The sequence below is a fragment of the Streptosporangium amethystogenes genome, assembly GCF_000721075.1.
GTDB lineage: Bacteria > Actinomycetota > Actinomycetes > Streptosporangiales > Streptosporangiaceae > Streptosporangium > Streptosporangium amethystogenes.
This window is the reverse complement of record NZ_JOEQ01000002.1, coordinates 172,625-287,967: the sequence shown is the minus strand read 5'-3', so window position 1 is coordinate 287,967 and position 115,343 is coordinate 172,625. Positions and strand designations below refer to the sequence as shown.

99 protein-coding genes (1 of these 99 cut by a window edge) are annotated in these 115,343 nt (G+C 69.2%); 63 read left to right on the top strand and 36 right to left on the bottom strand.

Annotated elements, in window-relative coordinates; translation table 11 throughout:
- Window positions 1-77: 77 nt before the first annotated feature.
- Complete coding sequence (gene whiA / locus IG98_RS0103035) at window positions 78-1,058, top strand: DNA-binding protein WhiA (protein WP_030905033.1); 981 nt, start codon at window positions 78-80, stop codon at window positions 1,056-1,058.
- 83 nt (window positions 1,059-1,141) lie between these two features.
- Here the strand turns inward: whiA and IG98_RS44420 are convergent, their stop codons facing one another.
- Window positions 1,142-1,648, bottom strand: coding sequence for a hypothetical protein (locus IG98_RS44420; protein ID WP_051751418.1), 507 nt, complete (start codon window positions 1,646-1,648; stop codon window positions 1,142-1,144).
- A gap of 216 nt (window positions 1,649-1,864) precedes the next feature.
- On the opposite strand from IG98_RS44420, the gene gap reads away from it, so the two are divergent.
- The 5 genes from gap (at window position 1,865) to IG98_RS0103005 (ending at window position 5,637) form a co-directional block, all read left to right on the top strand.
- On the top strand, window positions 1,865-2,869 hold the full coding sequence (gene gap / locus IG98_RS0103025; protein WP_030905029.1) for a type I glyceraldehyde-3-phosphate dehydrogenase: 1,005 nt from the start codon (window positions 1,865-1,867) through the stop codon (window positions 2,867-2,869).
- Window positions 2,869-4,056 (top strand): phosphoglycerate kinase, encoded by a 1,188-nt coding sequence (locus IG98_RS0103020; RefSeq protein WP_030905026.1) that lies wholly within the window; start codon window positions 2,869-2,871, stop codon window positions 4,054-4,056. The genes gap and IG98_RS0103020 overlap by 1 nt, the downstream gene beginning before the upstream one ends.
- Window positions 4,057-4,063: 7 nt before the next feature.
- A complete protein-coding gene (gene tpiA / locus IG98_RS0103015; protein ID WP_030905023.1) occupies window positions 4,064-4,849 on the top strand; it encodes a triose-phosphate isomerase in 786 nt (261 codons plus the stop codon).
- A 132-nt stretch (window positions 4,850-4,981) separates the two neighbouring features.
- Window positions 4,982-5,212 carry a preprotein translocase subunit SecG gene (gene secG, locus IG98_RS0103010; protein WP_030905020.1) on the top strand — a complete coding sequence of 77 codons (231 nt, stop codon included), beginning with the start codon at window positions 4,982-4,984 and terminating at the stop codon, window positions 5,210-5,212.
- 77 nt (window positions 5,213-5,289) lie between these two features.
- Window positions 5,290-5,637 carry an RNA polymerase-binding protein RbpA gene (locus IG98_RS0103005; RefSeq protein ID WP_012892502.1) on the top strand — a complete coding sequence of 116 codons (348 nt, stop codon included), beginning with the start codon at window positions 5,290-5,292 and terminating at the stop codon, window positions 5,635-5,637.
- A gap of 166 nt (window positions 5,638-5,803) precedes the next feature.
- On the opposite strand, the gene dhaL is transcribed toward IG98_RS0103005, so the two are convergent.
- On the bottom strand, window positions 5,804-6,427 hold the full coding sequence (dhaL, locus tag IG98_RS0103000) for a dihydroxyacetone kinase subunit DhaL (RefSeq protein WP_030905013.1): 624 nt from the start codon (window positions 6,425-6,427) through the stop codon (window positions 5,804-5,806).
- Between the two features lie 140 nt (window positions 6,428-6,567).
- The gene (locus IG98_RS0102995; RefSeq protein ID WP_030905009.1) at window positions 6,568-7,566 is read right to left on the bottom strand and encodes a dihydroxyacetone kinase subunit DhaK; all 999 of its coding nucleotides are present in this window, start codon (window positions 7,564-7,566) and stop codon (window positions 6,568-6,570) included.
- An 86-nt stretch (window positions 7,567-7,652) separates the two neighbouring features.
- On the opposite strand from IG98_RS0102995, the gene IG98_RS0102990 reads away from it, so the two are divergent.
- Window positions 7,653-7,868, top strand: coding sequence for a hypothetical protein (locus IG98_RS0102990; RefSeq protein WP_030905006.1), 216 nt, complete (start codon window positions 7,653-7,655; stop codon window positions 7,866-7,868).
- 359 nt (window positions 7,869-8,227) lie between these two features.
- Window positions 8,228-8,470 carry a DUF6343 family protein gene (locus tag IG98_RS0102980; protein WP_030905004.1) on the top strand — a complete coding sequence of 81 codons (243 nt, stop codon included), beginning with the start codon at window positions 8,228-8,230 and terminating at the stop codon, window positions 8,468-8,470.
- Window positions 8,471-9,001: 531 nt separating this feature from the next.
- Here IG98_RS0102980 and IG98_RS0102975 read toward each other — a convergent pair.
- From IG98_RS0102975 to IG98_RS0102945, 7 genes are all read right to left on the bottom strand, one after another.
- Window positions 9,002-9,526, bottom strand: a complete 525-nt coding sequence (locus IG98_RS0102975) for an SPW repeat protein (RefSeq protein ID WP_084195091.1) — start codon at window positions 9,524-9,526, stop codon at window positions 9,002-9,004.
- A 363-nt stretch (window positions 9,527-9,889) separates the two neighbouring features.
- Window positions 9,890-10,636, bottom strand: a complete 747-nt coding sequence (locus IG98_RS0102970; RefSeq protein ID WP_037969223.1) for a copper homeostasis protein CutC — start codon at window positions 10,634-10,636, stop codon at window positions 9,890-9,892.
- Window positions 10,633-11,583 (bottom strand): asparaginase, encoded by a 951-nt coding sequence (locus IG98_RS0102965; RefSeq protein ID WP_030904996.1) that lies wholly within the window; start codon window positions 11,581-11,583, stop codon window positions 10,633-10,635. Before IG98_RS0102965 ends, IG98_RS0102970 begins: the two co-directional genes overlap by 4 nt.
- Complete coding sequence (locus tag IG98_RS0102960) at window positions 11,576-12,403, bottom strand: amino acid ABC transporter permease (protein ID WP_030904994.1); 828 nt, start codon at window positions 12,401-12,403, stop codon at window positions 11,576-11,578. Before IG98_RS0102960 ends, IG98_RS0102965 begins: the two co-directional genes overlap by 8 nt.
- A 94-nt stretch (window positions 12,404-12,497) precedes the next feature.
- A complete protein-coding gene (locus IG98_RS0102955; protein WP_030904991.1) occupies window positions 12,498-13,142 on the bottom strand; it encodes an amino acid ABC transporter permease in 645 nt (214 codons plus the stop codon).
- Window positions 13,142-14,059 (bottom strand): glutamate ABC transporter substrate-binding protein, encoded by a 918-nt coding sequence (locus tag IG98_RS0102950; protein WP_030904990.1) that lies wholly within the window; start codon window positions 14,057-14,059, stop codon window positions 13,142-13,144. Before IG98_RS0102950 ends, IG98_RS0102955 begins: the two co-directional genes overlap by 1 nt.
- Window positions 14,060-14,090: 31 nt before the next feature.
- On the bottom strand, window positions 14,091-14,819 hold the full coding sequence (locus IG98_RS0102945; protein WP_030904987.1) for an amino acid ABC transporter ATP-binding protein: 729 nt from the start codon (window positions 14,817-14,819) through the stop codon (window positions 14,091-14,093).
- 105 nt (window positions 14,820-14,924) lie between these two features.
- Between IG98_RS0102945 and IG98_RS0102940 the strand changes: the two genes are divergently transcribed.
- On the top strand, window positions 14,925-16,067 hold the full coding sequence (locus IG98_RS0102940; RefSeq protein ID WP_030904984.1) for an ROK family protein: 1,143 nt from the start codon (window positions 14,925-14,927) through the stop codon (window positions 16,065-16,067).
- 277 nt (window positions 16,068-16,344) lie between these two features.
- Here IG98_RS0102940 and IG98_RS0102930 read toward each other — a convergent pair whose 3' ends face one another.
- Window positions 16,345-17,388, bottom strand: coding sequence for a DUF2776 family protein (locus IG98_RS0102930; protein ID WP_030904981.1), 1,044 nt, complete (start codon window positions 17,386-17,388; stop codon window positions 16,345-16,347).
- 555 nt (window positions 17,389-17,943) lie between these two features.
- Here IG98_RS0102930 and IG98_RS0102925 point away from each other — a divergent pair.
- Window positions 17,944-19,074, top strand: coding sequence for a hypothetical protein (locus IG98_RS0102925; protein WP_169750052.1), 1,131 nt, complete (start codon window positions 17,944-17,946; stop codon window positions 19,072-19,074).
- Here IG98_RS0102925 and IG98_RS0102920 read toward each other — a convergent pair.
- Entirely contained in the window at window positions 19,049-19,363 is a 315-nt protein-coding gene (locus IG98_RS0102920) for a hypothetical protein (RefSeq protein ID WP_157594119.1), read from the bottom strand. The genes IG98_RS0102925 and IG98_RS0102920 overlap by 26 nt on opposite strands.
- A gap of 236 nt (window positions 19,364-19,599) precedes the next feature.
- On the opposite strand from IG98_RS0102920, the gene IG98_RS44415 reads away from it, so the two are divergent.
- Window positions 19,600-21,555, top strand: a complete 1,956-nt coding sequence (locus tag IG98_RS44415; RefSeq protein WP_211263863.1) for a Xaa-Pro dipeptidyl-peptidase — start codon at window positions 19,600-19,602, stop codon at window positions 21,553-21,555.
- A 159-nt stretch (window positions 21,556-21,714) separates the two neighbouring features.
- Here the strand turns inward: IG98_RS44415 and IG98_RS0102910 are convergent, their stop codons facing one another.
- Window positions 21,715-23,130, bottom strand: a complete 1,416-nt coding sequence (locus tag IG98_RS0102910) for an MFS transporter (protein ID WP_084195090.1) — start codon at window positions 23,128-23,130, stop codon at window positions 21,715-21,717.
- A gap of 154 nt (window positions 23,131-23,284) precedes the next feature.
- A complete protein-coding gene (locus IG98_RS46510; protein ID WP_051751414.1) occupies window positions 23,285-23,911 on the bottom strand; it encodes an ATP-binding protein in 627 nt (208 codons plus the stop codon).
- A gap of 256 nt (window positions 23,912-24,167) precedes the next feature.
- On the opposite strand from IG98_RS46510, the gene IG98_RS0102900 reads away from it, so the two are divergent.
- The 9 genes from IG98_RS0102900 to IG98_RS48325 all read left to right on the top strand — a co-directional run bounded on the left by IG98_RS0102900 (window position 24,168) and on the right by IG98_RS48325 (window position 44,564).
- Window positions 24,168-25,541 carry a helix-turn-helix domain-containing protein gene (locus tag IG98_RS0102900; RefSeq protein ID WP_030904962.1) on the top strand — a complete coding sequence of 458 codons (1,374 nt, stop codon included), beginning with the start codon at window positions 24,168-24,170 and terminating at the stop codon, window positions 25,539-25,541.
- A 356-nt stretch (window positions 25,542-25,897) separates the two neighbouring features.
- Window positions 25,898-27,985, top strand: a complete 2,088-nt coding sequence (mads2, locus tag IG98_RS0102895) for a methylation-associated defense system DNA methyltransferase MAD2 (RefSeq protein WP_030904960.1) — start codon at window positions 25,898-25,900, stop codon at window positions 27,983-27,985.
- Entirely contained in the window at window positions 27,982-29,271 is a 1,290-nt protein-coding gene (gene mads3, locus IG98_RS0102890; protein ID WP_030904957.1) for a methylation-associated defense system AAA family ATPase MAD3, read from the top strand. The genes mads2 and mads3 overlap by 4 nt, the downstream gene beginning before the upstream one ends.
- Window positions 29,268-29,891, top strand: coding sequence for a methylation-associated defense system protein MAD4 (gene mads4, locus IG98_RS0102885; RefSeq protein ID WP_030904954.1), 624 nt, complete (start codon window positions 29,268-29,270; stop codon window positions 29,889-29,891). The genes mads3 and mads4 overlap by 4 nt, the downstream gene beginning before the upstream one ends.
- Window positions 29,888-31,297 (top strand): methylation-associated defense system restriction endonuclease subunit S MAD5, encoded by a 1,410-nt coding sequence (gene mads5 / locus IG98_RS0102880; protein ID WP_030904951.1) that lies wholly within the window; start codon window positions 29,888-29,890, stop codon window positions 31,295-31,297. The genes mads4 and mads5 overlap by 4 nt, the downstream gene beginning before the upstream one ends.
- Window positions 31,298-31,300: 3 nt before the next feature.
- Window positions 31,301-35,371 carry a methylation-associated defense system protein kinase MAD6 gene (mads6, locus tag IG98_RS0102875; RefSeq protein WP_030904949.1) on the top strand — a complete coding sequence of 1,357 codons (4,071 nt, stop codon included), beginning with the start codon at window positions 31,301-31,303 and terminating at the stop codon, window positions 35,369-35,371.
- Window positions 35,368-36,951 carry a methylation-associated defense system protein MAD7 gene (gene mads7 / locus IG98_RS0102870; RefSeq protein WP_030904946.1) on the top strand — a complete coding sequence of 528 codons (1,584 nt, stop codon included), beginning with the start codon at window positions 35,368-35,370 and terminating at the stop codon, window positions 36,949-36,951. The genes mads6 and mads7 overlap by 4 nt, the downstream gene beginning before the upstream one ends.
- Before the next feature lie 10 nt (window positions 36,952-36,961).
- A complete protein-coding gene (gene mads8 / locus IG98_RS0102865; RefSeq protein WP_030904944.1) occupies window positions 36,962-42,328 on the top strand; it encodes a methylation-associated defense system ATP-binding protein MAD8 in 5,367 nt (1,788 codons plus the stop codon).
- A 187-nt stretch (window positions 42,329-42,515) separates the two neighbouring features.
- A complete protein-coding gene (locus IG98_RS48325) occupies window positions 42,516-44,564 on the top strand; it encodes an AIPR family protein (RefSeq protein ID WP_084195088.1) in 2,049 nt (682 codons plus the stop codon).
- A gap of 137 nt (window positions 44,565-44,701) precedes the next feature.
- Here the strand turns inward: IG98_RS48325 and IG98_RS0102855 are convergent, their stop codons facing one another.
- From IG98_RS0102855 to IG98_RS0102835, 5 genes are all read right to left on the bottom strand, one after another.
- Window positions 44,702-44,902, bottom strand: a complete 201-nt coding sequence (locus IG98_RS0102855) for a hypothetical protein (RefSeq protein WP_030904941.1) — start codon at window positions 44,900-44,902, stop codon at window positions 44,702-44,704.
- A 407-nt stretch (window positions 44,903-45,309) separates the two neighbouring features.
- The gene (locus IG98_RS0102850; protein WP_030904937.1) at window positions 45,310-46,125 is read right to left on the bottom strand and encodes an MBL fold metallo-hydrolase; all 816 of its coding nucleotides are present in this window, start codon (window positions 46,123-46,125) and stop codon (window positions 45,310-45,312) included.
- Window positions 46,126-46,328: 203 nt separating this feature from the next.
- Window positions 46,329-47,783, bottom strand: a complete 1,455-nt coding sequence (locus tag IG98_RS0102845) for a DHA2 family efflux MFS transporter permease subunit (RefSeq protein WP_245651379.1) — start codon at window positions 47,781-47,783, stop codon at window positions 46,329-46,331.
- Between the two features lie 469 nt (window positions 47,784-48,252).
- Window positions 48,253-49,866 carry an amidohydrolase gene (locus IG98_RS0102840; protein WP_030904931.1) on the bottom strand — a complete coding sequence of 538 codons (1,614 nt, stop codon included), beginning with the start codon at window positions 49,864-49,866 and terminating at the stop codon, window positions 48,253-48,255.
- Window positions 49,867-50,022: 156 nt separating this feature from the next.
- Window positions 50,023-51,423: an NAD(P)/FAD-dependent oxidoreductase gene (locus IG98_RS0102835; RefSeq protein ID WP_030904929.1), complete on the bottom strand. Its 1,401-nt coding sequence runs from the start codon at window positions 51,421-51,423 to the stop codon at window positions 50,023-50,025.
- Window positions 51,424-51,600: 177 nt separating this feature from the next.
- On the opposite strand from IG98_RS0102835, the gene IG98_RS0102830 reads away from it, so the two are divergent.
- On the top strand, window positions 51,601-52,632 hold the full coding sequence (locus IG98_RS0102830) for a GNAT family N-acetyltransferase (protein ID WP_030904928.1): 1,032 nt from the start codon (window positions 51,601-51,603) through the stop codon (window positions 52,630-52,632).
- A 119-nt stretch (window positions 52,633-52,751) separates the two neighbouring features.
- On the opposite strand, the gene IG98_RS0102825 is transcribed toward IG98_RS0102830, so the two are convergent.
- Window positions 52,752-53,342 carry a Clp protease N-terminal domain-containing protein gene (locus IG98_RS0102825; protein ID WP_051751413.1) on the bottom strand — a complete coding sequence of 197 codons (591 nt, stop codon included), beginning with the start codon at window positions 53,340-53,342 and terminating at the stop codon, window positions 52,752-52,754.
- A gap of 187 nt (window positions 53,343-53,529) precedes the next feature.
- Between IG98_RS0102825 and add the strand changes: the two genes are divergently transcribed.
- Complete coding sequence (gene add, locus IG98_RS0102820) at window positions 53,530-54,564, top strand: adenosine deaminase (protein WP_030904926.1); 1,035 nt, start codon at window positions 53,530-53,532, stop codon at window positions 54,562-54,564.
- 39 nt (window positions 54,565-54,603) lie between these two features.
- On the opposite strand, the gene IG98_RS50070 is transcribed toward add, so the two are convergent.
- From IG98_RS50070 to tkt, 7 genes are all read right to left on the bottom strand, one after another.
- Window positions 54,604-54,741 carry a hypothetical protein gene (locus tag IG98_RS50070; RefSeq protein ID WP_157594116.1) on the bottom strand — a complete coding sequence of 46 codons (138 nt, stop codon included), beginning with the start codon at window positions 54,739-54,741 and terminating at the stop codon, window positions 54,604-54,606.
- A 134-nt stretch (window positions 54,742-54,875) separates the two neighbouring features.
- Window positions 54,876-55,649 (bottom strand): 6-phosphogluconolactonase, encoded by a 774-nt coding sequence (pgl, locus tag IG98_RS0102810; protein ID WP_030904925.1) that lies wholly within the window; start codon window positions 55,647-55,649, stop codon window positions 54,876-54,878.
- A 53-nt stretch (window positions 55,650-55,702) separates the two neighbouring features.
- Window positions 55,703-56,614: a glucose-6-phosphate dehydrogenase assembly protein OpcA gene (locus IG98_RS0102805; RefSeq protein ID WP_030904924.1), complete on the bottom strand. Its 912-nt coding sequence runs from the start codon at window positions 56,612-56,614 to the stop codon at window positions 55,703-55,705.
- Entirely contained in the window at window positions 56,615-58,267 is a 1,653-nt protein-coding gene (zwf, locus tag IG98_RS0102800; RefSeq protein ID WP_245651378.1) for a glucose-6-phosphate dehydrogenase, read from the bottom strand.
- Between the two features lie 19 nt (window positions 58,268-58,286).
- On the bottom strand, window positions 58,287-59,918 hold the full coding sequence (locus tag IG98_RS0102795; protein ID WP_030904922.1) for a glucose-6-phosphate isomerase: 1,632 nt from the start codon (window positions 59,916-59,918) through the stop codon (window positions 58,287-58,289).
- Window positions 59,919-59,926: 8 nt separating this feature from the next.
- A complete protein-coding gene (gene tal / locus IG98_RS0102790; protein ID WP_030904921.1) occupies window positions 59,927-61,030 on the bottom strand; it encodes a transaldolase in 1,104 nt (367 codons plus the stop codon).
- Window positions 61,031-61,032: 2 nt separating this feature from the next.
- Window positions 61,033-63,129: a transketolase gene (gene tkt, locus IG98_RS0102785; RefSeq protein WP_281178416.1), complete on the bottom strand. Its 2,097-nt coding sequence runs from the start codon at window positions 63,127-63,129 to the stop codon at window positions 61,033-61,035.
- A gap of 607 nt (window positions 63,130-63,736) precedes the next feature.
- On the opposite strand from tkt, the gene IG98_RS0102780 reads away from it, so the two are divergent.
- A complete protein-coding gene (locus IG98_RS0102780; protein WP_030904911.1) occupies window positions 63,737-64,690 on the top strand; it encodes a heme o synthase in 954 nt (317 codons plus the stop codon).
- 312 nt (window positions 64,691-65,002) lie between these two features.
- Window positions 65,003-66,262, top strand: coding sequence for a PrsW family intramembrane metalloprotease (locus IG98_RS0102775; RefSeq protein ID WP_051751411.1), 1,260 nt, complete (start codon window positions 65,003-65,005; stop codon window positions 66,260-66,262).
- On the opposite strand, the gene IG98_RS0102770 is transcribed toward IG98_RS0102775, so the two are convergent.
- Both IG98_RS0102770 and IG98_RS0102765 read right to left on the bottom strand, forming a co-directional pair.
- Window positions 66,250-66,930 carry a SanA/YdcF family protein gene (locus IG98_RS0102770; RefSeq protein WP_030904906.1) on the bottom strand — a complete coding sequence of 227 codons (681 nt, stop codon included), beginning with the start codon at window positions 66,928-66,930 and terminating at the stop codon, window positions 66,250-66,252. The two genes, IG98_RS0102775 and IG98_RS0102770, sit on opposite strands and share 13 nt — an antisense overlap.
- A gap of 118 nt (window positions 66,931-67,048) precedes the next feature.
- Window positions 67,049-68,041 carry a COX15/CtaA family protein gene (locus IG98_RS0102765; protein ID WP_030904903.1) on the bottom strand — a complete coding sequence of 331 codons (993 nt, stop codon included), beginning with the start codon at window positions 68,039-68,041 and terminating at the stop codon, window positions 67,049-67,051.
- Window positions 68,042-68,316: 275 nt separating this feature from the next.
- On the opposite strand from IG98_RS0102765, the gene IG98_RS0102760 reads away from it, so the two are divergent.
- From IG98_RS0102760 to IG98_RS0102710, 11 genes are all read left to right on the top strand, one after another.
- Window positions 68,317-69,480 (top strand): NAD(P)/FAD-dependent oxidoreductase, encoded by a 1,164-nt coding sequence (locus tag IG98_RS0102760; protein ID WP_030904900.1) that lies wholly within the window; start codon window positions 68,317-68,319, stop codon window positions 69,478-69,480.
- Between the two features lie 13 nt (window positions 69,481-69,493).
- Complete coding sequence (locus IG98_RS0102755) at window positions 69,494-69,811, top strand: (2Fe-2S)-binding protein (protein ID WP_030904897.1); 318 nt, start codon at window positions 69,494-69,496, stop codon at window positions 69,809-69,811.
- A gap of 7 nt (window positions 69,812-69,818) precedes the next feature.
- Window positions 69,819-71,213, top strand: a complete 1,395-nt coding sequence (locus IG98_RS0102750; RefSeq protein WP_037969217.1) for an FAD/NAD(P)-dependent oxidoreductase — start codon at window positions 69,819-69,821, stop codon at window positions 71,211-71,213.
- Window positions 71,214-71,276: 63 nt separating this feature from the next.
- Window positions 71,277-72,170 (top strand): dihydrodipicolinate synthase family protein, encoded by an 894-nt coding sequence (locus IG98_RS0102745; RefSeq protein ID WP_030904892.1) that lies wholly within the window; start codon window positions 71,277-71,279, stop codon window positions 72,168-72,170.
- A gap of 36 nt (window positions 72,171-72,206) precedes the next feature.
- Window positions 72,207-73,208, top strand: a complete 1,002-nt coding sequence (locus tag IG98_RS0102740; protein WP_030904890.1) for a proline racemase family protein — start codon at window positions 72,207-72,209, stop codon at window positions 73,206-73,208.
- Between the two features lie 273 nt (window positions 73,209-73,481).
- Complete coding sequence (locus tag IG98_RS0102735) at window positions 73,482-74,657, top strand: branched-chain amino acid ABC transporter substrate-binding protein (RefSeq protein ID WP_030904887.1); 1,176 nt, start codon at window positions 73,482-73,484, stop codon at window positions 74,655-74,657.
- Window positions 74,654-75,547: a branched-chain amino acid ABC transporter permease gene (locus tag IG98_RS0102730; protein WP_030904884.1), complete on the top strand. Its 894-nt coding sequence runs from the start codon at window positions 74,654-74,656 to the stop codon at window positions 75,545-75,547. Before IG98_RS0102735 ends, IG98_RS0102730 begins: the two co-directional genes overlap by 4 nt.
- Window positions 75,544-76,506 carry a branched-chain amino acid ABC transporter permease gene (locus IG98_RS0102725; protein ID WP_030904881.1) on the top strand — a complete coding sequence of 321 codons (963 nt, stop codon included), beginning with the start codon at window positions 75,544-75,546 and terminating at the stop codon, window positions 76,504-76,506. The genes IG98_RS0102730 and IG98_RS0102725 overlap by 4 nt, the downstream gene beginning before the upstream one ends.
- Window positions 76,503-77,384 carry an ABC transporter ATP-binding protein gene (locus tag IG98_RS0102720; RefSeq protein ID WP_169750051.1) on the top strand — a complete coding sequence of 294 codons (882 nt, stop codon included), beginning with the start codon at window positions 76,503-76,505 and terminating at the stop codon, window positions 77,382-77,384. The genes IG98_RS0102725 and IG98_RS0102720 overlap by 4 nt, the downstream gene beginning before the upstream one ends.
- Window positions 77,377-78,084, top strand: a complete 708-nt coding sequence (locus tag IG98_RS0102715; RefSeq protein WP_030904876.1) for an ABC transporter ATP-binding protein — start codon at window positions 77,377-77,379, stop codon at window positions 78,082-78,084. Before IG98_RS0102720 ends, IG98_RS0102715 begins: the two co-directional genes overlap by 8 nt.
- Before the next feature lie 141 nt (window positions 78,085-78,225).
- Window positions 78,226-78,918 carry a GntR family transcriptional regulator gene (locus IG98_RS0102710; RefSeq protein ID WP_030904873.1) on the top strand — a complete coding sequence of 231 codons (693 nt, stop codon included), beginning with the start codon at window positions 78,226-78,228 and terminating at the stop codon, window positions 78,916-78,918.
- Window positions 78,919-78,927: 9 nt separating this feature from the next.
- Here IG98_RS0102710 and IG98_RS0102705 read toward each other — a convergent pair whose 3' ends face one another.
- From IG98_RS0102705 to IG98_RS0102695, 3 genes are all read right to left on the bottom strand, one after another.
- Complete coding sequence (locus IG98_RS0102705) at window positions 78,928-79,830, bottom strand: EamA family transporter (RefSeq protein WP_030904871.1); 903 nt, start codon at window positions 79,828-79,830, stop codon at window positions 78,928-78,930.
- 144 nt (window positions 79,831-79,974) lie between these two features.
- Entirely contained in the window at window positions 79,975-80,784 is an 810-nt protein-coding gene (locus IG98_RS0102700) for an ABC transporter permease (RefSeq protein ID WP_051751409.1), read from the bottom strand.
- Between the two features lie 29 nt (window positions 80,785-80,813).
- Window positions 80,814-81,722 carry an ABC transporter ATP-binding protein gene (locus tag IG98_RS0102695; RefSeq protein ID WP_030904865.1) on the bottom strand — a complete coding sequence of 303 codons (909 nt, stop codon included), beginning with the start codon at window positions 81,720-81,722 and terminating at the stop codon, window positions 80,814-80,816.
- A 246-nt stretch (window positions 81,723-81,968) separates the two neighbouring features.
- On the opposite strand from IG98_RS0102695, the gene IG98_RS0102690 reads away from it, so the two are divergent.
- The 10 genes from IG98_RS0102690 to IG98_RS0102645 all read left to right on the top strand — a co-directional run bounded on the left by IG98_RS0102690 (window position 81,969) and on the right by IG98_RS0102645 (window position 92,007).
- Window positions 81,969-83,201, top strand: a complete 1,233-nt coding sequence (locus IG98_RS0102690) for a multidrug effflux MFS transporter (RefSeq protein ID WP_030904862.1) — start codon at window positions 81,969-81,971, stop codon at window positions 83,199-83,201.
- Between the two features lie 104 nt (window positions 83,202-83,305).
- Window positions 83,306-84,097, top strand: a complete 792-nt coding sequence (locus tag IG98_RS0102685) for a helix-turn-helix transcriptional regulator (protein ID WP_084195096.1) — start codon at window positions 83,306-83,308, stop codon at window positions 84,095-84,097.
- Complete coding sequence (gene sufB, locus IG98_RS0102680; protein WP_030904856.1) at window positions 84,094-85,506, top strand: Fe-S cluster assembly protein SufB; 1,413 nt, start codon at window positions 84,094-84,096, stop codon at window positions 85,504-85,506. The genes IG98_RS0102685 and sufB overlap by 4 nt, the downstream gene beginning before the upstream one ends.
- Window positions 85,506-86,627, top strand: coding sequence for a Fe-S cluster assembly protein SufD (gene sufD, locus IG98_RS0102675; RefSeq protein WP_030904853.1), 1,122 nt, complete (start codon window positions 85,506-85,508; stop codon window positions 86,625-86,627). Before sufB ends, sufD begins: the two co-directional genes overlap by 1 nt.
- Window positions 86,624-86,941 carry a Rieske (2Fe-2S) protein gene (locus IG98_RS0102670; protein WP_030904850.1) on the top strand — a complete coding sequence of 106 codons (318 nt, stop codon included), beginning with the start codon at window positions 86,624-86,626 and terminating at the stop codon, window positions 86,939-86,941. Before sufD ends, IG98_RS0102670 begins: the two co-directional genes overlap by 4 nt.
- Window positions 86,942-86,943: 2 nt before the next feature.
- The gene (gene sufC / locus IG98_RS0102665) at window positions 86,944-87,717 is read left to right on the top strand and encodes a Fe-S cluster assembly ATPase SufC (RefSeq protein WP_030904847.1); all 774 of its coding nucleotides are present in this window, start codon (window positions 86,944-86,946) and stop codon (window positions 87,715-87,717) included.
- Window positions 87,717-88,979 (top strand): cysteine desulfurase, encoded by a 1,263-nt coding sequence (locus tag IG98_RS0102660; RefSeq protein ID WP_030904845.1) that lies wholly within the window; start codon window positions 87,717-87,719, stop codon window positions 88,977-88,979. Before sufC ends, IG98_RS0102660 begins: the two co-directional genes overlap by 1 nt.
- Before the next feature lie 118 nt (window positions 88,980-89,097).
- Complete coding sequence (gene sufU, locus IG98_RS0102655) at window positions 89,098-89,535, top strand: Fe-S cluster assembly sulfur transfer protein SufU (protein WP_030904842.1); 438 nt, start codon at window positions 89,098-89,100, stop codon at window positions 89,533-89,535.
- Window positions 89,532-89,906: a metal-sulfur cluster assembly factor gene (locus IG98_RS0102650; protein ID WP_030904839.1), complete on the top strand. Its 375-nt coding sequence runs from the start codon at window positions 89,532-89,534 to the stop codon at window positions 89,904-89,906. The genes sufU and IG98_RS0102650 overlap by 4 nt, the downstream gene beginning before the upstream one ends.
- 367 nt (window positions 89,907-90,273) lie before the next feature.
- Window positions 90,274-92,007, top strand: coding sequence for a DEAD/DEAH box helicase (locus tag IG98_RS0102645; protein ID WP_051751431.1), 1,734 nt, complete (start codon window positions 90,274-90,276; stop codon window positions 92,005-92,007).
- A gap of 125 nt (window positions 92,008-92,132) precedes the next feature.
- Here IG98_RS0102645 and IG98_RS0102640 read toward each other — a convergent pair whose 3' ends face one another.
- Window positions 92,133-93,152 (bottom strand): LacI family DNA-binding transcriptional regulator, encoded by a 1,020-nt coding sequence (locus tag IG98_RS0102640; protein WP_030904833.1) that lies wholly within the window; start codon window positions 93,150-93,152, stop codon window positions 92,133-92,135.
- A gap of 154 nt (window positions 93,153-93,306) precedes the next feature.
- Here IG98_RS0102640 and IG98_RS0102635 point away from each other — a divergent pair, with 154 nt between their 5' ends.
- From IG98_RS0102635 to IG98_RS0102610, 6 genes are all read left to right on the top strand, one after another.
- A complete protein-coding gene (locus tag IG98_RS0102635) occupies window positions 93,307-95,079 on the top strand; it encodes an ABC transporter substrate-binding protein (RefSeq protein WP_037969212.1) in 1,773 nt (590 codons plus the stop codon).
- A 73-nt stretch (window positions 95,080-95,152) separates the two neighbouring features.
- A complete protein-coding gene (locus tag IG98_RS0102630) occupies window positions 95,153-96,148 on the top strand; it encodes an ABC transporter permease (RefSeq protein WP_030904828.1) in 996 nt (331 codons plus the stop codon).
- 46 nt (window positions 96,149-96,194) lie between these two features.
- Window positions 96,195-97,055: an ABC transporter permease gene (locus tag IG98_RS0102625; RefSeq protein WP_037969210.1), complete on the top strand. Its 861-nt coding sequence runs from the start codon at window positions 96,195-96,197 to the stop codon at window positions 97,053-97,055.
- Window positions 97,056-97,997 (top strand): ABC transporter ATP-binding protein, encoded by a 942-nt coding sequence (locus tag IG98_RS0102620; protein WP_030904822.1) that lies wholly within the window; start codon window positions 97,056-97,058, stop codon window positions 97,995-97,997.
- The gene (locus IG98_RS0102615) at window positions 97,997-98,881 is read left to right on the top strand and encodes an ABC transporter ATP-binding protein (protein WP_030904820.1); all 885 of its coding nucleotides are present in this window, start codon (window positions 97,997-97,999) and stop codon (window positions 98,879-98,881) included. The genes IG98_RS0102620 and IG98_RS0102615 overlap by 1 nt, the downstream gene beginning before the upstream one ends.
- Complete coding sequence (locus IG98_RS0102610; RefSeq protein ID WP_030904817.1) at window positions 98,878-101,250, top strand: glycoside hydrolase family 2 protein; 2,373 nt, start codon at window positions 98,878-98,880, stop codon at window positions 101,248-101,250. The genes IG98_RS0102615 and IG98_RS0102610 overlap by 4 nt, the downstream gene beginning before the upstream one ends.
- A 53-nt stretch (window positions 101,251-101,303) precedes the next feature.
- On the opposite strand, the gene IG98_RS0102605 is transcribed toward IG98_RS0102610, so the two are convergent.
- A complete protein-coding gene (locus IG98_RS0102605) occupies window positions 101,304-102,446 on the bottom strand; it encodes an RNA-guided endonuclease InsQ/TnpB family protein (RefSeq protein ID WP_037969260.1) in 1,143 nt (380 codons plus the stop codon).
- Between the two features lie 24 nt (window positions 102,447-102,470).
- Between IG98_RS0102605 and tnpA the strand changes: the two genes are divergently transcribed.
- The 7 genes from tnpA (at window position 102,471) to IG98_RS0102570 (ending at window position 107,812) form a co-directional block, all read left to right on the top strand.
- Window positions 102,471-102,899 (top strand): IS200/IS605 family transposase, encoded by a 429-nt coding sequence (tnpA, locus tag IG98_RS0102600; RefSeq protein ID WP_084195087.1) that lies wholly within the window; start codon window positions 102,471-102,473, stop codon window positions 102,897-102,899.
- 250 nt (window positions 102,900-103,149) lie between these two features.
- A complete protein-coding gene (locus IG98_RS0102595) occupies window positions 103,150-103,413 on the top strand; it encodes a phosphoribosyl-ATP diphosphatase (protein ID WP_030904803.1) in 264 nt (87 codons plus the stop codon).
- A 61-nt stretch (window positions 103,414-103,474) separates the two neighbouring features.
- The gene (gene hisG / locus IG98_RS0102590) at window positions 103,475-104,320 is read left to right on the top strand and encodes an ATP phosphoribosyltransferase (RefSeq protein WP_030904801.1); all 846 of its coding nucleotides are present in this window, start codon (window positions 103,475-103,477) and stop codon (window positions 104,318-104,320) included.
- 114 nt (window positions 104,321-104,434) lie between these two features.
- Window positions 104,435-105,319 (top strand): ABC transporter ATP-binding protein, encoded by an 885-nt coding sequence (locus tag IG98_RS0102585; protein ID WP_030904799.1) that lies wholly within the window; start codon window positions 104,435-104,437, stop codon window positions 105,317-105,319.
- Window positions 105,319-106,053, top strand: a complete 735-nt coding sequence (locus tag IG98_RS0102580; RefSeq protein WP_037969208.1) for an ABC transporter permease — start codon at window positions 105,319-105,321, stop codon at window positions 106,051-106,053. Before IG98_RS0102585 ends, IG98_RS0102580 begins: the two co-directional genes overlap by 1 nt.
- The gene (locus IG98_RS0102575) at window positions 106,050-107,210 is read left to right on the top strand and encodes a sensor histidine kinase (RefSeq protein ID WP_051751406.1); all 1,161 of its coding nucleotides are present in this window, start codon (window positions 106,050-106,052) and stop codon (window positions 107,208-107,210) included. The genes IG98_RS0102580 and IG98_RS0102575 overlap by 4 nt, the downstream gene beginning before the upstream one ends.
- Window positions 107,207-107,812, top strand: a complete 606-nt coding sequence (locus tag IG98_RS0102570) for a response regulator transcription factor (RefSeq protein WP_030904796.1) — start codon at window positions 107,207-107,209, stop codon at window positions 107,810-107,812. The genes IG98_RS0102575 and IG98_RS0102570 overlap by 4 nt, the downstream gene beginning before the upstream one ends.
- Before the next feature lie 7 nt (window positions 107,813-107,819).
- Here the strand turns inward: IG98_RS0102570 and IG98_RS0102565 are convergent, their stop codons facing one another.
- On the bottom strand, window positions 107,820-108,662 hold the full coding sequence (locus IG98_RS0102565; protein WP_030904793.1) for a siderophore-interacting protein: 843 nt from the start codon (window positions 108,660-108,662) through the stop codon (window positions 107,820-107,822).
- 185 nt (window positions 108,663-108,847) lie between these two features.
- Window positions 108,848-109,948, bottom strand: coding sequence for an EAL domain-containing protein (locus tag IG98_RS0102560; protein WP_037969257.1), 1,101 nt, complete (start codon window positions 109,946-109,948; stop codon window positions 108,848-108,850).
- A gap of 132 nt (window positions 109,949-110,080) precedes the next feature.
- Here IG98_RS0102560 and IG98_RS0102555 point away from each other — a divergent pair, with 132 nt between their 5' ends.
- From IG98_RS0102555 to IG98_RS0102535, 5 genes are all read left to right on the top strand, one after another.
- Window positions 110,081-110,737, top strand: coding sequence for an acVLRF1 family peptidyl-tRNA hydrolase (locus IG98_RS0102555; protein WP_030904789.1), 657 nt, complete (start codon window positions 110,081-110,083; stop codon window positions 110,735-110,737).
- 176 nt (window positions 110,738-110,913) lie between these two features.
- A complete protein-coding gene (locus IG98_RS0102550) occupies window positions 110,914-112,512 on the top strand; it encodes an ABC-F family ATP-binding cassette domain-containing protein (RefSeq protein ID WP_030904787.1) in 1,599 nt (532 codons plus the stop codon).
- A gap of 114 nt (window positions 112,513-112,626) precedes the next feature.
- Entirely contained in the window at window positions 112,627-112,842 is a 216-nt protein-coding gene (locus tag IG98_RS0102545) for a helix-turn-helix domain-containing protein (RefSeq protein ID WP_030904785.1), read from the top strand.
- A gap of 135 nt (window positions 112,843-112,977) precedes the next feature.
- Window positions 112,978-113,781 (top strand): enoyl-CoA hydratase/isomerase family protein, encoded by an 804-nt coding sequence (locus IG98_RS0102540; protein WP_051751404.1) that lies wholly within the window; start codon window positions 112,978-112,980, stop codon window positions 113,779-113,781.
- Window positions 113,782-114,013: 232 nt separating this feature from the next.
- Window positions 114,014-115,343 carry the 5' portion of an ABC transporter ATP-binding protein gene (locus IG98_RS0102535; RefSeq protein ID WP_030904762.1) on the top strand. Its footprint extends 548 nt past the window's final position, so only the first 1,330 of its 1,878 coding nucleotides appear in the window; it begins with the start codon at window positions 114,014-114,016; the stop codon falls past the right edge of the window.

Here is a 115,343-nt window from a genome sequence, read left to right as displayed (position 1 = left end):
TCAGGAGTGCGAGAAACTGCTGTGAGCCCGATTCATCTCGGGCCGCATGGGGTCTGTATGGGGGAGGACGAACGCGCATGGCGATGACAGGTGTGGTCAAGGACGAGCTGAGCAGGCTGACGGTCCTGAAGCCTTGCTGCCGTAAGGCCGAGGTGTCGACGCTGCTGCGGTTCGCGAGCGGTTTGCACCTGGTGAGCGGCCGGATCGTGATCGAGGCCGAGTTGGACACCAACGTCACCGCCCGGCGGCTTATCAAGGACATCGGTGAAGTCTTCGGGCACAAGGCGGAGGTGCTCGTGCTGGCCCCGGCGGGGTTGCGCAAGGGATCGCGCTACCTCGTGCGGGTCTACCGTGACGGGGAGGCGCTGGCCCGCCAGACCGGCCTGATCGACAACCACGGGCGCCCGGTCCGTGGCCTGCCCCGCCAGGTCGTCGCCGGGGCGGCCTGCGATGCCGAGGCGGCCTGGCGGGGGGCGTTCCTGGCGCACGGCTCGCTCACCGAGCCCGGGCGCTCGATGTCGCTGGAGGTCACCTGTCCGGGGCCCGAGGCGGCGCTCGCGCTGGTCGGGTCGGCGCGGCGGCTGAAGATCCATGCCAAGGCCCGCGAGGTGCGCGGCGTCGACCGGGTGGTGGTCCGTGACGGCGACGCCATCGGCGCGCTGCTGACCAGGCTGGGCGCCCACGACAGCGTGCTGGCCTGGGAGGAGCGGCGGATGCGCCGTGAGGTCCGGGCGACGGCCAACCGGCTGGCCAACTTCGACGACGCCAACCTGCGCCGCTCGGCCCGCGCCGCGGTCGCCGCCGGAGCCAGGGTCCAGCGGGCACTGGAGATTCTCGGGGAGGAGGCCCCGGAGCACCTGGTGATCGCCGGCCGCCTGCGGGTGGAGCACAAGCAGGCGTCCTTGGAGGAGCTCGGCCAGCTCGCCGACCCGCCCCTGACCAAGGACGCCATCGCCGGTCGCATCCGCCGGCTGCTGGCCATGGCCGACAAGCGCGCTCAGGACATCGGCATCCCCAATACCGAGGCCAATCTCACCGTCGACATGCTGGCCCCCTGACGCGTCCCCGGTCCGGAAGGGCGGCGTCGCGCCCGGTGATCGCACCGAGAGCGCGGCTCCGATACGTGCCGTTCAAGGCCCGCTCAGGGCTGCTTTTTGGGCGCGAAGTAGTCCACCTGGTCGGCCTCGTCCGGCTGCGGGACGGACGAGGCGGTGTGGGCTTCGCGGGCGGCCTTGACTCTTCTGCTCACGAAGCCGAAGCCCGCGTAGGCGGCGATCGCCCAGAACAGCAGTGACTTGGGATCGCGCCGGAGATCCTCGGGGAAGGTGTTGAGAACCTGGGTCAGCGCCGAGCCGTAGTCGTCGCCGGAGGCCCGTACCCAGATGATCACGTATCCGGCGACCTGGCCGAGCGCGGCGCCGATCAGGGAGAAGAGGGCGGCCAGCGGCGGCAGCACCGGGCTCGTCGGCCTGACCGCCATCATGGCGAGGCCGACGAGGAGACCGACGCCGATGGCGGCGAAGCCGATCTCGTACCCGCTGAAGCCGATGAGCGCGCCGTAGGCCGCGGCGCCGACCAGGGTGGCGCCGAGACCGGTAAAAATACCTGGTAGAAGCCCGTTTGCCAGATGTGGATCGTTGTCCGTCATGGCAGCTCCTCGTGAGGCCGAAGGGGTTTACGGTGACGAGTCGGGCACTTTACTTGAATGGTGCGATACCTGTTCATGGGTTAAGGAATAACGGACCTCCCCCCTCCAGTGGTCTACACCAATTTAGGTCCGATAAGGTTCGTGGTTGAGGTTTCAGTCAGCCCCAAGTCGCCGGTCCTCATGACTGGCGCACCGACGTACGAGGAGATCGGCACCGTGACCATCCGCGTAGGCGTCAATGGATTCGGCCGGATCGGCCGCAACTTCTGGCGCGCGGTCGCTGCCAGCGGCAAGGACATCGAGATCGTGGCGGTCAACGACCTGACCGACAACGCCACGCTCGCCCACCTGCTGAAGTACGACAGCATTCTCGGCCGCCTGCCGTACGAGGTGAAGAGCACCGCCGACGAGATCATCGTGGACGGCAAGGCCATCAAGGCCTTCGCCGAGCGCGACCCCGCCAAGCTGCCCTGGGGTGACCTGGGCGTGGACGTCGTGGTGGAGTCGACCGGCTTCTTCACCGACGCGAACAAGGCCCGAGTGCACGCCGAGAACGGTGCCAAGAAGGTCATCATCTCGGCCCCGGCCAAGAACGAGGACGTCACCGTCGTGATGGGCGTCAACCACGACAAGTACGACCCGGCCAAGCACACGGTCATCTCCAATGCCTCCTGCACCACCAACTGCCTGGCGCCGATGGCCAAGGTCATCAACGACACCTTCGGTATCGAGAAGGGTCTGATGACCACCATCCACGCCTACACGCAGGACCAGAACCTGCAGGACGCCCCGCACAGCGACCTGCGCCGCGCCCGCGCCGCCGCGATCAACATCGTGCCGACCTCGACCGGTGCGGCCAAGGCCATCGGCCTGGTGCTGCCCGAGCTCAAGGGCAAGCTCGACGGTTACGCGCTGCGGGTGCCGATCCCCACCGGCTCGGCCACCGACCTCACCGTCGAGGTCGGCCGCGAGACCACGGTCGAGGAGGTCAACGCCGCACTCAAGGCCGCGGCCGAGGGCGAGCTCAAGGGCTACCTCACCTACACCGAGGACCCGATCGTCTCCTCCGACATCGTCACCGACCCCTCGTCCTGCATCTTCGACTCCGCCCTCACCAAGGTGATCGGCAACCAGGTCAAGGTCGTCGGCTGGTACGACAACGAGTGGGGCTACTCCAACCGTCTCGCCGACCTCATCGAGCTGGTCGGCGCCGACCTCTGATGAAGGACATCTCCGAGTTCGACGTGGACGGTCGGCGCGTCCTGGTACGCGCCGACCTCAACGTCCCCCTGGAGGGGGACGTCATCACCGACGACGGCCGCATCCGCGCCTCGGTGCCGACGATCGAGGAACTCGCCCGCAGGGGCGCCCGCGTGATCGTCGTCGCGCACCTGGGGCGCCCCAAGGGCAAGCCGAACCCGGACTACTCCCTGGCCCCCGTCGCCAAGCGGCTGGGCGAGCTCCTGGGCACGGACGTCGCCTTCGCGACCGACGTGGTCGGGAAGTCGGCCCAGGAGGTCGTGGAGGCGCTTCAGGACGGCCAGGTGGCCCTGCTGGAGAACCTGCGCTTCGAGCCCGGTGAGGAGTCCAAGGACGACGCCGAGCGGGCCGGGTTCGCGGCCAGGCTGGCCGCCCTCGCCGACCTCTACGTGGGCGACGGCTTCGGCGCGGTGCACCGCAAGCACGCCAGCGTCTACGACGTGCCCGCCCTGCTGCCGCACGCCGCGGGCCGGCTGGTCCTGGCCGAGGTCGAGGTGCTCAAGAGGCTGACCGAGACCACCGAACGGCCGTACGCCGTGGTGCTGGGCGGTGCGAAGGTCTCCGACAAGCTCGGGGTCATCGGCAACCTGCTCACCAAGGTCGACAGGCTCCTCATCGGCGGCGGCATGGCCTACACCTTCCTGAAGGCACAGGGGTACGAGGTGGGCCGGTCGCTGCTCCAGGAGGACCAGCTCGACCAGGTGCGGGGCTTCCTGAACGAGGCGGCCAAGCGTGGCGTGCAGCTCGTCCTGCCGGTCGACGTGCTGGCGGCCACCGAGTTCGCCGAGGACGCCGAGTACGAGGTGGTCGACGCCACCGCGATCCCGGCCGACCGCCAGGGCCTCGACATCGGCCCGCGCACCCGCGAGTTGTTCGCGAACAAGCTGGCCGACGCCAGGACCGTGTTCTGGAACGGCCCGATGGGCGTCTTCGAGTTCGAGGCGTTCTCCGGCGGAACCCGCGCGGTCGCCGAGGCGTTGATCGGCTTGGAGGCCTTCACGGTCGTCGGCGGGGGAGACTCGGCCGCCGCCGTGCGCAGGCTCGGCCTGCCCGAGGACGGGTTCTCGCACATCTCCACCGGTGGCGGGGCCAGCTTGGAATACCTGGAGGGCAAGACCCTCCCCGGACTCGTGGCGCTGGAGAGGTAGAGGTCAGATGAGCACCGCTCGCAAGCCGCTCATAGCCGGCAACTGGAAGATGAACCTCAATCACCTTGAGGCCATCGCCCACACCCAGAAGCTCGCCTTCGCGCTGGGCGACAAGGACTTCGACCGGGCCGACGTGGCCGTGCTGCCGCCCTTCACCGATCTGCGCAGCGTGCAGACCCTGGTGGACGGCGACAAGCTGCGGATCCTCTATGGTGCCCAGGACCTGTCGCAGCACGACGGCGGCGCCTACACCGGTGAGATCTCCGGGGCCATGCTCGCCAAGCTCGGCTGCACCTTCGCCACGATCGGGCACTCCGAGCGCCGCCAGTACCACCACGAGGATGACGACGTCGTCAACGCCAAGGTGCAGGCGGCCTACCGGCACTCGCTCACCCCCATCCTGTGTGTGGGGGAGGGGCTGCCGGTGCGCCAGGCGGGCGGCCAGGTGGCCCACAGCGTCGCGCAGCTCGAAGGGGCGCTTCGCAAGGTCACCGCCGAGCAGGTCGCCTCGATCGTGCTCGCCTACGAGCCGGTCTGGGCGATCGGCACCGGCGAGGTGGCCACCCCTGACGACGCGCAGGAGGTCTGCGGGGCCCTCCGGGAGCGACTCGCCGAGCTGTACGACGCCGATGTGGCCGCGGGTGTCCGTATCCTTTACGGTGGGTCGGTCAAGTCTGACAACATCGCGGGCATCATGGCGAAGCCCGATGTCGACGGTGCCCTGGTCGGTGGCGCGAGCCTCGATGCCGGGGAATTCGTGAAAATTTGCCGTCTTGGCGAATTGTCGAGTTGACTGGTCCGTTTGGGGGGCGTGATTTGACAGCACGTCATACCCTCTTAGAGCAGGTTTGAATCGTCACGCCTCTGGCGTACACAAGGGTCGTGCCCGGACGCGGGACACGCGCACATAGGGAACAGGTCAACGGTGACAATCGGAATCTCCATCGCCCTCATCCTGTCGAGCTTGCTGATGATGCTGCTCGTCCTGCTCCACAAGGGCAAGGGCGGTGGTCTCTCGGATCTGTTCGGTGGCGGTTTCTCGTCGTCGTTCGGAGGCTCCTCCGTGGTGGAGCGCAACCTTGACAGGCTCACCGTCATCACCGGTGTGGTCTGGTTCGTCTGCATCATCGCGCTGGGCCTGCTCCTGAGGCCCTGACCTGGCTTCGACAGGCGTGACAGTGGTTCAGTCCCCGCATCCCCAAGCGGCGGGGCCATCGAGCAAGGAGTTCATCCGTGGGTAGTGGCAACGCGATCCGTGGCAGCCGTGTCGGTGCCGGCCCCATGGGGGAGGCGGAGCGTGGCGAGGCGGCCCCCCGTGTACGGGTCCCTTTCTGGTGCGCGAACATGCATGAGACGCGCCCCAGTTTCGCCAGCGACGCGGCCGTTCCCGAGTTCTGGGACTGCCCTCGGTGTGGTCTCCCCGCAGGTCAGGACGAGGCCAACCCGCCCGCGCCGCCGCGTAACGAGCCTTACAAGACGCACCTCGCGTATGTGAAGGAGCGTCGCAGCGACAAGGACGGCGCACAGATCCTGGCCGAGGCCCTGGAGCGGCTGCGCTCCTCCTCGCGTCCGATCTACTAGCCGGACCCTTTGCACGTGATCTGCCGGTAAGCGCGCTCCGAAGACCCCCGTGGGATCACCCACGGGGGTCTTTCGCGTCTCCCGCGACCGGGTAGGCGATGATGCCCGACGCCGACGACGGCCCCGCCCGCCTCGGCTGGGACTCCGCCAGCCGGCCGCACGTCCGTTAAGACCCGTCAGCGGACTCGAAGAACAGGGCGACCGCGACGGCCCCGGGGTCGGGCGCGCCCAGGGCGGCCTCGCCGACATAGCTGGCCCGGCCCCGGCGGGCGATGATCGAGGAGGTGGAGTCGGCTCCGGCGCGGGCCGCCTCCGCCGCCAGCCGTAGTGCCCGCACGGCGGGAACGTCGTTCTCCGCGGCCTCGGCCAGGGCGTCCGCCGCCGGGGCCATGGCGTCGACCATCGTCCTGTCGCCCACCGAGGCTGAGCCCAGCCTGCGGACCGCGGCCACCCCGTTCCTGGCGGCGTCGGCGAGCAGTGCCGTGCTGAAGGCGGGACCGCCCTGCCCGGCCAGCGCGAACTCGCGGAACCACATGCCGAACAGCGGCCCGCTGGTGCCGCCGGAGTGTTCGAGGAAGGCCGTCGAGAGGCTGGAGAACGCTGCCCCGGCATCGGCGGGGGAGGGGGAGAGCTTCGCCTTGGCCCTGGTGAGCGCGGTGACCATGTTGGTGCCGAAGTCACCGTCACCGCTGCGGCGGTCCAGTTCGGTCAACTCCTGGACCCGGTCGTCGATCCGGGCGATGAACCGCTCGACCCACGACAGTACGGCCTGGGGTTCGAGGTCGTTCATGTGTTTCTCCTTCGAGTACCGGGACGGGACGCGAGGCCGGTCGATTCGGGCTTACCCGGTGGCTGACCCGTGACGATGCTCATATGCGGAGAACCGGACCGGTCAGGTGACCGTCGCCGATCGCCGGAGCCGTGGGCGGGTCACCAGGTGAGGGCGGCGGTGCGCACCGGGTCGTCCCACAGGCCGACGAGCTCCTCGTCCGCGCGGATCAGGGTGACCGAGCAGCCCGCCATGTCCAGGGCGGTGACATAGGAGCCCACCAGCTGCCGGGCGACCGTCACCCCCCGGGCGTCGAGGAGCCGGGTCACCTGCCGGTAGGCCGCGAGCAGTTCCAGCTGGTGGGTGGAGCCGAGGCCATTGACGATCACGAAGACCGCGTCGCCCCTGCTCAGCCCGAGGTCGTCGGCGACCGGCTCGGTCAGCGCGGCCACCAGCTCGTCGGCGGGGGCCACGGGGATCTGCCGGACTCCCCGCTCGCCGTGGATGCCGACGCCGAACTCGACCTGGCCCGCTTCCAGGTCGAACGAGGGTACGGACTGGCCGGGGTGGGTGCAGGCCCGCAGGGCCAGGGACATGGTCCGGGCGTTGCCCGCGACGCGGCGGCCGAGCGTGGCCACCGTGGACAGGTCGGCGCCCCGCTCGGCGGCGGCGCCGCAGATCTTCTCGACGGCGACGACGGCGGCGGTGCCCCGCCGCCCCGGGCCGCCCTCGACGGAGGTGTCGGTGGCCAGGTCGTCGTCGACGAGCACGGTCTCGATCCGGATGTCGCCGGAGATCTCGGCGGCGATGGTGAAGTTCAGCACGTCGCCGGTGTAGTTCTTGACCACGTGGACGACCCCCCGGCCGTCGTCGACCGCCTCGGTGGCCGCCTGGATCTGGATCGCGGTGGGGCTGGCGAAGACCGCTCCCGGCACCGCGGCGTCCAGCATGCCGTACCCCACGAAACCGGTGTGCAGGGGTTCGTGCCCGGAGCCGCCGCCGGACAGCACGCCCACCTTGTACGGCCGCCGGTCATCGGCCCTGATGACGAAGCTGGGATCGCGGTTCCAGCGCAGCCGCCCCCGCTGGCTGAGCTCCAGTCCTTCGAGCGCCTCGCCGACGAGCTCCTGCGGGTCGTTGACCAGCTGATGTGCGGCCACCTGGCCCCTCCTTGCATCGCGAACGCTCTGTTCCTACCCGGTTTCAGACCCCTGACGTCCCCGGAAATCAGTCTCTGCTGTCCGCCGTGTCCAGCGGGGTCTTCGAGGAGGTGTGGGACAGCACGTTCGACGTCTCGCGGCGGATGCCGGCGGTGACGGCCGGGCTGTTGCGCTCCGGCGCCACGGCCGCGAAGGGCGAGAGCAGTGGTCTCGCGCACGGCCGGGAGCGGTGGCTCACCCTGGCCGATCGGGCGGCCGAGGCGACGGATCGGGATACGGATACTGGCGCTTCACCCCGATGAGCCCTCCACGTCGCCCCCCGCCGAACCGTGAGCCTCTTCGGCGAGTGACGGCCTCGGAGGTCCGTACCCGGTCCCATGAGCGGTCCTGGCGGTCTCCGCCGGTCGCCGGGCTCACCGGAGACCCGTGAATGGTCGAGGATCGCCTCGTAGGCAAGGTGAACGCCTGGTCACCGAGGCAATCCGGTGCTGTTTCGCAGTGGACCTCCGGTAGTGCGGGAAACCCGGGAGGCCTGCTGCACAACCGGGGTGAAGACCATGATGCCGTGGGTGATCCGGGATGTCCTGGGTAAGGGCTGGGAGATGCCCCTCGCACAGATATGGGCAGGTGAGGAGATCGGTATCGCCCCGGAGGTGGTCTCATGAAGGAGCAGCCGGGAACGCATGACCATCCGAAGAGCGCGCTGAACCTGCGGCTCGCGCTGGCGATTTTCGGCCTGGTGGTCTGTACGGTTCTGGCGGTCTTCGCGGCACAGGGCGGGTTCACACCGCTCACCGTGGCCTTTGCCGTGCTGGCGGCCATCGCCGTCGTGGACATCGTGGTGGTCGGGATCCGGATCGTCCGCAGGCGTCGGCGCGGTGAGCGGCACACCCTCTTCGAGTAGGTCATCCGTCCTGGCCGTGCCGGGCGACTGCCGGCGGACGGCCGGCTGCGCGGAGCCCGTGGTGAGGGGACTCACGGTGAGGCGTCCCCGAGGCATATCCCGGCATGCATGGGTGGGGTGGAACAGGCGGTCGACTCGGCGAGGGCCGCGATCCCCATGGCCGGATCACCGACGTCCCCCGCTCGGTCGAACGCGTTCGGGAGTTCTCCGGCCGGCTGGAGCCGTACAGTACGGCCATCAGGGACAGGGAGTTCCGCGCCTGCCTGGACCGCGAGCCTGTCTCCCGGCCCGTTGCCGGACCGAAGACGACGGAAGCCCGGCCGGGGGCCGGGCTCATCTGGATACGGTGCCGTCACCGCTGTGGCGGTGAGGCCGTTTTCCTGGCGGAGCGTGGGCAGATGCCGCTGGTGCTGAACTGTGCACCCCTGACGCCCCTCGGAGGGGTGGTCAGAACGTGGGTGGTTTGAAAGCGGGTGTCCCGTACAGCACCGGCGGGGCGGTCCTTCGCCGCCGCACCGATGCCACATCGACCTATGGCCTGTTGGGGAAGTCCGGCCGGTTGGGCATGTCCGGCCTGTTGGGCATATCTGTCCGGTGTGGCATGTCTCCTCGGTGGGACATGTCTCCCTTGTGCGCCATGCCAGGCATCCTCTTGGAGCCCACCGCCACCGCTCCCAGTCCGAGCAGGAGGATGACGACGCCGGTGACGACGTTGTTCCAGATGTTCCCGACTGTTGCCGAGCTGGTGGCCCAGGGGGCCACGATGGTCCAGATACCGATGATCGGCACGATCCAACTGATCCCGTACGTCCGGCCGTAGGCGGACGCGAATCCCACGGCCAGGGCGGCGAGCGCGAGGCCGGTGATGAGGTTGCTCACGGTGAGCCTGGACAGGCCGTTGAAGCCGACCACCCATGGGGAGATCGCCAGATACAGGCCAGCCAGGAGAGCCAGTCCATCGATGACCTGCGCCACCGAGCTGGATCCCGCCCGTTCGTACCGTGCCCGCATCTCTATGAGATCGGGGTGTTGTTCCAGGCTTGCGGGTCTCATCATGACCCATGCCCCCTTCCGGTTTCACGCGAAATTCGATTTCATGCGAAAGCGAATTTCTACCGGTATACCCGACATAAGCTCCAAACAGCCCAAAGAACGACAAATCTAACTAATGAAATCCTTTGGACAGGGGCGATCCAGTGGCCGTCCCCGTCCAGTGCGCCTCGCCGCCACCGAGGCGCGGCGCTCCAGGACGTTCATCATGCACAACCCGGGCACCGCCAGGCTGAGCGACTACCGCAGTTCGCCTATCGCCCAAAACGGACACAGCGCGCTCATCCGCACGTCGTGCTCAACCTCTGGTCACCACACCGGGGATGGCCACTCGGTGGCTTGATATCCAGGTGGCCCGGTCCCCGGGGGTCAGGTACCAGAGGCGGCGATCACCTCGGAGACCAGACGCGGAGAGGTGATCAGGCGGCTGTACTCGGGCTGGCGCAGTTCTCCGCCCATGAACGGGTGGGGGTTGCGGTGGACGGCGGGGCTGGGCGCGTCGACCAAGGCGGCGAAGTGGATCTCGGTGGCTCCCGTCGCCTCGACCACGCGGTGCACGTTGCGGGGAGTGATGCCGCCACCGGGCATGACGATCAGGCCGTCGCCTGCCCGCTCGACCAGGGACGCGATCAGTGGCGCGCCCTCAAGGGCGGTGACGTCCTGGCCGGAGGTGAGAACCCGGTCGACGCCCAGGGAGGCGAGGGTGTCCAGGGCGGCGAACGGGTCGGCGGTCATGTCGAAGGCCCGGTGGAAGGTGATCGAGAGGCCCCCGGCCGCACCGATGAGACGCTTGGCCACCTCGACGTTCACCTCGCCTGACGGCGTCAGCACCCCGATCACCACGCCCTGCGCGCCCGCGTCCCTGGCCATGGCCACGTCGCGCTCCATGGCCGCGACCTCGTACTCGTCGTAGATGAAGTCGCCGCCCCGGGGGCGGATGATCACGTGGACCCGGATCGTCGAGACCGCCGCGAGGGTCGCCTCGACGGTGCCGAGGGTCGGGGTCAGGCCCCCTTCGAAGAGGGACGAGCACAGCTCGACGCGGTGCGCCCCGGCCTGCTCGGCCGCGAGCGCGCCGGCGGTGCTGTCAATGCAGATTTCATAGGTAAGACTCATTTTTCCTCCAGAGCATGGATTTCACCGACTGGTAGGCCCCCGCCCAGCACCGGAACACTCGCGAAGTCGGCCGCCGGCGCGACGTTCCCGCCGGCCGCCCTGAGCGCGGCCAGCGCGATCGCGCTCGTGGCCCGCGGGCTCCCGTCGATGACCTTGACGGCCGCCGCGTGCCCGGTGGCGAGCGCGACGACGAGAACCCCCTCGGCCCCGCCCTTGGCCACCGCCCCCGGCAGCGCCCGCATCAGCGAGGTGTTCACGTGCCCGGTCCCGCCGACGTACTCGGGGTGCTCGCGCATCGCGTCGGCGACCGCCCGCGGCGCTGTCCCCGGCTCGGCGACGACCAGGGCCCGTACGGCCCGGGCCAGCCCGGTCAGCGACAGCCCGAACAGCGGGGCGCCGCACCCGTCGACGGCGACATGGGCCGCCTTCTCCCCTGACAACTCCTCGGTCACGGCACGCACCCGCCGCTGCAAGGGGTGGTCGGCGTCCAGGTAGGAGGCGGTCTCCCAGCCGGAGGCGGCGGACGCGGCGAGCATCGCGGCGTGCTTGCCCGAGCAGTTCATACGCTCGCGCGAGGCCGTCAGGCCCGCCCTGATCAGCATGTGCCGGGTGGCCTCGTCTTCCGGCCAGTCCACGGGGCAGCCGAGGGTCTCGAAGCCGAGCCCGGCCCCGGCGAGTATCTCGGCGACCAGTCGCACGTGGAAGTCCTGACCGGTGTGGCTGCCCGCGGCGATGGCCAGGCCGGGACCGTGCAGGTCCGCCCCGGACAGCAGGCAGGCCAGCGCCTGGAACGGCTTGGCCGAGGAGCGCGGCAGCACCGGCGCGCCGACCGCTCCCCTGGCGACGGCCACGGTGCCGTCGGGCGCGAGGGCGACGGCGCTGCCGAAGTGCACGCTCTCCACGAATCCGGAGCGCACCACCTCCGCGAGCGGGACGAGTTCAGGCACGGGCGGGTCTCCTTCTGAGCCGGCGGGCCCCCGGGGTGCCACGGGAGTCGAGGGTACGGGCGAGCTTGGACAGCGACGCGTTGACCACCAGGTAGATCAGCGCGACGACGATGTAGGTCTGGATGAGCAGGCCGTTGTAGGTCGCCAGGACCTTGCCGCTGTAGAGCAGTTCGGCGTAGCTGACCACGAAGCCCAGCGAGGTGTCCTTCAGCAGGCCGACCGACTGGCTGACGATCGAGGGCAGCACCCGCCGGGCCGCCTGCGGCAGCACGATCAGGCGCATGGTCTGGCCCTGGGTGAGCCCGACCGCGAGCCCGGCCTCGCCCTGGCCGCGCTCCACCGACAGCACTCCGGCGCGGAAGATCTCCGCGAACGCCGCGGCGTTCGAGATCGCCAGCGGCACCACGAGTTTCCAGAACAGCGGCAGATCCAGCCCGTAGCGGGGCAGTGCGAACAGCACGACGTATACCAGCAGCAGCGCCGGGATGGTCCGCACGACCTCCACGTACGCCGCGGCGGGCACGCGTACCCACCCTCGCCGCGACAGCCGCCCGAGGGCCAGTGCCAGTCCGGCGGCCATCGCCAGCGCGGCCGAGACGACGGCGGCGAGCGCGGTGGCCCACAGCCCGTTCAGCAGATAGCGCCACATCGGCCAGGTCGCGTACGGCGACCAGCGGTCGGCGTCGAGCTGGCCGCCTGCGGCGAACTGGCGCACCGCCAGCGCCAGCAGAGCCAGCACCGCGACCGCCCCCACCGCGGTCGCGATCCGTATCCTGCGGCGGGCGCGCGGCCCAGGCTGGTCGAAGAGCAGGTTGCTCACCGGACCACCGCCGGTTCGCCCGAGCCCGCGGCCTGAGCGGCGACCGGCCCGCCAGGGGACCGGACACTCACCGCTCCGTCAGGAGAGGGTACGCTCACCGGACCACCACCAGTCGTCGTTCGAGCCGGCCGGTGACGAACCCGGCGCAGGCGGCGATCAGCGCGTAGGCCAGGCCGGCCCCGACGAAGATCGGGATGGGCTGCGCCTCCATGAGGTTCACCCGGTTGGCCGCGGCGGTCAGGTCGACCACGCCGACCGCGGCGGCGAGCGAGGTGTTCATCGTCAGCGCGATGAAGATGTTGCCGACCGGCTGGATCACCGTGCGCAGCGCCTGCGGCAGGACCACGTGGCGCAGGGACTGGCCGAAGGTCAGCCCGAGCGCGCGGGCCGCCTCGCCCTGCCCCGCGGAGACCGCGTTGACGCCGGAGCGCAGGGCCTCGGCGATGTAGGCGGCCTCGTAGAGCGCGATGACGATCATGGCCGTCACCAGCAGGTCGGCCTTGAGGCCGATCTCGGGCAGGCCGAAGACGGCGAGCACCAGCAGCACCAGCAGTGGCAGGTTCTGGAAGGTCTCCACATAGGCCGTGCCGATCCCGCGCAGGACGCCGACCGGGCTGACCCGCATGGCGGTGATCACGAGCCCCACGACCGCGGCGCCGGCGAAGGACGCCACGGTCAGCTGGAGGGTCACGACCAGCCCCTGCCAGAACTCGGGCAGGTGATCCAGGAGGGCGGACATCAGGACCCCGGCACCGATCCGATCTGCGGCGGGGTGGGAGCCTCACCCTGCACGACCGTGCCGAGAGACTGCTTCCAGGTCTTCTGCCAGAGGCCGTCGGCCTGGATCTTCTTCAGCCAGTCGTTGACGAACTTCTTGAACTGGTCGTCACCGTGCTTGAGGCCGATGCCGTACGGGTCGGTGGTGAACGGGCTGCCGACGACCTGGACCGAGGAGTCCTTCTGCGCGTTGGCGACCAGGAGCGTCTCATCCTGGACGTAGGCGTCGCCGCGTTCCTGCTTGAGGGCCTGCATGCACTCGGGGTCGCTGCCGAACGTCACGATCTTGGCCTGCGGGGCGAGCTTCTTGATCGCCGGGATGGCCGGGGTGTTGGCTCCGGCGATGACGGTCTTGCCGTTCAGGTCCTCGGGCTTGGTGATGCCCGTGGTGCCCTTCCTGACCGCGAGGCTCAGCCCGGAGGAGTAGTACGGTCCGGCGAAGGAGACCTGCTCGGCCCGCTCCGGGGTGATCGTGTAGGTCTGGAGGACGACGTCCACGGTGCCGTTGCCGAGCAGCGCCTCGCGAGTCTCCGAGGCGGAGTTGACGATCTTCACCTTGGGCTCGCCGATGATGTACTTGGCGAGCGCCTTGCCCATGTCCGCGTCGAATCCCTCGACCTCGCCGGTCGTCGGGTTCTGCTGCGACAGCAGCGGCGCGTCGAGCGACCCGCCGACGATCAGCTCGCCGCGTTGCTTGATCTTCTCCATCGTGGAGCCGGGCAGGATGTCCGCGGCGGCCGCGACCGGCGCCGAGGCGATCAGGTCGCCGCCCTTGGCCTCACCTGGTACGGCCGGGCTTCCCGAGTCCGTACCGGCACAGGCCGAGAGGCCGAGCATGGACACAGCGGCGACAGCGGCCAGCCGCTTCATGGACACCATCGGGCCCACCATCCTTTTTGATCGTTTTCGATCAGTGAGTGAGAACTTTGGCCAGGAAGTCCCTGGCCCTGTCTGTCTGAGGAGCCTCGAAGAAGGCGCCGGGCTCGCCCGTCTCGACGATCTGGCCGGCGTCCATGAAGACCACGCGGTCGGCGGCCCTGCGGGCGAAGCCCATCTCGTGGGTGACGACGACCATGGTCATGCCGTCGGCGGCGAGCCGGACCATCACGTCCAGCACCTCACCGACCATCTCCGGGTCGAGTGCGGAGGTGGGCTCGTCGAAGAGCATCACCTTGGGCCGCATGGCCAGCGCGCGGGCGATGGCGGCCCGCTGCTGCTGCCCACCGGACAGCCGCGCGGGCAGCTTTCCCGCCTGCTCGGCGATGCCGACGCGCGCCAGCAGATCCCGTGCCGACGCCTCGGCCTCGGCACGGGAGTCGCCCCGGACCTTCATCGGCGCGAGCACGATGTTCTCCAGCACGGTCTTGTGCTGGAAGAGGTTGAACGACTGGAACACCATGCCGACGTCGGCCCGGAGCCTGGCCAGTTCCCGGCCCTCCACGGGGGCGGGTACGCCGTCGACGAGGATGTCTCCGGACCCGGCGGGCTCCAGCCGGTTGAGGCAGCGGCACAGCGTCGACTTGCCCGATCCCGAGGGACCGACCACCACGACGACCTCGCCCCGCGCCACATCAAGGTCGATGTCGCGCAGCACGTGATGATCACCGAACCACTTGTTCAACCCTTTGACCTGAATCATTGCCATCTTCCTTCGAAATCGAAGACAAACCGGAAGGTAATAGATGATTCTTACGGAAGTCAACACGTTGCCGTAGTAAGTACAGACGTGGTATTCCTCTAGTCCATGTCAGGCAAAGAGCGGCTGTTGGTGCGGGGAGCGCAGGGCGACCTTCTGCGTCTTGTCGCCACCGGCCACGCCGAGTCGCGCGCCCAGCTGGCCCGTATCTCCGGCCTGGCGGCGTCGAGCGTCTCCCTGCGCGTCGAGGAGCTGATCGACACCGGGCTCCTCGTCGAGGAGGGCTCGGGCACCTCCAGGGGTGGGCGGCGGCCTCGGCGGCTGCGGGTCAGCCCGACCGCCGGCCTGCTCGCGGTGGCCGACCTCGGGGCGCACCACGCCCGCCTCGGCCTACTCGACCTCAGCGGCGCCCCCCTCGTCGTCGAGGAGCGCGCCTGCGACATAGCGCTCGGCCCCGAGGCGACCCTCGACTGGATGGCCGCCTCGTTCGACGAACTGATGCTGACCCACGGCCCGCCCGGCGTCCCCCTGAGAGGCGTCGGCACCGGCATACCCGGCCCCGTCGACCCCGCCAGCGGCCGCGTGGTGTCTCCCTCGCGCATGCCCGGCTGGCACAACTTCCCCGTCGCCGAGCATCTCGGCGCGCACTACGACCTGCCGGTGCTCGTCGAGAACGATGCCAACCTCCTGGCCGTCGGCGAGGCCCGCTCATGGCCCGGGTGCGACAACCTCATGGTGCTGAAGGCCGGCAGCGGCATAGGGTGCGGCGTGATCGTCGACGGCCGCCTGCACCGGGGCAGGGGTGCGGCCGGCGACATCAGCCACGTCCGGGTCAGGACCGACTCCTCCACCATGTGCTCGTGCGGCCACCCCGACTGCCTGGAGGCCTACGCGAGCGGCGCCGCGCTCATGGGCGCCCTGTCCGAGCTCGGCATCGCGACGCGACGCCCGGGCGACGTCGTCGCCCTGGTCGAGGACGGCGTGCCCGAGGCCACCGCCCTGGTCAGGAACGCGGGCCGCCTCATCGGCGAGGTGCTCACCGTCCTGGTCAACTTCCTCAATCCCGACGCCATCGTCGTCGGCGGCAGCCTCTCCACCGCCGAGCCGCTGATCTCCTCCATCCGCGCCGCCGTCTACGAGCGCTGCCTCCCGCTGGCCACCCGCGACCTGGAGATCGCCGTCACCCGTGGCGGCCCCGATGCCGCCCTCCTCGGCGCGGGCTCCCTCCTGCTGGACGCCGTCCTCAGTTGAGGGGCGGAACGGACGAGGTGCGGCAGGCATACGACCAGCCCTCTTAACCCGACGGGGTGGGGTGCCCGCACAGCGCACACGTAGGCGACGACGCCTTACCGGGCAACGCCGGCGCGCCGGGGCGGACGGGCGGTCAGTACCGGTCGTGACTGCTCGTTGTCGTTTGGTTCATGCGATGACCTGGTTCGCTCACGCCCCCGACCGGGCGGCGGGCCTGGGCGCCGGTGATCTCGCGGTCGTCCGGGCCAGGCTGCTCATCTCGTAGGAGCGCCGTTTCCTAGGTGGACGTCCCGGCCTCAAGGATCGAGACGATGGAGAAGAGCGTGAAGCACACCGCGCCCAGCCCCACCATCACGCGGGCGGGGATGAAGAACTGTGGATCTGTGACGGCCGCCTCGGACAGGAAGGCGGAGAAGAACAGGCAGATCAGCGCGGTGGTCACCGGCAGGATGGGAATGCGGTTCGCGAGCGGGAAGGAGCGGCGCCATACCAGGGCCAGCAGCAGTGCCTTGGACAGGATGCTGAAGCAGACCAGCGCGAGACCGATCAGGATGTAGCCGGGAGCTATCCGGTAGGGCAGGTCGGAGCCGAGCAGGACGTACAGGCCCAGCGCGAAGCTGATCGTTCCCATGATGACGACCAGCTGGCTCCACCGATATCGCTCCCTGTCGCGGAAGACGTTGCGAACCTGACGGACGATGCTCGCCACCAGCGCGATCAGGCTGGCGCAGATCGCCGACAGCCCGAAGAGAACGTGTCCGGCGACGTAGGTGGAACTCTCTCCGTGGAAGAGAAGGCCGAAGGCGATGGCGAACCCCACGATGGCGCAGACCATCGGGACCGCGATCAGTGTCATGCCCACCCGTTCCAGGTAGGCGCCCTCCGGTGGCCCGGCGTCCGGGGCGCGGGCGGCGTTGTAGGGGATGAGGCCGAAGGCGGTGGAGGCCGTGGCCACCGTGCTCACGCAGATGGCGATGAGGCCGATCCCGATGATCACGAAGCCGCCGACCACGAACTTGGCGTCGTCGCCCCGGCTCACCGTGAAGATGCCCCAGCCGATGGTGGCGAGGGCGACGAGGTAGCCCGTCAACGGCAGCGCGACCCGCCACAGCAGGTCGTAACGGTTGATCAGCTGGCGGATGATCGTCGCGGCGGTGGTGAAGAGCGCGTAGCAGATCGCGGTGAGCGCGATGTTCACATGGCCGGCGACGAAGTGGTTGGCGTCTTCGCCGCCGCTGTTGATGTAGAGGCCGAAGGCGAGACAGATGGCCCCGAGCACCAGGGGTATGGCGCGGAACAGGACGCTTATCACGATGTTCATGGCTTCCTCCGGCAGATCCTTCGCGCGAGCTGTCCGCACCGCCTGTGGCGCACTGCCGCGTCTCATTACGACCTAACCTCGGACCCCGCGTCGCCGCACGGAGGCGCGCTCGTGACAGCACCATCGTCCTACCTGGGCTTTTGGCGTCTCACTGCGCCGCGACGCCGCCCGGGACCCGTCATTGAGTTCGACGGCCGTGGGGGATGAGACGAGAGTCGAGCGGCCGGGGATCCGGGTCATCGGCGCCATGTGGGCGTGGTGGAAGGCGGGCAAGTGCGCCACCGGCGCCGTGACCGAGGTCTGGAACAAGTTCGGCGGAGACCTGACGGGGTCCGGAGGCGGTGCTGGCCGTGGCCATCTACGGCTGCCTGAAGGGCCTGCGTGGCTGATCGTCCCACCTGTGGCGGCCCCCCGATCCGATGATCCGGGGGGGGGCCGCCCATAGGGCTGAACTCGGGGCGGCGGGGATACCGGGGGCGATCTGGAGACGGCAGGCGCGGATGGTCCGGATGTTCTGGCCGGAACCGTCCCCGCCGTTGATCCGTCTGACACCAAGTGAAGCCCCAGCTTGGTATGAGACGGTTCATTCTGGCTCTGTCGCTGCTTCTTGCCGGGGCGGGGACCGCTTGCACATCACAACAACCGCCGGAATCGTCCGCAGAGCTTCCCGAGGAGCCGGTAGCATCTGCCGAAGGCGTGTGGCCGGAAGCGCTCATCACGGTGCCCAGAAAGCTCAAGAACGGCCACTCGGTGTTTCCCCTCGCGATGCTCGGCAAGGAGACGGCTCTCCTGACGACGATTGGGCATCCTCCGGCACTCCTGAGCTTCAACGTCCGAACAGGACGGCAGGCTGTCCTTGCCACGGCGCCGGAGTGGGCGGTCTGCGAGGGGTGTTTTGAAATCAAACGCTCGGCTGTCAACGCGGAACAGGTGGCCTTACTGGTTCAGGGCGAGAAGAAACCTGACCCGCGGTACGACGGAGAACGCCACATGGAACTGTGGGTCATGCCCCGAGCGGGCGGCCCCATGAAGATGGTGACCCGACTGCCTGCCGACGGGCAGGACTACTCCGGCGGCTTTCAGGTCACTGACGATCTCGCAGTCTGGTGGGGGGTCGACGGCGTATGGCATATCCCGCTTACCGGTGGTGAGCCCAAGCAGGTGCTCCCCGGGCGGGCTCTCCGCGTCACCTCCTGGCCCTGGGCCTACGACATGCGGCGGCAGAGCATCGTCAATCTGGTCACTCACCAGGAGAACAAGGCGCGGCGCCTGGACGACGTCGAGGGGCCGTACTGCGGATCCGTTTGGTGTGTCGGACGGGCCGACGTTCCGCCCAGTGAACTCATGAGGAGCGTCATGCAGCGAGTAGACGGCTCCGGGCGTACGATCGTCTCGGGATTCGCTCTGGGCCTTCTGCCCCCGATCCGAGACCGATTCGTTCTCTTCGGCCTTCCCTCGGCCAACGAGAACAACAAGTTCGGTCCCCCGTTCCAGCTGTACGACCGCTGCACCCGGCGGAAAGGGAACCTCGGCCTCCCTGGCCGTGCCGAGGCCGAGACCGCTCGGGACGAGATCGGGTACGGCGCGGCGACACCCGAAATGTCACTCCTGATCTGGGAGGCCTCTGCCACGCGCTACACCGTCCTGGATCTCTCCCGCATCAGCGATGCACCCTGCGCCAACTGAGGTCGAACAGGAAGGTGGGCCGTACCCGACCTCGACGGAGGCAAGCTTGTGGGGTCAGTGGGGTGGGGGCGTCCAGGGCGAAGGACGGGTAGCGGTCGGCCTCGGCGCTGTCGGTGTGCGCGATCCGCTTCCATCGGCTGCCGTGGGCGCGGTCGAAGGCTTGCTGCTCCAGCAGCGACAGGGCGGGGCGTTCGGGGATCAGGTTGGGACAGCTGTACATGAAGCCGACCCGGCGGCGGTCGGTCACCGCCTGGAGGAGGTCGCCGGGCCGGATGGGTTCGCCGCGCACCCTGTGGTGCTCCAGGCACGCCACCGGGTCCCGGATCTCGACGTGTGGTGTTAGAGCCGCCGAGATCTAGCTCGATATGTGTCGAAATTGTAGTGATCGAGACATGGTACCCATCCATAGACATTTCGTACTTCCTGCCCATAACATCAAGCCTTCTTGGGGCAGTTTTTACTGTCCCTTGAACTTTGATCGGGGCCTTTTCGTGCCCCGCGCTGATTGTTCGGGAAGGCTGGTCGATGTCTGTAACACGCCTGGTGACGGGTCTTGGGGCGCCAACCGCCCTCCGTAGTCCGGGGTCGGCACGCCGCGGCGCCGCGGCGCTGGGTCTCGCCGCCACCATGACCTTCGCCGGGGTCGCGGCGACCTCGGCCCCGGTCAGTGCGGCCGCCGACCCCTCCGTCGGACCGGTCTTCACGGACGGCATGGCCCAGCCGGTGTTCTCGGCGAACCGCAATGACTGGCTTCGCGAGGAAGTGTGGGTCGAGACCCCGATCGACAGTGACGGCGACGGACGCAACGACCGGGTGCACACCGAGGTCACCCGCCTCCGGGAGACCGAGACGGCCGGTCTGAAGTCGCCCGTCGTGTACGAGGTCAGCCCCTACTACGCCGGCGGCAATTCGGTCGCGAACCACAACGTCGACCACGAGCTCCACGAGGCACTCCGTCCGGGCAAGGGCTGGATGAACCGCGGTGGTTCGGTGAAGGATCCGGCGACCGACGAGCGACTGGCCGCCGCCGGCGTGGCAGGCGTGGCCGACGGTGACGAGGCCGTCACGGGCACCGGCCCGCAGCCCGCCATCAGCACCAGTCACGAGTCCAACTGGCTGCCTCGCGGTTTCGCGGTGGTCCATGCCGAGTCGCTGGGCAGCGGTAAGTCCGACGGCTGTCCCACCACCGGTGGACGCAACGAGACCATCGGCGCGAAAGCGGTCGTCGACTGGCTGAACGGTCGGGCGAAGGCCTACGACGCCACCGGCAGGGAAGTCGATGCCACCTGGACGACCGGCAAGGTCGGCATGATCGGCACGTCGTACAACGGCACCCTGCCCAACGCGGTCGCGAGCACCGGTGTCGAGGGTCTCGAGGCCATCGTGCCGATCTCGGCGATCTCCAGCTGGTACGACTACTACCGCGCGAACGGCGCCGTCGTCGCCCCGGGCGGCTACCAGGGCGAGGACGCCGACGTGCTCGCGGAGTACGTCTACACCCGAGCGAACAAACAGATCTGCCGAAGCGTCATCGAGGAGCTCGCCAAGGCGCAGGACCGGGTCACCGGCGACTACAGCGCCTTCTGGGATGAGCGTAACTACCTGAACGACGTCGACAAGGTCCACGCCGCGACGCTGGTCGCGCACGGGCTCAACGACTGGAACGTCAAGACCAAGCACGCCGCGCAGTGGTACGAGGCGCTCAAGGCGCGCGGGGTGCCGCACAAGATCTATCTGCACCAGGGCGGGCACGGCGGCTCCCCGAGCGTCAACGTGCTCAACCGCTGGTTCACCCGCTACCTGTGGGGCCAGCAGAACGGCGTGGAGAACGACCAGCGGGCGCTGATCCAGCGCGAGGACAGGACGCTGGTGGAATACCCCGAGTGGCCCGAGCCGGCCGCGGCCGCCACCGAGCTCAACCTGGAGCCCGGCACGGACGGCACCGCCGGTGTCCTCACCGGTGACAAGACCCGCCAGGGCAAGCCGGTGACCGAGACGATCGTCGACGACGCCTCGAAGCGGGCGCTGACCCTCGCCGACGCCGTGACGTCCCCCAACCGCCTGGCCTACAAGTCGGGGACGCTGACCGGTGCGGTCCGGCTCAGCGGTACGCCGCAGGTATCACTGCGGACGTCCTTCGGCCAGCCGGCGGCGAACGTCACGGCGCTGCTCGTCGACTACGACCAGAACGGCAAGGCGAAGATCATCACTCGGGGCTGGGCGGATCCGCAGAACCGTAAGTCGATCTCGAAGACCGAGCCGGTCAAGCCGGGCAGCCCGTACCGCCTCGACTTCGACATGCAGCCGCATGACTATGTGTTCACGGCGGGACACCGCATCGGCATCGTGCTGCTGTCGAGCGACTACGAGTACACCATCCGGCCCACCCCCGGCGCGACGCTGCACCTCGACACGACGAAGAGCACGGTCATGCTGCCGCTCGTCGGCGGGACGGCCGCGTTCACCGCGGCGAACAGCTGACCCGGGTCCCGGAAGGCCGAGCGGGCCGCCAGGCGGCGGCCCGCTCGGCCTGCGGGTGCCGGAAACCCGGCCTGCGCTCATGGATCAGCCCGCCGAGGCGGTCGCACCGAATCCTGACATGAAGGTCGTTGAGGTCACCTCACTGCCGGATCTCCGGCCTCATGAGGTGGTGGGCGCCAAGTGCTCGGGGGTGGGGTGGCGGATCGGGGTGAAGAGTGCGACCGTCGCGAGGAGGAGACAGGCGGTGCCGGCCAGGAGGCAGATCACGGTGACGCCGTAGCCGCCCGCGCCCCAGGTCAGGACGGCCGCGCCCACCGGGCCCAGCGAGAAGTGGATGGTCCAGAACGCCGAGGTGACGCGGCCGAGCAGATGGTCCGGGGTCACCTGCTGGCGCAGGGACATCGAGCAGATCCCGGCCACGCTGACGCCGCAGAGGTAGACGGCCATCAGGGCGGCGATCACCGGGACGCGGCCGGAGAGGCCGACGCACGCCATGGCGAGCCCGCTGGTCGCGAGGGCGCCGATCCAGGTGACGCCGAAACCGAGCCTGCGGCGGACGGGCGCGACGAGCACGGCTCCGGCGATCGTGCCGATCGCGGCGACCGCGAGGACCGTGCCGACGGTGCCGTCGGAGTGACCCAGATCGTGTTTCAGGTGGTAGATCAGGACGTCGGTCATGCCGAGTGTGAAGAAGATGAAGAAGGAGAGCAGGATCGTCAGGGAGCGCAGCACCGGGTGCCGCCAGAGGAACCGGGCACCGGCCAGCAGCTCCTGCCAGGGCTTCTGCCGTGCCGGCGCGGGCGTGCCGGCCTCGGGTCGCTTGAACCGGACGAAGTACAGGCCCGCAGCCGACAGCGCGAAGCTCGCCGCGTTGACGGCGATCGCCGCGGTGGGGCCGAACTGTCCGGAGACCACCCCGGCCAGCAGCGGCCCGCCGACACCGGCCGCCGCGGCGGTCGCGTAGAGCCGGCCGTTGGCCTCGGTGATGCGCTCGCCCTCGACCAGGTTGCGCACCGCGGTCACATAGGTGACCTGGAAGACCATCCCGATCGCCTCGCTGAGCGGCAGCACCACGTACAGCAGCCAGACCTGTGGGCCGAACGCCCAGACGAGCGGGACGAGCCCGTACAGCAGCAGGCGGGCGAGGTCGCAGCAGATCAGCAGGGTCCGCCGGTCGAGCCGGTCGGCCAGGATCCCGGCGAAGATCCCGGCACCGACCGACGCGGCACCGGCCACGCCCGTCAGCAGGCCCATCTGCGCGACCGACCCGGTCACGTTCAGCACCAGCAGCGGGATGGCGATGTAGGCGAACGAGTCTCCGGCGACGGATAGCGTCTGGGAGACCCAGAAGACGTTGAAGTTCCGGTCCCGCCACAGCGGGCGCGCGCTTTCTGCTTCCTCTGGTTGCGACACCAAGGGACTATCCCTCACCTTGACGATCTTTTCCAGTGGTTGATCATCCAGGGCGAAGGAGAGGTGGCGGACGGCCTCGGTGCTGCCGGTGTGCACGATGCGTTCGAGGATCTCGTGGGAGCCGACCTCCCAGAAGACCACCGACTCGTCGGGGCGGACCATCAGTCGTGGTCGGCGCGTCGAAGGCGACCATCGAGCAGTGGAAGTACGGATGGCTGATCGCGATGGCTTCGACCCCGCCGAGCCTGCGGCGGACGGGCGCGACGAGCAGGGCTCCGGCGACCGCTGCGGCGACCGCGAGTGCTCAAGCCCCACCTCACGGCTCCGGTCGGAGACGGGCCGAGCGGCGGCCCAGGTGCAGGAGCGGCGGGCAGGTGAGGCGGGTGCCCCAGCGGGTGGGGAGGGCGAAGGCGACGGCCTTGGCCGGTGCGTCGGTGGTGAAGGTCGTCGTGGGGTAGGCGCGGCAGTACCCCTGGGAAAGCTCCCGGACCAGGAGCAGCCCTCGGCCGTTCTCCGCGAACAGGTCCGGCACGATCCGTGGACGGGAGGAGTCAAGGACGGCGGGGATCCAGCCCAGGTCGGGGCCGCCGTCGACGACCTCGCACCAGGTGGGGACGCCTGCCAGGTCGAAGACCCGGATCTCGTACGGCGGGCGGGCGTGCCGCTCGCAGTTGGCGGCCAGCTCGGCCGCGACCGCCTCGGCGTCGGCGATGTCGTCGCCGGGCACCCCCTCGGCCAGCAGTACCTCGCGCACCACGGCGCGGGCCCGGCGGGAGGCCGAGCCAGGACGCAGGACGGCCACCAGCATGCCGACCTGGCCCAGTGCCTCCTCGGGGTCTCCCGTGCTGGTGACGGTGACCCCTTCGGGAGGGAGGGTGGTCCGCTGGCGGGGGACGACCGGGACGCCGGGCAGGTCCGCCGGGCCGTGGAAGGTTGGCCACATGTGCGCGCTCCATTACTTTCGGTGACCGTTTCGGGTTCCAGTAGGAAACGCCATGGGGCGGGCGGCGACCAGGTTCGGGTGCGGGCGTTGCGCTGCCCCGCGCGGGGTGCGGGAGAGGGATGCCGCTGCCGCCCGTCACGGGGATCATCCAGTCGGCTGGTCGTTTTCTAGGCGTTTCCATCGACGGGTGAGCCGTGAGGGGCGTCGTCGTTGACAATGGGTTGACGATTCGTTGCTCTGGGTGATGGAGGGCGTTATGGGCGACGCGGATCACGGTGCGGGACGTCCGGAGCTGGTACGGGCTCGTAAGCGGATGGGGATGAGCCAGGACGAGATCTCGGCAGCGCTGTGGGTGTCGTCGACGACGTGGAGCCGGTGGGAGCGGGGGCGTCAGGAGATCCGTCCGGTGTATCGGGCGCGGATGGCCGAGGTGTTCGGGGTGGACCCGGCCGAGGTCGAGCGGTGGATCGAGGGCACTGCCCCGGTCGACACGGAAGCCTGGCTGATTCCGGACTTCAGCGACTTCTCCCTTGGAACTACGGTCAAGACGGCAGACCGACTGTGGAGGTGTGACGTGGATCCGGAGCGGCGTCATGTGCTGGCCGCGCTGCCGTTCGTACCGGCGGCCTTCGGCAGCTGGCTGTCGGCGTGGAGCTATGGCGTCCCGGAGGCGTCGGCGGCGTATCAGGGGTCGGGGCCGGTTGTCGGGCTCTCCGACGTCCGGCGGATCGTCGAGGCGCGACAGGCGTTCGGGCAGATGGACCGTCAGTTCGGTGCCGGATTGGTGCGTCCGGCGGTGGTGGACTACCTGAACACCACTGTCGCGCCGTTGCTGCGGGGCCGTTACGACGACAAGGTCGGGGCCGAGTTGATGACGGCGGCTGCGGCGATGACCCAGATGGCGGGCTGGACCGCCTTCGACCTGAACCACCATGGTCAGGCCCAACACTATTTTGGCCAGGCGCTCAAGCTGGCGAAGGTCGGTGATGATGCGCTGACGGGTGCCTGGGTGCTGGCGACCATGACCCATCAGGCGGTTCACCTGGAGCAAGGTGCCCAGGCGGTCTGGCTCGCCAGGGCGGCCGTGGACACGGCCCGCCGGGCACAGGCGCCTCCCCGTGTGATGGCGATGCTGCTGATCGGCGAGGCGCGGGCGACGGCTACACAGGCGAAACCGGCCGAGACCAGTGACGGGCACAGCGCCAAGCAGGTCGAGCGGCTGCTCACCGAGGCCGAGCGGGCGTACACCCAGGGAGCCACCGACCGTGACCCGGCCTGGGTCGCCTGGAACGACGAGTCCGAGCTGACCGCGAGGATGAGCAGGTGTTGGAAGCTGCTCGGCGACTACCGGAGGGCGGCCGACTGCGCGGAGTTCGCGGTGCGGGAACTCACGGTGAAGCGTCCCCGAGCGGCTCAAATCAATCAGGTGAGCGTCGCCGAGGCATATCTAGGCATGGGCGAGGTGGAACAGGCGGTCGACTCGGCTCGGGCCGCGATCCCGATGGCCAAATCACTGACGTCGGCTCGCTCCGTCGAACGCGTCCGGAAGTTCGCCAAGCGCCTTGAGCCCTACGACACCATCCAGGTCAGGGAGTTCCGCTCCTACCTGGACAGCGAACTCGTCTCCTGACCGACCGCTGGACAGTGGTGGGGTGTTGGGGTGATCGGGGTGCAGTGTCTGCCTGACAGTGAGCTTGTCTCCTGACCGACCGCTGGACAACAGTGGGGCACTGAGGTGATCGGGGCACCGTGCCTGCCTGGTCAGTGAACCTGTCTTCTGACCGATCGCCGGACAGAAGAGGGGCTCCGAGGTGATCGGGGCCTCTTTTCAGGAAATGTCGGTAGTTGTGGTTATGGTCGCGATCCTTAGGTGAAGTCTCGCGTCATTGGTGTCGAACGTCCTGCTGAGTCATAGGATTCGAGGTCGCGGACGTGCCGGTGGCACGGATCGGCGAGACACGCGTGGATGAGCGAGGGGCACCATATATGGAGCAGGTCGGCCTGGACATCGGCGAGCCCGAGGAGGCCACGTCAGCCGGGGAGAGCACACCGGATTCGCTCGCCGAGGACGAGACCATCGACTTCATCACCGGCGATCCGGTCAAGCTGAAGGGCAATGAACCCGTCCGGCAGCGGATCGCCCGGGTGCTCTTCCACGAGTACGGCATCTCGGTGGATGACATGGCACGGGACTTCCCGGTCCCGGTCCAGGTCGACGGCAAGCGCAAGGCCACCAGGAAGGCCGACATCGCCGTCTTCGCGCACGGCGCCCCGAAGACCCTGGCCAATCTGCGCCGGGTGGTGGTGTGCAAGCCCGAGCCCAAGCCTGGCCGGACGGTCACGAAGATCCGCATGTTCAGCCAGGCCCAGGAGGACCTGGCCGAGCTGGAGACCCTGCTGGGCACCGAGGACACGCCGCTCGCCCAGTACGGCATGTGGACCAACGGCCTCGACTTCTTCTTCCTCTACAAGGAGTCGACCCGGTTCGGCGCCAAGTTCGAGCCCCGGGCCGACTGGCCGGTCGCCGACGAGAGCGTGGGCAGCGGCACGGTGGCCTCGGTGGCGAGGCTCCGGCGCGGCGAGGCCGCGATGCTCAAGACGGCGTTCCGCCGGTGTCACAACTACATCCACGGAAACGAGGGCCTGCCCAAGGACGCCGCCTTCTGGCAGTTTCTCTACCTGCTCTTCACCAAGATGCACGATGAGCGGATGAGCCGCAGGCACCGCAGGGCCCCGGAGTTCTACGCGCTGCCCGGCGAGCCCTTCAACGACGAGGGCCGCAAGGCCATCGAGGCCCGGGTGCTCACGCTCTTTCACGAGGTGAAGCGGGAATACCCGCTTTTCGGTGCCCGCGACGAGATCACCCTGTCGCCCCGGGCGCTGGCCTTCATCGTCGGCGAGCTCGCCCCCTACGACCTGACCGGCACGGACATGGACGTCAAGGGCATCGCCTACCAGGAGCTCGTCGGCACCAACCTCCGAGGTGACCGGGGACAGTACTTCACACCGAGGAGCGCGGTCGCGCTCATGGTGGAGATGCTCGACCCCAAGGAAGGCGAAAAGGTACTGGACCCGGCCTGCGGGACCGGCGGCTTCCTCCGTGAGACCCTGTGGCACCTGCTCAACAAGTGGCGGGCCGAGGAGGGCACTCCCGGGCTTCCGGACACCGAGGAACAACTGGCCGACCACCAGGACCGGATCGCCGCCTACGCGGAGAAGTGTCTGTTCGGCGCGGACTTCGACCCGTTCCTGGTCCGTGCCACGAGCATGAGCATCATGACCCTGACCGGGGGCGCGGGCAACATCTACAACATGGACTCGCTCGCCTTCCCCGGCGGTCACCTGCCCGGCCTGGCGGAGGCACAGAAGAAGATCCCGCTCGGCAGCATCGACGTGCTGCTGGCGAACCCTCCCTTCGGGACCGACATCAAGATCGAAGACAAGGACGTCCTCAGCCACTATCGGGACGGGGTCGCCCAGTCCTGGTCGCGGGACCGGGAGACCGGTCAGGTGGTGGCGAGCAGCAGGGACATCCCGGCGATGGCCCCCGAGCAGCTCTTCATCCAGCGGGCGGTCCAGTGGGTCAGGGAGGGCGGCCGGATCGGCATCGTGCTGCCCAACGGCATCCTCTCCAACCCCGGCCCCACCGACGAGGCCATCCGGCGCTGGATCCTGGAGAACTGCTGGGTGCTCGCCAGCGTGGAACTGCCGGTGGAGACGTTCGTCGCGGAGGCGAACGTCAACATCCTCACCACCCTGCTCTTCCTGAAGAAGAAGACCGAGCAGGAGAAGATGGCCGCGACCATGGGAGCGCAGCAGGACTATCCGGTCTTCATGGCCATCGCGGAGAAGGTCGGCGTCGACCGCCGCAACAACCCGGTCTACCGGCGCCATCCGGACGGCGAGATCATTCTCGAAGAGCAGCGGGAGGTGGAACGGATCCGGATCAACGGCAAGGATGTCGTCCGCACGCTGGTCAGGAAGCGAAAAGCGATCGACAACGACCTGCCCGAGATCGCCGCGGCGTACCGGCGGTTCCGCGAGAGGCACCCGGAGCCGGGGGTCAGCCGGTGATCACCAGGATCGAGGCGTACGGCTACCGCTGCTTTCCCGGCCTCGGCATCGATCTCGACCGCTACCACGTGCTGGCCGGAGCCAACGGCGCGGGAAAGACGACGCTGCTCGACATCCCGGTCCTGATCGGTGACCTGGTCCGCCAGCAGCGGGCGGTCGCCGCCTTCCTGGAACCGCAGCGGCCCGCCGTGCCGGCCAGGGCGAACAGCCTGGTCGAGCTGCTGCACAAGGGGGAGGGTGACGCGATCGCGTTCGCGATCGAGGCGCGGCTGCCGGACGACGTCGTGGAGGTGCTGTCCGACACCACCTTCGCCGAGCTCACCCAGCGGATTCCGACGCACCTGCGCTACGAGCTGCGCCTTGAGGTCGGTCCGCACGCGCTCAACGTCGCCGACGAATACCTCTTCCTCTTCTCCGACCAGGGCCCGCGACCCCGGGCCGGTGAGTTCCCGCAGGGAATCACGGTGAGCGGCACGACCCTGCGACACGCCGAGTGGCAGCCGGTCATCCTGCGCGAGGGCCGGTCGCCGACCCGCTTCATCCACGAGACGACGACGCAGGAGAGCGACCTGCCGCCACTGCGGGTGCCGCAGGGGCAGCTCGCCCTGGGGGCCGTCCCCGCCGACCCCACCCTGTTCCCGGCGGCGCTCTGGTTCGCGCAGCTCCTGCGCGAAGGCGTGGTCTTCTTCGATCCTGACTGGGATCTGCTGCGCCGACCGGCCCCTCCCGGGTACGCGCCGCGCCTGATGCCCTCGGGGATGAACACGCCGTGGCTCGCGCTCGACCTCCGGCAGCGGGACCCGGAGCGGTTCGCCTCCTGGATCGACCACGTCCGCACCGCGCTCCCGCAGATCGCCGACATCACGGTGATCGAGCGGGAGGAGGACCACCACGCCTACTTCGCCGTGGAGTACGCCGGTGGTTACCGGGTCACCTCCTCGGGGCTGTCCGAGGGAACCCTGCGCATCCTGGTGCTGACCCTGCTTTCCTATCTGGACGGTACGGTGCTCCCCACCCTCCTGGTCACCGAAGAGCCGGAGAACGGCATCCACCCTCGCGCGATCGAGACGGTGGTGCAGTCGCTCAGCTCGCTCTATGACTCACAGGTCTGGATCTCCACCCACTCGCCGATCGTGCTCGCACACACCGATCTCACCGACGTGCTGGCCGCCCGGCTCGACGACGGCGGGGTGCAGGTGATCCCCGGTGACCGGCACCCCCGGCTCCGCGACTGGCAGGGCTCGCTCGACATCGGCACCCTGTTCGCGGCGGGGGTGCTGTCATGATCAGGCGCGATGTCGTCTTCCTGGTCGCCGACACCGGGATGGACCAGATGCTCCGCGGCTTTCTCGGCCGCGCGCAGGCGCACCGGAGCATCCGCTGCGGACCGTTCGGGTTCGATCCGCGCGAGGATCTCTTCGTCGCCCCGACCAAGGACCCGGGGGTGTACGGCACGGCCCGTGAGCTCTTACGCCCCTTCGAGTCACTTCATCGGCGCGCGGTGGTGATGCTGGACGCCGACTGGGACGGCAGCCCCGGCTCGCAGGCCATCCGCGAGCACATCGAGAAGAGCCTGGACGGCGTGTGGGAGCAGTACGCCGTGGTGGTGATCGAGCCCGAGCTGGAAGCCTGGGTCTGGCAGGACAACCCCAACGTCGCCGAGGCGCTCAAGTGCGCCACCGACTTCCGGCGGATTCTCGCCGACAGCGGCCACTGGCCGCACGACCACCTCAAGCCGCCGGACCCAAAGGCGGCCCTCGACCACCTGCGCCGCCGCCATCGGGCCGACGGTTCCAACGCAGCCTTCCGCCGCCTCGCCGAGAAGATCTCGGTACGGCACTGTCAGGACCCCGCCTTCAACCACCTGTGTGAGCACCTGCGCGCCTGGTTCCCGGAGAATTCGTGAAGCTTGCCGAACTCGACAACCCCGTCCGTGCCAGTTGGCTGGCCGACCAGAGCTTCCGCCTCGACCCCGGCCCTTACATCTCGGACTCCTACGCGGCGCGGATGTTCCTGAAGCGACTGCCTCGGACCGAGTCTCTTGGAGAGGTCACCGAGGGAATCTTCAACGCCGGAAGGTTCAAGAGGCACTGGACCACCGATCCGGAGCACGGTGTTCCCTTCCTCTCCAGCGCGGATATCTTCCAGTCTGATCTGTCTTCTCTCGCGATGATCACTAAAAATTCGTTTCAAGTCAATTCCAATCTTGGACTTGAGCCTGGGTGGACTCTTATCACTTGCTCGGGGATGACGGCGGGGAGGGTTACTTACGCACGTCTTGATATGGATGGATATGCGTGCAGTCAGCATGTCCTACGTGTTGTTCCCGACTTGAGTCGGATTTCCGCAGGATATCTCTACACCTTCCTCGCCAGCCCTTTCGGGGTGCCAATGATTAAGGGGGGGATTTACGGGACAAGTGTCAGGCATATCGAGCCCTCGCATATCGTGGATCTTCCCGTTCCCCGGGTCGATGCCGAGGTCGAGCGGCGGATCGACTTCCTGATCCAGGAAGCCATGGTGCTCCGGGCACGGTTCCAGGCCGGAATCACCGATGCCACCCAGGACCTCTTCAAAAGCGCCGGCCTGCCCGAGCTCATCGACTTCAACTGGCACGACCTGCCCCGTGACCTCGACTTCTCCGTCTCCGGCCTCACCCCCACATCGCTGCGCGCGCTCAACTTCTCCCCCCGAGCCCAGCGCCTCATCGAGACCCTCCGCTCCGTTCCCCACCGCACCCTTGGGGAAATCTGCTCGGGGGGACAACTTAGCCGCGGGAACCGCTTCAAACGGATTGATAGTGATCCTGTGAGTGGAGTGAAACTCATCGGTCAGCGGCAAGGATTCTGGCTTCGTCCTGAAGGTCGATGGATTGCGCTCAGCTCCACTGATCTTCAAATGGTGCGAGCCGATGATGAAACCATTTTGGTGGCCGCACGTGGAACTTTGGGTGACAGTGAGGTCTATTCGAGAGCTCTTTTTGTTACTGGAAGCTGGCTTAAGCACGGTTACTCGGAAGATTTTCTTCGTGTGGTATCGGCGGATGACGACTTCTCTGGTGCCTACCTCTTCGCTTTTTTGCGATCGGAGGTGGTTTTTCGAGTTATCCGGTCAATGAGTACCGGTGGAAAGCAGCAGGACATTCACGAGGGACTTCGGCGGCAGATTCCCGTGCCCGAGTGCACCCCGGAAGATCGAGAGCGGATCGCGGAGACGGTAAGGCAGGCATATCGGTGGCGGGATGAGGCCGATATGAAGGAGGATCAGGCTCTTGCCCTGCTTGACGCGGCAGTGAGAGAGGCGGCGCGGTAGTTCATGGCTCACATCGTCGGTGGCGGCCCCCCGGTCAACGACGCGGAGCGCATGGCGATCGCGCACCTGCGCGACCATGCTCCCGATGACTGGCTCGTGCTGCACAACATCGAGATCCCGGTGCACGGCGGCAGATACGAGGTCGATCTCGTCGTGGTGACCGGACACTCGGTCTGCCTGATCGACGTCAAGGGCACCCGGGGCCGGATCGAGGTGGCGGGCCGAAAGTGGTATCCGTCCCGGCGGGCGCCGTACGGCTCGCCGGTGGCCAAACTGCGCGGGCACGCCCGTGCGCTCAAGGGAACGCTGGAGCGGTCCCGGCCCGCGCTCGACCGGATCTACGTCGACGCGCTCGTGCTCCTCACCGCCGAAGACGCCCGCCTGATCGACCCCGACGACGGACCGGACGCCGACGCCGACGACGTCACGACACTCGCCCTGCTCGTCCGTACGCTGGCCGACGTCTCCCGGGTCCGTTCCGGCCTCACCCGGGACATGTCGCCGTACCGCGAAGATGTCGTCGAGGCGCTTGAGGGGACGGTGCGCAGGCCGACCGGGCCGCAGCGGTTCGGCAACTGGGTGGTGCGGGAACGGCTCGGCGGCACCGACGAGGTGACCGAGTACCGCGCGGCCAACGCCACCGTGACCTCCTCGGAGACCGTGCTGCTGCGGGTCTACCGCGCCGACCCGTTCCAGCCGGAGGAGGTGCGGAACGCCGAGCGGATCGCGATCGCCAACGCCTACGAGGTGCTGGCCAAGATGCCGCCAAGCCCGCACATCGTCGGCCGGCGCGACTTCTTCGCCGGTGAGGACGAGAGCCAGTTCGTGCTGGTCATGGATGACGTGCACGGCCAGGCGCTGCACCTGCGGCTGAACGACCCCAGGCAGCCGCTCGGCGCCGACGCCAAGCTCCTGGTGATCCGTGACATGCTGCGCGGGCTGGCGCACGCCCACCGGTTCAGGGTGATCCACCGGGCGCTGTCCCCGGCCGCGGTGCTGGTGACCGAGGGCGGACGCGCCCTGCTGACCGGGTTCGACTACGCCCGGCCGGAGGATCCTCGGCCCCACACGGTCGTCCAGCGGCTCGCCGAGGCGCTCGACCCGGCCTATGTGGCGCCCGAGTGCCAGTCGCGGGCCCAGGCGATGAGCCGCGCCTCGGACGTCTACGCCGCCGGAGTGATCGCCTTTCAGCTGCTCACCGGAGAGTTGCCGTTCGCCACCACCGCGGATCAGTTCGAGAAGGGCAGCGTTTTGCCCTCATCGGTGCTGACCTCCTCCGGGGTGCCGAAGGAGGTGGCCGGGCTGCTGCGGCGGATGTGCGCGCGGGCGCCCTCGGCCCGCCCGTCCGCGGCCGAGGCTCTCGACCTGCTCCGGCGTGCGACGAAAGGCGACGGCGAGAGCGGTCAGGGCGGTCAGGGCTCCGAGGGCGGAGAGGGGACGGCCGGGCGGAAGGGGCCGGACCACAAGAACCTTCCCGAGGGATACCAGCTCACCCGGGCGCACACGGTGCGCCGCAAGCTGGGGTCGGGGACCTTCGGCGTGGTCTACCAGGTCTACGACAACCTGGCCTCCACCGACCGGGTCGTCAAGCTCGTGCTCAAGGACCGCGAGTCGCTGACCGAGCGGCTCAAGCAGGAGTACCACGTGCTGCGCGGGCTGTCGCACCCCAACGTGGTCAAGGTGGAGCACGCCGACTACCTGGGCGGCACCGACATCCCGTACCTCGTCTTCGAGTACGTCGACGGGCAGGACGTCCATGAGCTGATCAAGGGAAGGCCACTCGGCCCGGCGGACGCCGTCAAGCTGGGTATCGACGTCGCCAAGGGGCTCGTCTACCTGCACGGCAACGGGATCTACCACTGCGACATCAAGCCGAGGAACCTGCTGCGGACCGACAGCGGCTGCAAGATCATCGACTTCAACGTCTCGGTCACCGCCGACTCCAGCCTGTCGAAGGCGGGGGGCACCGGGAGATACGCGCCGCCGGACAGCGGTTCCGGCCCACCCACCGTGGCCGACCTCGCCGATCGCGACGTGTACGGCCTCGGGCTGACCCTGTACCAACTGGTCACCGGGGAGTGGCCGTTCGCCGCCCCACAGCGTGCGTTCGGCGAGCAGCCGGTCGCCCCCTCCTCATTCCCCGATCTCGGTGACCTTTCCGACGCCCTGGTTTTGACCCTGACCAGGGCGATCGCCCCGCTCCGCGGTGACCGTTACGCGAGTGCCGCCGATCTGCTCGCCGCGTTGACGGCGATCGGCGAGGACGTCCACCGGCCAAGGCTCCCGCCGGAGCCCGAATCGCTTCCCCGGCCTCCGGCGGGAGAGGCCAACCCGTTCGTCGCCCACCTGCAGACCCTCTACAGCCAGAGCAGCAGTAGTAACGCGGGTACCCGAGGGGCCGACCCGTTCGACCTGTATGTGCCGACGGCGCTCGACGACCGGCTGATCCCGGACATCCGCGCCGGCCGTTACACCCTCGTGGTGATCACCGGAAACGCCGGGGACGGCAAGACCGCGTTCCTGGAGCACCTGGTCGGCTACGTGCGTAAACGCGGGGCCGAGCCGGGTGAGCCGAGGGAGAACGGTGCCGACGTCAGGCTGCCCGGTGGCCGATGGCTGCGGATCAACCACGACGGTAGCCAGGACGAGGGTGACCGGGCCAACGACGACGTGCTGCTCGACTTCTTCGCGCCCTTCACCGGAGACGGCCCCGCCGCCGACGCGGGGGAGACCCGCCTCATCGCGATCAACGAGGGGCGTCTGATCGACTTCCTCGCCACGCACGAGGAGAGATTTCCCCACCTGGCCGCGACGGTCCGCGCGGGCCTCGACGGTGAGCAGGAGACCGGCGGTGTGGCCGTGGTCAACCTCAACCGGCGGAGCGTCGTCGCCGGAGACGATGAGTCGATCTTCAACCGGGTGCTCGGCCGGATGACCCACGAGCGCCTCTGGGAGGCCTGCGACTCGTGTGAGCTGGTGAAGGTCTGCTACGCCCCGCACAATGCGCGGACCTTCGCCCACTCCAGCGCCGGTCCCAAGGTGACCGGACGGCTACGGGACCTCTACACGCTGGCGCATCTCCGCGGTCACCTGCACACGACCCTGCGCGACCTCCGGTCGGGCCTGGCGTTCACCCTCACCTCGGGCCGGAGCTGCGAGCAGATCCGCGAGCTCTACCGAGACGGTGACGCCGAGACGATCCTGGACAGCTTCTACTTCAACAGCTGGGCCGGTGCTCCGGAGACCAAGGACAGGCTGCTCGCCTTCCTGCGCCAGGTGGATGTCGCCACGGTGCCCGATCCCGCGCTGGACCGTCAGATCAACTACGTCGGCCCCGACGCGGGACAGGCCGTCATGACCGTCGACCGGCGTGAGAAGTACGACGTGGGGCTGCTGGGCGAGCTCTTCAGCCGACTTCCCCGAAGCGCCGCGCCGTCGGCCGCGCAGGTGGCGGCGCATCTGCGCTACGTCGCCGCCGCCCGGCGGCGCTTCTACTTCGAGTGCGTCGAGGACAGGCGCGCACGGCTGCTGCTGCCCTACCGGTCCGCCGGGCGGTTCCTGGAGCTGCTCAGTCATCCGGCGGGTGTCGCCGACCACCTGCCGGAGATCATCCGGGCGATCAACCGGGGGGAGGGGCTTCCCGACCCCGACCGGCTCGGGGACGTGCTGGCGCTGCAGCTCAGGCAGGTCACCGGAGGAAGTATCCGCAGCTACCGGCTCTTCCCGGCGGCCGAGCTGTCGCTGACGACCACGGTGCCCGAGCCGTCGCCCTACCTTGAGGAGCAGCCGGACGGACTGCTGCTGAGCTACCACGGGGGCGGTGAGCGGCGGGCGCGGCTGCGCATCCGGCTCGACCTCTACGAGTTGCTGTCCCGGCTGCGAGACGGCTACCTGCCCGGAGTGGCCGAGCGGCAGGGACTCTACCTCGGCTTGACGATCTTCAAGAACGAGCTGTCCGCGGCACCGTACCAGGAGGTGCTGCTCACCACCGGCGGCCGGGATCTGTACCGGATCCGGCGCGATCCCGGCGGCAGGCTCCTCATGCTGCCCGTCACCGAGGGGAGTAAGCCATGACCCTGCACCGGGGGGACCGGGAGTTCCGTCATCCGGGCGTGACCCATGTCGACTACAAGCAGGTGGAGATGGACCGGGTGCTGACCGCGTTCCTCCCCCGGCTGTGGTGGGGAGGGGCCCCGAGCGTGCTGGCGAGGTCCGCGGACCTCACCGTTGAGGACTTCGTCGACACCGTGCACGAACACCGCGAGCTGTTCAAGGGGTTCGAGCGGGACATCACCCGCAGGTGGATGGAGACCCATCTGCTGGACCTCGTCAACCGGGGTAAGCCCAACCAGATGGTCGCCGGCCTGCGGCCCCTGCACGGATTCACCTACCGGTTCCGCAACTCCCGGCGTTCCCGGCCGTCCGGGGTGGACGAGCAGCTCTACGCGATGATCCAGCACGCTTCGGACGGCAGGGGGATCAAGACCCTGCAGTATCTGAAGACCTTCTTCTTCGCCGGGGTGGACGCGAACACCGAGACGCCCAAGCTTGGGGTGGAGATCGATGTGGAGACCCAGGCGCTCATCAACCTGTCCGAGGCGGTCAGAAAAAACATCACCGACAGACCGGCCGGGGGGAAGGACCGCGTTTCCCATCCGCCGCTGTATCCCGGCGCGTCCGACCTGCTGGCGGACGACATCGTCCGGCTCCTCTTCCATCAGCACCTGATTCCCCGGTCCGTACTGGTCGACTACCTGAAGATCCTCTTCGCCTTCCATCTGGCCCTCTACCACCTGCAGATCATGAAGCTGCTTCCCGCGTGGGTGAGGGGAGAGCAGCCGGGTCCGAGCGGCGGTTTTTTTCTCGACGTCGGCGGGATCCCCGGCACACCGGTCGCCCGGCTCGCCGAGCGCGGCACATCGGTGTGGTACGGGCGCATCCCCGAATTCGTACGCGCCACCTTCTGCGTGAAGAAGCTGGAGGACTTCGCACAGAACCTGGTGAGGCTCAACAAACTCGGCAAACCCCCGGGTGGGATTTTCAAGATCGAGGACCTGGTGGTGCTGCTCGGTTCCGCCTACGCCGCGGAACGCTCCCAGTTCGCCGGGGCCAGGCTGAACCGGGTGCTGGAGAGTTCCAAAGCCGCGGAGGAGGAGCTCGACACCACGATCACCCAGATCCTGGAACTGGGACTCGACCCCTTCAGCACGTACATCGACGTCATCGCGGCCTTCCGGGTCCGGTTCCACCGCCAGTACGTCACCGAGTGCCTTGACTCACTGCTGCTGAAGAACCGTCCCGGGGCGATGATCGCTCAGCCGCGCCGGGGGGAGAGACGTTTCGTGCTGGACAGCCGGCTGCTGGAGGTGCTCCTGCAGATCGCACTGCTCCACCCCGGCGGATCCCAGGGATTTCACACCGCTCCGCTCCGGGTGGACCAGTTTCTGACGATTCTGCGAAAGCGCTACGGGCTCTACATCGATCGCCTTCCCCCGGGTGACGGCTTCGGCCGGGCGGGCATCACGGATCAGGCCGCCCTCCGCGAGAACGTAAGGGCTTTCACCGCACGTCTCCGTGAGATCGGCTTCTACTCCGATATGTCGGACGCCTACCTCACCCAGACCATCACACCCCGCTACGTCGTACCGGCCTGACAGGACTCCGATGAGCGCAGGACTACGCGAACTACTCGACCAGGACCTCGACGAGGCGCTGGAACGGGTGCTCACCCCCAGGTTGTCCGCTCTGCTGGAGGCACGGGAGCCGGGGCACTGCGCCCGCGTCACCGACATCGACGAGGCACTCGCCGCGCGGCTCTGCCGCAGAGTACGAACCGCCGTGAGCAACGACGCGCAGGTTCATGTCCTCGGCGGTCCGCCCACTGTCGCCTCGGATGTGGCGATCAGCAGCACCAAACTGATCGAGTTGCGAAACCCGGTCCGCGACCGGCAGCGACCGCCCCTGCTGGTCTTCGTTCCCCCCGGAACCCGGGCCAGCGCCGAGGACTCCTTCGACGTGGCCACCTTCGAGGAACTCGTGCTGGGGGACGTCTACTCCAGCCTGGCCGAGCGGTTGCTCGCCGAGCTTCCCGAGAACCTGCGCCGCGCGGTGGACGATCTCTTCGACGTGCTGGCCGAGGAGCACTGGCCCTACAGTGACTCACTGGCCCGAGCCCGTTACCTGCTCACAGTCCAGCTCAACGAGTTCGACCCGGCCGCGGCCGGGGCCGCCGTCTTCGAACTGGGACTGGTTCCCGACTTCGAGCTCTTCACCGACCTCGCGCTGATCCGCACCCGCGCGGTCCGAAACCTCCAGCAGATGCGGATCCTGTCCCGGGCGGAGCGGCCGGAGCGGCAGCGCGTCATCGAACTGAACCTGACCGACCCCCACTTCCGTGCGCGCCTGGCCACGTTCGTGGTCCAGACAGGTCTGGAGAACCCGAGAACCTGGACGCGCCGGATCGTGATCGACCGTACCAACTGGAAGCTCGCCTTCCAGCACTGGCCGTTGCGGGAGGAACGCCCCGCCGAGACGCTTCACATCAGAGTCGGAGAACTTGATCTTCACCGTGCGGGGGATAGGCCCGAGCACGCGGACCACCCCGTGCTGGCCAATTTCACCGGGCAACTGTTCGTCCCCGCCGGCAGACAGGGACTGACGCAGCTTCCCGTCACGTTCGAGGTCACCCCCGACCCCCGCAGGATCGCCGGTCTGACCAGGTTCACCGTTCAACTGGTATCGGAGGAGGCCGGCCCGACCGGGGTGGCCACCTCCGTCCGGGTCAGCAGGACCGCGAAGAGCGGCTACAAGGCGATCCTCAAGAAACTACGCGGCGCGGACCTGGAACAGGGCTGGCACTACATCCGGATCCTCGCCCAAGACGACGAGGGCATTCCCCTGGCGATGGGGCCTTCCCCCGACGGTGTGTACGACCTCAACGAAAGCGACCGGTTCCTGGTCGTCACCGACGACGAGCTTGATGAGGCCCCGCCCCAGCAGCGCGTCACGAAGGAGATCGGCGTCACCCACGCCCTCCGGCGACTGGAGTTCAAGGCGCTGGAAGAGGGCCGGGACTGGCGGGACGTGGCGTGCCGTACGGTCACCTGGAAGAGCGCGCACGGTCCCGGACACCATGTCATCTCCGCCGCGTTCGGAGCCCACGCTCAGATCGAGATCCCGCTGGCGCCTGCGCTCTCCGAACTGGAACGGCGGATCCTCGCCGATCCCGATCACGTCGGGCGGCTGCGCCTTCCCGTCCACACCGATCAGCCAGGAGTGGTCACCCGGGAGGAACCCGTGTGGTCCACCGACGGTGGTGACACGTTCGAGGCGTTCATCCAGGCGCGCCGTGCGGTCTTCGAGGCGATCCGCGGCACGGACGCGATGGTCGTCGAGGGCTGTGACCTGGTCGCCGTCCGCGCTCTCGCGCAGACCTACGCCGAAGCCTACGGTGACCTGCTGAACCGGCAACTTCACCGAGCCGAACGGGCCGACGAGAATCAGGTCGCGGGCCTGCTGCGCGAGCTCACGGCGATGCTGCAAGTCGACTGCATCACCGTGGACCACACCGATCCGCGCGGAGCCGAGAGCGAGCTGACCCTGGTCGCGCCGACTCATCCGCTCCGCCTGCTCTGGCTCGTCACCTGGGCCGAACTGGGCCACCGGTGGCTCGCCGACGCGGCCGAGAACGGAGCCGCGGTGATCGCCGCCGCGGGACGATCACTGACCGGGATGACCCCGCTCGGCTTTCCGCTGGTCGTCCCCCGATCCGACGGCCGGCTCGCCGTCGCCGGTAGTGATCTCAACCCCTACTGGGGCGTCTGTCTCCCCACCGACATCGCGGATCCGCAGGGAGTGCTCGCCGCGCTCGTCACCGCGCTCCGCCTGCCCGAACGCTGGACGAGTGACAGGACGATCTCCGGGAAGCGGCTCGCGGACCGGGTCGAGCGCTACCTGCGCCTGCACCCTTACGTCACCACGCTGGTGATCAGCGCGGTCAACGCGGGCCGGGCCGAGCCGATCGCGGACATGCTCGTCGAACTTCAGCGCCGGAGGGGCCTGAAGGAGATCACCTACGACGTGCGGCTCTTCGCCACGGATCCCGAGGCTCCCGGCAACGGAGACGCCCTGGCCCAACTGCTCCGGGGGGAGTGGAGTTCGGTCGCGGAGGCGGAACCGTTCCACACCCGCACGGCCTCCGGGATCACGCCCAAGCTGGCGGTAGCCGTACGTCCCGTGGCGGAGTTCCGTTCCGCGAGCGGCGAGCATTCCGCGCACATCACCCTGCTCCTCGACGCGTTCAGCGGTGAGCGGTTCGACGCCGCTCCGCTCGAAGATCACGGACTTGCCCAGGTTCACGGACTCCAGCAGGACATGAAGGTCAGCTACGTTGAGGACGAGGACCTCGTCGCCTGGCATAAACAACCCCGTCACGGCCGGGCTCATCCGATCGAAGGGGCCGAAGAACTCTCCGATCTGCTCTCCTCGCTGCCCTCGACCATCTCCGCCGCCGCCTCGGCCGTGACCACCGGGCAGGTGGGAACGCGTCTCGCGCCGAGGATCACCCTCAGCCTCGATGTGAAGGACGGCACCCTGCTCCATCAGGCCCACCGGTCCAGCGACTGGGTGATCACCGCTGACAGGACGTTGGGGGTGGAGTATTTCGACAACCCCGGAAGTGAGCGGCGTCCCGACTACATCATCGATTTCGATGCCGACGGTGCCGAGGGCCTAGGCCATCACATGGTGATCAGTTCCCGGTCGGTCGACGAGCTGCGATCTCTGCTTTCCCCGATGATCGCGCAGCACAACTTCCAGATCGACTCCCGGCACACCGTCACCTTCTTCGACCAGTTGCGTCTGCTGTCCGGACGTCTGGCGTTCAAGCTCGCCTCCGCTGTCTCCACCCAGCGCACCGAGGTTCTCGGTCTGGCACTGGCCCGCCTCTACCTTGACTACCAAGGCGTTCTCGCGGACCAGATCCTCGTCCCGTTGGACGCGCATCTGGAGCTCTATCGGGAGGCCCGTAAACGCGCGGACGAGGTGGGGGAGGCCGTCGGACTGCAGCGCACCGATCTGGCCCTGTTCAGCCTGGACGCCCGGCGGCGCACGATCACCTGCCGGCTGGTCGAGGTCAAGTGCTACAGCTCGCTGAGCAATCTGTCCGTCTATGAAGAACTCAAGAATCGGATGACCGGCCAACTGGACCAGAGCGCGAAGGTCCTGGCCGAGCACTTCGACCCGCACCGCACCCGGCCGGACCGTCCGGATCGAGTGGTGCGGAATGCCGACCTGGCCGCTTTGCTGGGCTTCTATCTCGGCCGAGCCGTCCGCTACCAGACCATGCGAGCGGACGCCGCCGACGAGGCCCGGTGGCTGCTGGCGCACCTCGACAGTGGTTACCGGCTGGAGTTCACCCGTACCGGGCTGGTCTTCGACCTCGCGGGTGAGGGCACGTCGAGCGAGTCCGAGGGAGGCATCGAGTTCCACCGGATCGGACGGGATCTCGCCGAGGAGCTCATCGAGGCCATTCCCACCGACGCGGCCCTGGCCGCCGGCCGGACTGCCGCGAGTCTCACCTCGGAATCGCTGGGGCGGCTCGACCTCACACTTCCCCGGCTCGCGGACGCCGGCTTCCGTGCCCCGGCGCGCCCGTACGAGGTGCCCGAAGAGGCTTTCGCTGAGGACGCCGACGACGTGCATGAGGAGCGGGAGTCGGCACCTCAGGTAGAGCAGCTCCCCGATCCTCACGCCGAGATTCCCGAGGAGATTTCCGCGAGGAGAGAGCCGGTTACGAAGACCGTACCGGCGAGACACTCTCCTGCGGATTCGGGCCCGCCCCCCGATGTCTACCTGGGGTCTGCTACGCCGTCACCGCAGTACGGGGTTCTCGGTGAGGTCGCGGGACGACGCATCGCGCTCGACCTTAACGAGACACACACGATCAGCCTGTTCGGAGTGCAGGGCGGAGGTAAGAGCTACACACTTGGCACGATCGTCGAGGCCGCCTCACTGCCGGCACCTCCCGTCAACGAGCTGCCGAATCCACTGGCCACGATCGTCTTCCACTACAGCCCGACGCTGGACTACGCGCCGGAGTTCACCAGCATGGTCGAGCCGAACGACGACGCCGCTCAGCTCGACGTGTTGCGTCATCGCTATGGCGTCGAACCCGCGGCGCTGAGTGACGTGGTGATACTGGTCCCCGAGGACCAGTTGGAGCAGCGGCGTACCGACTATCCGAACATCCAGGTTCTCCCGCTGAAGTTCGGCTCCAGCGAACTACGCGCCGAGCACTGGCGTTTCCTGATGGGGGCTATCGGCAATCAGTCCACGTACATCCGGCAGCTCCAGAGGATCATGAAGGCGAACCGGAGAAACCTGCGCCTGGAGGTCATCCGCGACGGTGTCGAGCAGTCCTCGCTCTCGGACAACCTCAAGCAGCTTGCCCAGGAACGCCTCGATCTGGCCGCCGAGTACATCGATGACAGCGCGCGAGTGAAGCAGCTCGTCCAGCCGGGGCGGATGATCATTGTTGACCTGCGAGACGAGTTCATCGAGAAGGACGAGGCGCTTGGCCTTTTCGTGGTTCTCATGCAATTGTTCGCCGAGGCCCAGGGCGAAGGCAGGCGATTCAACAAGCTTGTTGTGTTCGACGAGGCTCACAAATACATCGAGAGCCCCGACCTGGTGGCGGGCCTCGTGGAGAGCGTCCGTGAGATGAGGCACAAGGGAATGAGCGTTCTGGTCGCCAGCCAGGATCCGCTCTCCGTCCCGGCCTCGCTGATCGCACTCTCCAACCATGTGATCCTGCACAAGTTCACTTCACCCGCCTGGCTCAAACACCTCCAGAAGGCGAACGCCTCACTGGCCGAACTCACCTCCACCAAAATGGCGAACCTGACCCCGGGGGAGGCATACGTCTGGTCCAGCAAGGCGACAGACGCCGCATTCACCCGAAGCGCGATCAAAGTACGACTACGCCCCCGGGTGACACGTCACGGCGGAGGAACCAAGACAGCGGTCGATTAGTCATTATTTTCCAGAGCTTTGGTCTTAGTCGTGATGATTGTAGATCGTGGCAGAAAAACAAATTTCCCCGTTAGGGCTGATAGGGAAGATGAGATCATTTATCGGATGGGGTGAGTAAGTGCCATACCCGGTTCAAGTACGAAATCTTAGGCGACAGCTTAATGAGCGATTCCGGACGCTTATCGACATGTCAGACTGGGAAGGACGACCAGGTGAAGAGCATAATTTCCTGAGCCGAGCGGTAGCTGCATTGGCAGTTAAGCTGGAAACGGCCTGTTCGGATGAGACTGCTGCTCGGGCGGTGATCGACTGCGAGACAGACCGGGGGATCGATGCGGTAGCAGTTGAGCAACGAGGAGAGCGGCAGCATGTCACTCTAGTGCAAGCAAAGTGGAGTGATAAGGGGGAGGCGGGATTCAGTGAAGCGGATGTTTCAGCGGTCATTCGAGGCCTCGGTTATCTGCTGGAACTGGAGTTTCATCGATTCGGGCGTAAAATTGACCAGCACGCAGCAGAGTTGGATGCAGCGCTTAACAGCCCTTCCCCCAAGGTTACTCTGGTTCTAGCTCTAGTAACCGCAACCGACCTACACCCTAACACTAGGAGGCTTTTGGAAGAAGAGATCGATAAGCATAACCTTGACGATGATCTAGTGGATTATAAAATCATTAATTTGCGAGATTTGCATCGAGAGATTCTTGGCGAACACGCCGAACGTAAAGTTGACCTTGACGTTCAAGTCCATGGCATGGGTAGGGTTAAAGAACCTATCCTTGCCTACTATGGGACCGTTTCGACCGGAGAGATCGCACGCTGGTACGGGCAGTACGGCCGCCATCTCACGGCTCGTAATATTCGGGACGCTCTTGATGTCAGCGACGTCAATGAAAAGATTCGGCTCGCACTGATCAGGGAGCCGCAATATTTTTGGTATCTAAGTAATGGCATTACCCTGATCTGTGATCGGATACGAAAACACGGTAAGGGGGCTCCGGCTGTTGGTGGGACAGCTGGATTTCGCCTGGAAGGTGCAAGCGTGATTAATGGTGCGCAGACCGTGAGCGCTGTGCATCGGGCTGTGCAGCAGAAACCAGGAAAAGCAGCCGATGGTCTAGTGTTGGTGCGGATCATTTCGTTGGAGGAGTCTCCTGAGGGATTCGGTGACCGGATCACCATCGCAGCAAATACACAGAACCCGACGGAGGAGCGGGACTTCCGCTCCCGCAGGCCTGAGCAATTCGAACTGCGTCACGATTTCGCGCTGTCACTGGGGCTCAATTATGTGATCAAGCGCGGAGAGTCCGAGCCATTGCCTGTAGAAGGTTGCACAATGACGGAGGCTGCCTTGGCGCTAGCGGCCGCCCACGCATCCACCGAATTCGTGGCCAGGGCAAAGCGTGATGTTTCTGCGTTGTGGGAAGAGCGCTACTATAAATCACTCTTTGGAAGTAAACCAACCGCTCACAGGGTATGGCGGTGTGTCCGGCTGCTGCGGTTGGTGCGCCAAGCTCTTGCTGAAGAGCAGGAGAATCTGGTGGGCCGTATCGCTGGCGCTGCTGCTCATGGTGACCTGCTACTTACGCATGTGCTCTTCCAGACGATGGACACCCATGACATCGACTCTGAAGAACCGGACGTTGCTGCGGCTTGGGAGGTTCGGCTAGCCGAGGTGCGGGAGCGCGTAAGGAGGGCGCTGGGGTGGATGGTGGTCATCGTCGATGGCGCATACGGCCGTAATAGTCAGCTAAGTACGACTGTGCGCACAGCTGAACGCGCTGAATTGGTGGCCAGAGGACTGTGTGAGCATGTTCTCAGCGGAGAAATGCCACCCAGTGATTCCGAATACAGGATAGATCGGGAGCCGGGTACTTCAGGAAACCAATCGGCCCGTGCGGTATGGGCAATCGTCGACGCGAACCTAATTCCGGACGGAACGATCTTGGAATTTCGTCCGGTTACTGCTCCAGAGCGCAGGCAGTTGCCTCGATGGATTGAAGAAGATCCTCGGCGGGCCAAGGCTAAATGGCAAAACAACAAGAACAGGCCGCTTATTTGGGGTGCTGACGATAAGGCGTATGCTCCTTCGCCGCTGGTGCGTTGGATACGTCGCGAAGCTATGGGGAATGACCAGCAGGTACAAGGGACGCGATACTGGCATGTTCCTGGTAAGGGGTCGTTGGTCGATATTGCCCGAGAAATCAGAGAGGGAATCAAGGCTGAGGTACAGGATGATTAATCGCATTTAAGTGTGATGAAGACGTTGAAACGTTGCGTGGCGCTCTACTGTCCTTCTCGCATCCAGTTGACGGCACGTAAGATGGGAACCATTCGTGAGATCACGTAGAGCTCCACCGGAGCTACTTCGGAATTGGATTAGAACGTTCCATATAACTCGTTTCTGCTCCGCTCGATCTCACCGAGGAGCTCCTCCTCGGTGGCGATTCCGGTGATGCCGAGGCTGTATGTCGCCTCGATTAGTTCGGAACCTATCGCTAGATGAAAGTCGTCGAATGTGAGCTTCTTGTGCAGTTTTGGCCAGCCTTGGTCGCTGGGTTGGACGAGATAGATGCTCATGAACGATTCTCGCCCTTGCTTGATGCTGGCCCTTCGCTTGTTGAGCAGTGTTGACAGCGCTTCCGGAATCGGCGGCACATTGGAGGGGCGTCCCAGTACGACATCGCTCTCACAGGTGTTCCACTCCTGCAGCCAGATGGGGAGAGTGTGGTGGCCCTCGATCTTGAGGTTTCAGGTTGTTTGACGGCCGGTGGTCCGTTTACCCGAGCAGCTCTGACTCGGGATGATCTCAGTGGCACCCTCGGAAATTGTCAGGTAACGACCTATTCAGTCGGTTAGCAGTTTTATTGCTTTCTGCGCATGTGGAGCGTTATTCGAGTAAGTGAGTGATCCGATATCGGGTGATCAACTTGTGATCGGTTGCTGGTCGTACAAGCTGGAAGGCCGGTGCTTTCGGCCCGGGATCGTCACGTCGAGGAGTCGTCCAGAACAAACGACAGGTAGCGGTCGGCGGAGCGGCGGACGGCCTCGGCGCCGTCGGTGTGCACGATCCGCTTCCACCAGCCGCCGTAGACGCGGTCGAAGGCGTACGGCTCCAGCAGCGACAGGGCGCGGCGGATCGTGGCGGGGCGCTCGGGGATCAGGTTGGGATAGCTGTACATGAAGCTGACCCAGCGGCGATCGGCCACCACCTGGAGGATGTCGCCGGAGAACAGCGCGCCCCGGCCGTCCTCGGCGTCACGCCAGTGCATGACCTGGCCGCCGTCGAAGTGCACGCCCGCGTTGACCAGCGTCACTCCTTCGAGGATCTCGCAGGTGTCGCCCTCCCAGAAGACCACCGACTCGTCGGGGCGGGCCACCCAGTCACGGTCGGCCGCGTGCAGGTGGATCGGCGCGTCGAAGGCGTGCGCCCACTCGACCATCGAGCCGTAGAAGTGCGGGTGGCTGATCGCGATGGCGTCGATCCCGCCGAGCTCGCCGACCTGCCTGATCAGCTCGTCGTCGAGGTGGGTGACCATGTCCCAGAGCACGTTGCCGGCGGGGGTGCGGACCAGCAGGGCGCGCTGCCCGATGGCGGTGGCGGGGTCGGTGCCGATGCCGACGACTCCGGTGCCCTCCTCGGCGAGGTGCGCCCGGTGCCCGCTCTCGCGGAGTTCGTTGAGCGAGGTCCAGTGCTGGCCCTCCCAGCCGATGTACTGCCGCTCGTCCTCGCAGATCGGGCAACTCTCCCGCGCCGCGGCGTACTGGACACCGCAGGTGACGCAGATGGGCAGATCGTTCACGACGTCCTCCGCTGATCAGCTGTTCGGCAATGCTACGGCGGCTGTACCGAAGGCGCAGGTTGGGCTGGATGGCCGGGGCCCGCAGGACCTGGGCTTCGCCCTCGGTCGGTTGCGGGAACACCTCCGTCACCATCATCAGCGCGAAGCCGCCCTCCCTCGGCTCGCTCGCCACCCCCGGAAGAGCGAGCCGGCCTCGCCGTGGTTCAGCCGGCGTCGCGCCCGGCGGCCTGCGGCACAGAGCGGGGGCGGCGTACGAACAGCGCCGTGACGAACACCAGCACACCGAGCACACCCGCGACGACAAAGGCGGTGTGCAGGCCTGCGGCGTCGGGGGCGCCGGACGCGTGGGTGGTGCCCAGGGACGCCACGGTGACGAACATGGCGGTACCGAACGCGCCCGCGACCTGCTGGAGCGTGGACAGGATCGCGCTGCCGTGTGAGTAGAGGTGTTCGGGTAGCGAGCCGAGCGACTCGGTCATCAGGGGGGTCATCATCGCCCCGAGCCCGGCCATGAGCAGCACATGGATGCCGATCACCAGGGCCAGCGGCGAATCCGGTCCGAGGGCGGCGAACAGCCACATCGCCACCGCTGTGGCCAGCGCGCCGGGGATCACCAGCGGGCGGGCGCCGAAGCGGTCGAACAGCTGCCCCACCGGCCGTCCCAGCAGGCCGAGGACCAGTCCGCCGGGGAGCACGGCCAGCCCGCTGACGAATGTGCTCGTGCGCAGGACGGTCTGGAGATACAGCGGCAGCAGGATCGCCGAGACCGCCAGCAGGCACATGAACAGCAGGGCGCTCAGGGTGAGCGCGACGACGAAGGCGCGGTGGGTCAGCGGGCGCAGGTCCAGCAGCGCCCGGTCCTGGCGCTGCAGTCGGAGTTGGCGTGCCACGAACCCGGCGAGGGCGACGGCACCGACCGCGATGGGCATCCACGGCGCCACCAGGTGGCCGCCGCCGGACTCGCCGACGGAGGAGAGGCCGTACAGGATGCCGCCGAAACCGACGGCGGACAGCAGCACGGACAACACGTCCAGCGGCACCGTGCGCGTCTCGCCGCCCAGCCGCATCCGGACGGCGCCGAAGGCCAGTGCCAGCAGGGACAGCGGCAGTACGAGCCAGAACATCCAGCGCCAGCCCAGGGAGGACAGCACCGCGCCGCCGACCGTCGGCCCGATCGCGGGGGCCACGGCGATGACGATGGTGATCGTGCCCATGGTCGCGCCGCGTTTGGACGCGGGGACCAGGCGCATCACCGTGGTCATCAGCATCGGCAGCATGACCGCGGTACCGCAGGCCTGCACGACGCGCCCGGCCAGCAGTACGGCGAACCCCGGGGCGAGCGCGCTGATCAGGGTGCCCGCGCTGAACAACGTCAGCGAGACCAGGAAGATCTGCCGAGGGGTGAAACGCTCGAGCAGGAAGCCGGTGGTGGGGATGACCACGGCCATGGTCAGCAGGAAACCACTGGTCAGCCACTGCGCGGTCGTGGTGGAAACGCTGAGGTCGACGGTGAGGTCGCGCAGCGCGACGCTCAGGACCGTCTCGTTGAGGATCATCACGAAGGCCGATACGACCAGCGTGGCGATCATCATCATGGCCCCCTTGGGGGCCGCGGCGTCGCCGGTGCCCCGGGACTCGCCGACCGCGGTGTCGTTCACTGATTGGGGAAACGCGGAGATGGTGTACCTCACAAGCAGAAGGGGCCACCGACGGGAACTTGGGGGAGAGCCGGGCGTGGCGGAGCGGAACAGTCGAACAGCGGGCTGGGCGGGAATCTCCGCGCGGTCAGCGGAGGCCGGGAGACAACGGGAATCTCACACAGACGACATCGTCATGAGGCGGACATCGCGTTGAAGCGTCCCAGCAGCGCTCCCAGGGCGTTGGCGTCACCCGGGCCCCAGGAGGCAAAGAGCAACCATGACATCCTAGGTTATCGCTCGCAAATCATTTTTCCGGGCCGCTCGGGTCCGGGCCGTCGGCCCGAAGCAGCCCGCTGTCCTCGCTCGATGGAACCCCGCACGCCGAGACCGGTCGCGGGTCTCGTGAAGCCGCTCCCTTCGGGGAGCGGAGGAGCCACCGCCGTTGCCGTCGAGGGAGACGGCCGCCGCGCTCCGTGTCGTCTCCGGGTCAGCGCCGGTAGACCTGCTCGCCGCCGACGAAGGTCATCGCGACGCTCGTCCGCCAGATGTCGGCCGGGGGCTCGGTGAACGGGTCGCGGTCCAGGACGACCAGGTCGGCGCGGTTGCCGGGGACGATGGTGCCGGCGTCGTCGTCGTGGTTGATCCGGGCCGAGCCGGCGGTGTAGGCGGTCAGCGCGGTGGCCAGGTCCAGGCTCTGGCCGGGCAGGAACGGGGTCTGTGCCGTCGGGTAGCCCGCGTGCAGCGAGCCGCCGGGCTCGGTGCGGTTGACGGCCACGTGCATGCCCTGGAACGGGTCGGCGACCGAGACCGGCCAGTCGCTGCCCGCGCAGAAGCGGGTGCCCGAGCGCAGCAGGTCGGCGAACGGGTACTGCCAGGAGGAGCGCTCCTCGCCCAGGAACGGCAGGGTCAGCTCGTCCATCTGGGCGTGGTGGGTGGCCCAGAGCGGCTGCAGGTTGGCGGTCACGCCGAGCTCGGCGAAGCGCGGCACGTCCGACGGCTCGACGATCTGCAGGTGCGCGATGTGGTGCCGGTTGGCCGGGTCGGTCCCCTCGAAGCTGTCCAGCGCCTCGCGGACCGCCCGCTCACCGATGGCGTGGAAGTGGACCTGGAAGCCGTGCCGGTCCAGCTCGGCGACGTACTCCTTCAGCAGAGCGGGATCCACGTACGACAGGCCGGTGCCGCCGCAGCGGCAGTAGGGCTCGATCACCGCGGCGGTGAAGTTCTCGGCGATGCCGTCCTGCATGATCTTCACCGAGGTGGCGCGGAACCGCTCCAGGCCCGTGGCCGACTCGCGCCGCCCCAGCAGCTCGGGGATCTGTTCGGCGCCGCGTGTCCGGTCCCACCAGAGCGCGCCCACGACGCGGGCCCGCAGCGCGCCGGAGGCCGCCGCCGAGACGTACGTGGACAGCTGGTCGTCGTAGCCCGCGTAGGAGCCGACGATGGCGTCCTGCCAGCCGGTGATGCCGAGGGAGAACAGGTGGTCCTGGGCCGCGAGCAGCGCCTCGTGCAGGTCCGCGGCGCTGGGACGCGGGGTGAGCAGGCCGACCAGGTCCATCGCGCCCTCGTGCAGCACGCCGCTCGGCGTGCCGTCGGCGTCGCGCTCGATCCTGCCGTCGGCGGGGTCGGGGGTGTCGCGGGTGATCCCGGCCAGTTCCAGGGCCCGGCTGTTGACCCAGGCGGCATGGTGGTCGCGCTGGATCAGATAGACCGGGCGGGTGATGACGTCGAGCTGGGAGCGGTGCGGCAGGCCGCCGGGAAAGGCCGACATGTCCCAGCCGCCGCCGTCGATCCACTCGTGGCCGGGGTGGGAGTCCGCGTAGGCGACGATCTTCTCCACGTACTCCGGCAGGCCGTAGACCTCGGACAGGTCGCACCTGGCCCGCTCCAGGCCCGCCTGCACCGGGTGGATGTGCGCGTCGGTGAACCCGGGGGTCAGCAGGCGGCCGTCCAGGTCGACGACCTCGTGGCCGGGGGCGGCCAGTCGTACGACGTCGGACTCCGCGCCGACGGCGGCGATCCGGCCGTCACGGACCAGCACCGTCTCGGCGAAGGCGTCGGCGGCGAGGAAGACCCGGCCGCCCCGGAAGAGCAGGTCGCGCACTGTTGCACCATCCTTCTGTCGGTGGCCCGGAGGCCGCTGACGCCTCCGGGGTGCCGCTTGATCACCTACACTGCACGCTGGACCGGCCGAGGTCCAGCGTGAGTTTCTCCGGGCGTCCGCCGGCGTCCGGCGTCCGGGGCCGTCTTGCCCCGGCGTTCAGCGTCCGGTGATGGAGTCGGCGACGCGGGCCAGCACCGAGGTACGGCCGAGCCCCGCCTTCTCCCTGGCGTCGGCCCGCCGGTAGAGGTCGTACATGGTGTGCACGCCGATCCACCGCAGCGGTTCCACCTCCCAGCCCCGTACCTTGCGGTCCACCCAGGGCAGGGAGGCGAGCTCGGTGTCCTCGCGCAGGATCAGGTCGCGCAGGGTACGGCCGGCGAGGTTGGTCGTGGTCACCCCGTGGCCGGTGTAGCCGCCCGCCCAGCCGATGCCGGTGGCGTGGTCGACGTGCACGGTGGCGCACCAGTCGCGCGGCACGCCGAGCACTCCGGACCAGGCATGCGCCACCTTCGAGGCCCTGACCGCGGGGAACATCCCGGTCAGCAACTCCCAGAGCGCCTCGATCGTCCACTCGTGGGTGCGGCCCCGCTCGTCCACCCGGGAGCCGTAGAGGTAGGGCTTGCCGCGCCCGCCGAACGCGATCCGGCCGTCGGCGGTGCGCTGGGCGTACATGTAGTAGTGCGCCATGTCGCCGAGCAGCTCGTGGCCCTCCCAGCCGATCTCGTCCCACAACCCGCCCAGCGGCTCGGTGACGATCATCGAGCTGTTCATCGGCAGCCAGGCGCGGTGGTACTGCTTCAGCTCGGCGGTGAAACCCTCGGTGGCGCGGATGACGTAGTCGGCGCGGACCGTGCCGTGCGGCGTGCGGGCCTCGCGCGGGGCGATCTCGGTGACCGGGGTGCGCTCGAAGATCTCCACCCCGAGGTCCCGCACGGTCTGGGCCAGGCCGCGGGCCAGCTTGGCGGGCTGGATCCGGGCGCAGTGCGGGCTCCAGATCGCGCTGACCGCGCCGGCCACCCGCAGGCGCTCCTCCCGCTCCGCCGGATCGAGCAGCCGCACGTCGTCCTCGGTCCAGCCCCAGTGGCGCTCGTGGGCGAGCAGCTGGTGCAGCCGCCGGTCCTGGGCGGCGTTGGTGGCGACCGTGGTGACGCCGCCCTTGACGATCTCGGCCTCGATGCTCTCGTCCTTGGCGACCGCGATGACCTCGTCGATCGCCTCGAACATCACCCGCTGCAGCCGCTTGGCCGCGTCCGCGCCGTGCGTCCTGGCATAGCGCTCGGGGGTGCCCGCCAGCTCGCCGACCAGCCAGCCGCCGTTGCGCCCCGAGGCGCCGTAGCCGGCGAACTCCTTCTCCAGCACCACGACCCGCAGGGTGGGGTCGGCCTTCTTCAGGTAGTAGGCGGTCCACAGGCCGGTGTAACCGGCGCCGACGATGGCCACGTCGGCGTCGAGGTCGCCGCCGAGGGGAGTGCCGGCCGTGGGGATGCCCAGGGAGCGGTACCAGAAGGAGACGTCTCCGTTGACAAAATCCCCAGCCAGGGGAACACGCGTGCTCATGGCCTCATATCCTGCTATATCCGTCTATTATGATGCGCCTGTCAACGGAAATCGTTGCAGAAAAGCAGTCCTGCCACGCAATGAGTGATCCGCTAGATGTAACGGCAGGCTCACTCGTGTGTAGCAGTCCCGTAACAGGGTCAGGTAAGGCTATCCCCCAACAGAGGGAGCATTCTGATGGGGTTTCTGAGGATTCGTACTACCGTTGACGAGCGGCCGGGGCGTCTCGCCTCGCTGGCCGCCGCGCTCGCCGCCAAGGGCGGCAACATCCTGGGCCTGAGCGTCCAGACCGACGCGGACGGCACGGTCGACGAGTTCGTCACGGACATCCCCGCCGGTGCCGAGGCGGTGCGCGAGGCTCTGGAGGCGGCCGGTGGACGCGAGGTCCTGGTCGTCCCCGCCACCGCGCACGAGTTGACGGACGAGCCCACCCGCGTGCTCCTGCTCGCCTCCCGGCTGCGCACCACGCCCTGGCGCCTGCCCGAGCTGCTCGGGGAACTGCTGCGCGCCGACGACTCCCGCTGGGTCTACGGTGCTGAGATGAGCGATCTCCCGGACCCCACGCTGCTCACCGTGCCCGTGGCCCCGCGCCGCGCGATCAGGGTGCGCCGGGCCGAGCTGCCCTTCACCCTGACCGAGGCCGCCCGCGCGGCCTCCTTCGTGCGGCTGGCGCAGCCCCCCGTCGAGCAGGCCGGCGCCGACCGCGACATCACGCTCTCCGACGGCGTCGAGGTCCAGGTCCGCCCGCTCACCCGGCTCTACCGCGAGGCCGTACGCGACCTGCACGACCGCTGCTCGCCCGAGGCGCGCAGGTTCCGCTACTTCACCGCGATGCCCGTGCTGCCGCCGAAGGTCTTCGACCGGCTCTGTGACCGTACGAAGGGGTACTCCATCGTCGCCGGGCACGACGGCCAGGTCGTCGGCCTCGCCAACCTGATGTTCACCTCCGATCCCGGCATCGCCGAGATGGCCTTCCTGGTCGAGGACCGCTGGCAGGGCAGGGGACTGGGTGCCGCACTGGCCCAGATGCTCGTCAGCCAGGCCCGGGACCTGGGCTTCGCCGAGGTCAGGGCCACCCTGCTCGCCGACAACGTGCGGATGCGCAGGCTCCTGGTCTCGCTCGGCGCGACCCTGAGCCAGACAGAGGACCCCGGCGTGGTGGAAGCCAGGCTGGCCGTGGGAGTGATGGCGACGGCATCCCCGAGTTGAACCCATCATTCGGCCTCCTCGTTTCGGGATCGCTCAGGGTTCCCGAAACGAGGAGGGCCCACTCCTACGCCCTCTCGTCAGGACGGACGCGGCGCTGATCCGGGTGTCCTCCCGGGGCCTCAGGGGATCTGCTTCTTCGGTGCGTCGGCGCCCTCGATGGCGTCCAGTCTGCGTTCGATCCGGTCCAGGCTCCCCTGGATGCGCTCCAGTCTGGCCGAGAGCGACGCGCCCATCACCGGAAAACCCTCCTCGGCGGTCACCGCGCGGTCGGGACCGCGCTGCCCGAGCAGCGTGATCACCTGGGCGCGTACGGCGTCCAGGCTCGCCCCCCGCCCGGCCAGCACCCGGGCGGCCACGCCCTCGCTCTCGCGGATCAGGCCGAGCAGGATGTGCTCGGTGCCGATGTAGGTGTGGTGCAGGCCGAGTGCCTCCCGCAGCGACAGTTCGAGCACCTTCTTGGCGTGCGGGGTGAAGGGGATGTGGCTGCCGGGGGTCTCGTCACCCCTGCCGATGATCTCCTCCACGTCGTTCCTGATCCGCTCGCCGTCGATGTCCAGGGCCCGCAGGGCACGGCCGGCGACGCCGTCCTGCTCAAGGACCAGGCCGAGCAGGATGTGCTCGGTGCCGATGTGGTCGTGGCCGAGCCTGCGGGCCTCCTCCTGGGCCAGGACCACGACGCGGCGGGCACGGTCGGTGAAGCGCTCGAACACTATGAGCCTCCGTGAGGGGTGTCGAGGTGCTTGCCCCCACTATGCGCCAGACGTCCGGTGAGCGGGAGGAAAAGCTCCGGTGAGATTCCCGCGCTGCCCGGCATGCGTCGCTTTAATCGTACATTTTAGTGTTAGTTTTGGCGTAAATGGCTTTCGCATCGGGGGAGGGGGTGCGTAGGGTCCCCGCATGACGATCGACGCGTTCATCGACGCCCTCCCCAAGGTCGAGCTCCACGTCCACCTGATCGGCTCCGCCTCGCCCGCCACCGTGCTGGAACTCGCCCGCCGCCACCCCGGCGGGGGCGTCCCCACCGACGAGGAGGGACTGCGCGCGTTCTACCGGTTCCGCGACTTCCCGCACTTCGCCGAGATCTACCAGGCGATCAACGCCCTGGTCCGCGAGCCCGAGGACGTGGCGACCCTGGTGCTCGGCCTGGCCGCGGACCTGGCCCGGCAGAACGGGCGCTACGTCGAGCTGACCGTCACCCCGTACGCGCACCACGTCATGGGCATGCCGATGCGGGAGGTCACCGAGGCACTCGACCTGGCCGCCCGGCGCGCCCGCGAGGAGCACGGCGTGCGGATGGCGTACGTCTTCGACATTCCCGGCGAGTACGGCGTCGAGGCGGCCCGGGTCACCCTGGACCACGCACTTGGAGAACCTCCCCGGGAGCTGGTAGGTTTCGGGCTCGCCGGGATCGAGCAGGAGCGTCCGAAATATCGCGACACCTTCAGGGACGCCTTCCGTGCCGCCATCGCCGCAGGACTGCGCAGCCTGCCGCACGCGGGAGAGATGAGCGGCCCGGAGACCATCTGGGAGGCCCTCGACCACCTGGACGCCGAGCGGATCGGCCACGGCATCGCCTGCGTGAAGGACCCCCGCCTGGTCGCTCACCTGCGCGAGACACAGATCCCGCTGGAGGTCTGCCCCACCTCCAACGTCTGCACCGGCCAGATCGCCCGCATCGAGGAGCACCCGCTGCCCCGCATGATCGAGGAGGGCCTGTTCGTCACCCTCAACAGCGACGACCCGCCCATGTTCGCCACCACCCTGAGCGACGAGTACCGCGTTGCCGCCGAACAGCTGGGCCTGGATCGTGCCACCCTCACCACCCTGGCCCGCAACGCGGTCGAGGCATCGTCCATGGACCCGGCGGGCAAGAAGGAGATCCTCGACGAGATCGACGCTCTCACCACCCAGCCCTCCGAGACGGCCTCCTGACAGCTCATGACGGCCATCTCGAAGGTCGCGATCGTCAGGTCATCTTGATTCGCGATAGGCGCGCCGTCGCCGCGCGGCCTCGCGGAGCACGGGTGCCTCGTCCGGCTCGTCGAGTGAGGCGGCCAACTCGTCGAACCGCTCGGCGGGCATCGGCGTGACATCGAATGGTTCGGCCACCGTCCTCTCCGTTCCGCGGTGTTTGTGTGGCCTCGTCGCGGACCGAAAGCCGCCGTAACGGTAATCAGTGAATCACGCACCGTGATCACGATGGTCGGCGCGGGCCGAACCAAGGCAAAAGCGAGGGGCCGGGCTCAGGGGGAGGAGATCCGGCCCAGGGAGGAGGGGATCTTGGAGGCGGCGGCCCGGTCCAGCAGGAAGAGGGTTCGCCGGCTGCCGCGGGCACCGGCCGCGGGGACCTGCATCGTTCCCGAGTCCGACAGTGCCAGCCGTACCGCTCTCGCCTTCTCCTCACCGGCGGCGATCACCCACACGTCGCGGGAGCCCTGGATGACCGGCAGCGTCAGCGAGACGCGGGTGGGCGGCGGCTTGGGCGAGCCGTGCACCGCCACCACCGGGCGGGTGTCGTACAGGGCGGGCATGCCGGGAAAGAGCGAGGCCACATGGCCGTCCGGGCCCATGCCGAGCATCATGAGGTCGAACGACGGCGCCGGGCCGTGGTCCTCGGGGCGCGAGGCCCGGCGGAGCTCCTCGGCGTAGGCGTCGGCCGACTCCTCGGCGGTCATGCCCGAGTCAGGGCCGCGCATCACGTGCACCCGCTCGGGATCGAGGTCTATGTGGTCCAGCAGGGCCTTGCGGGCGCCGGTCTCGTTGCGCTCGGGGTCACCGGCCGGCAGGAAACGCTCGTCGCCCCACCAGACGTCCACCTTGCGCCAGTCGACGGCGTCCCTGGCCGGGGAGGCGGCGATCTCGGCGAGGGTGGCGAGGCCGACGGTGCCGCCGGTCAGGACCAGATGGGCCGAGCCCTTGGCCGCCTGGGCGTCGATGGCACGGATGATCACCCGGGCGGCGACGGCCTTGGCGAGCACGTCGGCGTCGCGATGGATGATCACAGTGGGAACGCTCACGGACTTCTCTTTCGAAAAAGGCGCCCCGCGGTGGTCCGCGGGGCGCTGACGACTCAGGACTTACGGGTCCGGGCGAGCCGCTGGATCGCGGCCGCGTAGATCTCGTCGGGGTCCAGCCGCCGCAGCTCCTCGGCGAGCAGGTCCGACGTCGGGCGTCGGGCCAGCGCGACCCGGCGGTCCGGCTGACCGGGACGAGAGAGCATGGCCAGGCGCCCGTCGCCCCGGGTGATGGTGATGTCACCGTCGCCCGAGACCAGCTTGACGGAGGTCAGACCGGGGCCGGAGGAGTCGGAGACCTTCACCGGCGCGCCGAGGCGCTCACCGAGCCAGGCCGCCAGCAGCAGGGCGCTGGCATGGCCGGGCACGGCCTCCACGGTGCCCCGCTTGACCTTGGCCACCGGCTGGTCGAACGCGGCGGCCAGCAGGCTCCGCCATGTCGTCAGCCGGGTCCAGGCCAGGTCGGTGTCGCCGGGCACGTACCCGCGGGCCCGGCCGGCGATCGCCTTGACCGAGTCGGGTGCGGACCGCGCGTCGACGATGCGACGCTGGGCCAGCATGCCGATCGGATCCGCGGCCGGGACCTCGGGACAGTCGCTGGGCCACCAGGCGACCACCGGGGTGTCGGTGAGCAGCAGCGGGCTGACCACCGAGTCGGCGTGCCTGGTCAGCTCCCCGTACAGACGGAGCAGTATCACCTCGCCCGGGGTCGACTCGCCGAACCGGATCTCGGCGTCGAGCCGGTTGGGCTCGCTCGGGTCGCGAGGAATGACGACCAGTATCCGGGAGGGGTGCTCCCTGGCCGCCTCGGTCGCCGCCCGGACCGCGTCGTACTGGTCGCTCTCGCCACAGACCACCACCAGGGTCAGCACCATGCCGACCGCCGGGGTGCCCATCTGGTGGCGCAGGTGGGTGAGCTGTGAGGAGATCTTCGAGGCGTTCGTGCCACTGAGCATGAAGCTGGTCATCTACAACCGCCTCCAGACGTGCCCGTCGCGGGCCATCATCTCGTCGGCCGAGGCCGGTCCCCAGGTGCCTGCGGGATACTCCTCCGGCGGGCCCTGGGTGCTCCAGAAGTCCTCGATCGGGTCGAGGATCTTCCAGGACAGTTCGACCTCGCGCTGGTGCGGGAAGAGCGGCGGGTCGCCGATCAGCACGTCGAGCAGCAGCCGCTCGTAGGCCTCGGGGGAGGACTCCATGAACGACTCGCCGTAGGCGAAGTCCATCGAGACGTCCCTGACCTCCATGGCGGTGCCCGGCACCTTGGAACCGAACCGCACGGTGATGCCCTCGTCCGGCTGCACCCGGATGACCAGGGCGTTCTGCCCGAGTATCTCGGTGTCGTCCTTGCTGAACGGAAGGTGTGGCGCGCGCTGGAACACCACGGCCACCTCGGTGACCCGCCGGCTGAGCCTTTTGCCGGTGCGCAGGTAGAACGGCACCCCCGCCCAACGCCGGTTGGCGATCTCCAGCTTGATGGCGGCGTAGGTCTCGGTGATCGAGTCGGGCGGGATGCCCTCCTCCTGCGTGTAGCCGATGACCGGCTCGCCGCCCTGCCAACCGGCCCCGTAACGACCGCGCGCGGTGGTCAGCGACAGGTCCGACGGCAGCCGCACCGCCTTGAGGACCTTCTCCTTCTCCCTGCGCAGCGAGTCGGCTCCGAACGACGTCGGATCCTCCATGCCGACCAGGGCCAGCAACTGCAGCAGGTGGTTCTGGATCACGTCGCGCGCCGCGCCGATGCCGTCGTAGTAGCCGGCCCGGCCGCCGATGCCGATGTCCTCGGCCATCGTGATCTGCACGTGGTCGACATAACCCCGGTTCCAGATCGGCTCGAACAGGTTGTTGGCGAACCGCAGCGCCAGGATGTTCTGGACGGTCTCCTTGCCCAGGTAGTGGTCTATGCGGAACACCGAGCTCTCCGGGAAGACCGCGCTGGTGATCGCGTTGAGCTCCTGGGCGCTTCGCAGGTCGTGCCCGAACGGCTTCTCGATCACCACCCGGCGCCAGGAGCCCCCGGGACCGTCCGCCAGGTCGGTCCGCTTCAGCTGCTGGACCACGACGGGGAAGAACTTCGGCGGCACCGACAGGTAGAAGCCGTAGTTGCCGCCGGTGCCCCGGGTCTCGTCGATCTCCTTGAGCATCATCGCCAGCGCGTCGAAGGCGCCGTCGTCGGTGAACTCACCGCGGCAGAAGAAGATGCCCTCCGACAGCTGCTTCCAGACCTCCTCGCGGAACGGCGTGCGCGCGTGTTCCTTGACGGCGTCGTGGGTCAGCTGCGCGAAGTCCTGGTCCTCCCAGTCACGGCGGGCGAAGCCGACCAGGGAGAAGCCCGGGGGCAGTAGCCCCCGGTTCGCCAGGTCGTAGATCGCCGGTAGCAGCTTCTTGCGTGCCAGGTCGCCGGTCACGCCGAACAGCACCAGCACGCACGGCCCCGCCACGCGCGGCAGGCGCTTGTCGCGCGGATCGCGCAGCGGGTTGGACTCGATCAGGGCCTCGGTGATGCCGGCGATCGAGGCGGCGGTGGCTGTGGTGACCGCTCCCTCGTGCGCGGTGCCCGTGGCGGTGAGTTCCTCGGCCCGAGGCCGGTCGGCCTGGGGTTGGGGGTTCTCCCTGCTCATTCGAACCTCCGGCGACCCATCAGACCTCCCGTGAGGCGGCGAGCAGGTGCGCGACACCGGCGACGCGGTCGGTCAGGTGCAGTCGCACGGCGGGGCGCCCCCGGCTGGCCAGGGCGCCCAGGTCGCCCAGTGCCTGGGCGAGCTGGAGGCGGCCCAGGGTGTAGGACTTGCCGGGAACCTCCAGGTCGTTCTCGACGGCCCCGGTGATCTGCAGGAACACCCCGTTCTGCGGGCCGCCCTTGTGGTACTGGCCGGTGGAGTGCAGGAAGCGGGGCCCCCACCCGAAGGTGACCGGCCGCTCGGTGCGGACCGCGAGCATCCCGCGGAGCGTGGCCGGGTCGGCCGCGCTCCACACGTCCGTCATCTCCTCGAACGAGGCGCCCTCGGGGTACGGGGCGTCGAAGGCCGCCTCCCTGTCGAGGTAGGCCATCACCGCGAGGTAGCCGTCGGAGGGGATCGCCTCCAGCAGCCCAGTGAGCACGTCGGACAGGTTCTTGGGGGCCTCCATGCCCGGCGGCAGCTCGCCGTGGACCTCCACCGGACCGTCGACGAGGATCGGGGCGCCGACCGGCAGCTCGCTCCGGCCGAGCAGCTTGGCGGTGTTCTCCTTGGACTCGGCCACGTTCGGCTGGTTGAACGGGTCGATGCCCAGGACGCGCCCGGCGACGGCCGTGGCGTACTCCCAGACGAGGAACTGCGCGCCCAGCGGGCCGGCGACGGTCACCACGCCGTCGGTGTCGATCCCGGCGAGCAGCTCGTCGTCGGCGTCGCCGGGGTCGGCGCCCACGACGGGCAGGATGCCCTTGCCGGACTTGCCGGTGGACTCGGCGATCAGCTGCTCGATCCAGTCGGGCAGGCCGTTGATCTCCGAAAGGCCGTCCTCGATCACCAGCTTGTCGCGCCCGGCCACCGCGGCGGCCCCCAGGGCGGCGCCCAGGTCGAGGCCGGGGTTGCCCTCCGAGCGCGACAGCAGCGGCAGCACCTCGGCGGCGTCGTCGAGCAGCTGCTCGACGTCGGCGCCCGCCAGCGCGCTGGGCACCAGCCCGAAAGCGGTCAGGGCGCTGTAGCGGCCGCCCACGTTCGGGTCGGCCAGGACCACCCGGTAGCCCGCCTCGCGGGCGCTGAGCTCCAGCGGCGAGCCCGGGTCGGTGATGACGACGATCCTGCTCGCCGGGTCGATCCCGGCGTCGCGGAAGGCCTTCTCGTAGATCCGCCGGTGGCTGTCGGTCTCGACGGTGCCGCCGCTCTTGCTGGCGACGACCAGCAGCGTGCTCTCCAGCCGGTCCTCCAGCGCGCGGCGTACCTGGCCGGGGTCGGTGGTGTCGAGCACGGTCAGCGGTACGTCGGCGGAGCCGGTGATGACCTCGGGAGCGAGGGAGGAACCGCCCATGCCCGCCAGGACCACGTGGTCCAGGCCCTCGGCACGGGCCCACTCCACCAGTTCGCCGATCTGGCCGAGCAGCGGCCTGCTCGTCAGCGGGAGGTTGAGCCAGCCGAGCCGGACGGCCGCCTCGGGCCCGGCCTCCGGGCCCCACAGCGTGGGGTCGCCGGCGGCCAGGGACTGGGGGACCCCCTCGGAGACGAGCCGGCCGGCCGTCTCCGAGGCCTGTTCGGTGAGGTCGTCCTCGCCGAACGTCACGGACACTGACATGTGCTCCCTCATGCCTTCTTCAGCTCGGCGGCGACGGTCGCCAGCAGCTCGGTCCAGGAGGCCTCGAACTTGTCCACGCCGTCCTCTTCCAGGAACCTCACGACGTCGTCGTAGTCGATGCCGATCTCCTTGAGCGCGGCCATGGTGTTCCAGGCCTCCTCGTAGGAGGGACGGACCGTGTCACCGGTGATCCTGCCATGGTCGGCCGTCGCCTCGAGGGTCTTCTCCGGCATCGTGTTGACGCTGCCGGAGGTGACCAGCCCGTCGACGTAGAGAGTGTCCGGGTAGTCGGGGTTCTTGGTACCGGTGGAGGCCCACAGGGGGCGCTGTGGCCGGGCTCCGGCCAGGGCCAGCGCCTGCCAGCGCGGGGAGGCGACGACCTCCTCGAAGGCGGCGAAGGCCAGCCGGGCGTTGGCGAGCGCGGCCTTCCCCTTCAGCGCCAGGGCCTCGGGGGTGCCGATCTTGTCCAGGCGCTTGTCGATCTCGCCGTCCAGCCGGCTGACGAAGAACGAGGCCACCGACTCGATGCCCGACAGGTCGAGGCCCTTGGCCTTGGCCTGCTCAAGGCCGCTCAGCCAGGCGTTCATCACGGCGCGGTAGCGCTCCAGGGAGAAGATCAGCGTGACGTTGACGCTGATGCCCTCGGAGATCGCCCGGGTGATCGCGGGCAGGCCCTCGGCGGTGGCCGGGATCTTGATGAACAGGTTGGGCCGGTCGACCAGCCACCACAGCGCGCGCGCCTCGGCGATGGTCTTCTCCGTCTCCCGGGCCAGGCGTGGGTCGACCTCGATCGACACCCGGCCGTCCACGGTGCCGGTGGCGTCGTAGACGGGGCGCAGCACGTCGGCGGCCCAGCGGATGTCGTAGGTGGTGATGGAGCGCACCGCCTCCTCGACGTCGACGCCGCGGATCTTCAGATCATGCAGCTGGGTGTCGTAGGCGTCGCCCTTGCTCAGCGCGGAGGCGAAGATCGTCGGGTTGGAGGTGACGCCGACCACCTGCCGGTCGCGGATCAGCGACTGGAGATTGCCGGTACGCAGGCGCTCGCGGCTGATGTCGTCCAGCCATATGGAGACGCCCTGCTCGGAGAGTTTCCTCAGGATCTCACTCATGATCAGTTTCCTGTCGTCTCGCCCTTGTCGGCTCCGGTCTTGGCGAGGCTCGCCTTGGCTGCGGCGACCACGCGCTCGGCGGTCAGGCCGAACTGCTCGTAGAGGGTCCTGTAGGGAGCCGAGGCACCGAAGTGCTCCAGGCTGACCACCTCCCCCTCATCTCCCACGAACTCCCGCCAGCCCAGTGAGATTCCCGCCTCCACCGCCACCCGCGCGCGGACCGAGGAGGGCAGCACCGTCTGCCGGTAGGCCGTGTCCTGGGTGTGGAACCACTCCACGCACGGCATCGACACGACTCGGGTGGCGATGCCCTCCGCCTCCAGGATCTCGCGGGCCTCGACGGCCAGTTCGACCTCGGAGCCGGTGCCGATCAGGACCACGGCGGGCTGCCCGTTGGAGGCCTCCCGCAGAATGTAGCCGCCACGGGCGACCTTCGTCGCGTCGCGGGTGCCCTCGTAGACCGGCAGGTTCTGGCGGGTCAGCGCCAGCGCGGCCGGGCGGTCGTTGTGCTCCAGCACGACCTGCCAGGCGGCGGCCGTCTCGTTGGCGTCGGCGGGGCGGACCACGTCGAGGCCGGGGATGGCGCGCAGCGACCACAGGTGCTCGATGGGCTGGTGCGTCGGGCCGTCCTCGCCCAGGCCGATGGAGTCGTGCGTCCACACGTAGGTGACCGGCAGCCTCATCAGCGCCGCCAGTCGCACGGCCGGGCGCATGTAGTCGCTGAAGACCAGGAACGTGCCACCGTAGGGGCGGGTGCCGTTGTGCAGCGCGATGCCGTTGAGGATCGCTCCCATCCCGTGCTCGCGGATGCCGAAGTGCAGCGTGCGGCCGTAGGGGTTGCCCGGGAAGTCCTTGGTCTGGAACTCGTCGGGGATGAAGGACGGCTCGCCCTTCATCGTGGTGTTGTTGGACTCGGCCAGGTCGGCCGAGCCGCCCCACAGCTCGGGCAGCACCGGCGCGAGGCTGTTGAGCACCTCGCCGGAGGCCTTGCGGGTGGCGACGGAGGAGCCGACCTCGAAGATCGGCAGCGCCTCGCTCCAGCCGGCGGGGAGCTGCCGCACGGAGATGCGGTCGAACTCGGCGGCCCGCTCGGGGTTGGCCTCGCGCCAGCTCCGGTAGAGCTTGTCCCAATCGGTCCGCGCGGCACGGCCGCGCTTGACGACCTCGCGGGCGTGCTCCAGGACCTCGGCGGGAACGTCGAAGCTCTTGGCCTCGTCAAGGCCCAGGACCTTCTTGGTGGCGGCGACCTCGTCGGCACCCAGCGCCGAGCCGTGGATCTTGCCGGTGTTCTTCTTGTTGGGTGCGGGCCAGCCGATGATCGTGCGCAGCCGGATGAACGACGGCCTGCCGGTCTCGGCGCGGGCGGCCTCCAGCGCCTGGTACAGCGCCTCGACGTCCTCGACGTAGTCGCCGGTCCGCGTCCAGTCGACGGTCTGGGTGTGCCAGCCGTACGCCTCGTAGCGCTTGACGACGTCCTCGCTCAGCGCGATCTGGGTGTCGTCCTCGATCGAGATGTGGTTGCTGTCGAAGACGACGGTCAGGTTGCCCAGTCTCTGGTGGCCCGCGAGGGCGCTGACCTCGTGGCTGATGCCCTCCTCGATGTCCCCCTCGGAGGCGATGCACCAGATGTGGTGGTCGAACGGGCTCGCGCCCTGCGCCGCGTCCGGATCGAACAGACCACGCTCGCGGCGGGCGGCCATGGCCATGCCGACCGCGTTGCCCAGGCCCTGGCCCAGCGGCCCCGTGGTGGTCTCGACGCCGACGGTGTGGCCGTGCTCGGGGTGGCCGGGGGTCAGGCTCTCCCACTGGCGCAGAGCCTTGAGGTCGTCCAGGCTCAGGCCGTAGCCCGACAGGTAGAGCTGAATGTAGAGGGTCAGACTGGTGTGGCCGGCCGAAAGGACGAACCGGTCACGGCCCACCCAGGAGGGGTCTGACGGATCATGCCGCATCACCTGCTGGAACAGCAGGTACGCGGCGGGCGCCAGGCTCATCGCGGTGCCCGGGTGGCCCGAGCCCGCCTTCTCTACCGCATCCATGGCCAGGGCCCGCACGACATCGACCGCGCGGCGGTCCAGGTCGCTCCATTCAAGGGCTGGCACGAGTTCGCTGCTCAACTGCTCGGTCTCCGGATCTAATAGTGTGATGGTGGCGCCGGTCTGGTATTTCCCGCCCACATGGGACCCTAACGGTTTCGGCCGCGTTAGCTGAGTACCGGCCAGGGCTCCGGGCTTCGGGGCGGGGAAGGTTTGCGGGAAAGTGCCTGCCAGGGCGCAAGCGTGCCTCGCCCCTCCGCGTTTCGCTGTCGATCAGGGCGAAATCCAGTGCAGTGCTCGGGTCGCCGCCGGGCGGGCGGAGACGTTAAACGCCTGCGGAGCTGGGACAAGACCTGAACACACTCGGGCACTTGGCTGTGAGACAGGAACCCACCAAGATGTCGCGCAGACGACATGGCAGGGATCTTCGGCGTTCCCGCCGGAGAGGGCGTCAACGTGGCGTAGATCGATCCGGGGCGGTTCCGTCAGATCGGCGGTCGGCGCGTTTCCCCGGCACGGCGGGTGTCGCCTCGTGAGGCTTCCGCACCCCGTGCCGGGACCGGACTCCCCTGCAACTACAGTGAGTCCTCAAAGGCTGGCTGGTGCCCGCATCCATGGATCCGCTCTAATCAGAGGTTACGCGTTGACCCCGCACGTGCTGGAAGCGCCTTAGATGGTGCTCACCGACAAGCAATCGACGGTCCTGCCCGAGGCGGACGCGGCCGAACACGCCGCGTCTCGTTCCTTCGGCGACGTCGTGAAGGCCTACGTCGCCCTCACGAAGCCGCGGATCATCGAGCTGCTGCTGATCACGACGCTGCCGGTGATGTTCCTGGCGGCCAAGGGCCTGCCACCGCTGTGGATCGCCGTCAACACCCTGGTGTTCGGCACCCTGTCGGCGGGCAGTGCGAACGCCCTGAACTGCTACATCGACCGTGACATCGACGCGGCCATGCGCCGCACCCGGCGCCGTCCGCTCGCCCGCGACCTGGTGCCGCCGACCAACGCGCTGATCTTCGGGATCATTCTCGGGGTGCTGTCGACCCTTGGCCTCGGGTTGACCGTGAACTGGCTCGCCGCCGGCCTGTCGCTGGCCGCGAACCTGTTCTACGTGCTCGTCTACTCGATGATCCTCAAGCGGCGGACCTCGCAGAACGTGGTGTGGGGGGGGATCGCGGGCTGCATGCCGGTGCTGATCGGCTGGGCCGGTGTCACCGGCAGCCTCGACTGGGCCCCCGTGGTGCTCTTCGGCGTGGTGTTCTTCTGGACGCCTCCGCACACCTGGACCCTCGCCATGCGCTACAAGGAGGACTACGCCGCGGCGAAGGTCCCCATGCTTCCGGTGGTCGCCACCGAGCGCCGGGTGGTGCTGGAGAGCATCGTCTACACCTGGGCGACGGTGCTCTGCTCGCTGCTGCTGTGGCCGGTGGCCGGAACCACCCTGCTCTACCCCGCCGTCGCCGCCGTCCTCGGCGCCGCCTGCCTGTGGGAGGTTCACCGCCTCCTCGGCCGGGTCAACGCGGGCAAGACGGGGGTCGATCTGCGCCCGATGCGCTTCTTCCACTGGTCCAACGCCTACCTGGCGCTGCTCTTCCTCGCCGTCGCCATCGACTCGATGTTCGTCTGAGCCCTCTCACAGATACGCTCTCCTGCCACATGCCCGTTTCCGCGTCTCGTTCGAGGGGGAGACGTCTCCCGGGTGGGGAACACGTTTTCTTGCCCGGCCCGGGCCGGGCCTGGTCGTGGGGAGGGCAACTCATGGTCGTCGGAAAACCTCGGGAGCCGGATCACCGCTCCGGTCCCGGGGCCGTTCCAGGGCTCGGCATGGTTTCCGTATCCGGGGGGTGGAGTGCCGGCCGTCGGGCGCCGATCGTAGACCTTCGCGCTGAGATATCCCGGTTTGATTCATGGGGCGGAAGTCAACGGTTACGGTTGCCTCATGGCCAGCCGTGACCCCCGGTGGGTGCTCAGGGATCGCCCGTCGCTCGCGCTGATCACCGGACTCGTCCTGACGGGACTGTGCGGCCTGGTGTCGCTCTCCTTCGACGTGCTGAACGGCGACCCCGTCTATTTCTTCATCGCCCTGATCCTCGCGCTGGCGCCCGTTCCCGTGCTGCTGGCCGCGGTGCTGGCGCTCGACCGGATCGAGCCCGAGCCGCGAGGCAATCTGATCTTCGCGTTCGCCTGGGGAGCGGGCGTGGCGGTCCTGGTCGCCGGGGTCGTCAACTCCCTCGGCCTCGTCTACATCGAGAACGCCGCCGGGCTCGGCTACGACTACGCGCGCAACATCGCCGCCACGTTCGGTGCCCCGGTGGTCGAGGAGACGATGAAGGGCCTGGTGCTGCTGGGCCTGCTCAGGTTCAGGCGCGCGGAGCTCGACGGGCCCACCGACGGCATCATCTACGCCAGCATGGTCGGCCTCGGCTTCGCCATGAGCGAGAACGTCAGCTACTACGTGGCCGCGCTCGACGACATGGGCGCGCAGGGCCTGGCGGTGACCGTCGTGCTGCGCGGCATCCTCTCACCGTTCGCCCACCCGCTGTTCACCTCCATGATCGGTGTCGCGGTGGCCTACGCGGCGCAGCGCCGGGGGCCTGGCCGGATCTTCGTCATCGCCGCCGGGTGGATCGGCGCGATGCTGCTGCACGGCATCTGGAATGGTTTCGCCTCCTACGTCGGCTTCGCCGGCCTGGCCATCGCCTACCTGCTGCTGATGATCGTGCTGTTCGTGCTGATCTGGATCATCTTCCGCGACCGCAAGCGGATCATCGGGCTCATCCAGACCTACCTGCCCGCCTACTGGGCGACGGGACTGGTCTCCTCGTACGACGTCGCGATGCTCTCCTCCCTGCCGGGGCGCCGCCACGCCAGGAAGTGGGCCAGGAACAACGGCGGCAGGGCGGGCCTGCGGGCGATGAGCGACTACCAGCTCGCGGCCACCGAGCTGGGCCTGCTCCACGAGCGGGCCAGGGGGCACGTGATCGACGAGCGTACGTTCAACGAGGAGCAGCGGGCGCTGCTGGAGTGCATGGCCGCCTCCCGCGCTCAGTTCACCCCGCAGCCACCACCGCAGCCCCCCGGCGGCAACGTCCCGCCGGGGAACTCGCCGTATCCGTGGGACGGTGCCCCCGGGACCTCGGGGCACCCCGACGCCGCCCAGTGGCGTCCGCCCCCAGGGCGCGGCGTTCACCCCGACTGAAGCGCGGCCTGCAGGGAGGTCTCGCGCGGCCCGGGGAAGACGGGAGCGGAGTCGAGGACCACGGCGTCGAGGAGGCCCTTCGCGGAGGCGGCGAACTCGCGGGCCGCGTAGACGTAGGTGGAGGCCCACCGCCGGGAGGAGTCGTCGCCCACGCCGAAGGTCTCCAGGCCCGCCGTACGGCACAGGGTGACGGCTCTGGGCAGGTGGAAGAGCTGGGTGACCACGGTGAGGCGGGTGGCGCCGAACACGGCGCGGGCGCGCACGCACGAGTCCCAGGTGTCGAAACCGGCGTAGTCGAGGACGAGCGCCCTGGCCGGTATGCCACGGGCGAGCAGGTAGTCGCGCATCACGGTCGGCTCGTCGTACTCGATCCGCCCGTTGTCGCCCGACAGCAGGATCGCCCTGACCTTGCCGGCCCGGTACAGCTCGGCGGAGATGTCCAGCCGTCTGGCCAGCATCGGGGAAGGGCTGCCCCCGAAGGCGGCCGCCCCCAGTACCAGCGCCACCGGCGCCTCGGGAACCCCGGCGATCCAGCCGGGTGAGGAGTCCGCGACCGCCCGGTGGCCGGAGCTGGTCAGCCAGACCCAGGTCAGCGGTGCGAGGGCCAGGACGCTCAGCAGCACCGCGCCTTGGTAGGAGAGCCGGAGGAACCTTCGCGACAGCGGCATCCGGCCATTGTCGCGGTCAGGTGACGGCCGAGTCGAACGCGTCCGGTGGGTCGGGATCCTCCGGACAGGTTTCCACACGGCCGTCGCGGGCCTTTCCCGGCGGGAGCGGAGCCGGCGGTCAGGCCGGGACCCGGTCGAGTTCGTCCGCGCCCTCGGTGGCCGTCGCGCCCGCCGGGCCGCGCGAGCGCATCGTGAACACCACCCGCAGCGCACAGACCCAGACCAGGGCCGAGCCGAGCACGTGCAGGTTGACCAGGGCCGCGGGCACGCCCAGGAAGTACTGGACGTATCCGATCCCGCCCTGTGCCGCCTCCACGCCGAGCAGTGTCCAGGCGGCCCGCCGGGCGTGCCCGGGCGCGTCGGTGATGTGCAGCGCGAACGCCAGCGCGAAGGTGAGGCCGACCACCACGTAGGCGACGTCGGCGTGGATCCTCGCCACGGTCTCGATGTCGAAGTCGAACCGGGAGGCCATCGCGTCCCCGGAGTGCGGCCCGGTACCGGTCACCACCACGCCCACGACGAGCAGGACGAACACGGCGGCGGTGAGCACGAAACCGAGCGTGCGGACGTGCTGGTTGACCAGGCGTCGCGGCGGGCCCGCGCCCTCGCCGGCCCGGGCGTACAGCGCGTACGCCGCGGCGATCATGCCGATGGAGACCAGGAAGTGCACGCTCACGGTGACCGGGTTGAGCGCGGTGCGCACGACCAAGCCGCCCCAGAGTCCCTGCACGGCCACACCGATCGGCTGCAGCCAGGCCAGCCTGACCAGATCGGGGCGGCGGGGCAGCAGCCGCAGGGCGGCGAGCAGGCAGGCCAGGCCGATGGCCAGCACCAGGAAGGTCAGCAGCCGGTTGCCGAACTCGATCGCCATGTTGATCGGCGAGATGTCGTCGTGGGCCACCGGGATGAAGCTGTCCGGCGTACACCTGGGCCAGGTGGGGCAGCCCAGGCCGGAGCCGGTGACCCGCACCGCGGCACCCGTCACCGTGATCCCGACGTTGACCGCCACCGACGCCAGCGCCCAGCGGCGCAGGGTGCGGAAGGTCGGCGGCCCCACGATCCAGGTCAGTTTCGCGGTCTGCAGACGGGTCTGGTCAAGGAGGTGCTTCACGCTCACATGCTAGGCGGCGAGGAGGGCGGTCCCGTCGTGGACCCCTGACGCCGGGACCGGTACGGGGGCTTTCGCCCCGGTCCTCCGGCACCTCCCGGAACCTCGGGCAGCGGGTCGCCTCCGGTGTGGGACATCCCACCTCGGACGGCGTGCCTGGCGGGTCCACGGGTAGGGGTGGGCTGAGCCGGTGGCACCTCCGTGGCGTCCGGTCCGGTGCATTGATCCATCGAAAGGTATGTGACATATTACTGGCGAGCCTGGAAGCGAGGTGAGTCATGCCGGACGTGGTGGTCGTCGGCGCCGGAGTTGTCGGCGCCGCCTGCGCCTACTACGCCGCCCGCGCGGGGCTGGACGTGCTGGTCGTCGACCGGGGGGCGGTGGCGGGCGGCACCACGGGCGCGGGCGAGGGCAACGTGCTGGTCTCCGACAAGGGGCCGGGCCCCGAACTCGACCTGGCGCTGCTCTCCAACCGGCTCTGGCGTGACCTGGCCGCCGACGGGCCCGATGGCGGGCCCGATGGCGGTTTCGAGTTCGAGGCCAAGGGCGGCCTGGTGGTCGCCGAGACGGACGAGGTGCTTGAGGCGCTCACCGGCCTGGCGGGTGAGCAGGGCGTCGAGTGCGTCGCCGTCGCCGCCGGAGAGCTCGGTGACTACGAGCCCCACCTGGCGAAAGGGCTCGCCGGCGGCGTGTTCTACCCGCACGACGCCCAGGTGCAGCCGATGCTGGCGGCGGCCAGGCTCATCCGGCGGGGCGCGGAACGGTTCGGGCACGGCGCCCTGATGCTGCGCACAGGTGTCACGGTGACCGGCTTCCTGCGCGACGGCGACCGGGTCACCGGCGTCACCACCTCCTGCGGCGACATCCTCGCCGGAGCCGTCGTCAACGCCGCGGGCACCTGGGGCGGCGAGATCGCCGCGCTGGCCGGGGTGCGCGTGCCCATCCTGCCCAGGCGCGGTTTCATCCTGGTCACCGAGCCGCTCGCCGGGCCGCTCATCAGGCACAAGGTCTACACCGCCGGCTACGTCACCGCGGTGGCCAGCGACTCGGAGGGGCTGGAGACCTCCGCCGTCGTGGAGAGCACCCCGTCGGGGCCGGTGCTCATCGGCGCCAGCCGCGAGCGGGTCGGCTTCGACCGCACGATCTCCGTTCCGGTGCTCGAACGCCTCGCCCGCCAGGCCGTCGAACTGTTCCCCGCCCTGGCGGCGTACCGGGTGATCCGGGCCTACTGCGGTTTCCGTCCCTACTGTCCCGACCATCTGCCGGTGATCGGCGAGGATCCCCGGGTCCCCGGGCTCTACCACGCCTGCGGCCACGAGGGCGCGGGCATCGGCCTGGCCCCGGCCACCGGCCATCTGATCGCCCGGCTCCTGGCAGGCCTCGACCCCGACCTGGACCTCGCCCCCTTCAGCCCGGACCGTTTCCCACAGGAGGCGTCATGACGCCAGGTGCCCGATGAGCGGGCCGTACCGCCTGGTGCGGGCACGGCCCGAGCCGGAGTTCGAGATCAGCGTGGACGGCGCCCCCGTCGCGGTGGTCCCCGGCCAGAGCGTCGGCGCCGCCATGCACGGTGCGGGCATCCGATCGTGGCGCACCACCAGGTTCGGCGGGCGTCCACGAGGGTTGTACTGCGGCATCGGGGTCTGTTTCGACTGCCTGGTCACGGTGAACGGGGTTCCCTCCCTGCGTGCCTGCCTGACCGAGGCCCGCCCAGGAGACCTGGTCACCACCGGAGAGGCTCCGGCGCCTTCCGGCGCCGGAGGAGAGCGGTGAGCGGCCGATGACACGGATCCACGACCTGGCCGTCGTCGGCGCGGGTCCCGCCGGGGTCGCGGGCGCGCTCACCGCCGCCCTGGCCGGGCTGGACGTCGTGCTGGTCGACGGGGCCGGACGACCGGGCGGCCAGTACTTCCGGCGCCCTGCCGAGGGGTTCCACGCCGCCAGGCCCGGCGCGCTCCACCACGGCCTCGACAGGTTCACCCGCCAGTGGGAGGCGCTCCGCGAGCGCGCCGAGGTGCTGCTGAGCACACGGGTCTGGGCCGTCGAGCGCGCGGACGGGGCGATCACCGTGCGCTGCCTGGAGGGAGACCGCGAGGAACGGCCCCGTACGGTGACCGCGCGCGGGCTGCTGGTCGCCACCGGTGCCCACGACAGGCCGCTGCCGTTCCCCGGCTGGGACCTGCCGGGCGTGCTCACCGCGGGCGGTGCGCAGGCGCTGCTCAAGGGTGATCTGGTCGTCGCGGGCCGCCGGGTCGTGGTCGCGGGTACCGGCCCCTTCCTGCTCCCGGTCGCCGCGGGCCTGGCGGACGCGGGGGCCCAGGTGCTCGGCGTGCACGAGGCCAACCGCAGGTTCGGGCTCGCCAGGCATCCACTGCTCGCCGCCGGCCGGGCGGCGGAGGCCCTCGGGTACGCGGCGCGTCTGGCCCGCCACCGGGTTCCCTACAGTGGCCGCGAGGCGGTGATCGCCGCGCACGGTGAGACCGCGCTGACCCACGTCACCGTGGCGAGCCTGGACGCCGCCTGGCGGCCGCTCTCGACGAGAACCGTCGAGTGCGACACCCTCGCCTGCGGCTACGGTTTCGTCCCCCAGCTCGACCTGCCCCTCCAGTTGGACTGCGCCACCCGCCGCGACCCCGACGGGGGCCCGGTCGTCGCGGTGGACGCGGGCATGCGCACCAGCGTGCCCGGCGTCTACGCGGCAGGGGAGGCCACCGGTGTCGGCGGGGCCGCGCTCGCCGAGGTGGAGGGCCGGATCGCGGGCCGGGCCGCGGCCGCCGACCTGGGCCGCCCCACACCGCCCGACCCCGCCCTGTCCCGGCGCAGGGACCGGCTCGCCGCCTTCGCGCGAGCCCTGCAGGGCGCCTACCCGCTACGGCCGGGCTGGCAGGACTGGCTCCGCGACGACACGCTGGTGTGCCGCTGTGAGGAGGTGCCCCTGTCGGCGGTACGCGAGGCCCAGGCCATGGGCGCCGTCGACGCGCGCTCGGTCAAGCTGCTGGCACGCCCGGGGATGGGATGGTGCCAGGGCCGGATGTGCGGCTACGCGGTCGCCTGCCTCGTCGGTGAGGATCCCGCGCCGCCCCGGCGCCCGATCGCCCAGCCCGTCAGGCTCGGTGACCTCGCCGCGCGGGCCCGGCCCGCTCCGGACGGGCGGAAAACCTCCTCGGAAGGTTGACATCCTCCCTCTCTGATTTCTCCTCGTCCCAAGGCGAGGGTCCCCCCGACTCAAGGAGAACCGATGACGACCCGGGTGAAACCCTGGCACGGCGTGACGGTGGCCACCGCGCTGCCCCTGCGCGCGGACCTTTCGGTCGATCTGGACGGCTACGCCGAACACTGCCGGTGGCTGGTCGCCTCCGGCTGTGACGGTGTCGTGCCGAACGGGTCGCTGGGGGAGTACCAGACGCTGAGCTCCCGGGAGCGGGCCTCGGTGGTGGAGAGCGCGGTCGCGGCCGTCGGCGGCGACCGCGTCATGCCGGGCGTCGCGGCCTACGGCGCCCTGGAGGCCCGCCGCTGGGCCGAGCAGGCCGGTGAGGCCGGGTGCCGCGCGGTGATGCTGCTCCCGCCGAACGCCTACCGCGCCGACGACAGGACGGTGCTGGAGCACTACCGCGAGGTGGCCAGGGCCGGTCTGCCGGTGGTGGCCTACAACAACCCCTTCGACACCCGGGTCGACCTCACCCCACGCCTGCTGGCCACCCTGCACTCCGAGGGCCTGATCGCGGGCGTCAAGGAGTTCAGCGGCGACGTCCGCCGGATCTACGAGATCGCCGAACTGGCCCCGGGGCTGGACGTGCTGGCCGGGGCCGACGACGTGCTGCTCGAACTGGTCACCGCCGGAGCGGTCGGCTGGGTGGCCGGCTTCCCCAACGCGTTGCCCGCCTCGACGGTCGCCCTCTACCGGGCGGCCGCCGCCGGGGACACGGCCACCGCGCTGCCGCTCTACCGCGCGCTGCACCCGCTGCTCCGGTGGGACTCCAAACCGGTGTTCGTGCAGGCCATCAAGCTCTCCATGGGTCTCGCCGGACGTTACGGCGGCCCGTGCCGCCCACCCAGGCTCGGGCTCCCCGGCGAGCAGGAGGCCGCAGTCCGCGCGGCCACCGAGAAGGCCCTGGCCGAGGGCCTGCGGTAGGCCGGTCCCGTTTTCCCTTTCTCACGAGGAGAGTCGATGAGGACGAAGAAGGTCTTCCACGCGGTGGACTCCCACACCGAGGGCATGCCCACCCGGGTGATCACCGGGGGAGTGGGGGTCATCCCCGGCGTGACCATGGCCGAGCGGCGCGAGCACTTCCTGGCCGAGATGGACCACCTGCGGACCCTGCTCATGTACGAGCCCCGCGGCCACTCGGCGATGAGCGGGGCCATCCTGCAGCCGCCCACCCGGCCCGACGCCGACTACGGCGTGCTCTACATCGAGGTGTCGGGCTGCCTGCCCATGTGCGGGCACGGCACCATCGGTGTCGCCACGGTCCTCGTCGAGACCGGGATGGTGGAGGTCGTCGAGCCGGTCACCACCATCAGGCTGGACACCCCGGCCGGGCTGGTCGTCGCCGAGGTCAGGGTCGAGGACGGGGCCGCCACCGAGGTGACCGTCACCAACGTGCCCTCCTTCAGCGCGGGGCTGGACCGCGTGGTCAAGGTGCCCGGAATCGGCGAGGTCGCCTACGACCTCGCCTACGGCGGCAACTACTACGCGATCCTGCCGATCGAGTCCGTGGGCCTGCCGTTCGAACGCTCGCACGGCCAGCGGATCCTCGACGCGGGGCTGGCCGTCATGGGGGCGATCAACGAGCAGGACGAGCCGGTGCATCCGCTGGCCCCCGGTATCAGGGGCTGCCATCACGTGCAGTTCACGGCCCCGGGCTCCGACGCCAGGCACTCCCGGCACGCGATGGCGATCCATCCCGGCTGGTTCGACCGCTCGCCCTGCGGCACCGGCACCAGTGCCAGGATGGCCCAGTTGCACGCCAGGGGCGAGCTCCCGATGGACACCGATTTCGTGAACGAGTCGTTCATCGGCACCCGGTTCGTCGGACGGCTCGTCGGGGAGACGGAGGTGGCGGGCCTGCCCGCGGTGGTCCCCGCCATCACCGGGCGGGCGTGGGTCACCGGCACCGCCCAGTACTTCCTCGACCCCCGCGACCCGTTCCCCGCGGGTTTCCTCATCTGACCCGCCACCCCGCCGACCTGCTGACATCCGGGTTGACCGGGGTCTGACCCGCCGTTCTCCGGCCGGTCGGTCCCGGTCGTCCCACGGTCGGCCGCACCCGCTCTGAACAGCAAAGACGTCGCCGTCCCCGGCTCCGGCGGCGACCCGTGTCCCGGTGGGTCGCAGCTTGCGGAAGAAGCGATGTCCTAACGCTAACGATCTTGTTTCGGGTCTTGACGTGTCCTTCTACGTGCACGTGCAATGTCACACATCGCCAGATGTGAGGAGCAGCACATGCGTGCCATCCCCCTGAAATCCTTCGCGTCGCTGGCCGTTCTCAGCCTCCTGGTCACCGGGTGTGGCCAGGGACTGCTCGGTGGTGGTGACGGTGCCGGGCAGACCGCGGCCGGGAAGGACGAGCCGATCGTCCTCGGCATGCTGATCCCGCAGTCGGGCAGTGAGGCCGCCATCGGTCCCTACATGAGCAACGCGGCGCAGCTCGCGATCGACGAGATCAACGCCAAGGGCGGCGTGCTCGGCCGCACGCTGGAACTGAAGACCGCCGACGACGCCTGTGACGCCCAGTCGGCCGCCGCCGGCGCCAACAAGCTGGTCACCGAGGGAATCGACGTCTCGGTGGGCGGCTACTGCTCCGGCGCGACGCTCCCCACCCTGCCGATCTTCGGCAAGGCCGGCATTCCCATGATCATTCCGGCTGCCAACTCCCAGGAGTTGGTCGACCAGAAGCTCAAGCACGTCTTCCTGATCAACGGCACCGGCTCCCAGCAGGCCGCGGCCGCGGAGAAGTGGATCACTAAGCAGGGTTCCAAGAGCGTCGCGCTGATGCACGACAACACCAGCTACTCCAAGGACATCGCGCTGCGCACCCAAAACCTGCTGGAGGCACCCGGCGGGGCCGAGGCCGCGATCATCGAGGCGGTCACCCCGAAGGAGAGCGACTACAGCGCCAACATCACCAACGTGCTGGCCAAGAAGCCCGACTTCGTCTACTGGACCGGTTACTTCCAGGAGGGCGGCCTGATCGCGCGCCAGCTCCGGCAGGCCGGGTACAAGGGCTCCATCATGGTCGGCGACGGCTCGGTCTCTCCCAAGCTGGTCGAGATCGCCGGAGCCGAGGCCGCCGAGGGCCTCTACGCCACGATGACCCAGACCCCCGACACCCTGGAGGGCGCCGAGGGCTGGATCGACGCCTACAAGAAGAAGTACGGCGCCGAGCCGGGCCCGTACTCCAACCAGGCCTACGACGCGGTCCGGCTGGCCGCGGAGGCGGTCACCAAGGCGGGCGGCACCGACGGAACCAAGGTCATCGCGGCGCTTGAGGCGATCGACGGCTTCCCGATGTTCTCCGGGCCGCTGAAGTTCACCCCCGAACACACCCTGGCCAACGGAGGCTTCCAGATCCTCGTCGTCAAGAGCGACAAATTCGCCCTGCAGGACTCCCTGAAGTGACGCAACTCATCTGGAACGGGCTGTTCGTCGGCTCGTTCTACGCCCTGGTGGCCCTGGGTTACAGCATGGTCTACGGGATCATCAAGCTGCTCAACTTCGCCCACGGCGACCTGTACATGCTCGGCGCGTTCGCCGGCTTCGCCATCCTCGGCGCGGTCGGCGGCGTGTCCTCCGCCATGGCCCTGCCACTGCTGCTCGCGGTGCTCCTGGCGACCATGGTCGTCACCGGCCTGGCCGGGGTGACGCTGGAGCGGATCGCCTACCGGCCGCTACGCCGCGCCCCGCGGCTGTCCCTGCTGATCACCGCCGTGGGCGCCTCCTTCGCCCTGGAGTACGGGATGCGCGCGGTGGCCGGGGCCGACCCCCGGGTCTACCCGGTGCGGCTGGGCGGTACCTCGTTCGAGGTCCTCGGCGCCAGGATCACCCCACAGCAACTCGTCCTGATCGGCGTGGCGGTGCTGCTGATGGCAGGGCTCAACCTGCTGGTCACCCGAACCCGCGAGGGCAGGGCCATGCGGGCCATCGCACTGGATCCGCGTACCAGCGCGCTGATGGGCATCGACGTCAACGCGGTGATCTCCCGTGCCTTCTTCGTCGGCTCGGCCCTGGCGGGGGCCGCGGGCGTGATGGCGGGGGCCTACTACGGGAAGATCGACTTCATGATGGGCTTCCTGATCGGCCTCAAGGCGTTCACGGCGGCGGTCATCGGCGGCATCGGCAACATCCCCGGCACCATGCTCGGCGGACTGCTCCTCGGGCTGCTGGAGTCGTTCGGCACATTCTGGCTGGGCGGCGAGTGGCGGGACGTGTTCGCCTTCGGGGTGCTGATCCTGTTCCTGACGGTACGGCCCACCGGCCTGCTCGGTGAGCGTGTGACGGAGCGGGTGTGAGCGCGACCAAGGTCCGCCGTCTCGGTACGGACTCACCGCCCAGCAGGGCCTCGAAGCTGCTGCAGAACCGCTGGGCCGGGCTCGCGGGGCTGCTGGTCGCGCTGCTGGCCCCCTTCGTCGACGCCACGCCGTACGCGCTGTCGGTCATGACCAGCGCGGCCATCGCGGTGATGCTCGCCGCCGGGCTGAACATCGTGGTCGGCTACTGCGGCCTGCTCGACCTGGGCTACGTCGCCTTCTTCGCGGTCGGCGCCTACACCAGCGGGGTGCTGGCCACCCGACTGGAGTTGCCGCTGCTCGCCACGGTGCCCGCCGTGATCGTGGTCACGGTCGTCGCCGGGATCGTCATCGGCGCGCCGACGCTGCGGCTGCGCAGTGACTACCTCGCCATCGTGACGCTCGGCTTCGGGGAGATCATCCGGATCACCGCCAACAACCTGGACGTCACCGGCGGCCCCTCGGGCATCTACGGCATCCCGCACCTGGTCGAAGGTCCGGTGGCCTTCTACTACCTCACCGTGGTCGTCGTCTCGCTGGCCGTCCTCGGCGCGGCCAGGCTGGGCCGCTCCCGCCTGGGCCGGGCCTGGCGCTTCGTCCGCGAGGACGAGGACGCGGCCGAGGCGATGGGCGTGCACACCTACCGGGTCAAGCTCGCCGCCTACGTGGCGGGGGCGGTCTGGGGCGGCCTGGCCGGGGTGCTGTTCGCCGCGCACCTGTCGGCCATCTCACCGGGCAGCTTCACCTTCCTGTCGTCGGCTCTGGTGTTGATGGCCGTGGTCCTCGGCGGCATGGGTTCCACGCCCGGCGTCGTCGTCGGGGCCGTCGTGATCAGCGTCCTGCCGGAGATCCTGCGCGACCTCGCCGACTACCGGTTCTTCCTCTTCGGCGTCCTGCTCATCGCCTTCATGCTGCTGCGCCCCCAGGGGCTCTGGCCGGCTCGTTCCAAGGAGGTTCCTTGAGCCTGCTGAGTGTGGACGACCTGCGCCTGTCCTTCGGCGGGCTGGTGGCCATCGACGGACTGTCGTTCTCGGTGGGCGAGGCGGAGATCGTCTCCGTGATCGGGCCCAACGGGGCGGGCAAGACGTCGGCCTTCAACTGCGTCACCGGCTTCTACCGGCCCACCTCGGGCCGGATCACCCTGCGTGGAAGGGACCTGCCCGGACTGCGGCCCTCGGCCATCGCGGGCCTGGGCGTCGCGCGGACCTTCCAGAACCTGCGCCTGTTCGGCGAGCTGTCGGTCCTGGACAACGTGCGCGCCGGATCGCACCTGTGGTTGCGCCAGAGTGTCCTGGACGCCCTGCTGCACACCCCGCGCTACCGGCGCTCCGAGCGCGAGTGCACCGAGCAGGCACACCACTGGCTGGACTTCGTCGGCCTGCGCGGCGACCGGTACGGGCAGGCCAGAGCCCTGCCCTACGGCGAGCAGCGCCGCACCGAGATCGCCCGCGCCCTGGCCCGCCGGCCCGACCTGCTGCTGCTCGACGAGCCCGCGGCCGGGCTCAACCACGGCGAGAAGGCCGAGATGCTCGACCTGATCCGGCGCATCCAGGCGCTCGGCGTGGCGATCGTGCTCATCGAGCACGACATGGGGCTGGTCATGGAGGTCTCCGAGCGCGTGGTCGTGCTCAACTTCGGCAGGGAGATCGCCGACGGCCGCCCCGAGGACGTCCGGCGCGACCCGGCGGTCATCGAGGCATACCTCGGCGGCGACCCCGCCGTCCTGGAGGAGAGCGCACCGGAGGAGACCGTGCTGGAGGAACAGACCGCGGGGCAGGACAGCGCGGGGAAGGGTGACTCGGCGAAAGCGGACTCGGCCGGGGGCGACGCACATGCTTGACATCGACGGGCTGGACGTCCACTACGGCGGCGTGCACGCCCTGCGCGGCCTGTCCCTCGGTGTCGCCGAGGGGGAGATCGTCGCCCTGCTGGGCAACAACGGCGCGGGCAAGACCACCACGCTGGCCGCGGTCTCGGGGCTGCTGCGCCCCAGCGGCGGCAGGGTGCTCTTCGACGGCCACGAGATCACCGGCCGGAAGCCGCACAGGATCACCGCCCGCGGCCTGGTGCACGTCCCCGAGGGCCGCAGGATCTTCAGCACGCTCAGCGTCCACGAGAATCTCCAGCTGGGCGGCTACCTGGTCCGCGACCAGGCGGAGATCCGCAGGCGGATCGAGCAGGTGTACGAGTTGCTGCCCCGCCTGGCCGAGCGGCGCGCCCAGCAGGGGGGCACGCTGTCGGGCGGCGAGCAGCAGATGCTCGCGATCGGCAGGGCGCTGGTCACCGGGCCCCGGCTGCTGCTGCTGGACGAGCCGTCCATGGGCCTGGCGCCGCTGGTCGTCGCCTCGGTGATGAAACTCATCGCGGGCATCAACGCCGAGGGAACCTCGGTGCTGCTCGTCGAGCAGAACGCCGTCGCCGCCCTCGGGATCGCCCACCGTGGTTACGTGATCGAGAACGGCGAGTGCGTCCTCGACGGACCCGCCGCCGAGCTCCGCCGGGACCCCCGGGTGGTCGAGGCCTACCTCGGCGGGAGCTGAGGAAGGCGGGCCCGCCGCCGGTGCCACGCCCTCCTGATGAGGGCACCGGGTGTTCGGGAGCACGCGTATGGCCTGGGAGGATGTGAAGGTGGCGGGCTCGGCCCACCGGGTGTGGACACGAGCGACACGAGAGGTTTGGGGATGGCTCCTAGGGCGGACGGCCGGCCGGACCTGCCGGCTGTGCGTGAGCGGCAGAGCCTGCGGGAGCAGGTGGCACACGCGCTCAGAGCGGCACTGATCACCGGTGAGATGAGACCCGGCATGGTCTACTCCGCCCCGGCCCTCGCCGCCCAGTTCGGCGTCTCGGCGACCCCGGTGCGCGAGGCGATGCTCGACCTGGCCAAGGAGGGCCTGGTAGAGGCGGTGCGCAACAAGGGCTTCCGGGTCACCGAGCTGTCCGAGCGCGACCTGGACGAGTTGACCGAGCTCCGCAGGCTGATCGAGGTGCCCACGGTGTCACAACTGGCCGGCAAACCGGCCGGCGCCGTGGGCGCGCCGAGCTTCGAGGCGCTCCGCCCACAGGCCCGGGCGATCGTCGACGCGGCCGAGCGCGGTGACCTGCTCGGTTACGTCGACGCCGACATCCGCTTCCACCTGGACCTGCTCGCCCTGGCGGGCAACTCCCACCTCGTGGAGGTGGTCCGCGACCTGCGCAACCGGGCCCGCCTGTACGGCCTGTCCGCTCTGCACCAAAGGGGGGTCCTGGTCGACTCCGCCCGCGAGCACCTCACGCTGCTCGACCTGCTCTCGGCGGGAGACGTGAGCGGTACCGAGCGGCTGATGCGCGAGCACATCCGGCACGTACGCGGCATCTGGGCCAGCCGCCCCGAGTAGCGGCGCGGGTCAGCGCGAGCCGCGGGTGGCGCCGACGCTGGCGATGACCACGCAGCCGATGGCGGCCCACTCGCGTACCTGGAGCACCTCGCCCAGTACCAGCAGGCCGACCAGCGCGGCCGCCGCGGGCTCCAGGCTCATCAGGATGCCGAAGACCCGCTTGGGCATCCTGCGCAGCGCCTCCAGCTCTATCGAGTAGGGGATGACCGACGACAGCAGGCCCACCCCGACACCGATCAGCAGCAGTTCGGGCCGGAGCAGGTCGGCGCCGCCCGAGGTGATCCCGAAGGGGGCGATCAGCACGAAGGAGATGATCATCGCCAGGGAGAGGCCGGTGGCCCCGGGGAAGCGCCGGCCGACCGAGGCCGCCAGCAGGATGTAGCCGGCCCAGCAGGCCCCCGCGACCAGGGCGAAGGCGATTCCGGCCCAGCTGATCCTGGAGGTCGAGGCGCCCCACGGGGCCAGCAGCACCACGCCGGAGGCGGCGAGCACGACCCAGAGCAGGTCGAGGCGGCGGCGCGAGGCCGCCACCGCGACACCGAGCGGCCCGAGGAACTCGATCGCCACCGCGATGCCCATGGGCAGCCGGGCCAGCGCCTCGTAGAACGACAGGTTCATCAGGCCAAGCGTCAGGCCGAAGGCCGCGCCCGCCGCGAGGTCCGCCCGGGTCAGTCCCTTCAGCCGGGGCCTGGCGATCACTCCCATGATCAGCGCACCCGTCGCGATCCGCAGGAACACCACCGCGCTCGGTGGCAGCTGGGCGAACAGGTCCTTGGCGAAACCCGCGCCCACCTGCACCGACAGGATGGCCAGCAGCACCAGCCCGGAGGGCGGGATGGCGTCGGAGGCGGTCCTCAGCAGCGCTCCCGGTCTGCGGGGCCCGGCGGGCCCGGGCAGGGCTTCGGCGGTCACGACACTCCTTGTGCCAGGTGCAAAATAGTTAATGGCACCTTACTTGTCGGGGGTCCTGTTTTCAGTGACGTCCGCGATGCGAGACGGGCTCGGGAAAGAGGACGGCCGCCATGGGGCGGGCCACCACGAACCGGAGAGGTCGCGTCACTCCCAGCGGAAGGTTCGCGAGGTCAGGAAGAGCGACACCGCGGCCCATGCGGCGAGCACCGCCAGCGCGGCGAGAGGCGGTCCCGCCCCCTCGCTCAGGACCGCGCGGAGTCCTCCGCTCAGCGCGGAGATCGGCAGCGACTCCAGCACCGGCCGTACCGACTCGGGGAACCTGGTCAGCGGGAAGGCGATCCCGCCGCAGGCGAGCAGGACCAGGTAGACGAGGTTCGCCGCGGCGAGCGTGGCCTCGGCGCGCAGCGTGCCGGCCATCAGCAGGCCGAGTCCGCTGAACGCGGCGGTGCCGAGCACGACCAGCAGCAGCACCGCGAGCGGCGAGCCCGCCGGGTGCCAGCCCAGGGCGAGCGCCACCCCGCAGATGACCGTGACCTGGATGACCTCCACGGCGATCACCGCGAGCGTCTTGGCCAGCATCAGCCCGGTCCGCGACAGCGGGGTCGCGCCCAGCCGCTTCAGCACGCCGTAGCGGCGTTCGAAGCCCGTCGCGATGGCCTGTCCGGTGAAGGCGGTGGACATCACGGCCAGCGCGAGCACTCCGGGGGCCATGAAGTCGATGCGGGAACCGCCGTCCACGTCGATGATCGGGGTGACCGAGAGGCCGACGAGCAGCAGCACCGGGATGATCATGGTGAGCAGCAGCTGCTCGCCGTTGCGGAGCATCGCCTGGATCTCCGCGCCCGTCTGGGCCGCCACCATCCGGTGCAGCGGCGCGGCTCCGGGGGCCGGGGTGAGGTCCAGGGTGGTCAAGCGGCTCTCCTGTGGTCTGGCTCGGGCCGCGCCCGGATCCATGTGTGGTGAAGGGGTGGGTGCCGGGCGCGTCACCGGAGCTCGCGCCCGGTCAGCTCCAGGAAGACGTCTTCCAGGGTACGCCGCTCGATGCTGAGGTCGTCGGTGCTCACCCCCTCGGCGGCGCACCAGGTCGTCACGGTGGCCAGCAGGCCGGGCGCGACCTGACCCTCGATGATGTAGTGCCCGGCCGGTGACTCCTTGGCCGAGCTGCCGGCGGGCAGCGCGGCGAGCAGCTCGTCCAGGCAGAGCCCGGGGCGGGCACGGAAGCGCAGCTGACGCTCGGCACCGGTGAGGGAGGAGGGGGTGCCCTCGGCGACCACCCGGCCGCGGTCGATGATCACGATCTGGTCGGAGAGCTTCTCCGCCTCGTCCATGTGGTGGGTGGTGAGCACCACCGAGACCCCGCTCGCGCGCAGATCGCGCACCAGCTCCCAGCAGGCGTGCCTGGCCTGTGGGTCCAGGCCCGCGGTCGGCTCGTCGAGAAAGACCAGCTCGGGACGGCCGATGACCGCTCCGGCCAGCGACACGCGCTGCTGCTGGCCGCCGGAGAGCCTCCGGTACGGGGTGCGGGCGTGCTCGGTCAGCCCCAGCCGGTCCAGCAGCGCCGCGGGATCGAGCGGGTGGGCGTGGAAGCGGGCCATCAGCCGCAGCCACTGCCCACAGCGGGTCGCCGGGGGAACGCCGCCCGCCTGGAGCATCACCCCGACCCTGGCCCGCAGCTCCGGCCTGGACGGATCGAGCCCGAGCACCTTCACCTCGCCGCCGTCGGCCCGGCGGAATCCCTCGCAGATCTCCAGCGTGGAGGTCTTGCCGGCCCCGTTGGGGCCCAGCACGGCGGTGACCGCGCCTCGGGCGGCGTTGAAGGTCAGGCCGTCGATAGCGGTCGTTCCGCCGTATCTCTTGACCAGGTCGACGATCTCGACGGCTGGGGATTCCATGGCCACGAGTTTAGGGACCGCGGCCGACGGTCACGCTCCCGGACCACACGTCCGGGCCGCTCCATACCGGCCGGGAGTTCCGGTCATGAGGCGCAGGGTGCTCCCAAAAGGCTTTTGCTGGTCAGTGCTTTGACGCTCTTTCTAGGAAATTTCCTAATCCTAGGAATTCGGATGACCTGTTGATGGTTGGGACGCTTCGGCCCCTGTGGGCCCATCGTGGCCTGCGATCAAAAGGGGAGTACGGGTATGACCGCGGTCGTCGGCGAGTCGGACGTGGTGCCGGGCACGCGCCGCAGGCTGTTACTGATCATCCTGGGCGCGCTCTCCGCGATCGGCCCCCTGTCGATCGACATGTACCTGCCGGCCTTCCCCGCCATCGCCGCCGACCTGGACGCCGGGCAGGCGCAGGTGCAGCTCACCCTCACCGCCTGCCTCATCGGTGTCTCCGTCGGACAGGTCGTCGCCGGCCCGCTCAGCGACATACGCGGCCGGCGGGGGCCGCTGCTGTTCGGCATCCTCGCCTACGCCGTCGCCTCGCTGCTGTGCGCCTTCTCGCCCTCGGCGTACGGGCTGGTCGGGTTCCGCCTGCTCCAGGGCATCGCGGGCGGTGCCGCGCTGGTGATCGTCCGCGCGGTCGTCCGGGACCTGTACGAGGGGGCGGCCATCGCCCGCATCTTCGCCACCCTCATGCTGGTGACCGGTCTCGCGCCGATCCTGGCCCCGCTCGCGGGCGCGCAGCTGCTCAACCACACCTCCTGGCGGGGCGTCTTCGTCGCGCTGAGCGTCGCAGGCCTGCTGCTGCTGGCCGCCGCGCTGTCCGGGGTGCGCGAGACGCTCCCCGCGGACCAGCGTGAGGGCGGGGGGCTGCGGCACACCCTCGTCACCTTCCGGCACCTGCTCGGCGATCGGTCCTTCATGGCCCCCGCCCTGGCCGGAGGGCTGGGCTTCGCGGGCATGTTCGCCTACATCTCCGGATCGCCCTTCGTGCTCCAGGAGGTCTACGACACCTCGGCGCAGACCTTTTCCCTGGTGTTCGGGCTGAACGCGCTGGGGCTGACCGTTACCGCGCAGATCGGCGGGCGCCTCGCGGGGCGCCGGGTCGACCCGGCCCGGCTGATTCTGATCGGGCTGTTGACGAGCGTGGCCGGAGCAGCGACGCTGCTCGTCACGGCGCTGCTCCGGCTGCCCCTGCCGGTGCTGGTCGCGGCGCTGTTCGTGATGATGTGCGGTGCGGGCTTCGTCATGCCCGGCAGCGCCGCGCTCGCCCTGGCCGGCCAGCCCCCGCAGGTCGCCGGGAGTGCCGCCGCCCTGACAGGCGTGCTGCAGTTCGCGCTCGGCGCGCTCGCCGCACCGCTGGTGGGTCTGGGGGGTGAGGGCTCCGCGCTGCCGATGGCCGTCGTGCTGGCCGGTTTCACCCTCGTCTCGCTCCTGGCCTTCACCGGGCTGCGAAGGGGCGCGCGGAATGTTTTCGCAGGTTAGCTAAGCCTTACCTGAGTGACAAATCGCATTTGAGGCGACTGAACATTGGTTTGTAACTCGGGAAGCAATTACGGCACACTGATGTTGTGAAATACGTGACCGGGATGCAGGGCACCGAGGGAGCCGCCATCGTGCGGCCCTCCGCCGTGTCCGCCGAGCGCAGCACGCGAGCGCGTGTCGCCCGGCTCATCCTGGAGCACGGACCCGTCACCGCCGCCGCTCTCGGCGAGCGGCTGGGTCTCACCCCCGCCGCGGTCCGCAGACACCTGGACGCACTGCTGGCCGAGGGAATGGCCGAGGCGCGCACCGCCAGGCCACGGGGCCAGCGCGGGCGCGGCCGGCCCGCCAAGCTGTTCGCCATAACGGACGCCGGCCGGAGCGCCTTCGAGCACGCCTACGACGGTCTCGCCGGGAGCGCGCTGCGTTTCCTGGCCGAGCGCGTGGGCGAGGAGGCCGTCGCGGAGTTCGCCCGATCACAGGTGGCCGGCCTGGTCGCCCGCCTGCGGCCGGAGATGCGCGAGGTCCCCGCGGACCAGCGGGTGCGCGTCCTGGCCGAGGCGCTGTCGGCCGACGGCTACGCCGCCTCGGCGAGCAGGGCCAGCCTCGGTGGTGAACAGCTGTGCCAGCACCACTGCCCGGTGGCGCACGTGGCCGCGGAGTTCCCGCAGCTGTGCGAGGCCGAGACGGAGGCGTTCGCGCGCATTCTCGACACTCCTGTGCAGCGGCTCGCGACCATCGCCCACGGCGACGGCGTGTGCACCACGCACGTGAGTCCCCACCGGGATTCCGGGCCGGGCGCGAGGGAGCGCGCGACGAACGTCTCGGCATCCACGCCGGTGCCATCACCAGCAACCCACGAAACGATCGACATATCGAGCAAGGAGACCGGAAGGTGACTGTCACCGACCGCCCGGAGCTGGAAGGCCTCGGGAATTACAAGTTCGGCTGGGCCGACTCGGACGCCGCGGGAGCGACGGCTCGACGCGGCCTGTCCGAAGAGGTCGTCCGCAATATCTCCGCGCTGAAGAACGAGCCGGAGTGGATGCTGGACCTTCGCCTGAAGGGGCTGCGCCTGTTCGGCAAGAAGCCCATGCCGAACTGGGGCTCCGACCTCAGCGGGATCGACTTCGACAACATCAAGTACTTCGTGCGCTCGACCGAGAAGCAGGCCGCCTCATGGGAGGACCTGCCCGACGACATCAAGAACACCTACGACAAGCTCGGCATCCCCGAGGCGGAGAAGCAGCGCCTGGTCGCCGGCGTCGCCGCCCAGTACGAGTCCGAGGTGGTCTACCACAAGATCCGTGAGGACCTTGAGGAGAAGGGTGTCATCTTCGTCGACACCGACACCGCCCTCAAGGAGCACGAGGAGATCTTCAAGGAGTACTTCGGGACCGTGATCCCCGTCGGCGACAACAAGTTCGCCGCGCTGAACACGGCGACCTGGAGCGGCGGCAGCTTCATCTACGTGCCGCCGAACGTCAACGTGGAGATCCCGCTCCAGGCCTACTTCCGGATCAACACCGAGAACATGGGCCAGTTCGAGCGGACCCTGATCATCGTGGACGAGAACTCCTACGTCCACTACGTCGAGGGCTGCACCGCGCCGATCTACTCCTCGGACTCGCTGCACAGCGCGGTCGTGGAGATCATCGTGAAGAAGGGCGCGCGCTGCCGCTACACGACCATCCAGAACTGGTCGAACAACGTCTACAACCTGGTCACCAAGCGCGCCGTGGCGTACGAGGGCGCGACCATGGAGTGGGTCGACGGCAACATCGGTTCCAAGGTCACCATGAAGTACCCGGCCGTCTACCTGATGGGCGAGCACGCCAAGGGCGAGACCCTCAGCGTCGCCTTCGCCGGTGAGGGCCAGCACCAGGACGCCGGTTCCAAGATGGTGCACCTCGCACCGAACACCAGCTCCTCGGTGATCTCCAAGTCCGTCGCCAGGGGCGGCGGCCGCACCTCCTACCGCGGTCTGGTCCAGATCGAGGAGGGCGCGTACGGCAGTGCCAGCACCGTCAAGTGCGACGCGCTGCTCGTCGACCAGATCAGCCGCTCCGACACCTACCCCTACGTGGACGTGCGCGAGGACGACGTCTCCATGGGGCACGAGGCCACCGTCTCCAAGGTCTCCGACGACCAGCTCTTCTACCTGATGAGCCGCGGCATGGGCGAGGACGAGGCCATGGCGATGATCGTGCGGGGCTTCGTCGAGCCGATCGCCCGCGAGCTCCCGATGGAGTACGCCCTGGAGCTGAACCGCCTGATCGAACTGCAGATGGAAGGAGCCGTCGGCTGATGGGTCTCGACACCGCCAAACCCCTGTCGACGCTCCACGAGAAGGCCTCGTACGACGTGGCGGACTTCGCGGTCCCGACCGGCCGGGAGGAGGAGTGGCGCTTCACCCCGCTCTCCCGGCTCAAGGGCCTGCACGAGGGCGTCGCGGCCTCCGCGAACGTGGTCGTGCACGTCGACGCCGCCCCCGAGGTCACCGTGGAGACCGTCGGCCGTGACGACGCGCGGCTCGGCCGGGCCTACGTGCCCGCCGACCGGGTCAGCGCCCAGGCCTACGCCTCCTTCGAGAAGGCCACCGTGATCACGGTGGCGCGCGAGGCCGTCGCCTCCACCCCGACCGTGGTCACCCTCACCGGGTCCGGCCGGGGCGCCGCCTACGGCCACACGGTCGTGAAGCTGGAGCCGATGGCCGAGGCCGTGGTCGTCCTCGACCACCAGGGCAGCGCGCTCTACGCCGACAACGTCGAGTTCGTCGTGGGCGAGGGCGCCACGCTCAAGGTCATCAGCCTGCAGGACTGGGCGGACGACGCCGTGCACGTCTCCCACCACCACGCCCTGCTCGCCAAGGACGCGACCTTCCGCAGCTTCGTGGTCACCCTCGGAGGCGACCTGGTCCGGCTCTCCCCGTCGGTCTCCTACTCCGGCCCCGGCGGCGACGCCGAGCTGAACGGCCTCTACTTCGTCGACGCCGGCCAGCACCTGGAGCACCGCCTGCTCGTCGACCACTCCCGGCCCGACTGTCGGAGCAACGTCGACTACCGCGGCGCGCTGCAGGGTCAGGACGCCCACGCGGTCTGGATCGGCGACGTCATCATCCGGGTCGAGGCCGAGGGCACCGACACCTACGAGCTCAACCGCAACCTGCTGCTCACCGACGGCGCTCGCGCCGACTCGGTGCCCAACCTGGAGATCCTCACCGGAGAGGTCACCGGTGCCGGCCACGCCAGCACCTCCGGCCGCCTCGACGACGAGCACCTCTTCTACCTGCAGGCCCGCGGGATCCCCTACGAGGACGCGCGTCGCCTCGTCATCAGGGGCTTCTTCGCGCAACTGGTGGAGAAGATCGAGGTCTCCGAGCTTCGCGAGCGGGTGCTCGCCCGGGTCGAGGCGGAGCTTGAGAAGTGACGTTCGAGAAGGTCTGCAAGCTCGCCGACATCCCCGACGAGGGCGTGATCGGCGTCGAGGTGGGTGAGACCCCCGTCGCCCTGGTCCGCCGGGGCGATGAGGTCTACGCGCTGCACGACGTGTGCTCCCACGCGGAGGTGAAACTCAGCGAGGGCGAGGTCTACGACGGCACCCTGGAGTGCTGGCTGCACGGTTCGTGCTTCGACCTGCGTTCGGGCAAGCCCACCGGTCCGCCCGCCATCAAGCCCGTCCCCGTCTACCGAGTCAAGATCGACGGCGATGACGTCCTCGTCTCGCTCTCGAAGGAGTCATAAAAGTGTCTGACACGAGCCGAGTTCCCTCGGGTTCCACCCTGGAGATCCGCGACCTGCACGTCAACGTCGCCGACAAGGAGATCCTGCGCGGCGTCAACCTGACCGTGCGGGCCGGCGAGACCCACGCCATCATGGGCCCCAACGGCTCGGGCAAGTCCACGCTCGCGTACGCGATCGCGGGTCACCCCAAGTACACGGTCACCGGTGGCCAGGTCCTGCTCGACGGGGTCGACCTGCTGGAGCTGACCGTCGACGAGCGCGCCCGCGCCGGGCTGTTCCTCGCCATGCAGTACCCGGTCGAGGTCCCCGGGGTCAGCGTCTCCAACTTCCTGCGCACCGCGGTCACCTCCGTCCGCGGTGAGGCCCCCAAGCTCCGCCAGTTCGCCAAGGACCTCAAGTCCGGCATGGACGCCCTGTCGATCGACGCTGCCTTCGCCCAGCGCAATGTCAACGAGGGCTTCTCCGGCGGTGAGAAGAAGCGCCACGAGATCCTCCAGCTGGAGCTGCTCAAGCCGAAGATCGCGGTTCTCGACGAGACCGACTCCGGCCTCGACGTCGACGCGCTGCGCGTGGTCTCCGAGGGGATCAACCGCTTCCGTTCGAACGGCGAGACCGGTGTGCTGCTCATCACCCACTACACCCGCATCCTGCGTTATGTGAAGCCGGACTTCGTCCACGTCTTCTCCGCGGGGCGGATCGTGGAGCAGGGCGGCCCCGAGCTCGCCGAGCGGCTCGAGAACGAGGGTTACGAGGCATACACGAAGGCGTCGGCCTGATGGTGGACACCGGCCTTGACGTGGAGAGGATCAGGAAGGACTTCCCGGTCCTCTCCCGAGAGCTTCCCGGCGGCAGGCCGCTGATCTATCTCGACTCGGGCAACTCCGCGCAGAAGCCGACCCAGGTGGTCGAGGCGATGCGCGAGCACATGGCGATGCACTACGCCAACGTCGGCCGCGCCATGCACGCGCTGGGCGCCGAGTCCACCGAGGCGTACGAGAACGCCAGGGACAAGGTCGCCGCCTTCGTCGGCGCGCCCGACCGCGACGAGATCGTCTTCACCAAGAACGCCTCCGAGGCGCTCAACCTGGTGGCGTACGCCTTCGGCAACCCCATCGGTGAGGACCCGCGCTTCCGCCTCGGCCCCGGAGACGAGATCGTCATCTCCGAGATGGAGCACCACTCCAACATCGTGCCGTGGCAGATGCTCGCGCAGCGCACGGGTGCGACGTTGCGCTGGTTCTCCGTCACCGACTCCGGCCGCCTGGACCTGTCGAACCTCGACGAGCTCGTCACCGAGCGCACGAAGATCGTCTCGATCGTGCACCAGTCGAACGTGCTGGGCACGGTCAACCCGGTCGCCCCGGTGCTCGCCAGGGTCCGCGAGGTCGGCGCGCTGATGATGCTCGACGCCTCGCAGTCGGTGCCCCACCAGCAGGTGGACGTGGCCGCGCTGGGCGTCGACTTCCTGGCCTTCACCGGCCACAAGGTCGTCGGCCCCTCGGGGATCGGCGTGCTGTGGGCCCGTGCGGAACTGCTGGAGGCCATGCCGCCGTTCCTGGGCGGCGGTGAGATGATCGAGGCGGTCTGGATGGACCGCTCGACCTACGCGCCCGCGCCGCACAAGTTCGAGGCGGGTACGCCGCCGATCGTCGAGGCGGTCGGCCTCGGTGTCGCGGTCGACTACCTGTCCGAGATCGGGATGGACGCCGTCGTCCGGCACGAGCACGAGCTCACCGCCTACACGCTCGGTGCGCTGGGAGAGATCCCGGGCCTGAAGGTGATCGGCCCGCTGGACCTCGCCGACCGCGGCGGCACCGTCTCGTTCACGCTGGAGGGGATTCACCCGCACGACGTCGGGCAGATCCTGGATGACAACTTCGGCGTGGCGGTGCGGGTGGGGCACCACTGCGCCCGTCCGCTCCATCTGCGATTCGGAATTCCCGCGACCACGCGGGCGTCCTTCTACCTGTACAACACAACGGCCGAGATCGACGCTCTGGTCCGCGGCCTCCACCACGTGCGGAAGGTGTTCGCCTAGCCATGCCCGAGCAGTCGAGCCGGCGGGCGAGCGAATGGCGGGCGCCACACGCCCACGGCACGGCGCCCGGCGACGCGCGAGCGTACGGCGCAGCGAACGAGAAGGTGAGCACGACCCTATGATCGCCGAGTCCATGTACCAGGAGTTGATCCTGGAGCACTACAAACACCCGCAGGGGAGGGGTCTTCGCGACCCGTACGACGCCGAGGTCCACCATGTGAACCCGACGTGCGGCGACGAGATCACCATGCGGGTGAAACTGGGCGACGGCGGCAAGGTCGAGGACGTCTCCTACGATGGGCAGGGCTGTTCCATCAGCCAGGCCGCGGCCTCGGTGCTGCACGAGCTGGCCACCGGCTCGACCGTCGACGACTCGCTCGGCGTCGTGGAGGAGTTCACCCGGCTCATGCAGAGCAGGGGAAAGATCGAGGCGGACGAGGACGTGCTGGGCGATGCCGTGGCCTTCGCCGGGGTCGCGAAGTTCCCCGCCCGGGTGAAGTGCGCGCTACTGGCCTGGATGGCCTACAAGGACGCGGTCGTGAGGAGCACGAAATGAGCAAGGCTGTTGAGACGCCGACCACGGCGTACGACGGGGACACCACCCATGACGAGGTCATGGAGGCCCTCAAGGACGTTGTGGACCCCGAGCTCGGCATCAACGTCGTCGACCTGGGCCTGATCTACGGGCTCCACCTCGACCCCGCTGAGGGGGGCGAGGGGGACACCCTGCCGGTCGCCACCATCGACATGACGCTGACCAGCGCGGCCTGCCCGCTGACCGACGTCATCGAGGACCAGGCGCACTCGGCCCTGGACGGCATGGTCTCCGACGTGAGGATCAACTGGGTCTGGCTCCCGCCGTGGGGCCCGGACAAGATCACCGACGAGGGCCGCGAGCAGCTTCGGATGCTCGGCTTCAACGTCTGAGACGCGGACGCCGGTACGGCTCGCGCCCCCCCGGGTTCGGGCCGTGCCCGATTGTGTGAGAGGATCTCGGAGGCCGGGAAGAAAAGCCCGGCCGGGAGCGTTGGCTCCAATCGACGGACAAGCGGCCGGTTCACGCCGGACGCCCCGACCGAACTCGGCACTGCGAACGCCGGGTATGCTTGATCGTGGTTTGACTGCGTGCGGGTAAGCTAGACCCGCCCCGTGCGGTGCGCCTCGACTTGCACCGCACTACCGCCCCGATGTGGGTGTTGATCAAGCGCGGCCTCAGGCCGCGCGTTCCAGGCTCGTCCTTTCGCAGAAGTGACGTGCCCCGTTCTTCTATCGAAAGGCACGAGTCTTCGTGACCATGCTTGACGCTGTTCTGCCCGAAATCACCGAAATCACCGAAATCTCCCAGGCCCCCGCAGGCACGTCCGAGTTCACCCTTCTCGGTCTGCCGAAGCCGCTGGTGACCGGTCTCTCCCGTGCGGGCATCGACAGTCCCTTCCCCATCCAGCGGGCCACGATCCCCGACATCCTCGCTGGTCACGACGTGCTCGGCCGCGGCCAGACCGGCTCGGGCAAGACGCTCGCCTTCGGCCTGCCCATGATGACCCGCATCGCCGGGGCCAAGGCGCGTCCCGGCCACCCGCTGGCCGTCGTGCTGGTGCCGACCCGCGAGCTCGCCATGCAGGTGACCGACGCGCTGGAGCCCCTCGGCCGCGGCCTGTCGTTGCGGATGAAGACCGTCGTCGGCGGCATGTCCATGGGCCGCCAGATCGAGGCGCTGCGCCGCGGTGTCGAGGTCGTCGTGGCCACCCCCGGCCGCCTGACCGACCTCATGCAGCAGGGTGAGTGCATGCTGGACGAGGTCCAGGTGACGATCCTCGACGAGGCCGACCACATGTGCGACCTCGGCTTCTTCCCGGTCGTCAGCGCGATCCTGCAGCAGACCCCGGCCGACAGCCAGCGCCTGCTCTTCTCCGCGACCCTCGACGGTGACGTGGACAAGCTCGTCCGTCGCTTCCTCACCAACCCGGTGACCCACTCCATGGCCCCGGCCGCCTCCTCGGTCGACACCATGGAGCACCACCTGCTGGAGGTGCACCGCGACGACAAGTTCCCGGTGACCGCCGAGATCGCCAACCGTGAGGGCCGGACCATCATCTTCGTGCGCACCCAGCACGGGGTGGACCGGCTGTGCAAGCAGCTCGCCCAGGTCGGCATCAAGGCCGGCGGCCTGCACGGCGGCAAGCGCCAGAACCAGCGCACCCGCATCCTGGCCGAGTTCAAGGAAGGCACGATCAACGTCCTGGTCTGCACGGACGTCGCAGCCCGCGGCATCCACGTCGACAACATCAGCCTCGTGCTGCACGTCGACCCGCCCCAGGACCACAAGAGCTACCTGCACCGCGGCGGCCGCACCGCCCGCGCCGGGGAGAAGGGCACCGTCATGACGCTGGTGCTCCCCAACGAGCGCCGCTCCACCGACGCGATGACCCGCCGCGCGGGCATCAAGCCGTTCCGCACCAGGGTCGCCCCGGGCCACCCGCGCCTGGAGGAGTCCGCCGGTGCGCGCACCCCCAGCGGTGAGCCGATCCCGGTCTGGGAGCCCTCGGCTCCGGCCAGCAGGCAGCGCCAGGGGCGCGGCGGCTTCGGCGGCAACGGTGGCGGGCGTGGCCCGCGTCGTTTCCGCTCCGAGCGTCCCGCCCACGGCGAGGGCCAGCCGCCCCGTGAGCGTTCCTTCGGTGACGACTCCCGTGGCGGCGGCCAGTACCGTTCCGAGCGCCCGGCCGGCGGTGGCTTCCGCTCCGAGCGTCCCGCGAGCGGTGGCTACCGCTCCGATCGCGGTGAGCGCCCGGCCGGTGGCGGCTTCCGCTCCGAGCGTCCCGCGAGTGGCGGCTACCGCGGCGGCGAGCGGCGTGAGCCGTTCCGTGCCGACCGTCCGGCCCCGGCCGGTGGCGGCTTCCGCGCCGAGCGTCCCGCGGGCGAGCGTGAGCCCTTCCGCGGTGAGCGTCAGGGCGGCGGTTTCCGCGGCGGCGAGTTCCGCGCCGACGGCCGCGGCTCCGCCCCGCGCGGCGGCAGCCGCTACGGTCGCTGATCATCTCGTAGCACCCTGAAGGGCCGGTACGGCATCCGCCGTGCCGGCCTTTCGTCTGGAACGGCCCGACCCGCCGGGACCGCCGCCGCTCCGTGCTCCGGCCCGGTCCCATGGAAGGGCCGCCGTCACCGGACTCGCCCGGGCGGGGGAGCGGTGCTGCCTCTGGGGGTGAGGCGGGCGGCCTCGTCCTCGTAGGGGCGGGGGCTCTCGCCGGCCACGAGGGCGAGGAGATGGCGGGCGGCGTGGGCGCCGTAGGCGGAGATGTCGCGGCTCAGGGCGGTGAGTGGGGGGCGGACGATCCGGGAGAGGGGTGAGTCGTCCCAGGCGACGATGGACAGGTCGCGAGGCACCTCCAGGCGCAGGTCCTGGGCGGCGGACAGTCCGGCGACGGCCATGATGTCGTTGTCGTAGACGATCGCGGTGGGCCGGGAGGGCGAGCTCAGCAGGCGCCGGGTGGCGCGGGCGCCCTCCTCGCCGGTGTAGTCGGTGTGCACGGTCACCTGCTCGGCGACGCCGTCACAGGCTTCGGCGAAGGCGCGGTCGCGTAGCACGGTGTGGGCCAGGCGCGGCAGCCCGGCGACCCTGGCGATCCTGCGGTGGCCGAGCGCGACGAGATACTCCACGGCCTCGTGGACGGCGCCGCCGTCGTCGGACCACACGGGCAGCAGCGACCCGGTCTCCGACGGATGGCCGATCACCACGGCCGGCAGGCCGAGTGACTCGAACTCGGGGATGCGGGGGTCGCCCACACGCAGGTCGACCAGGATGGCGCCGTCGACGCGGCCCTCACCCCACCAGCGGCGGTAGACCGCGACCTCCTGCCTGTGGTCGGAGACCACCTGCAACATGAGCGCGTACGAGCGGGCCGAGAGCTCGCCCTCGATGCCGCTGATGAGCTCCATGAAGAACGGTTCCACGCCGAGCGTGCGCGCCGGGCGGCACATGGCCAGGCCGACGGTGTGGGATCGCGCGCCGTTCAGGGCGCGGGCCGCGCTGTTGGGGCGCCAGCCGATCTCCTCGGCGATCGCCAGGATCCTGGCCCGGGTGCTCTCCGACACGCCGGGTTGCCCGTTGAGCGCGTACGAGACGGCCCCCTTGGACACCCCGGCTCGTCTGGCGACGTCCGCGATCGTCGGTCGTTTCATGATCTCCTCCGCGATTTTAGCTGAACCGGTCTAGTCGCCTATTGACAGTGCCGACACATGGACTTTACGGTCACGATACTTATCCGGCTCAGCAAACGCATGCGGTCGCGTTGAGTTATTTGGGAGCGCTCCCATGCAGGAGAGGAGAACATAGATGCGGATTCGACGAAGGTTCGCGATCCTCGGGGTGGCGGCCTGCATGGTCGCGGCCGGATGCACGGGAGGGTCGACGACGCCGTCCGCTCCGAGCGAGGCGCCGCAGGGTTCGGGCGCCGCGGCCCCCTCGGCGGGGGCGGGGGCGGCGAACGCCGCGTTCCCCCGCAACGAGACCCTGTACACCAGCGGCACCCAGTGGGGCCCGCCGGCCAACTGGAATCCGTTGCGGACCTGGGACTCGGCCACCGGCACCAAGGGGCTCGTCTACGAGACGCTCTTCCTGTACGACCCCCAGACCGACAAGTTCACACCCTGGCTGGCCGAGAGCGGCACCTGGACGGACGACAAGACCTACGAGCTCAAGCTCAGACAGGGGGTCACCTGGGCCGACGGCAAGCCCTTCACCGCCGATGACGTGGTCTTCACCGTCGAACTCGGCAAGATGAAGACCATTCCCTACGCCAACCTGTGGGACTGGCTGGAGAAGGTCGAGGCGGTCGAGGTGGGCACGGTCAGGTTCACCTTCTCCAAGGCCAATTACCAGCAGTGGGCCAACTGGGTCTACAGCAACGCGATCGTCCCCAAGCACATCTGGGAAGGTCGCTCTGAGGACGAGGTGCTGAACGGCGTCAACGAGAAGCCGGTCGGCACCGGGCCGTACACCTACCACAGCCACGATCAGGACCGCATGGCCTGGGTCAAGCGCGACGGCTGGTGGGCCACCGCGGCGCTGGGCAAGGACGTCAAGCCCAAGTACGTCGTCGACATCGTCAACTCCAGCAACGAGGTGGCGATGGGCCTGCTGCTGCAGAAGGGCCTGGACCTCAGCAACAACTTCCTGCCCGGCGTGGCCAACCTGGTCCAGGGCGACTTCGGTGTCAAGACCTACTACCCGGAGCCGCCGTACATGCTCTCGGCCAACACGGCCTTCCTGGTGCCCAACACCAAGAAGAAGCCGCTGGACGACCCCGCCTTCCGCAAGGCGATCGCCAACTCCATCGACACCAAGAAGATCGTCGAGGGTGTCTACGGCAACCTGGTCAAGGCGGCCGGCCCCACCGGGCTGCTGCCCCAGTGGGACAAGTACGTCGACCAGGCCGTGGTGAGCGAGAAGGGCTTCTCCTTCGACACCAAGAAGGCGAGGAAGCTGCTGGCCGACGCCGGATACAAGGACGGTGACGGCGACGGGTTCGTGGAGAACAAGGACGGCTCCAAGGCCTCGTTGAAGATCATCGTTCCGGCCGGGTGGACCGACTGGATGGAGGCGAGCCGGGTCATCGCCGAGGGGGCCAAGGCGGCCGGGATCGACCTCACCCCCGAGTTCCCCGACTACAACGCGCTGGTCGACCAGCGCGGGTCCGGCAAGTTCGACCTGCTGCTCAACAACGAACGGCAGCTGTCCAACACCCCCTGGATGTACTACGACTACATGTTCCGGCTGCCGATCAACAAGCAGCAGAACACCGTCAACTTCGGCCGCTACGAGAACAAGAAGGTCTGGGACCTGGTCCAGGATCTCGACGGCAAGAAGGCCGACGACGTCGAGGGCATGAAGCAGGTCGCCTCGGAGATCCAGCGGATCCAGCTCGACGATCTGCCGGTGATCCCGCTCTGGTACAACGGCCTGTGGGCGCAGACCAGCAACGCGGTCTGGACCAACTGGTCCTCCTCCGACCCCGCGACGCCCAAGAGCCCGCCGACCATGTGGCGTAACTGGCTGGAGCTGGGCGGGGTGCTGACCCTGACCGAGCTGAAGCCCGTCGGCGGCTGATCCCCCGCGATTCTCGTCCCCTCCCCGCGCGCGGCGCGGGGAGGGGCTCATCTCGCCGATTCGGGAGGATCACGTGCGACGCTATTTCGGCCGGAAGCTGCTCGTGTACGGGCTCACCTTCCTCGTGGCCGTCACGATCAACTGGATGATCCCGCGCTTCATGCCGGGAGACCCGGTGCAGAGCATGCTGGCCAGGGCCAACGTGTCACAGCCCGCCGCCGTCGAGGCGATGCGCGCCCACTACACGAGTCTGTTCGGGCTCGATCTGCCGCTCTGGGAGCAGTACGGCAACTTCTGGGCCGCGCTGTTCCGGGGTGATCTGGGGACCAGCATCTGGCTGTTCCCCACCCCGGTGACCGACGTCATCATCCGGGCGGTGCCGTACACGCTGGCACTGCTCATCCCGTCCATCCTGCTCAGCTGGTGGGCGGGCAACAGGTTCGGCGCCTTCGCCGCCAGGCGCAGGTGGCTGGACAACACCGTGCTGCCGATCGGGTACGTGCTCACCGCGACGCCCTACATGTGGCTGGCGATCCTGCTGGCCTGGGGGCTGGGCATCGTGGCGGGGATCTTCCCCGTCTCCGGCGGCTACAGCTTCGCCATGCGGCCCAACTGGTCGTGGGAGTTCGTCGGCAACCTGGCGCTGCACTGGTTCCTGCCGTTCGTCTCGCTCTTCCTCGTCGCGTTCGGGGGCTGGGCGATCGGCATGCGCAACATGATCATCTATGAGCTGGAGGCCGACTACTCCACCTACCTGTCCTCGCTGGGGGCCTCGCGGCGGCTCATCCGGCGCTACGCCTTCAGGAACGCGGTACTGCCGCAGATCACCGGCCTGGCCCTGCAACTCGGCGTGCTCGTGGCCGGAGCCCTGGTCACCGAGATCGTCTTCTCCTATCCGGGACTCGGCCACCTGATCCTCCAGGCGATCCAGAACCAGGACTTCTTTCTGCTGCAGGGGACCTTCCTGTTCATCGTGGTGGGCGTGCTGGTCGCCAACTTCATCATCGACATCGTCTACGTCCTGGTCGACCCGCGTACCAGGACCGGGATAGGAGGGGAGGCGGCATGACCGGCATCTCCGCGAACCGGCCCGCGGCCGAAGGGGGCGGGGCGTCATGACGGCCGTGCCCACCGGGCGCAACGAGGCTCTGTACTTCGCGCTGCGCAACGGGAAGCTGCTGGCCGGACTGGTCGTGCTGGTCCCGCTGCTCGTCCTGGCCGCCGCCGCCCCGCTGATCGCGGGGGGCGATCCGAACGCCTACGTCGCCACCCCGGCCTCGCCGCCCTCGGCCGAGCGCTGGTTCGGCACCACCATGTTCGGCCAGGACATCTTCGCCCAGTTCGTCTACGGCCTGCGTGTCACCTTCGTCGTGGGGGTGCTCGGCGGCGGGCTGGCCGCGATCATCGGGATGGCGATCGGCTTCACCGCCGGGTACCGGGGCGGCCTGGTCGACGAGGTGCTGAACATGCTCACCAACATCGTTCTGGTCCTGCCCGCGCTGGCGGTGCTGCTGATCGTCAACGCCTACCTCGGGGTCCGCAGCGTCGGCGTGCAGGCGCTCTTCATCGGACTCACCTCCTGGCCGTGGGCGGCCAGGGCCATCAGGGCCCAGACGTTCTCGCTGCGCTCACGTGACTTCGTGGACCTGGCCAAGCTCAGCGGCGTGCGCACCTGGAAGATCATCACCAGGGAGATCGCGCCCAACATGAGCTCGTATCTCTTCATGACCTTCATCCTGCTGTTCGGCGGGTCGATCCTGATCGCCGCCTCGCTGGACTTCATCGGGCTCGGCCCCAGCGAGGGCGTCTCACTCGGCCTGATGCTCAACAACGCGGCCCGCTGGAGCGCCCTGCACCTGGGCATGTGGTGGTGGTTCATCCCGCCGGGAGCCGGGATCACCGCCATCGTCGGCGCCCTGTACGTGATGAACGTCGGCCTGGACGAGGTCTTCAACCCGAAACTGCGGGAGCTGTAGATGACTCTGCGTGTGGACGACCTGAGGGTCCACTACCGGACTCTGCGCGGCGAGGTGAAGGCGCTGGACGGCGTCAGCTTCGGCGTCGGCGACGGCGAGATCCTCGGCCTGGCCGGCGAGTCCGGCTGCGGCAAGACCACCCTCGGCAAGAGCCTGATCAGGATGGACGGCCGGATGCGGCTGGCCGGAGGCACCGTCTCGCTGGACGGTGCGGAACTGCCCATCGGCGACGACCGGCGGATGAACCCCTTCCGCTTCAAGCGGGTGTCGCTCATCCCGCAGTACTCCATGAGCGCGATGAACCCCACCCGCAGGATCGGCAGGATGATCACCGAGCTGCTCGCCTCCCGGGGCGAGAGCGTGGACACGGCCGAGCTGGAACGCCGGCTGGACCTGGTGGAGCTGCCCAGGGACATCCTGGGGCGCTATCCGATCGAGCTGTCCGGCGGGATGAAGCAGCGGATGGTGATGGTCATCTCCACACTGCTCGATCCCTCCCTGCTCATCGCCGACGAGATCACCTCCGCGCTGGACGTGTCGACCCAGAAGGCCGTGGCCAGGACCCTGGTGGAGTTTCGGGACCGAGGCTTCGTGCGCAGCATGATCTTCATCACCCACGACATCTCGCTGACCTACCAGATCGCCGACACGATCATGGTCATGTACGCGGGGAGGCTGGCCGAGAAGGCCCCCGCGAGCGTGATCGTCAGCGAGCCGCGCCACCCGTACACCCGGATGCTCATCTCCTCGCTGCCCGAGGTCGGGGTCCGCCACGCGGAGCGCAGGCTCTCCGGCATCCCTGGCCGGCCGCCCGCGCTGCTCGATCCGCCGCAGGGCTGCCGGTTCCGCGACCGCTGCCCGCTGGCCTTCGACAGGTGCGCCGAGGACCCCCCGCCCATCGAGGTCGCCCCCGGCCACCACGTCGCCTGTTGGAAGGCATGATGCTGAGTCTCGAAGGGGTCACCAAGACCTACCGGGTGGGTGCCTTCGGCACCGCGACCCTCACCGCCGTCGACGACGTGAGCCTTGACCTCGTGCCGGGGGAGGTGGTCTCCCTCATCGGCGAGAGCGGCAGCGGCAAGACGACCCTCGGCAGGACGGTCCTCGGGCTGCTCACCCCGACGCGGGGCAGGATCACCCTCGACGGAGCCCCCGCGCGGCCGGGAAAGGCGTACTACCGGCACGTGCAGGGCGTCTTCCAGGACCCGTTCAGCTGCTACAACCCGGTCTTCAAGGCCGACCGGGTAATAAAGATGATCAAGGACGAGTACTTTCCCGGCGTCGCGGCCTCCGAGTGGGAGGGCAGGATCGAGAAGTCGCTCAAGGACGTCGGCCTCGACCCCGGGCAGGTCCTGGGCCGGTATCCGCACCAGCTCAGCGGTGGCCAGCTGCAGCGCCTGCTGATCGCCAGGGCGCTCCTGCTCGATCTCAGATACCTCGTCGCCGACGAGATCACCAGCATGCTCGACGCCTCCACCAGGATCGACGTCCTCAACCTGCTCGCCGACCTGAAGTCGCGCGGCCTCGGGGTGCTGTTCGTCACCCACGACCTGTCGCTGGGCAACTACATCAGCGAGCGGGCCGTGGTCCTGTACCGGGGGCAGGTGGTGGAGTCCGGTCCCACCGCCGCGGTGTTCGGCAACCCCCTCCACCCGTACACGATCAAGCTGCTGTCGTCGGTGCCGAGGCTCACCGCCCGGTGGGACGGCGGCGATCCCGCAGTCCCCGCCGTGGAGGTCTCAGCGGGGCCCTCCACGCTGGTGGAGGAGGAACCGGGGCACCTCGTCCGGCGGAGCGGCACCACACTGACAAGGAGCGTGAGTTGACGACGGTTAGGGCACTGCACGAGGGCTGGACCCTGCACCAGGTGGATGGCGGGATCTCCGGCGTCCCCGCCACGGTGCCGGGGTGCGTGCACACCGACCTGCTGGCCGCCGGGCTCATCGAGGACCCGTACCTGGACGACAACGAGAACCGGCTGACCTGGATAGGCCGCTCCGACTGGGACTACGAGACGGTCTTCAGCTGGCACGCCGACTCCCACGACCGCGCCGACCTGGTCTGCGAGGGCCTGGACACCATCGCCACGGTCCAGCTCAACGGCGTGCGGGTCGCGGCCACGGCCAACCAGCACCGCTCCTACCGCTTCGCCGTACGGGAGCTGTTGTGCGAGGGCGAGAACACGCTGCGGGTCCGTTTCGCCTCCCCGCAGGCCTACGCCGAGGCGCGCCGGGCCGAGCTGGGGGAGCGGCCCGGCGCCTATGCGGCGCCGTATCAGTTCATCCGTAAGATGGCCTGCAACTTCGGCTGGGACTGGGGTCCGGCGGTGGTGACCTCCGGTATCTGGCGGCCGATCGGGTTGCATTCGTGGAGCGGGGCCAGGCTGGCGTCGGTGCGGCCGCTGGTGAGCGGGGACGGGCGCGTCGAGGTGCACGTCACGGTCGAGCGCGCCACGGACGTCCCGGTGACCGTGGCGGCCTCGGTCGCGGGCCTCGAGCGCGAGGTGCGGCTGGCCGCCGGCGAGTGCGAGGCGGTCCTGGAGCTGCGGGTGGAGGACCCCCGGCTGTGGTGGCCGCGCGGCTACGGCGCGCAGGACCGCTACGAGCTGGTGGTACGCCTCGGTGAGGACACCTGGACGGGCCGGATCGGTTTTCGCGACGTGCGCCTGGACCGCACCGGCGAGGGGTTCACCGTCGTCGTCAACGACGTGCCGCTCTTCGTACGCGGCGTCAACTGGATCCCTGAGGACTGCTTCCCGGCCAGGGTCACCCGCGAGCGGCTGGCCGAACGCCTCGGCCAGGCCATCGGCGCGAACGTCAACCTGCTGCGGGTCTGGGGCGGCGGCCTGTACGAGAGCGAGGACTTCTACGACCTGGCCGACGAACTCGGCCTGCTCGTCTGGCAGGACTTCCCGTTCGCCTGCGCCGCCTATCCGGAGGAGGAGCCGTTCGCGAGCGAGGTGGAGGCCGAGGCACGCCAGAACGTCACCCGGCTGTCCTGGCGCCCCTGCCTGGTGCTGTGGTGCGGCAACAACGAGAACCTCGAAGGGCACGCCGACTGGGGGTGGCGCGAGGAGCTGGGGGAGCGGAGCTGGGGGGCGGGCTTCTACTACGACCTGCTGCCCTCGGTGCTGGCCGAACTGGACCCCACCCGCCCCTACTGGCCGGGCAGTCCGTACTCCGGCGGCCCCGAGCTGCCGCCCAACGACCCCGCGCGCGGCACCGTCCACATCTGGGACGTGTGGAACCGCGAGGACTACACCCGCTACGGCGACTACCGCCCCCGCTTCGTGGCCGAGTTCGGCTTCCAGGGGCCGCCCGCCCACGCCACGCTGCGCGGGGCGGTCTGCGACGATCCGCTCACGCCCACCTCGCCGGGGGTGTTGCACCACCAGAAGGCGCACGAGGGCAACGCCAAGCTGCTGCGCGGCCTCGGTGACCACCTGCCCCGGCCGCAGACCTTCGACGACTGGCACTATCTGACCCAGCTCAACCAGGCCAGGGCGGTGGCTTTCGGCATCGAGCGTTTCCGCTCCCTGGCGCCGTACTGCGCGGGCACGATCGTCTGGCAGCTCAACGACTGCTGGCCGGTCACCTCCTGGTCGGCCGTCGACGGCGCCGGGCGGCGCAAACCCCTGTGGTACGCGCTGCGCCGCGTCTACGCCGACCGCCTGCTCACCGTCTGCGACGGCGTCGTGGCCGTGATCAACGACGGCCCGGAGCCGTGGGCGGGCGAGCTGGAGGCGTTGCGGCTCGGCCTGGCAGGAGAGCCGCTGGCCAAGGAGACGGCTGCCATCGAGGTGGCACCCCGCTCGGTGGCCAGGGTCGCTCTGCCGGAGTCGGTGGCCGTACCCGGGGACCCGTCCGCCGAGCTGCTCTCGGTGCGGCTGGGCGAGCACCGGGCGCTCCGCTTCTTCGCCGAGGACCCTCAGGTCGCCTTCCCGGTGGCCGCCTACGACACCGAGGTCGTCCCCGCGGGGGACGGCCTGGACGTCACCGTCACCGCCCGCACCCTGCTGCGTGAGCTGGCCCTGTTCCCCGACCGCCTGGATCCGGCCTCCTCGGTGGACGACATGCTGCTGACCCTGCTTCCCGGCGAGAGCGTCACCCTGCACGTGACGGGCTCGCCCGATCCGGCCGCCCTCGTCACTCGCCCGGTGCTGCGCTGCGTCAACGAGTCAGCTTCTCAGCCCTGAAGGGCTGAGCTTGCAGCTCCTCGCCGTCGGTGGCTTCGACGGTCTGGTCCGCGTCAGGCAGCGTGACTCACTGCCCAGCTTGTGACACCGCGTGAGGCGATGTCACGAGCCGCGTTGACGTCGGCGTGCTCAGCGAAGCCGCACGACGTACAGGAGAAGGTTGCCTGGTCGGGCCGGTTCTTCTTGTCGATGTGCCCGCAGGATGAGCAGGCTTGCGAGGTGTAGGCCGGGTCCACGTGTACCAGAGCGACACCGGCACGGGCCGCCTTGTAGGCGACGAGTTGGCCGAGCTGGTGGAAGCTCCACGAATGCAACGTGACCCGCTGGGGCTTGCGGAGCCGTACCCGGTCACGGATGCCCTGGAGATCTTCTAGGGCGATGCCTTGCCCGGTGCGTGTCGCCTCGGTCACGATGCGTTTGGCGATGGTGTGGTTGGTGTCGGCGGCGAAGCGCGCTTCTTTGCGGCGGCGTTTCTTCAGCAGCCGTTTCGCGGACTTGGTCTGCTTGGCCTGCAGGCGGCGGCGCAGCTCGCGGTGGCGGTGGCGGACCGCGTTCAGGCCCTTGCCGCTGTGGCGACCCCCGCCACTGGTGGTCGCGATGTTGGCGATCCCCAGGTCCACCCCCAGGAATCCGTTCGGGGTGGCGACCGGCCGGTCGCCAATGTCGCAGGTGGCGATGAGGAACCACATGCCATCGCGGTACAGCAGGTCCGATTCGCCCTTGCGGTAGGCGGCCAGCGTCTTGAGCTGATCGGCCGAGGCGGTGAAGGCCACGCTCTTCATCCGCCCGGCGATCGTCCAGATCGACACCGTCCGCGCGTCCATCTGCCAGGACAGGCAGCGGTCGTCGAACGGGTGGGCCGCGCCGGGGCGAAAGAGGATCGGCTTGGCCAAGACCCGCTCGCGCCGCGCGGAGCCAGGCCTGCCCACGTTGCCGTTGCCGACATTGGCGTGCAGCGTGGCGTAGGCGTCGGCGACCTTCTTGACGACATGCTGCGCGGCCTGAGCCGCCAGCCCGTAGTCGTCCTTGATCTGCCCGTAGACGTGCCTGCGCAGGTCGTAATTGCGAAACACCCGCCGGTGATGGGCGAGCGCTGAGACCCAGGTGGCCGCGGCGTTGACCGCGCGCAGGGTCGCCTCCAGCGCCGCCGCCTGCTCAGGCGCCGGCAGGGGTCTCACCTGCACCACCAGCTTCACCTCGAACACTTTAGCCTTAGGTCCATGTCACCGAGATGGGAACCGAACCCCGACATAAGAAGGGGTCGAAGCGTTGTTTGCGCGCTTGACGCGCATTTGGTCTTCATCCCGAGGTATCGGCGAGGTGTGTTCACCGGCGAGATTCTGCGTCGCTGCGAGGACATCATGATCGAGGTGTGCGACAGTTTCGGGGCCGAACTGGTCGAGTTCAACGGCGAGGAAGATCACGTGCACCTGCTCGTGCACTACCCACCCAAGGTCGCCCTCTCGACGCTGGTGAACAGCCTCAAGGGCGTGTCCGCCCGGCTACTGCGCAAGGAGTATCCGGCACATATCGGTCAGTATCTGTGGGGCGGGCATTTCTGGTCGCCGTCGTACTTCGCCGCCTCCTGCGGCGGCGCACCCCTATCGATCATCAACGAGTACATCGAAGACCAGAGACGCCCGGGCTGAGCTGCTCGACGGTCTACCGGTCACCGCACCGCTCGGGCCTTGGCGGGCCTCCCGCGCTAGCGTTTCCTTTCGGGCGTGAACGCCTGGGGTTCCACGCCAGATCACGCTGAATCCCCGCAGGGCGTCACATGTCCGGCTCCGGACCGTCCGCGGGCCCGGGCGCCGCGGGTCCCGGAGGGGGACCTGCACACGCCGGGGTCGGTGAGCCCGTTAGGCTTGACGCGCACATCCGACGACGCCGAGAGAGATCATGAAGACCTTCGAAGAGCTGTACGCCGAGCTGTCCGACAAGGCGCGCACCCGGCCCGCGGGCTCGGGCACCGTGGCCGCGCTGGACGCCGGAGTCCATGCCATCGGCAAGAAGGTCGTGGAGGAGGCCGCCGAGAGCTGGATGGCGGCCGAGCACGAGTCGAAGGAGCGGGCGGCCGAGGAGATCTCCCAGCTGCTCTACCACGTGCAGGTCCTCATGATCGCCAGGGGGATCGGACTGGACGAGGTCTACAAGCATCTGTGAGCCGGTGCGCCCGGCTCCCGGTCCGGTAGGCAGATCCCGTCCACATGTAAGGAACCCAGTCATGCTCCGTATCGCCGTACCCAACAAGGGCGCCCTCACCGAGGCCGCCCAGACGATGCTCAAGGAAGCCGGATACCGCGCCCGCAAGGACAGCAAGGAGCTCGTGGTCGTCGACCCGGAGAACTCCTGCGAGCTGTTCTTCCTGCGGCCCAAGGACATCGCCGTCTACGTCGGTGAGGGCACCCTGGACGCCGGGATCACCGGCCGTGACATGCTCCACGACTCCGGGGCACAGGTCGAGGAGATCATCCCGCTCGGCTTCGGCCGCTCCACCTTCCGCTTCGCCGCGAACCCGGGGGACTTCGCCTCCGTCGCCGACCTCAAGGGCAGGCGCATCGCCACCTCCTACGCGGGCCTGCTGGAGTCCTACCTGGCCGAACAGGGCGTCGACGCCCGGGTGATCAAGCTGGACGGCGCCGTCGAGACCGCCATCCGGCTGGGCGTGGCCGACGCCGTGGCCGACGTGGTGGAGACCGGCACCACGCTGCGCAACATCGGCCTGGAGGTGTTCGGCGAGCCGATCGCCCGCTCCGAGGGCGTGCTGATCAAGCGAATCGGCGCCGTGGAGGCCCCGGGCCTGCGGCAGCTCGTCCGCCGCCTGCAGGGCGTGCTGATGGCACGTGACTACGTGATGATGGACTACGACATCCGCGCCGAGCGGATCGAGGAGGCCATCGCCCTCACCCCCGGAATGGAGGGCCCCACGGTCTCTCCGCTGCACCGGGAGGGCTGGGTCGCGGTCCGGGCCATGGTCCCGCGCAGGGGGCACCAGCAGGTCATGGACCAGCTCTGGGAGATCGGCGCCAAGGCCATCCTGGTGACCGCCATCTTCGCCTGCCGGATCTGACCCGCCGTCCGTGACCTTCCGTGCCGCGCGGTGTCCGCGTATCTGACAAATGTCATCTCCAAACCCGGAGAAGCGGCACTAAGGATTCCCGCCGGGCGCTCCTAGCGTTGGGGCATGGACGCCATCGCCCTCACAGACGTGAGCAAAAGCTACGGCAACGTGCTCGCCGTCGACGGCCTGAACCTCGCCGTCGAGGCGGGCCGGACCGTCGCCCTGCTCGGCCCCAACGGGGCCGGCAAGTCAACCTCGATCAACATGATGCTCGGCCTGATCCGCCCGAGTGGGGGCCGTGTCGAGATCCTGGGAGGCTCCCCCGACGCGGCCGTCGCCCGGGGCGAGATCGGGGCCATGCTGCAGAGTGGTGAGCTCATCGGCGAGCTCACGGTCAGGGAACTGGTCGACTTCGTCCGGCGGCTCTACCCGGAGCCGCTCGGTCTCGACGAGATCCTGCGGGTGGCCGACCTCACGGAACTGGCGCGGCGACGCGCCGACAAGCTGTCCGGTGGGCAGGCGCAGCGGGTCAGGTTCGCCCTGGCCATCGCGGGCGCGCCCAAACTGCTGGTGCTGGACGAGCCCACCGCGGCCATGGACGTGGAGTCGCGGCTGCGGTTCTGGAAGAGCATGCGCGACTACGCCGCCGAGGGCCGGACGGTCCTGTTCGCCACCCACTACCTGGAGGAGGCCGACGAGAACTCCGACAGGGTCATCGTGATCACCCGGGGCCGGGTCGTGGCCGACGGCACCGCCGCCCAGATCAAGTCGGGGATCAGTGACCAGGTCGTCCGCTTCACCCTGGGCGGGCAGCCGGTCGCGGGGCTGGACGGCCTGCCGGGCGTCTCCGCCGCGGAGATCTCCCAGGACGTCGTCACGCTGCGCACCACCGATCCCGACGCCACCGTGGCGGCCCTGTACCGGGGCACCTCGCTGGAGATCCGCGACCTCAGGATCATCGGCGCCGACCTCGAAGACGCCTTCCTCGCCCTCACCCGGGAGTCCTGATGCCGAACTACGTCAAGATCGAGGTCCTGAGGATGCTGCGCAACAGGCGCTACATCATCTTCGTGGTGGGCTTTCCCGTGGTGTTCTACCTGATCTTCTCCGGTATCTGGGGCGCCCAGACGGATTCCGGCGGGGTACGGGCCGCCGTCGTCCTCATGGTCTCCATGGCCGCGTACGGGGCGATCGCGGCCTGTCTGATGAGCACCGCCGTGCCGTGGGCGCAGGAGCGGCAGTCCGGCTGGCTCCGCCAGCTTCGGGTCACCCCGCTGCCCGGCTGGGCGATCATCGTCACCAAGCTGATCGCCTCGCTGCTGCTGGTGCTGCCGTCCATGGTGCTGGTCTGTCTGGCCGCGGTCCTCACCCAGGGCGTCCGGTTGCCGGTGGGGGAGTGGCTCGTGCTGATCCCGGCCCTGTGGATCGGCGCCGTGCCGTTCGCCGCGCTCGGCCTGCTCCTCGGTTCGCTGCTGCCCGCGGACGCCGCGCAGTCGGCCGCGATGATCAGCACATTCGGGTTGGCGATCCTGGGCGGGCTGTGGTTCCCTGTGGAGATCATGCCCGAGGCCATGAAGAGCGTCGTGCACGCGATGCCCTCCTTCTCCTACGCCGACATCGGCCAGCACCTCGTCGCCGGCGACGCGGCACCGCCGTCCGCCGTGGTGACCGTCGTGGCCTGGGCCGCGGTGCTCGGCACCGCCGCGGTGTTCGCCTACCGCAGGGCACTCGCGCGCGCATGATGCGCGTCTCCGCGCTCACCTTCGGCGGGACGGACGAGCGCCCGTCCCGCCTGCGGCGGCTGTCGGGGATCTCCATCGGCCTGGTCTACCTGTGCTTCCCGGTCCTGGAGATCGTCACCGGTGAGGTGTCCGGGGACAGGGCCGTCTGGGGAGGCACCGGCCTGGCCGTCTTCGTCGCCTTCTACATCGCCACGGTGCTGAGCCCGAGGAACTTCGGCGACCCGACCCGCCTGACGTACTGGCTGCTAGGGGTGACCACGCTCCTGGGGATCGGTCTGGCGGTGGCCTTCGGCGCGGGCTGGCTGACCCTGCCGATCTACCTGGCCGTGGTCTACGGCATGGCGCTGCGTCCCCGGCTCTCGGTGGCCGGTGTTCTCGCGATGGGTCTCGCCGTCGCGCTGATCGGCCTGCTGAAGGAGCACGACCCCGGCACCACCCTGGTGCTCGTCTTCCAGGTCATCACGCTCGGCGTCCTGTTCATGGGGGTGCGCAACACCCGGATGCTGGTGGCGAGGCTCCGCCAGGCGCAGGAGGAGGTGGCGCGGCTGGCCGCGAGTGAGGAGCGGCTGCGCATCGCCAGGGACCTGCACGACCTGCTCGGCCACAGCCTGTCGCTGATCGTGCTGAAGAGCGAGCTGGCCGGGCGGCTGGCGGAGAGCGGCTCGGAACGGACCGTGGCGGAGATCCGCGACATCGAGTCGGTGGCCAGGCAGGCGCTGGTCGAGGTACGCGACGCCGTCACCGGATACCGCCAGCGCGGCCTCTCCGGTGAGCTGGACGGTGCCCGCGCCGCTCTGGAGGCCGCCGGGACGAGGCTGACGATCCGGCTCGCGGGCACCCCGCTGCCGGACGCGCTGGACGAACTGCTGGGCTGGGCGGTGCGGGAGGGGGTCACCAACGTCGTCCGGCACGCGCGGGCGACCCGGTGCGAGATCGAGGTGACCATGGACGAGGAGGTCGCGGCCCTGAGGATCGTGGACGACGGGCGCGGCGCGACCTCGTACGGGCCGGGCAGCGGGCTGACCGGGCTCACCGAGCGGGTGCGGGCGGCCGGTGGCACGATGTCCGCCGGGCCGCAGCCGACCGGCTTCGCCCTCAGGATCACGGTGCCGCATGCGAAGACCCCTTGCCCGCCGGCGACGAGAGGGGTTCGATGATCCGGGTGCTGCTGGTGGAGGATCAGGCGATGGTGCGGGGCGCCCTGGCCTCGCTCCTCGGCCTGGAGCCCGACATCGAGGTGGTGGGAGAGGCCGCCGACGCGGTGGAGGCGCTCGCGGTGGCCCTGCGGACCCGGCCGGACGTCGCGCTGCTGGACGTCGAGATGCCCGGCGACGACGGCATCACCGCCGCCTCGCGGATCCGCGAGGCGCTGCCCGGCTGCCGGATCATGATCCTGACCACCTTCGGCCGCCCCGGCTATCTGCGCAGGGCGATGGAGGCGGGCGCGATGGCCTTCCTGGTCAAGGACAGCCCGGCCCGGGAACTGGCCGCCGCCGTCCGGCGGGTCCGCGGCGGCGAGCGCGTCATCGACCCGGGTCTGGCCGCCGCCGCGCTCAGTGCCGGCCCCAACCCGCTGTCGCCCCGTGAGCGTGACGTCCTGGTCGCCTCCTCGGGCGGTTCCAGCATCGCCGACATCGCCGCACGCCTGCACCTGTCGGAGGGTACGGTCCGCAACTACCTCTCCTCGGCCATCCGCAAGACGCACGCCCGCAACCGCATCGAGGCCGTCGAGCGCGCCCGTACCCAGGGCTGGCTCTGAGCCGGGGTCACGAGGAGAGCGCCGCGGCCTCCTCGGCCTCGATCTGCTCGTTCCACTCGCGCTTGGTGGAGCGCCAGGCCTCGTCGTCGCGGCCCAGGCGCCAGTAGCCCGAGATGGACAGCTGAGACAGCGGGATGCCGCGCTCGGTGCGCAGGTGGCGCCTGAGCTCGCGGACGAAGCCCGCCTCGCCGTGGACGAAGGCGTGCACGGTGCCGTCGGGGAAGTCCAGCTCGCGGACCGCCCGGACGAGCAGCTCACCGAACGGGCCCCCCTTGCGGTGCAGCCAGACGATCTTCACGTCGCCCGGTGAGTCGATGGGCTGCTCCTCCCGGGCGTCCTCGATTTCGATGAAGGCCCAGGCCCGCGCCCCGGCGGGGAGGCGTTCCAGGGAGGCGGCGATGGCCGGCAGCGCGCTCTCGTCCCCCGCGAACAGGTGCCAGTCGGCCTCCGGGTCGGGGGCGTAGGCCCCGCCGGGGCCGAAGAAATAGATCTCCTCACCCGGCTGGACCCGGTCGGCCCACGGTCCGGCGAGGCCGCTGTCACCGTGGTGGACGAAGTCGATCGTCAGCTCGCCCGCCTCGGCGTCCCAGCGGCGGACGGTGTAGGTGCGGGTGGTGGGCCACTGCTCGCGGGGCAGATCGCGGCGGATCGCCTCCATGTCGAACGGCTGCGGGTAGCTCACTCCCGCCGGGGCGAACAGCAGCTTCAGGTAGTGGTCCGTGTACTCGTCCGCGCGGAAACCGGCGAGCCCGGGGCCGCCGAGCACCACCCGGATCATGTGCGGGGTGAGCCGCTCGACCCGCTGGACCCGGCCGCTCGTCACCTTGCGTGCGGCTTTCTCATCTGCCATATGTCGCTCCGGGGAAGTTGAAGTTAGGCGAACCTAACTCGTACCATACGTCACCGAAGAAGAGCGATGGGCTCCGCTCCCCGGCCTGCCGGCTCCGAGTGGTTCACCGGGCCGATGGCCGCTGTTGTGAATCTACATTGTAAAGGCGCTGGCGTCGGCGCGGAGAGCCTCCGGGTGTCCGTGCCTCAGTGCCGCATGGACGCGACCTGGCGGATCAGGTCGGAGACCCGCACGATGCCCATGCAGCGGCCGACCTCGTCGGTGACCACCAGGTCGTCGTAGACGCGCTCGGCGTCGCGGCCCGCCACCTGCATGGCCGCGATGGCGGTGGTCGTCCTGGGGACCGCTCGGGCGGGGTCGGCCAGCCGTCCGGCGGGCTTTCTGCCGTGCAGGGCGTGGCCGAACCGGCCGGAGATCGACAGCAGGAAACGGCTGCGGTCGAGGCTGCCCCTGGGGCGCTGGTACTCGTCGACGAGGACCACGCTGGTGATGGACGGCTCACCGCCGAAGGCGTCGATCGCGGCTTCGGCGGTGGCCTCGTAGGGGAGGGTCACCGCGGGCAGCAGGAACTCCTGGACGCGCGGGCCGAGCGTGAAGCGGGAGGGCTCCTGTTCGACGAGCGGGAGTGGCACGTGCACCCGGCCGGACGGGCCTGGGGCCAGCAGCGGGCCCTGCGCGAGCCGGACCCCCCAGCCGCGGAGTGTGGAGAGTTGCGCCTCGTCGCGCACCCCGGGAGCCAGCACGTGCGCGCCCGCCTTCCTGGCGAGCCGGGCCAGACCCTCGCCGATGGCGGTGCGGCGCGGGTCGCGGGGCACCTGGGCGATCAGATCCGGGGAGATCACCGCCAGGTACGGCGCCGCGTCGGCGAGAAGGTCCAGTGGGATGTGCCCGGTGCCCAGATCGCCCACCGCGATGAGGTAGCCGATGGTGCGCAGGCCGTCCAGGCCGACGATCAGGGCGCGACGCTCGAACTGGGCGAAGTCACCCCGTACGGTGAGGATCACCTCGCGGGGACGCCGCCCGGACGCGCGGAGGGCCTCATGGAGCGGCGCGAGCGCGGCCGTGCCGCCGATCACCGCGGCCGTCGGCAGGGTCAGCACCAGCGGGAGCAGGGTCTCGCCGGCGGCGGCGTCGTGCACGGTCTGGATCGTGGTGGAGATGTTCCCCCGACCCTCGCCTCCCGCCTGGAACGCGATGACGCCTCCGGTGTCGAGGTCGACGACAGGCGTGAGGTTCGCGGGGGCCGCTGTGGGGTCCTGCGGGTCGACGTGCGCTCTGGTCGTCACGTTCAAAAGGATGGGGGTTCCTTTGGCGCCGTAGAAGCAACGTGCAGCGATGTTCACTGATATTTCGCCATTCGTTGGACTTGTCCAGAGCGATCGTGTGTTCCGCGAGGTCAGCCGGTAGTGTCGCGTTTCATGATGTCGCGACCGGCCAAGGGGGGAGGCCGCTGGGTCTCGGTGGCGCCCGAGCGCCTGAACCGCTGGATCGACGGTTTCGTCGACAGGCACGGGCCGCCGCGGGTGACGGCCTCGGCCTCCGCGGTACGCCTTGAGGGCGCGGACGGCGCGGTCGCCGAGTGCCAGGTGCCGTTTCCGCCGCTCGTCCAGGCCGGGGGCGGCCCGCTGGCGCGTCTGGTCACCCACGTGCGCGCCGAGCGCAGGGTCGGGGTGCTGCTGGTGCGGCTGGGTGGACACGCGGCGGGGATCTTCCAGGGATCGGAACTGCTCTCCTCCAAGGTCGGCTCGCGGCCGGTGCACGGGCGCAGCGCGGCGGGCGGCTGGTCACAGCGGCGCTTCGCCCGGCGCAGGGAGAAGCAGGTGGACCAGGCGCACGAGGCGGCGGCCGAGGTGGCGCTGCGCGTCCTGGGGCCGCGGGTGGACGAGTTGGAGGCGGTCGTGCTCGGCGGAGACCGGCGCGCGGTCGACGCATTGCGCTCGGACCGCAGGCTCGCCCCGGTCTTCGCGCTGGAGGCCGAGCCCTTCCTGACGGTCCCCGATCCGAGGCTGGTGGTCCTGCGGGACACCCCCGCCCAGTTCCGTGCGGTCCGCATCAGGGTGAGCGATCCCACCTAATCGAGGGGAGCCGGGGCGTCGCCGCGCCGTACACTGATCGGTATGCGCACTCCCGATTGACCGTCGTCCCGATGAAGGCGAGACGGCCGAGCCGAGAGCCGGGAGACACAGGGCGCGGCGGGTTCGGCCACAGTGAAGTGAGCCTGTGTATTTCCTGCTGGGAGTGTTCTCCAACCATGATCGTAGCTTCTGACATCGAACTGCGGGCCGGGGCCCGCCTGCTCATCGAGGGCGCGTCGTTCCGGGTGAATCCCGGCGACAAGATCGGGCTCGTCGGCCGGAACGGGGCCGGGAAGACCACGCTGACCCGGGTGCTCGCGGGAGAGGGGGCGGCGGCCTCGGGCACGGTCTCCATCAGCGGGGAGGTCGGTTACCTGCCGCAGGACCCGCGCACCGGTGACCTGCACGTGCTCGCCCGCGACCGCATCCTGTCGGCCCGCGGGCTGGACGAGGTGTTGCGTGATCTGCGCGAGGCCGAGTTGGGCATGTCCTCGGCGGACGATCGCACCAGAGACCGCGCCGTGCGCGCCTACGGGCGCCTGGAGGACCGGCTGCATGTGCTGGGCGGGTACGCCGCCGAGTCGGAGGCCGCCTCCATCGCCTCCAGCCTGGGGCTGCCGGACCGGGTGCTCGGCCAGCCGCTGGAGACGCTCTCCGGCGGGCAGCGCAGGCGGGTGGAGCTGGCTCGAATCCTCTTCAGCGGGGCTGAGACTCTCCTTCTTGACGAGCCGACAAACCACCTAGATGCTGACTCAATCGGGTGGCTTCGTGATTTTTTACGATCTCACCAGGGCGGCTTGATCATTATTAGCCACGACGTGGGGCTTCTTGAAGCGACGGTAAACCGCGTCCTGCACCTCGACGCCAACCGCGCGGTGATCGACACCTACAACGTCGGCTGGAAGGCCTATCTGGCCCAGCGGGAGACCGACGAGAAGCGCAGGAGGCGCGAGCGCGCCAACGCCGAGAAGCAGGCCTCCGCCCTGATGTCGCAGGCCGACAAGATGCGTGCCAAGGCCACCAAGGCCAAGGCCGCACAGGACATGCAGCGCCGTGCCGAGCGCCTGCTCTCCGGCCTGGAGGTGGAGCGGCGCGGCGACAAGGTCGCCAAGCTGCGCTTCCCCCAGCCGGCTCCGTGCGGGCGTACCCCGATCATGGCGGAGGGGCTGTCGAAGTCGTACGGCTCCCTGGAGGTCTTCACGGACGTCGACGCCGCCGTGGACAGGGGAAGCAGGGTCGTGATCCTGGGGCTGAACGGCGCGGGGAAGACCACCCTGCTGCGCATCCTGGGGGGCGTCGAGGAGCCCGACACCGGGTCGGTCAAGGCCGGCCACGGGCTCAAGCTGGGCTACTACGCGCAGGAGCACGAGACGATCGACCCCGGCCGCAGCGTGCTGGAGAACATGCGCTCGGCCGGGGGAGAGCTCCCCGACGTGGAGTTGCGCAAGGTTCTGGGCTCGTTCCTGTTCACCGGCGACGACGTGGACAAGCCCGCGGGGGTGCTGTCGGGCGGGGAGAAGACGCGGCTGGCGCTGGCCACGCTGGTGCTGTCGGCGGCCAATGTCCTCCTCCTCGACGAGCCCACGAACAACCTCGATCCGGCCAGCCGGGAGCAGGTTCTTTCGGCATTAAAGTCCTATTCTGGGGCGATTGTGCTCGTCACGCATGATGAGGGTGCTGTAGAGGCTCTACGACCCGATAGGGTGATCTTGCTACCTGACGGAGTTGAAGACGCATGGAGCGACGAATTTTCCGATCTTGTGGCACTTGCCTGATCTTAATTTGAGCGGGTACGGATCTTTTCCCGTGGAGTAGGTAGCCGATCTCGCTGAAATGACTGATCATGGCGTGTGTAACGCTGCGGAAGTCTGGCACTACAGGAGGTACTCGTGGCCGAGACTCTCAAGAAGGGCACCCGGGTTACCGGGGCCGACCGTGAAAAACTGGCCTCCGATCTCAAGAAGCGCTACAGCGCGGGTGAAAGCATCCGTGCTCTGGCCGCTTCGACCGGCAGGTCGTACGGGTTCATCCACCGGATCCTGAGCGAGTCCGGTGTGACTCTGCGCGGGCGCGGTGGCGCCACCCGAGGCAAGTCCAAGCGCTGACTCCGCCTCGGAACGCGCGACCGCAGCCGCTCGTCCCCCATACGCCGAAGCCGTTCCCGCCCGAGCCTGTAGAACCTCATTCTGGAGAGTCGATAGGCTCGGGCGAGGCGGAAACGGAAGGTGGGAGAACGGGCGATGACGGAAGTGGCGTTCGGGGGGAGTGCGGAGGAGATCTCTCTGAAGGAGGTCGGTCTGCGCTACGAGGTGGACGGCGAGATCGCGACGATCACGCTGGACCGTCCGGAGAAGCGGAACGCTCAGACGTTCGCCACCTGGTCGGCTCTGGCTCATATCGGTGACAACCTGCCGCAGCAGGTGAGGGTCGTCGTGATCAGAGGTGAGGGGCCGTCCTTCTCGGCGGGGATCGATCTGAGGATGTTCACCCCGGAGGGGGTGCCAGGGCAGGGGGCGTTCACGTCCCTGGCGACACTCGACGAGACGACTTTCGTCGATCGGGTGACGGCGGCCCAGCGGGGTTTTCTCTGGCTGAGACGTCCCGACATCGTCTCCGTGGCGGCCGTGCAGGGCCACGCGGTCGGTGCGGGGTTCCAGCTGGCGCTCGCCTGTGACCTGCGGGTCCTGGCGGACGACGCCAAACTGTGCATGAAGGAGCCGGCTCTCGGGCTGGTTCCCGACCTGACCGGCACCAAGCCGCTGGTCGAGCTGGTGGGCCTGTCCCGGGCCATTGAGATCTGCCTGACCGCCCGCGTCGTGGGGGCGCAGGAGGCGGCCAGGATCGGCCTGGCCGAACTGGTCGTCGCACCGGGGGAGCTGACGGAGGCCGTGCGCGACCTGACCGCCGCGCTGCTGGCGACCAACCGCGACGCCGCGACGGCGACCAAGCGGCTGCTCCAGGGGGCTTCGGGGCGCACGCTGGAGGAGCAGGCCGCGGCCGAGGCGCGCGAACAGGAGGCGCGCATCAAGGCGCTTTTCGGATAGGTCATCAAGCCTCCGAGCGGCCCGTCGTGTTCGGCGAGGAGACCACCGGGCGGGTGAATCGCCTCCCCGCCACGGCTCCCGGCTGTGAAACGGCCGGGGCCTGGCCGTCGCCTGTCCTGGCGGAGGGAGGCGGGAAACCGCCCTTCTCTCGGGCGAGCCACCGGTGTTCGCTTCAAGCTGACGAGGGAATGGGCGCGCCTCTCCCGGTGCTCGCATCGGGAGAGGAGGCCAGATGGCGATGATGGGTGGTGGGGGCTTCGGTCCCCAGATGATGCGTTCGCTCCGGCGGGACAGCTCGGTGACCAAGGAGCGTCTGACACCGGGCACGGTCCGGCGCATCGCCCGCTACGCCAGGCCCTTCTCGCGGCATATCGCCGCCTTCCTCGCGCTGGTCGTGGTCGGCTCGGTCATCGTGATCGCCAACCCGCTGCTGATGAAGGCGATCATCGACGACGGCATCGCCACCAGGCGCCAGGGGGTGGTGATCGCCCTCGCGCTGGTCATCGCGGGCCTGGCGGTCGCGGACGCGGTGCTCACCCTGGCCCAGCGCTGGTTCTCCGCGCGGATCGGCGAGGGGCTCATCTACAACCTGCGCACCGAGGTCTTCGACCACGTCCAGCGGATGCCGGTGGCCTTCTTCACCCGCACCCAGACCGGTGCCCTGGTCTCCCGGCTCAACACCGACGTCATCGGAGCCCAGCGTGCCCTGACCAGCACGCTGTCGTCGGTCGTGGCCAACGTGGTCATGCTGGTGCTGGTTCTCGGCGCCATGCTGGTGCTCTCGTGGCAGATCACCCTCGTCGCCCTCGTGCTGCTGCCGATCTTCGTCTTCCCCGCCAAGTGGGTCGGCAGGAAGATGTCGGGGCTCACCCGTGAGCAGATGCAGCTCGACGCCGAGATGAGCTCCATGATGACCGAGCGGTTCAACGTCGCCGGCGCGATGGTCGCCAAGCTGTACGGCCGCCCGGCCGATGAGGCCGCCTCCTTCGGTGGCAAGGCGGGTCGGGTGCGCGACGTCGGCGTCACCGTGGGCATGTACGGGACGGTCTTCCGGGTCGCGCTCGGCCTGGTGGCGGCGCTGGCCACCGCCCTGGTGTACGGCCTGGGCGGCCTGCTGGCCGTCTCCGGTGTCTTCGAGCTCGGCACCCTGGTGGCCCTCGCCGCCCTCCTGATGCGCCTGTACGGCCCGCTGACGAGCCTGTCGAACGTGCACGTGGACGTGATGACCGCGCTGGTCAGCTTCGACAGGGTCTTCGAGGTGCTCGACCTGCGGCCCATGATCGCCGAGCGGCCCGACGCCGAGCCCCTTCCCGAGGGGCCGGTCTCGGTGGAGTTCGACGACGTTCGGTTCAGGTACCCCACGGCCTCGGAGGTGTCGCTGGCCTCGCTGGAGGCGGTGGCCCGCCCCGACACCGGGCCGGGCCACGAGGTGCTGCGTGGCGTCACCTTCACCGCCCGCCCCGGCCAGATGGTCGCCCTGGTCGGCCCCTCGGGGGCGGGAAAGACCACCATCACGGGCCTGGTCTCGCGCCTCTACGACGTCAGCGAGGGCGCGGTACGGC

Bases quoted from the DNA above. Each gene is read 5' to 3' on its own strand.
- IG98_RS46510 (WP_051751414.1), bottom strand. From the start codon at position 23,911: ATGTGGCCAACCTTCCACGGCCCGGCGGACCTGCCCGGCGTCCCGGTC.
- IG98_RS0102950 (WP_030904990.1), bottom strand. From the start codon at position 14,059: ATGGTGTCCATGAAGCGGCTGGCCGCTGTCGCCGCTGTGTCCATGCTC.
- whiA (WP_030905033.1), top strand. From the start codon at position 78: ATGGCGATGACAGGTGTGGTCAAGGACGAGCTGAGCAGGCTGACGGTC.
- IG98_RS0102745 (WP_030904892.1), top strand. From the start codon at position 71,277: ATGACGACCCGGGTGAAACCCTGGCACGGCGTGACGGTGGCCACCGCG.
- IG98_RS0102780 (WP_030904911.1), top strand. From the start codon at position 63,737: ATGGTGCTCACCGACAAGCAATCGACGGTCCTGCCCGAGGCGGACGCG.
- IG98_RS0102565 (WP_030904793.1), bottom strand. From the start codon at position 108,662: ATGGCAGATGAGAAAGCCGCACGCAAGGTGACGAGCGGCCGGGTCCAG.
- IG98_RS0102575 (WP_051751406.1), top strand. From the start codon at position 106,050: ATGATGCGCGTCTCCGCGCTCACCTTCGGCGGGACGGACGAGCGCCCG.
- IG98_RS0102955 (WP_030904991.1), bottom strand. From the start codon at position 13,142: ATGTCCGCCCTCCTGGATCACCTGCCCGAGTTCTGGCAGGGGCTGGTC.
- IG98_RS0102900 (WP_030904962.1), top strand. From the start codon at position 24,168: ATGGGCGACGCGGATCACGGTGCGGGACGTCCGGAGCTGGTACGGGCT.
- IG98_RS44415 (WP_211263863.1), top strand. From the start codon at position 19,600: ATGTCTGTAACACGCCTGGTGACGGGTCTTGGGGCGCCAACCGCCCTC.
- IG98_RS0102975 (WP_084195091.1), bottom strand. From the start codon at position 9,526: ATGATGAGACCCGCAAGCCTGGAACAACACCCCGATCTCATAGAGATG.
- IG98_RS0103020 (WP_030905026.1), top strand. From the start codon at position 2,869: ATGAAGGACATCTCCGAGTTCGACGTGGACGGTCGGCGCGTCCTGGTA.
- IG98_RS0102755 (WP_030904897.1), top strand. From the start codon at position 69,494: ATGAGCGGGCCGTACCGCCTGGTGCGGGCACGGCCCGAGCCGGAGTTC.
- IG98_RS0102640 (WP_030904833.1), bottom strand. From the start codon at position 93,152: ATGAAACGACCGACGATCGCGGACGTCGCCAGACGAGCCGGGGTGTCC.
- IG98_RS0102830 (WP_030904928.1), top strand. From the start codon at position 51,601: ATGGGGTTTCTGAGGATTCGTACTACCGTTGACGAGCGGCCGGGGCGT.
- IG98_RS0102625 (WP_037969210.1), top strand. From the start codon at position 96,195: ATGACGGCCGTGCCCACCGGGCGCAACGAGGCTCTGTACTTCGCGCTG.
- mads4 (WP_030904954.1), top strand. From the start codon at position 29,268: ATGATCAGGCGCGATGTCGTCTTCCTGGTCGCCGACACCGGGATGGAC.
- IG98_RS0102695 (WP_030904865.1), bottom strand. From the start codon at position 81,722: ATGGAATCCCCAGCCGTCGAGATCGTCGACCTGGTCAAGAGATACGGC.
- IG98_RS0102930 (WP_030904981.1), bottom strand. From the start codon at position 17,388: ATGAACATCGTGATAAGCGTCCTGTTCCGCGCCATACCCCTGGTGCTC.
- IG98_RS0102715 (WP_030904876.1), top strand. From the start codon at position 77,377: ATGCTTGACATCGACGGGCTGGACGTCCACTACGGCGGCGTGCACGCC.
- IG98_RS0102650 (WP_030904839.1), top strand. From the start codon at position 89,532: ATGAGCAAGGCTGTTGAGACGCCGACCACGGCGTACGACGGGGACACC.
- IG98_RS0102775 (WP_051751411.1), top strand. From the start codon at position 65,003: ATGGCCAGCCGTGACCCCCGGTGGGTGCTCAGGGATCGCCCGTCGCTC.
- IG98_RS0102580 (WP_037969208.1), top strand. From the start codon at position 105,319: ATGCCGAACTACGTCAAGATCGAGGTCCTGAGGATGCTGCGCAACAGG.
- sufD (WP_030904853.1), top strand. From the start codon at position 85,506: ATGGGTCTCGACACCGCCAAACCCCTGTCGACGCTCCACGAGAAGGCC.
- IG98_RS0102620 (WP_030904822.1), top strand. From the start codon at position 97,056: ATGACTCTGCGTGTGGACGACCTGAGGGTCCACTACCGGACTCTGCGC.
- IG98_RS0102795 (WP_030904922.1), bottom strand. From the start codon at position 59,918: ATGTCAGTGTCCGTGACGTTCGGCGAGGACGACCTCACCGAACAGGCC.
- IG98_RS0102615 (WP_030904820.1), top strand. From the start codon at position 97,997: ATGCTGAGTCTCGAAGGGGTCACCAAGACCTACCGGGTGGGTGCCTTC.
- IG98_RS0102805 (WP_030904924.1), bottom strand. From the start codon at position 56,614: ATGACCAGCTTCATGCTCAGTGGCACGAACGCCTCGAAGATCTCCTCA.
- mads2 (WP_030904960.1), top strand. From the start codon at position 25,898: ATGGAGCAGGTCGGCCTGGACATCGGCGAGCCCGAGGAGGCCACGTCA.
- IG98_RS0102700 (WP_051751409.1), bottom strand. From the start codon at position 80,784: ATGGATCCGGGCGCGGCCCGAGCCAGACCACAGGAGAGCCGCTTGACC.
- mads8 (WP_030904944.1), top strand. From the start codon at position 36,962: ATGAGCGCAGGACTACGCGAACTACTCGACCAGGACCTCGACGAGGCG.
- IG98_RS0102910 (WP_084195090.1), bottom strand. From the start codon at position 23,130: ATGGTCCGCCCCGACGAGTCGGTGGTCTTCTGGGAGGTCGGCTCCCAC.
- mads7 (WP_030904946.1), top strand. From the start codon at position 35,368: ATGACCCTGCACCGGGGGGACCGGGAGTTCCGTCATCCGGGCGTGACC.
- IG98_RS0102735 (WP_030904887.1), top strand. From the start codon at position 73,482: ATGCGTGCCATCCCCCTGAAATCCTTCGCGTCGCTGGCCGTTCTCAGC.
- IG98_RS0102940 (WP_030904984.1), top strand. From the start codon at position 14,925: ATGTCAGGCAAAGAGCGGCTGTTGGTGCGGGGAGCGCAGGGCGACCTT.
- IG98_RS0102835 (WP_030904929.1), bottom strand. From the start codon at position 51,423: ATGAGCACGCGTGTTCCCCTGGCTGGGGATTTTGTCAACGGAGACGTC.
- IG98_RS0102770 (WP_030904906.1), bottom strand. From the start codon at position 66,930: ATGCCGCTGTCGCGAAGGTTCCTCCGGCTCTCCTACCAAGGCGCGGTG.
- IG98_RS0102855 (WP_030904941.1), bottom strand. From the start codon at position 44,902: ATGAGCATCTATCTCGTCCAACCCAGCGACCAAGGCTGGCCAAAACTG.
- IG98_RS0102980 (WP_030905004.1), top strand. From the start codon at position 8,228: ATGAAGGAGCAGCCGGGAACGCATGACCATCCGAAGAGCGCGCTGAAC.
- IG98_RS0102555 (WP_030904789.1), top strand. From the start codon at position 110,081: ATGATGTCGCGACCGGCCAAGGGGGGAGGCCGCTGGGTCTCGGTGGCG.
- IG98_RS0102970 (WP_037969223.1), bottom strand. From the start codon at position 10,636: ATGAGTCTTACCTATGAAATCTGCATTGACAGCACCGCCGGCGCGCTC.
- IG98_RS0102750 (WP_037969217.1), top strand. From the start codon at position 69,819: ATGACACGGATCCACGACCTGGCCGTCGTCGGCGCGGGTCCCGCCGGG.
- IG98_RS0102710 (WP_030904873.1), top strand. From the start codon at position 78,226: ATGGCTCCTAGGGCGGACGGCCGGCCGGACCTGCCGGCTGTGCGTGAG.
- IG98_RS0102645 (WP_051751431.1), top strand. From the start codon at position 90,274: ATGCTTGACGCTGTTCTGCCCGAAATCACCGAAATCACCGAAATCTCC.
- IG98_RS0102635 (WP_037969212.1), top strand. From the start codon at position 93,307: ATGCGGATTCGACGAAGGTTCGCGATCCTCGGGGTGGCGGCCTGCATG.
- sufU (WP_030904842.1), top strand. From the start codon at position 89,098: ATGATCGCCGAGTCCATGTACCAGGAGTTGATCCTGGAGCACTACAAA.
- IG98_RS48325 (WP_084195088.1), top strand. From the start codon at position 42,516: ATGTCAGACTGGGAAGGACGACCAGGTGAAGAGCATAATTTCCTGAGC.
- IG98_RS0102595 (WP_030904803.1), top strand. From the start codon at position 103,150: ATGAAGACCTTCGAAGAGCTGTACGCCGAGCTGTCCGACAAGGCGCGC.
- IG98_RS0102570 (WP_030904796.1), top strand. From the start codon at position 107,207: ATGATCCGGGTGCTGCTGGTGGAGGATCAGGCGATGGTGCGGGGCGCC.
- IG98_RS0102660 (WP_030904845.1), top strand. From the start codon at position 87,717: ATGGTGGACACCGGCCTTGACGTGGAGAGGATCAGGAAGGACTTCCCG.
- IG98_RS0102585 (WP_030904799.1), top strand. From the start codon at position 104,435: ATGGACGCCATCGCCCTCACAGACGTGAGCAAAAGCTACGGCAACGTG.
- tal (WP_030904921.1), bottom strand. From the start codon at position 61,030: ATGAGTGAGATCCTGAGGAAACTCTCCGAGCAGGGCGTCTCCATATGG.
- zwf (WP_245651378.1), bottom strand. From the start codon at position 58,267: ATGAGCAGGGAGAACCCCCAACCCCAGGCCGACCGGCCTCGGGCCGAG.
- IG98_RS44420 (WP_051751418.1), bottom strand. From the start codon at position 1,648: ATGACGGACAACGATCCACATCTGGCAAACGGGCTTCTACCAGGTATT.
- dhaL (WP_030905013.1), bottom strand. From the start codon at position 6,427: ATGAACGACCTCGAACCCCAGGCCGTACTGTCGTGGGTCGAGCGGTTC.
- tpiA (WP_030905023.1), top strand. From the start codon at position 4,064: ATGAGCACCGCTCGCAAGCCGCTCATAGCCGGCAACTGGAAGATGAAC.
- tnpA (WP_084195087.1), top strand. From the start codon at position 102,471: ATGTCACCGAGATGGGAACCGAACCCCGACATAAGAAGGGGTCGAAGC.
- IG98_RS0102760 (WP_030904900.1), top strand. From the start codon at position 68,317: ATGCCGGACGTGGTGGTCGTCGGCGCCGGAGTTGTCGGCGCCGCCTGC.
- IG98_RS0102550 (WP_030904787.1), top strand. From the start codon at position 110,914: ATGATCGTAGCTTCTGACATCGAACTGCGGGCCGGGGCCCGCCTGCTC.
- IG98_RS0102540 (WP_051751404.1), top strand. From the start codon at position 112,978: ATGACGGAAGTGGCGTTCGGGGGGAGTGCGGAGGAGATCTCTCTGAAG.
- IG98_RS0102740 (WP_030904890.1), top strand. From the start codon at position 72,207: ATGAGGACGAAGAAGGTCTTCCACGCGGTGGACTCCCACACCGAGGGC.
- IG98_RS0102685 (WP_084195096.1), top strand. From the start codon at position 83,306: ATGCAGGGCACCGAGGGAGCCGCCATCGTGCGGCCCTCCGCCGTGTCC.
- mads6 (WP_030904949.1), top strand. From the start codon at position 31,301: ATGGCTCACATCGTCGGTGGCGGCCCCCCGGTCAACGACGCGGAGCGC.
- hisG (WP_030904801.1), top strand. From the start codon at position 103,475: ATGCTCCGTATCGCCGTACCCAACAAGGGCGCCCTCACCGAGGCCGCC.
- IG98_RS0102945 (WP_030904987.1), bottom strand. From the start codon at position 14,819: ATGATTCAGGTCAAAGGGTTGAACAAGTGGTTCGGTGATCATCACGTG.
- add (WP_030904926.1), top strand. From the start codon at position 53,530: ATGACGATCGACGCGTTCATCGACGCCCTCCCCAAGGTCGAGCTCCAC.
- IG98_RS0102690 (WP_030904862.1), top strand. From the start codon at position 81,969: ATGACCGCGGTCGTCGGCGAGTCGGACGTGGTGCCGGGCACGCGCCGC.